This window comes from Capnocytophaga haemolytica (assembly GCF_001553545.1).
GTDB lineage: Bacteria > Bacteroidota > Bacteroidia > Flavobacteriales > Flavobacteriaceae > Capnocytophaga > Capnocytophaga haemolytica.
Genome location: NZ_CP014227.1, coordinates 587,501 through 702,843, shown reverse-complemented (window position 1 = coordinate 702,843; position 115,343 = coordinate 587,501). Strand labels below are relative to the sequence as shown.

At 45.9% G+C, this 115,343-nt stretch carries 89 protein-coding genes, 1 tRNA gene, 2 rRNA genes and 3 pseudogenes (2 of these 95 running past the window's edge); 42 read left to right on the top strand and 53 right to left on the bottom strand.

Going from position 1 to position 115,343, the window contains the following annotated elements:
* Positions 1 to 312: the 5' end (the start) of an aminotransferase class V-fold PLP-dependent enzyme gene (locus tag AXF12_RS03090; protein ID WP_066428210.1), read on the bottom strand. The gene continues 909 nt to the left of window position 1, outside the view; only the first 312 of its 1,221 coding nucleotides appear in the window; the start codon lies at positions 310 to 312; its stop codon lies beyond the left edge, outside the window.
* A gap of 334 nt (positions 313 to 646) precedes the next feature.
* On the opposite strand from AXF12_RS03090, the gene AXF12_RS03085 reads away from it, so the two are divergent.
* The 4 genes from AXF12_RS03085 to AXF12_RS03070 all read left to right on the top strand — a co-directional run bounded on the left by AXF12_RS03085 (position 647) and on the right by AXF12_RS03070 (position 6,782).
* Positions 647 to 1,768 (top strand): formimidoylglutamase, encoded by a 1,122-nt coding sequence (locus tag AXF12_RS03085; protein ID WP_066428207.1) that lies wholly within the window; start codon positions 647 to 649, stop codon positions 1,766 to 1,768.
* A 166-nt stretch (positions 1,769 to 1,934) separates the two neighbouring features.
* Positions 1,935 to 2,447 carry a c-type cytochrome gene (locus AXF12_RS03080; protein WP_066428205.1) on the top strand — a complete coding sequence of 171 codons (513 nt, stop codon included), beginning with the start codon at positions 1,935 to 1,937 and terminating at the stop codon, positions 2,445 to 2,447.
* Positions 2,448 to 2,734: 287 nt separating this feature from the next.
* On the top strand, positions 2,735 to 2,986 hold the full coding sequence (locus AXF12_RS03075; protein WP_066428204.1) for a type B 50S ribosomal protein L31: 252 nt from the start codon (positions 2,735 to 2,737) through the stop codon (positions 2,984 to 2,986).
* A gap of 88 nt (positions 2,987 to 3,074) precedes the next feature.
* The gene (locus AXF12_RS03070; protein ID WP_066428202.1) at positions 3,075 to 6,782 is read left to right on the top strand and encodes an AAA family ATPase; all 3,708 of its coding nucleotides are present in this window, start codon (positions 3,075 to 3,077) and stop codon (positions 6,780 to 6,782) included.
* Positions 6,783 to 6,868: 86 nt separating this feature from the next.
* Here the strand turns inward: AXF12_RS03070 and hemB are convergent, their stop codons facing one another.
* The 4 genes from hemB to AXF12_RS03050 form a co-directional block, all read right to left on the bottom strand.
* Positions 6,869 to 7,855, bottom strand: coding sequence for a porphobilinogen synthase (gene hemB / locus AXF12_RS03065; protein ID WP_066428200.1), 987 nt, complete (start codon positions 7,853 to 7,855; stop codon positions 6,869 to 6,871).
* A gap of 97 nt (positions 7,856 to 7,952) precedes the next feature.
* Positions 7,953 to 8,438: a YqiA/YcfP family alpha/beta fold hydrolase gene (locus tag AXF12_RS03060; RefSeq protein ID WP_066428199.1), complete on the bottom strand. Its 486-nt coding sequence runs from the start codon at positions 8,436 to 8,438 to the stop codon at positions 7,953 to 7,955.
* An 88-nt stretch (positions 8,439 to 8,526) separates the two neighbouring features.
* Complete coding sequence (locus tag AXF12_RS03055; protein ID WP_066428198.1) at positions 8,527 to 9,012, bottom strand: DUF2271 domain-containing protein; 486 nt, start codon at positions 9,010 to 9,012, stop codon at positions 8,527 to 8,529.
* A 6-nt stretch (positions 9,013 to 9,018) separates the two neighbouring features.
* Positions 9,019 to 10,500: an ankyrin repeat domain-containing protein gene (locus tag AXF12_RS03050; RefSeq protein WP_066428196.1), complete on the bottom strand. Its 1,482-nt coding sequence runs from the start codon at positions 10,498 to 10,500 to the stop codon at positions 9,019 to 9,021.
* A 531-nt stretch (positions 10,501 to 11,031) separates the two neighbouring features.
* Between AXF12_RS03050 and AXF12_RS03045 the strand changes: the two genes are divergently transcribed.
* From AXF12_RS03045 to AXF12_RS03030, 4 genes are read left to right on the top strand one after another with little or no spacing between them, the layout of a single operon-like run.
* A complete protein-coding gene (locus tag AXF12_RS03045; protein WP_066428195.1) occupies positions 11,032 to 11,373 on the top strand; it encodes a TM2 domain-containing protein in 342 nt (113 codons plus the stop codon).
* Complete coding sequence (locus tag AXF12_RS03040) at positions 11,357 to 11,770, top strand: DUF2752 domain-containing protein (RefSeq protein WP_066428193.1); 414 nt, start codon at positions 11,357 to 11,359, stop codon at positions 11,768 to 11,770. The genes AXF12_RS03045 and AXF12_RS03040 overlap by 17 nt, the downstream gene beginning before the upstream one ends.
* Positions 11,767 to 12,198: a magnetosome magnetite crystal formation protein family gene (locus AXF12_RS03035; RefSeq protein ID WP_066428192.1), complete on the top strand. Its 432-nt coding sequence runs from the start codon at positions 11,767 to 11,769 to the stop codon at positions 12,196 to 12,198. Before AXF12_RS03040 ends, AXF12_RS03035 begins: the two co-directional genes overlap by 4 nt.
* Positions 12,198 to 12,986: a M48 family metallopeptidase gene (locus AXF12_RS03030; protein WP_066428191.1), complete on the top strand. Its 789-nt coding sequence runs from the start codon at positions 12,198 to 12,200 to the stop codon at positions 12,984 to 12,986. Before AXF12_RS03035 ends, AXF12_RS03030 begins: the two co-directional genes overlap by 1 nt.
* Before the next feature lie 65 nt (positions 12,987 to 13,051).
* Here AXF12_RS03030 and AXF12_RS03025 read toward each other — a convergent pair whose 3' ends face one another.
* The 21 genes from AXF12_RS03025 to AXF12_RS02930 form a co-directional block, all read right to left on the bottom strand.
* Positions 13,052 to 14,239 carry a glycoside hydrolase family 57 protein gene (locus AXF12_RS03025; protein ID WP_066428190.1) on the bottom strand — a complete coding sequence of 396 codons (1,188 nt, stop codon included), beginning with the start codon at positions 14,237 to 14,239 and terminating at the stop codon, positions 13,052 to 13,054.
* A 15-nt stretch (positions 14,240 to 14,254) separates the two neighbouring features.
* Positions 14,255 to 15,544 carry a glycosyltransferase family 4 protein gene (locus AXF12_RS03020; protein WP_066428189.1) on the bottom strand — a complete coding sequence of 430 codons (1,290 nt, stop codon included), beginning with the start codon at positions 15,542 to 15,544 and terminating at the stop codon, positions 14,255 to 14,257.
* A gap of 113 nt (positions 15,545 to 15,657) precedes the next feature.
* The gene (locus tag AXF12_RS03015; RefSeq protein WP_066428188.1) at positions 15,658 to 16,011 is read right to left on the bottom strand and encodes an MmcQ/YjbR family DNA-binding protein; all 354 of its coding nucleotides are present in this window, start codon (positions 16,009 to 16,011) and stop codon (positions 15,658 to 15,660) included.
* Positions 16,012 to 16,063: 52 nt separating this feature from the next.
* On the bottom strand, positions 16,064 to 18,172 hold the full coding sequence (locus AXF12_RS03010; RefSeq protein WP_082752963.1) for a glycogen debranching enzyme N-terminal domain-containing protein: 2,109 nt from the start codon (positions 18,170 to 18,172) through the stop codon (positions 16,064 to 16,066).
* Positions 18,173 to 18,290: 118 nt separating this feature from the next.
* Positions 18,291 to 18,509: a four helix bundle protein gene (locus tag AXF12_RS12695; protein ID WP_317045040.1), complete on the bottom strand. Its 219-nt coding sequence runs from the start codon at positions 18,507 to 18,509 to the stop codon at positions 18,291 to 18,293.
* Entirely contained in the window at positions 18,428 to 18,688 is a 261-nt protein-coding gene (locus AXF12_RS03005; RefSeq protein ID WP_317045039.1) for a four helix bundle protein, read from the bottom strand. Before AXF12_RS03005 ends, AXF12_RS12695 begins: the two co-directional genes overlap by 82 nt.
* Positions 18,689 to 18,781: 93 nt before the next feature.
* The gene (locus AXF12_RS03000; protein ID WP_066428187.1) at positions 18,782 to 20,740 is read right to left on the bottom strand and encodes an alpha amylase C-terminal domain-containing protein; all 1,959 of its coding nucleotides are present in this window, start codon (positions 20,738 to 20,740) and stop codon (positions 18,782 to 18,784) included.
* 470 nt (positions 20,741 to 21,210) lie between these two features.
* Positions 21,211 to 21,283: transfer RNA gene (locus tag AXF12_RS02995), tRNA-Phe, on the bottom strand.
* 163 nt (positions 21,284 to 21,446) lie between these two features.
* Positions 21,447 to 22,457, bottom strand: coding sequence for a class 1 fructose-bisphosphatase (fbp, locus tag AXF12_RS02990; RefSeq protein WP_066428186.1), 1,011 nt, complete (start codon positions 22,455 to 22,457; stop codon positions 21,447 to 21,449).
* A 61-nt stretch (positions 22,458 to 22,518) separates the two neighbouring features.
* Complete coding sequence (locus AXF12_RS02985) at positions 22,519 to 22,923, bottom strand: PIN domain-containing protein (RefSeq protein ID WP_066431727.1); 405 nt, start codon at positions 22,921 to 22,923, stop codon at positions 22,519 to 22,521.
* Positions 22,907 to 23,098: a hypothetical protein gene (locus AXF12_RS02980; protein WP_066428185.1), complete on the bottom strand. Its 192-nt coding sequence runs from the start codon at positions 23,096 to 23,098 to the stop codon at positions 22,907 to 22,909. The genes AXF12_RS02985 and AXF12_RS02980 overlap by 17 nt, the downstream gene beginning before the upstream one ends.
* Positions 23,099 to 23,129: 31 nt before the next feature.
* Complete coding sequence (locus AXF12_RS02975; protein WP_066428184.1) at positions 23,130 to 23,858, bottom strand: pyridoxine 5'-phosphate synthase; 729 nt, start codon at positions 23,856 to 23,858, stop codon at positions 23,130 to 23,132.
* Between the two features lie 5 nt (positions 23,859 to 23,863).
* Complete coding sequence (locus tag AXF12_RS02970; RefSeq protein ID WP_074860870.1) at positions 23,864 to 24,442, bottom strand: peptidase M23; 579 nt, start codon at positions 24,440 to 24,442, stop codon at positions 23,864 to 23,866.
* Positions 24,443 to 24,524: 82 nt separating this feature from the next.
* Positions 24,525 to 24,764, bottom strand: a complete 240-nt coding sequence (locus AXF12_RS02965) for a NifU family protein (protein WP_066428183.1) — start codon at positions 24,762 to 24,764, stop codon at positions 24,525 to 24,527.
* A gap of 80 nt (positions 24,765 to 24,844) precedes the next feature.
* Positions 24,845 to 25,963: an Mrp/NBP35 family ATP-binding protein gene (locus tag AXF12_RS02960; protein WP_066431725.1), complete on the bottom strand. Its 1,119-nt coding sequence runs from the start codon at positions 25,961 to 25,963 to the stop codon at positions 24,845 to 24,847.
* Between the two features lie 168 nt (positions 25,964 to 26,131).
* Positions 26,132 to 26,608: an S-ribosylhomocysteine lyase gene (locus tag AXF12_RS02955; RefSeq protein WP_066428181.1), complete on the bottom strand. Its 477-nt coding sequence runs from the start codon at positions 26,606 to 26,608 to the stop codon at positions 26,132 to 26,134.
* A 9-nt stretch (positions 26,609 to 26,617) separates the two neighbouring features.
* The gene (locus AXF12_RS02950; RefSeq protein WP_197697157.1) at positions 26,618 to 26,794 is read right to left on the bottom strand and encodes a type II toxin-antitoxin system YoeB family toxin; all 177 of its coding nucleotides are present in this window, start codon (positions 26,792 to 26,794) and stop codon (positions 26,618 to 26,620) included.
* A 44-nt stretch (positions 26,795 to 26,838) separates the two neighbouring features.
* Positions 26,839 to 27,045: a hypothetical protein gene (locus AXF12_RS02945; protein WP_066428178.1), complete on the bottom strand. Its 207-nt coding sequence runs from the start codon at positions 27,043 to 27,045 to the stop codon at positions 26,839 to 26,841.
* Between the two features lie 20 nt (positions 27,046 to 27,065).
* Positions 27,066 to 27,566 carry a DUF2004 domain-containing protein gene (locus AXF12_RS02940; RefSeq protein ID WP_066428176.1) on the bottom strand — a complete coding sequence of 167 codons (501 nt, stop codon included), beginning with the start codon at positions 27,564 to 27,566 and terminating at the stop codon, positions 27,066 to 27,068.
* 9 nt (positions 27,567 to 27,575) lie between these two features.
* On the bottom strand, positions 27,576 to 29,027 hold the full coding sequence (gene miaB, locus AXF12_RS02935; RefSeq protein WP_066428174.1) for a tRNA (N6-isopentenyl adenosine(37)-C2)-methylthiotransferase MiaB: 1,452 nt from the start codon (positions 29,025 to 29,027) through the stop codon (positions 27,576 to 27,578).
* Positions 29,028 to 29,686: 659 nt separating this feature from the next.
* The gene (locus tag AXF12_RS02930) at positions 29,687 to 30,853 is read right to left on the bottom strand and encodes a peptidase associated/transthyretin-like domain-containing protein (protein WP_066428172.1); all 1,167 of its coding nucleotides are present in this window, start codon (positions 30,851 to 30,853) and stop codon (positions 29,687 to 29,689) included.
* 192 nt (positions 30,854 to 31,045) lie between these two features.
* On the opposite strand from AXF12_RS02930, the gene AXF12_RS02925 reads away from it, so the two are divergent.
* From AXF12_RS02925 to AXF12_RS02880, 10 genes and pseudogenes are all read left to right on the top strand, one after another.
* The gene (locus AXF12_RS02925) at positions 31,046 to 31,903 is read left to right on the top strand and encodes a porin family protein (RefSeq protein ID WP_066428170.1); all 858 of its coding nucleotides are present in this window, start codon (positions 31,046 to 31,048) and stop codon (positions 31,901 to 31,903) included.
* A gap of 34 nt (positions 31,904 to 31,937) precedes the next feature.
* The gene (locus tag AXF12_RS02920) at positions 31,938 to 32,609 is read left to right on the top strand and encodes a porin family protein (protein ID WP_066428168.1); all 672 of its coding nucleotides are present in this window, start codon (positions 31,938 to 31,940) and stop codon (positions 32,607 to 32,609) included.
* 212 nt (positions 32,610 to 32,821) lie between these two features.
* Entirely contained in the window at positions 32,822 to 34,783 is a 1,962-nt protein-coding gene (gene dnaG, locus AXF12_RS02915) for a DNA primase (protein ID WP_066428165.1), read from the top strand.
* 72 nt (positions 34,784 to 34,855) lie between these two features.
* Positions 34,856 to 35,098, top strand: a complete 243-nt coding sequence (locus AXF12_RS12055; RefSeq protein ID WP_066428163.1) for a hypothetical protein — start codon at positions 34,856 to 34,858, stop codon at positions 35,096 to 35,098.
* Positions 35,070 to 36,112 (top strand): annotated as a pseudogene (locus tag AXF12_RS02905) (class I tRNA ligase family protein); the annotation flags it as partial. The gene AXF12_RS12055 and the pseudogene AXF12_RS02905, both read left to right, overlap by 29 nt.
* 91 nt (positions 36,113 to 36,203) lie before the next feature.
* Positions 36,204 to 36,407: a hypothetical protein gene (locus AXF12_RS12690; RefSeq protein ID WP_066428159.1), complete on the top strand. Its 204-nt coding sequence runs from the start codon at positions 36,204 to 36,206 to the stop codon at positions 36,405 to 36,407.
* A 23-nt stretch (positions 36,408 to 36,430) separates the two neighbouring features.
* Positions 36,431 to 36,970: pseudogene (locus AXF12_RS02895) on the top strand (superoxide dismutase).
* 6 nt (positions 36,971 to 36,976) lie between these two features.
* Positions 36,977 to 37,747 carry a glycosyltransferase family 2 protein gene (locus AXF12_RS02890; protein ID WP_066428157.1) on the top strand — a complete coding sequence of 257 codons (771 nt, stop codon included), beginning with the start codon at positions 36,977 to 36,979 and terminating at the stop codon, positions 37,745 to 37,747.
* Positions 37,744 to 38,859 carry a glycosyltransferase family 4 protein gene (locus tag AXF12_RS02885; RefSeq protein WP_066428156.1) on the top strand — a complete coding sequence of 372 codons (1,116 nt, stop codon included), beginning with the start codon at positions 37,744 to 37,746 and terminating at the stop codon, positions 38,857 to 38,859. The genes AXF12_RS02890 and AXF12_RS02885 overlap by 4 nt, the downstream gene beginning before the upstream one ends.
* Positions 38,843 to 40,084: an O-antigen ligase family protein gene (locus tag AXF12_RS02880; protein ID WP_066428154.1), complete on the top strand. Its 1,242-nt coding sequence runs from the start codon at positions 38,843 to 38,845 to the stop codon at positions 40,082 to 40,084. The genes AXF12_RS02885 and AXF12_RS02880 overlap by 17 nt, the downstream gene beginning before the upstream one ends.
* Here AXF12_RS02880 and AXF12_RS02875 read toward each other — a convergent pair.
* On the bottom strand, positions 40,038 to 41,051 hold the full coding sequence (locus AXF12_RS02875; protein WP_066428152.1) for a WaaS/CpsH family glycosyltransferase: 1,014 nt from the start codon (positions 41,049 to 41,051) through the stop codon (positions 40,038 to 40,040). The two genes, AXF12_RS02880 and AXF12_RS02875, sit on opposite strands and share 47 nt — an antisense overlap.
* Positions 41,052 to 41,378: 327 nt before the next feature.
* Between AXF12_RS02875 and AXF12_RS02870 the strand changes: the two genes are divergently transcribed.
* Genes AXF12_RS02870 through AXF12_RS02860 form a run of 3 tightly spaced genes read left to right on the top strand, consistent with a single transcriptional unit; the run spans position 41,379 to position 45,581 of the window.
* Positions 41,379 to 42,449 carry a glycosyltransferase family 4 protein gene (locus AXF12_RS02870; RefSeq protein ID WP_066428150.1) on the top strand — a complete coding sequence of 357 codons (1,071 nt, stop codon included), beginning with the start codon at positions 41,379 to 41,381 and terminating at the stop codon, positions 42,447 to 42,449.
* Between the two features lie 6 nt (positions 42,450 to 42,455).
* Positions 42,456 to 43,625 carry a glycosyltransferase gene (locus AXF12_RS02865; protein ID WP_066428148.1) on the top strand — a complete coding sequence of 390 codons (1,170 nt, stop codon included), beginning with the start codon at positions 42,456 to 42,458 and terminating at the stop codon, positions 43,623 to 43,625.
* Positions 43,626 to 43,640: 15 nt separating this feature from the next.
* The gene (locus AXF12_RS02860) at positions 43,641 to 45,581 is read left to right on the top strand and encodes an LTA synthase family protein (RefSeq protein WP_066428147.1); all 1,941 of its coding nucleotides are present in this window, start codon (positions 43,641 to 43,643) and stop codon (positions 45,579 to 45,581) included.
* Between the two features lie 3 nt (positions 45,582 to 45,584).
* Here AXF12_RS02860 and AXF12_RS02855 read toward each other — a convergent pair whose 3' ends face one another.
* Positions 45,585 to 46,214, bottom strand: a complete 630-nt coding sequence (locus AXF12_RS02855; RefSeq protein WP_066428146.1) for a hypothetical protein — start codon at positions 46,212 to 46,214, stop codon at positions 45,585 to 45,587.
* Positions 46,215 to 46,356: 142 nt separating this feature from the next.
* A complete protein-coding gene (locus tag AXF12_RS02850) occupies positions 46,357 to 48,624 on the bottom strand; it encodes an aconitate hydratase (protein ID WP_066428145.1) in 2,268 nt (755 codons plus the stop codon).
* Between the two features lie 502 nt (positions 48,625 to 49,126).
* Between AXF12_RS02850 and purL the strand changes: the two genes are divergently transcribed.
* Together purL and AXF12_RS02840 are read left to right on the top strand one after the other, a co-directional pair.
* A complete protein-coding gene (purL, locus tag AXF12_RS02845; protein WP_066428143.1) occupies positions 49,127 to 52,795 on the top strand; it encodes a phosphoribosylformylglycinamidine synthase in 3,669 nt (1,222 codons plus the stop codon).
* Between the two features lie 3 nt (positions 52,796 to 52,798).
* The gene (locus AXF12_RS02840) at positions 52,799 to 53,644 is read left to right on the top strand and encodes a hypothetical protein (RefSeq protein ID WP_143325031.1); all 846 of its coding nucleotides are present in this window, start codon (positions 52,799 to 52,801) and stop codon (positions 53,642 to 53,644) included.
* A gap of 616 nt (positions 53,645 to 54,260) precedes the next feature.
* Here AXF12_RS02840 and AXF12_RS02835 read toward each other — a convergent pair.
* The 3 genes from AXF12_RS02835 to AXF12_RS02825 all read right to left on the bottom strand — a co-directional run bounded on the left by AXF12_RS02835 (position 54,261) and on the right by AXF12_RS02825 (position 57,776).
* Positions 54,261 to 55,526, bottom strand: a complete 1,266-nt coding sequence (locus tag AXF12_RS02835; RefSeq protein ID WP_066428140.1) for a hemolysin family protein — start codon at positions 55,524 to 55,526, stop codon at positions 54,261 to 54,263.
* Between the two features lie 98 nt (positions 55,527 to 55,624).
* On the bottom strand, positions 55,625 to 56,302 hold the full coding sequence (locus tag AXF12_RS02830) for a YceI family protein (RefSeq protein ID WP_066428138.1): 678 nt from the start codon (positions 56,300 to 56,302) through the stop codon (positions 55,625 to 55,627).
* 145 nt (positions 56,303 to 56,447) lie between these two features.
* Positions 56,448 to 57,776: a leucine-rich repeat domain-containing protein gene (locus tag AXF12_RS02825; protein WP_236853734.1), complete on the bottom strand. Its 1,329-nt coding sequence runs from the start codon at positions 57,774 to 57,776 to the stop codon at positions 56,448 to 56,450.
* 848 nt (positions 57,777 to 58,624) lie between these two features.
* On the opposite strand from AXF12_RS02825, the gene AXF12_RS02820 reads away from it, so the two are divergent.
* From AXF12_RS02820 to hemL, 7 genes and pseudogenes are all read left to right on the top strand, one after another.
* Positions 58,625 to 59,605, top strand: a complete 981-nt coding sequence (locus tag AXF12_RS02820) for a hypothetical protein (protein ID WP_066428134.1) — start codon at positions 58,625 to 58,627, stop codon at positions 59,603 to 59,605.
* A gap of 102 nt (positions 59,606 to 59,707) precedes the next feature.
* Positions 59,708 to 60,679: a hypothetical protein gene (locus AXF12_RS02815; protein WP_066428132.1), complete on the top strand. Its 972-nt coding sequence runs from the start codon at positions 59,708 to 59,710 to the stop codon at positions 60,677 to 60,679.
* A gap of 119 nt (positions 60,680 to 60,798) precedes the next feature.
* Entirely contained in the window at positions 60,799 to 61,386 is a 588-nt protein-coding gene (locus AXF12_RS02810; protein ID WP_066428130.1) for a hypothetical protein, read from the top strand.
* Between the two features lie 67 nt (positions 61,387 to 61,453).
* Positions 61,454 to 62,670 (top strand): annotated as a pseudogene (locus tag AXF12_RS02805) (aromatic amino acid transporter).
* 84 nt (positions 62,671 to 62,754) lie between these two features.
* Entirely contained in the window at positions 62,755 to 63,924 is a 1,170-nt protein-coding gene (locus AXF12_RS02800) for a hypothetical protein (RefSeq protein WP_066428128.1), read from the top strand.
* A gap of 155 nt (positions 63,925 to 64,079) precedes the next feature.
* Positions 64,080 to 65,009: a PfkB family carbohydrate kinase gene (locus tag AXF12_RS02795; protein ID WP_066428126.1), complete on the top strand. Its 930-nt coding sequence runs from the start codon at positions 64,080 to 64,082 to the stop codon at positions 65,007 to 65,009.
* Positions 65,010 to 65,088: 79 nt separating this feature from the next.
* Entirely contained in the window at positions 65,089 to 66,369 is a 1,281-nt protein-coding gene (gene hemL, locus AXF12_RS02790) for a glutamate-1-semialdehyde 2,1-aminomutase (RefSeq protein WP_066428125.1), read from the top strand.
* Positions 66,370 to 66,467: 98 nt separating this feature from the next.
* On the opposite strand, the gene AXF12_RS02785 is transcribed toward hemL, so the two are convergent.
* On the bottom strand, positions 66,468 to 67,448 hold the full coding sequence (locus tag AXF12_RS02785; RefSeq protein WP_066428123.1) for a hypothetical protein: 981 nt from the start codon (positions 67,446 to 67,448) through the stop codon (positions 66,468 to 66,470).
* 114 nt (positions 67,449 to 67,562) lie between these two features.
* On the opposite strand from AXF12_RS02785, the gene AXF12_RS02780 reads away from it, so the two are divergent.
* The 9 genes from AXF12_RS02780 to AXF12_RS02740 all read left to right on the top strand — a co-directional run bounded on the left by AXF12_RS02780 (position 67,563) and on the right by AXF12_RS02740 (position 83,237).
* Entirely contained in the window at positions 67,563 to 68,327 is a 765-nt protein-coding gene (locus tag AXF12_RS02780) for a hypothetical protein (RefSeq protein ID WP_066428121.1), read from the top strand.
* A gap of 213 nt (positions 68,328 to 68,540) precedes the next feature.
* Entirely contained in the window at positions 68,541 to 69,632 is a 1,092-nt protein-coding gene (msrB, locus tag AXF12_RS02775; RefSeq protein WP_066428118.1) for a peptide-methionine (R)-S-oxide reductase MsrB, read from the top strand.
* A gap of 177 nt (positions 69,633 to 69,809) precedes the next feature.
* On the top strand, positions 69,810 to 72,692 hold the full coding sequence (locus tag AXF12_RS02770) for a triple tyrosine motif-containing protein (protein WP_082752962.1): 2,883 nt from the start codon (positions 69,810 to 69,812) through the stop codon (positions 72,690 to 72,692).
* A 176-nt stretch (positions 72,693 to 72,868) separates the two neighbouring features.
* Positions 72,869 to 75,904 carry a SusC/RagA family TonB-linked outer membrane protein gene (locus AXF12_RS02765; RefSeq protein WP_066428115.1) on the top strand — a complete coding sequence of 1,012 codons (3,036 nt, stop codon included), beginning with the start codon at positions 72,869 to 72,871 and terminating at the stop codon, positions 75,902 to 75,904.
* Positions 75,905 to 75,916: 12 nt separating this feature from the next.
* Positions 75,917 to 77,452 carry a RagB/SusD family nutrient uptake outer membrane protein gene (locus AXF12_RS02760; RefSeq protein ID WP_066428114.1) on the top strand — a complete coding sequence of 512 codons (1,536 nt, stop codon included), beginning with the start codon at positions 75,917 to 75,919 and terminating at the stop codon, positions 77,450 to 77,452.
* Positions 77,453 to 77,471: 19 nt separating this feature from the next.
* On the top strand, positions 77,472 to 78,326 hold the full coding sequence (locus tag AXF12_RS02755; RefSeq protein ID WP_074860864.1) for a LamG domain-containing protein: 855 nt from the start codon (positions 77,472 to 77,474) through the stop codon (positions 78,324 to 78,326).
* A complete protein-coding gene (locus AXF12_RS02750) occupies positions 78,316 to 79,119 on the top strand; it encodes a carboxylesterase family protein (protein WP_066428111.1) in 804 nt (267 codons plus the stop codon). Before AXF12_RS02755 ends, AXF12_RS02750 begins: the two co-directional genes overlap by 11 nt.
* Positions 79,120 to 79,526: 407 nt before the next feature.
* The gene (locus AXF12_RS02745; RefSeq protein ID WP_066428110.1) at positions 79,527 to 80,945 is read left to right on the top strand and encodes a glucoamylase family protein; all 1,419 of its coding nucleotides are present in this window, start codon (positions 79,527 to 79,529) and stop codon (positions 80,943 to 80,945) included.
* Positions 80,946 to 80,948: 3 nt separating this feature from the next.
* Entirely contained in the window at positions 80,949 to 83,237 is a 2,289-nt protein-coding gene (locus AXF12_RS02740; RefSeq protein WP_066431720.1) for a glycoside hydrolase family 3 N-terminal domain-containing protein, read from the top strand.
* Between the two features lie 177 nt (positions 83,238 to 83,414).
* Here the strand turns inward: AXF12_RS02740 and AXF12_RS02735 are convergent, their stop codons facing one another.
* The 16 genes from AXF12_RS02735 to AXF12_RS02660 all read right to left on the bottom strand — a co-directional run bounded on the left by AXF12_RS02735 (position 83,415) and on the right by AXF12_RS02660 (position 106,851).
* Positions 83,415 to 85,631: a glycoside hydrolase family 3 C-terminal domain-containing protein gene (locus tag AXF12_RS02735; RefSeq protein ID WP_082752961.1), complete on the bottom strand. Its 2,217-nt coding sequence runs from the start codon at positions 85,629 to 85,631 to the stop codon at positions 83,415 to 83,417.
* Between the two features lie 8 nt (positions 85,632 to 85,639).
* Positions 85,640 to 86,344, bottom strand: coding sequence for an SGNH/GDSL hydrolase family protein (locus tag AXF12_RS02730; RefSeq protein ID WP_066428109.1), 705 nt, complete (start codon positions 86,342 to 86,344; stop codon positions 85,640 to 85,642).
* A gap of 354 nt (positions 86,345 to 86,698) precedes the next feature.
* Positions 86,699 to 88,159, bottom strand: a complete 1,461-nt coding sequence (locus AXF12_RS02725) for a glycoside hydrolase family 30 protein (protein ID WP_066428108.1) — start codon at positions 88,157 to 88,159, stop codon at positions 86,699 to 86,701.
* Positions 88,160 to 88,164: 5 nt separating this feature from the next.
* A complete protein-coding gene (locus AXF12_RS02720) occupies positions 88,165 to 89,658 on the bottom strand; it encodes a RagB/SusD family nutrient uptake outer membrane protein (RefSeq protein WP_066428106.1) in 1,494 nt (497 codons plus the stop codon).
* A 40-nt stretch (positions 89,659 to 89,698) separates the two neighbouring features.
* Positions 89,699 to 92,680, bottom strand: coding sequence for a SusC/RagA family TonB-linked outer membrane protein (locus tag AXF12_RS02715; protein WP_066428104.1), 2,982 nt, complete (start codon positions 92,678 to 92,680; stop codon positions 89,699 to 89,701).
* Between the two features lie 305 nt (positions 92,681 to 92,985).
* Positions 92,986 to 94,587, bottom strand: coding sequence for a DUF6377 domain-containing protein (locus AXF12_RS02710; protein WP_066431717.1), 1,602 nt, complete (start codon positions 94,585 to 94,587; stop codon positions 92,986 to 92,988).
* Between the two features lie 25 nt (positions 94,588 to 94,612).
* Positions 94,613 to 97,216, bottom strand: a complete 2,604-nt coding sequence (locus AXF12_RS02705) for a DNA gyrase/topoisomerase IV subunit A (RefSeq protein ID WP_066428102.1) — start codon at positions 97,214 to 97,216, stop codon at positions 94,613 to 94,615.
* Between the two features lie 120 nt (positions 97,217 to 97,336).
* Entirely contained in the window at positions 97,337 to 98,140 is an 804-nt protein-coding gene (locus tag AXF12_RS02700) for a class I SAM-dependent methyltransferase (protein WP_074860879.1), read from the bottom strand.
* A gap of 69 nt (positions 98,141 to 98,209) precedes the next feature.
* Entirely contained in the window at positions 98,210 to 98,845 is a 636-nt protein-coding gene (gene pgmB / locus AXF12_RS02695) for a beta-phosphoglucomutase (RefSeq protein ID WP_066428098.1), read from the bottom strand.
* Positions 98,846 to 98,847: 2 nt separating this feature from the next.
* Positions 98,848 to 99,732 (bottom strand): NAD kinase, encoded by an 885-nt coding sequence (locus tag AXF12_RS02690; protein WP_066431715.1) that lies wholly within the window; start codon positions 99,730 to 99,732, stop codon positions 98,848 to 98,850.
* A 4-nt stretch (positions 99,733 to 99,736) separates the two neighbouring features.
* Positions 99,737 to 100,384, bottom strand: coding sequence for a CBS domain-containing protein (locus tag AXF12_RS02685; protein ID WP_074860876.1), 648 nt, complete (start codon positions 100,382 to 100,384; stop codon positions 99,737 to 99,739).
* A gap of 18 nt (positions 100,385 to 100,402) precedes the next feature.
* A complete protein-coding gene (locus tag AXF12_RS02680; protein ID WP_066428096.1) occupies positions 100,403 to 102,577 on the bottom strand; it encodes a PepSY domain-containing protein in 2,175 nt (724 codons plus the stop codon).
* 136 nt (positions 102,578 to 102,713) lie between these two features.
* Complete coding sequence (locus tag AXF12_RS02675; RefSeq protein WP_066428094.1) at positions 102,714 to 103,067, bottom strand: hypothetical protein; 354 nt, start codon at positions 103,065 to 103,067, stop codon at positions 102,714 to 102,716.
* Positions 103,067 to 105,217 (bottom strand): S9 family peptidase, encoded by a 2,151-nt coding sequence (locus tag AXF12_RS02670; RefSeq protein WP_066428092.1) that lies wholly within the window; start codon positions 105,215 to 105,217, stop codon positions 103,067 to 103,069. The genes AXF12_RS02675 and AXF12_RS02670 overlap by 1 nt, the downstream gene beginning before the upstream one ends.
* 21 nt (positions 105,218 to 105,238) lie before the next feature.
* Positions 105,239 to 105,961 (bottom strand): metallophosphoesterase, encoded by a 723-nt coding sequence (locus AXF12_RS02665; RefSeq protein WP_066428090.1) that lies wholly within the window; start codon positions 105,959 to 105,961, stop codon positions 105,239 to 105,241.
* Between the two features lie 86 nt (positions 105,962 to 106,047).
* Positions 106,048 to 106,851, bottom strand: coding sequence for an HAD family hydrolase (locus AXF12_RS02660; protein ID WP_066428089.1), 804 nt, complete (start codon positions 106,849 to 106,851; stop codon positions 106,048 to 106,050).
* A 432-nt stretch (positions 106,852 to 107,283) separates the two neighbouring features.
* On the opposite strand from AXF12_RS02660, the gene AXF12_RS02655 reads away from it, so the two are divergent.
* The 3 genes from AXF12_RS02655 to AXF12_RS02645 all read left to right on the top strand — a co-directional run bounded on the left by AXF12_RS02655 (position 107,284) and on the right by AXF12_RS02645 (position 112,941).
* A complete protein-coding gene (locus AXF12_RS02655; RefSeq protein WP_066428086.1) occupies positions 107,284 to 109,899 on the top strand; it encodes a TonB-dependent receptor plug domain-containing protein in 2,616 nt (871 codons plus the stop codon).
* Between the two features lie 104 nt (positions 109,900 to 110,003).
* Positions 110,004 to 111,278 carry a DUF4876 domain-containing protein gene (locus AXF12_RS02650; protein WP_066428085.1) on the top strand — a complete coding sequence of 425 codons (1,275 nt, stop codon included), beginning with the start codon at positions 110,004 to 110,006 and terminating at the stop codon, positions 111,276 to 111,278.
* Between the two features lie 76 nt (positions 111,279 to 111,354).
* Positions 111,355 to 112,941 carry a DUF6850 family outer membrane beta-barrel protein gene (locus AXF12_RS02645; protein ID WP_066428083.1) on the top strand — a complete coding sequence of 529 codons (1,587 nt, stop codon included), beginning with the start codon at positions 111,355 to 111,357 and terminating at the stop codon, positions 112,939 to 112,941.
* A 112-nt stretch (positions 112,942 to 113,053) separates the two neighbouring features.
* Here AXF12_RS02645 and AXF12_RS02640 read toward each other — a convergent pair whose 3' ends face one another.
* The 4 genes from AXF12_RS02640 to AXF12_RS02630 all read right to left on the bottom strand — a co-directional run.
* A complete protein-coding gene (locus AXF12_RS02640; RefSeq protein ID WP_231909946.1) occupies positions 113,054 to 114,196 on the bottom strand; it encodes an MATE family efflux transporter in 1,143 nt (380 codons plus the stop codon).
* Positions 114,180 to 114,398 carry a hypothetical protein gene (locus AXF12_RS12490; protein ID WP_231909947.1) on the bottom strand — a complete coding sequence of 73 codons (219 nt, stop codon included), beginning with the start codon at positions 114,396 to 114,398 and terminating at the stop codon, positions 114,180 to 114,182. The genes AXF12_RS02640 and AXF12_RS12490 overlap by 17 nt, the downstream gene beginning before the upstream one ends.
* Before the next feature lie 60 nt (positions 114,399 to 114,458).
* A 5S ribosomal RNA gene (rrf, locus tag AXF12_RS02635) occupies positions 114,459 to 114,566 on the bottom strand.
* 112 nt (positions 114,567 to 114,678) lie between these two features.
* Positions 114,679 to 115,343: ribosomal RNA gene (locus tag AXF12_RS02630) — 23S ribosomal RNA — on the bottom strand (it continues 2,179 nt past the right edge of the window).

The window sequence follows — 115,343 nt, the reverse complement described above, 5'->3', positions numbered from 1 at the left end:
ATAGCCGCTGGCTACAAGGTTAATGCCGTGGGTAGTGCCTGCAGTAAAGACAATTTCGCGAGCGTGCTTTGCATTGAAATGCAGTTGCAACTTATGCCGTGCCTGCTCATAAGCCTCTGTTGCCTCCTGACTGAGGGCGTGCACCCCGCGATGGATATTCGCATTCAGGTGGGTGTAATAATGCACGATACTGTCAATCACCTCAGTAGGCGTCTGTGAAGTGGCAGCATTATCAAAGTATATCAGTGGGCGATCGTGCACCCTGCGCTGCAAAATAGGGAAATCTTCGCGTATATCTTGGATGTTAATCATTACTTTATCAATTAGCTGAAGAGGAGATATCCCTTCTGTTGAAAGTGCAAAGGTAGTGTTTTTTTGGAAGAAAAGGGAGTTTCGAGGTGTTTTTTTGTAGGGTTGAACGCATATCTATTGAGAATAAGAGGGTAAGGGACAGTGAGCGGCTTAGAGGAAGATGTGTTGTTGGTTCGCTACGTGTCCGTTGTTTATCCGTTCTTTGTCCGTTGAGTGATGACATTTTTTTTGGTGGGTATTAGAGGGAAATATATTTTCGGTAATATTTTGAAGGGAAAGGGGTGGTGTTTCGGAATAAATGTGTATCTTTGTGGCTTTGAAACGATTTTTTGTAATGGCTTTATTGTATTTACAACCTATTGACAGTGAGATTCATTTGAGTGATTATAAGCCTCAGCAGGTGGGCTTTCAGTTGCAGAAATACGTGCACGAGGGCGTCTTTCCTGACTTGGAAGGGGTGCGAATTGCGTTTTTTTGTGTGGAACGCTTTAAGGGGGAAGGCAATGCTTTGCGTCGCCATCTGTACCGCTTGTATATGGGCAATTGGGGGTTCCAGATCGCCGATTTGGGCAATTTGCCGCTGGGGGAGACGGAGGAGGATACGCATTTTGCAGTGAAAGAGCTCTCGGAGTACTTGATTCGCAAGGGGATTATCCCTTTGGTGGTGGGCGGCGAGCAGCATATCACTTATGCGATGTACCGCGCTTTCGACGCATTGGAGCAGATGGTCAATCTGGTGACGGTGGATGCAAAATTCGATTTTGGGAGTGAGCAGGAGCTTTTTATTGAGAGCTCATACCTGAGTAGAATCCTCTCAGAGCCGCCTGTTAACTTATTGGATTACACAAATATAGGCTATCAATCGTACTACGTAGCGCAGGAGGAACTCGATTTGCTGGAGAAGATGTGTTTTGAGGCACACAGGTTGGGCAACATCACGGCTGATTTGCGCACGATTGAGCCTGCGATGCGCAACGCGGATATTATCAGTGTGGATATGAGCTGTGTGCAGACGCGTGATTTGGGGCTGGAGCGGGGCTATGTCAATGGGCTGACGAACCGCGAGATTTGCACGGTGGCGCGCTATGCGGGGATTAGCAGTAATGTGCAGATCTGTGGGATTTTTGAGATTCCCGCCACGGATATGGCAGCGCAGTTGGTCGCTGAGATGATTTGGTATTTTTATGAGGGCTTTAACTTCCGCACTAAGGAACTACCACTGGTAAACGACGAGAATTACACGAAGTATATTGTGCCGATTGAGGATATTCAGTTGGAGTTTTTCAAGAGTAACCTCACGGATCGATGGTGGCTTAAGCCTGGGGGCGATAAGTATGCACAGCCTCAGAACCACATTCCGCCAGGGCTTATACCGTGTTTGGAGCAGGAGTACGAGGCGGCTGTGCAGGGGGTAATCCCTGAGCGTTGGTGGCGTTCGTATCGCAAAGCGTTGTAATTTGAAATATAGAAACATTCTATTTATTGATATAGGTATTTAAATATGAACTTCTTACGATAAAAGATTTAGAGGTGTGAAGTTGTTGTAAAAAGGGGGATGCTGCTTTATTCGACAAAACTTTATACCTTTGCGCAGATTTTTTATTTAGGAACTTATAAAACGTATGAAGCGATTATTTTTAACACTTGCAGCAGTTGCTTTTTTAGCCGTAGGATGTGGCAATGGCAACGGCTCTAACAATAATTCGGGTTCGGAGGCAGTGGAGGACACGAATAGCGAAACTCCCTCAGCATCAAGTGATAACAGCAGAGAGGCTCCTCCTGCTGACGATTCGTGGAAGGAGAATAAAGGCATCGGACCTGTGAAGACGCTCAAGACGCCTTTGGCAGCGACTCCTGATGCGGCAATGGCTGCTGAAGGTAAGGAGCTGTTTATCAACTATTGCAGCAGTTGCCATAAGGTGAACCGCAACTTTTTGGGACCTACACCGAAGGGGATTTTGGAGCGCCGCACGCCTGAGTGGGTGATGAATATGATTATGAACCCCGATGAGATGCGCAAGAAGGATCCGATAGCTAAGAAGTTGCACGAGCAGTATCCTTCGATAATGACGGACTATAAGCTCAAGGAGGATCAGGTACGTGCTATCTTAGAGTATTTCAGGACGTTAGAGTAGGTTTAGGGATCAGAGATGAGAGGTCAGAGATCAGGGATGGGTGAAGAGGAATTAGATTGAGGATGAGATTGTGGGGTGATTATCCGTTTTTCAGATCCTTAGGCTCGGATTGCTGAGGTCTAATTTCTGCCTTCTATTTGCTGATTAGAAATCTTTTTTTTTGAAAAAAGGCTTGCTATTTAAAAAAATAGTTGTACCTTTGCGCCCTGAAAAAGTTATACCATTGAGGTGAAATTATAACACCTTTGCACTCAAAGAATTACGTAATTATAAAAAATAACATTGCAATGAAAAAGGACACACATCCAGAATCTTACAGATTGGTAGCGTTTAAAGATATGTCGAACGACGATATTTTTATCACCAAGTCTACCATTGACACCAAAGAGACTATCGAGGTGGACGGGGTGGAATACCCATTAGTGAAGTTGGAAATTTCGCGTACTTCACACCCTTATTACACAGGGAAATCGAAACTTATTGATACTGCTGGACGTATTGATAAGTTCAAAAACAAATACGCAAAGTTTAAGAAGTAGTCATATGCTTTTATAAGATTTTTACAAGTGCCTCCTAAGAAGGGAGGCATTTTTATTTGTATCTTTGCAGCGTAAAATCAGTTAAAGGATGAAAATACTCTCGGTAACGATTCACAATATTGCTTCCATCGAAGGACCATATACTATTGATTTCGAGGCAGAGCCCTTGAAATCGGCGGGGCTGTTTGCCATCACGGGTGCCACAGGGGCTGGTAAATCAACTCTTTTGGACGCGATATGCCTTGCGCTCTACAACGATACGCCACGGTTGGCTTCGACCAAGCCTTCGGTGAGCATCGCTGATGGAGCTACGGATATACCGATCAACAATGTGAAGCACTTGCTGCGTAAAGGGGCTACCTATGCTTCGGCTAAGGTGTCGTTTCTGGCTACCGATGGCAAGGTATACGAATCGGAATGGAGTGTGCAGCGTGCGCGCAAGAAGGCGACGGGCACTTTGCAGGCGGAGGTGATAAGGCTGCGTTGCCTTAGCGATAACGAGGTATACCCTGAGGGGCGTAAGTCGCTGGTGTTGGAGCGGATACGCGAGCTACTGGGGCTGTCGTTTGATGAGTTTACCAAGTCAGTAATCTTGGCACAAGGTGATTTTACGTCTTTCCTCAAAGCCGATGACAATACGCGTTCGGATATCTTGGAGAAGCTCACAGGTACACAGATTTACAGTCAGATATCAAAGTTGGTGTTTGAAAAGAACAAGCAGCATAAGGCTGCTTTAGAGCTCCTTGACGCTCGCTTGGCGGAGGCAAATGTGCTCAGTGAGGAAGCGCGTGCAGCACTTCAGGGGCAGATCACTGATTTGACAGGAGATTTGAAAGCACTTAGGGCTACTATTGATCTGTTTACTAAGGAGCAGCAGTGGTATACCACCCGACAAAGGCTTGAGGAGCAGCTCGCTGAGGCAGAAGCACAGCTACGCACTGCCTTAGACGCAGGTGAGGCTCACAAAGCAGCCTTTGCAGAACTTGCTATCATTGAGGCATTACAAGCTATCAAGACGGATGTTCTCAACCAGAAGAGTGAGCAGGAAGCACTTGTACAGGCGGAAGAGGATCTTAAAGTGGCAACAGCGCAGTTGAACGAGATTAGTGCCTTAAAGGATAGATTGGCTTCGGATAAAGACAGCACACAGCAAGCTCTTGACAAAGCCCAAGAAGAGTTTTATCAGCTTAAACCGAGCATTGAGGCTGCTAAGGAATTAGAAACACGCATCAGTGAACGGCAGCAGAGTTTACAAGCTAAAGAGCAACAGGTGGCAGCTAAACAACAGCAACTTACCAATAAAGAAAAAGAGCGGGAAGAACTCACTCAACGCATCGCAAAAGGGGAGGCGTATTTGCAGCAGAAGAACTCTTGGATAACAGCCCACCCCACCTACGGAATACTCCTTAACAATGAACAGTGGCTACGGAGCCTTGCTGCTGAATATCAACAGCTAAGTGAGCAGATAGCCAGAAAATCACTTAACCTTAGTGAGCAAGAGGCTGCACAACAGCAATTAGCCACAGAGCTCACTGCTGAGCGAGCACTGTTTACCACAAAGCAAGAGGAACTAGCAAAACAACAACAGGACTACACACAGCTAAAGCAGCAATTAGACAAGATAGACGTGGAGGTACTCCACCAAAAGCAAAACACCTACACCCGTGAGCTACAGATCTATCAAGAGGATAAAACGACCCTGCAACAGATCGCCACTTATCAAGAGGTGATAGCCAAGACTGCAAACCATTTAGAGGCACTTCATCAAGCTGAGCAACGCGATACAGTACGCTTAAAGGAGTTGGAGACTTCAAAGCAGGCAGCAGAAATCAAATACGAGACTACTGAGCAGCTTTATCAAAAGGCACAAATAGAGCATTCAGAGAGTGTAACTGCCCTGCGCGAGAGCCTTACAGAGGGAGAAGCCTGTCCTGTTTGTGGGGCTACGCATCATCCTTATGCTCACAGTGCAGCTGCGGAGCATATCCTCGCTTCTCTACAAGAAGAACTCAATCGCGCCAGAACAACCCTGACAGAGCAGAACAACACCTATGTCGCTACGGCAGCACAGTTAAAGCACACTTCTGAAAGTATCATAGAGCAAACGCAACGTCTCAAAGAGCAAGAGGCTCAATTGCAGCAAGCTGAGCGTACCTTGCAGCAATCGAGTAAAAGCAATGAATACACTGAAGGGCAAGCGTTGGCGTATATCACCGATAGGATAGCGGAATTGACCATTCTTTCAGAAGAGAATAACCGCCTATTTGAGCAGCACAACGCCCTTAAAAAGCAATCGGATAGTGCCTTCCTTACCGTTGAAGGTACACGGCGGGCACTCGATACGCTCAAAGAGAAACTTACCTCCTTAGAAGAACAACACCAGCAAATAACCTCTGAAACACAGACTTTATCATTAGAAAAAGAAAGCTACGTCCAGCAGCAGACCTCACAGCTTTCACAGCTTAGTCGTTTGCAATTAGAAGAGGAATGGCACACGCTCTTTAAGCGAGATACAGCACAATTCACAACTAAGATAAGCACAGCAATAAGCGAACTAAGAAGTGTCTCAGCAGAAGTAGAAAAGGCAAAAGAAAAACTCTCCGTATACGCTCAAAAGAACATACAGTTTTCCTCTGAAATAGACAGCTTAAAGAAGGATACGGCTCAGCAGCAAGCTACCTTGCAGCAAGAGCGTACAGAAGTTGAGAAACTGATCAGCGAGCGTACAGGCTTGTTGGAAGGTAAGCGTGTCAGTGCCGTAGAAGCATCCTACACAACAGCGATTCAAACCCTAACCCAAACCCTTCAACAACAGCAACAAGCCTTTAACGAGGCAAACCTGCAACACACCGAATTGCAAAGCAAAGCCAAGTCATTGCGGGAGGCACAGCACCAGTCGGCTGAGCGCATTGCCTCTGCTGAGGAACGCATTACTAAGTGGATTGCTACGCACTACCCCGATAGCGTAGATGAGGTCTACAGACACCGTCAAGAATGGGCGGCAATACCTCATACACAATTGCAAGCCTTACGCACTAAACAGCAACAGATTGAGGCAAACCTCCTCAAGCAGCGAACCATAGTAGAGCAAAGCTCACAACGCCTTAATGAACATTTACAAGGTGAAGTGCCCTCACTTTCTCAAAGTGAGCTAAGTGCACAACTGCAAGCAACTGAGCAGCAGCACGACTCCCTTCATCAACAATTGGTGCTCAAGCAAGGCGAACTCTTAGCCGATACTCAGCAGCAAGCCTCCGTAAAAACTCTCCAAGTGGAGCGAACTGCAAAAGCAACCGAGGCAGAGCGTTGGGCACAACTCAACAGCCTTATAGGCAGTGCCGATGGACACCGTTTCCGTCAGTACGCCCAAGAGTACACCTTAGAAATGCTCTTGCGACACGCCAACCAGCAGATGAAGTACATCAACCGCCGTTATAGCTTGCAGCGCATTCCCTCCTCACTGAGTATTCAAGTGGTAGACCACGATATGGGTGACGAAATACGCTCAGTGTACTCCCTCTCAGGAGGTGAATCCTTCTTAGTGTCGCTGGCACTCGCCTTAGCTCTTTCATCGCTTTCCTCTACCAATATGAACATCGAAACACTCTTCATCGATGAAGGCTTTGGCGCCCTCGATGTCGATACGCTCTCCGTAGCCTTAGACGCCTTAGAAAGCCTACAAAAGCAAGGCAAGAAAGTAGGCGTCATCTCGCACGTGCAAGAGATGGTAGAGCGCATTCCTGTGAAAATACAGGTAAAGAAAGAAGGCAACGGCAAAAGCGTCATTAGCTTATAGAAAATCCCTTTGTTACACACGTAGCAAAGGGATTTTTTGTGCCTTATGATTACGCTGATTGCCAGCTAACTGTTAGCTTTTAAAGCCTACAACAACTTTGCCGCCTCTTTGGCAAAGTAAGTAGCGATAAGGTCTGCCCCTGCGCGCTTGATGGCTACTAACTGCTCCATCATCACAGCATCGTGGTCAAGCCAGCCATTGGCAGCGGCGGCTTTTGTCATCGCATATTCACCCGATACTTGGTATACCGCCACAGGCACTTCACTCTTGTTCTTCACCTCGCGCACCACGTCGAGATAGGGCAGCCCAGGCTTTACCATCACAATGTCCGCCCCCTCCTCTATGTCCATACGCACCTCGCGCAAAGCCTCCAAGCGATTGTGGAAGTCCATCTGGTAAGTCTTCTTATCTTTCGGAATGTTCTGTGCATCTACGGGAGCACTCTCCAAAGCATCGCGGAAAGGACCATAGAATGCCGAGGCGTACTTCGCACTGTAAGCCATAATCCCCACGTCCTCAAAACTGTTGTTCTCAAGGGTTTCACGCAAGGCGAGGATGCGCCCATCCATCATATCACTCGGAGCGATAAAATCCGCTCCCGCCGCTGCGTGCGACAAGCCCATAGCACACAACGCCTCTACGGTAGCATCATTGACGATCTTACCCCCCTCTACAATGCCATCGTGCCCGTAGACTGAGTAAGGGTCAAGTGCCACATCGGTCATCACCACCATCTCTGGCACGGCTTCCTTTACGGTGCGTATTGCCCGTTGCATCAGTCCGTCGGGGTTTGCTGCCTCAGTGCCCTTATTGTCCTTCAAATGGTCAGGCACCTTCACAAACAGCAATACCGACTTGATGCCCAACGCCCATAGCTCCTTCACCTCGCCTACGAGCAAATCCAAGCTGTAGCGATAATAATCGGGCATCGAAGCGATCCCTTCCTTTACGCCTTTGCCTTCTTCTACAAAGAGCGGCACTATAAAATCATTGGGAGTAACCACCGTCTCCCTTACCAAACTACGCACCGATTCATTCAGGCGCAAACGTCTATTTCTTCTTAATGGATACATAATTACTTAGCTTTTAGTACTTAGCGAATAGCTTTTAGCTATTACTCTAAATACGCTATATTAGTTTTAATTTACAAAATTCAGTACACTCTATAAGCTAAAAGCTACTGGCTATAAACTGAGCGAGCTGCTCCTCAAATATCTCAATAGGATAAGAGTGTTCCATTGCCCCGAGCAGCACGATGTCTAAGGCACTGAGGCGCGCGCTGTCCTCTTTAAGCACCGCCACCGAAGCCCAAGGATCTACCACCGCATCGCGCAGCCCGATGACCACCCGCATATAAGCACGGTGATCGGCAGGCAAAGGCAAGTCGGCAGGCACCTCTTCGCGAAAGGGCAGCGCAGGGTTGAGCAACAAGGCGGGTTTCGCCAGCAATTGCGCGAGATAATACGCCACTAACCCCCCCGCACTCGAGCCTACTAAAGCATCTACCGTAGCGTACTCAGTAATGAGCTGCTCGAGCAAATGCGGCGAGGAACGATAGTCCAGCTGCGGTGCCGCTACCTCCCCGTAACGCTCCAACGCCGCTCGCCTATCGCTTTGCAAGCTACTATCCAGCCCGTGTAAGTACAATACTTTCATAGCGCAAAGGTACAACAAAAAAATAAAAGACAAAAAAGAAAACCTCTCTTTTCTGTCTTTTTATAAGTTTTTTACAACTATCGAAGTTTTATTTATCATTCGGAATAAGCCGTACGTAGCGGATATATCCCTTCCCTTCAACTTTAACATTCAGATTCTCAGTTGAAAGCACAACCTCAGCATCCTTGGCGTAGTAGTACTCATCTTCCACAGCGGTCTCAAACCGAATTTTGTAACCTTTATTCATCTTCGAGTCGTCAATGTCGAGCACTTTCACAGTGCGTTCACCCGCCTTGATAGTCGCCCCTGTGATACCATCAATCACCTTGCGCTTACCATAGAACTTCCACCATTCAGTAAGTTCACTATACCACTCAGGGTCGTCGCCAATCACCTGCAACGTCCTCTCATACTTGCCTTGAGGGTCGATCAGTGATGCTACTACGTACGCCCCTTCGCCCTTGTAATTAGTCAGTTGGATAAGGCATTTATATTTCTTTGACGAGGCTTGTTGCGTAAATGAGAACGCTATAATAGCAGCCCCAATCATCCATAAAAGATATTTAATTTTCATAATAACCTATTTTAAAAAATTGACATCTACATCTTTAAGAGCTTCATTTTCACGAGCTAAGTCATAAGCAGTCTCACCCAGATCGGTAGTGATGGCAGGGTTAGCCCCCTTATTAAGCAGCTCCTTGATTAGGTACAGATCCTTCGCACGCATTGCAGCTTTATGCAGCGCCGTCAAACCCTCAGCATTCTTGGCATTGATATCGATGGGTAACTCAGCCACCTTCGCAAAAACATCCGCATCGCCTGTCTCAATGGCTAAATGATAAAGCGTACTGCCATCACCCTGAGGCTGCGTCCAATCCATACCGGCCTCACTCAGTAAGCGCCACTTTTCGTTAAAATCCTTAGAGTTATGCGTATTGAAATTCCGCAGCAGATAATACGCTAACGTATTGCCTTTCAAATCTTTTATCTTAGCATCAGCGCCCTTTTGCAGCAGTAAGCGCACCACATCAGCCCTGTTGGTTGCCACTGCTTGTGTGAGAGCGCTTTGCCCCGCTTTGTTTTGCGCATTGATATCGCTCACCTTTTCAGCGAGAAGCGTTACCACAGGCAGCACATTCCTTTCGGCAGCCTTTATCAGCGGTGTATCGCCCGCACTGTCACGCTGATTGACATCATTACCCTTCTCAATGAAAAAGCGAATGACTTCCACATCTCTACTACGCTCAGCCACAATCAATAGGGGGGTTACTCCTTCCTTACTCTTCTGTGAAGGATCTACACCCAAAGCCTCTATATACTGAAATATATCAAGCCCATTGCGCTTACTTCTGCCACCACGAGCAGCGGCAAAAAATAGGTTCTCGCCCTTGTCATTCAGCGCCTTAGCTTTTACTTTCTTCTTTGCAAAAGCCTCCATCATCGCCTTATTTCCCAAGGTAGCCGCATAAAATATCGCGTTATTACCGTCCTTATCTACGGATTTGAGCGAAAGTCCCTTCTTGGTGAAGTAACGCGTCTCTTCTATATTCTTGAAGTGTGGTGCTAAGAGCAATAGAGCATTAGCACCTTGATTATTAGTCTCTTTGATACTCGCCCCGTGTTTGAGCAGTAGGTCATACAACTCAGGGTTGACATTCCCACGAGCCGCCGCGAATATGAGTGGCGTTTGCCCGCGCGAGTCACGCACGTCTGTCTTAGCCCCTTTATCGAGTAAATACCTCACTATCGGAACGTTATCGCTATGTGCCGCCCAGAATAGATAAGTGCGCTTATCATGTGTGCGCTTCTCCACGCCATTCCCTTTAAGCGAAAGCAAGTAGACAATCGTCTCGTAAGGTGCCTCATTGAGGATCGCCAAGGTAGTCGCATCAAACATTCGCGCATCGAAAGCCGTAGCGTCGGCGCCCCGTTCTACTTGCTTTTGCACATCAGCTACTGAGGGCTTTCCTTCCCAGAACGAATGGCTTAGCAAGGGGTTCTTTTGCGCGCTCGTTACCACTGTGGTAATCAGCGCTATACATAGTAAAAGTCGCTTTATCATCTCACCTATAACAATTGAAATCGGCTGCAAAGATAACTATTTAGATTGAATATAACCATCCTTCGTGTAAAAAATCACAAAAAAAGACAAACCTCACTCCTCCCCTACCCTCTTCCTTTTAAATTCCCAGCGATACCCCTTCACAGCTAAATAAAAAACATTTCTACAATATTGCTATTTCGTAAAAATACCTACTTTTAACAGATCTTTATCGAAGAAATAACGGAAACGTAACGAACCCTGAAAAATAAAGAGGTTGACCGATCAGTACACGATCAGTATAGGAAGAGTATAGGATGAGTACAGGAAGAGTATAGGATGAACCTATAAAATCACAACAACTAACACAACAGTAATAAATACTGCAATATAGCATAATGAACAAAAAACAACATAACCCCTAAAAAGCCAAGATACCCCCTGAGTTTTTCAACTGTAAAAGTTTTTTTGTAAAAAACAGCCGTTTTTCTTGCACAGTATCTCAAAAAGCCGTAATATTGCAGCCTAATTTTAATTCAAATATTTTTTAGTATGGATTCACAAAAAGTGGATATGTTTATCGTAGCCAATGGCAAGTTTTTCAGACCAGAGATTGTGCCTCAAATCCGCCAGCAACTGCTGGACGCCCCTGAGGAAAAGTGGGCAACCCTTCAAGCAATGCCTTACAAAGACCCTACTACTGCACTGATTATCTCTATCTTTGCAGGGAATTTAGGTATCGACCGCTTCTATATCGGCGATACAGGCATTGGGGTTGGTAAGCTACTCACCTTTGGTGGTTGTGGTATTTGGGCTCTTGTGGACTGGTTCCTCATTATGGACGCTACACGCGACAAAAACGCTCAGATGTTAGCCAATGTGCTTAACTCGTAAGGGCTTTTACAGCCTTGTAACTGCGCTATGTCTTGCTGGTTGGGTATGGCTATTGAGCCAGTTTTTACTCCATAAGCAAGACGTAGCTTTTACATTATGCCCTTTGAAGAACCTCACTGGCGTGCCGTGTACCACTTGTGGCACTACACGCTCAGTGGTAGCGTTTTTCCACGGCAAATTTACAGAGGCGCTCTACTGCAACCCTCTGGGAATCATAGCCGCAGTGGGGCTTATTATAGCGCCATTATGGCTTTCTTATGACTTTGTGCAACACAAGAAAACTTTCTATGGGGCTTATGTAGCTTTTGAAAATATACTCAAACGCCCAGTGGTGTACGTGCCTCTTATCGCACTGCTTTTGTGCAACTGGGCTTGGAATATCTATAAAGGTTTATGATAGCAATCAAACAATTAGACGCTCGCGTGAGTGAAGGCGATAAGGAGCGTGCAACCAATAGCTACCTTATGTCGGTGATGGCACTGCTCGCTGGAGCACCACTACCAATTGTCAATGTAGCTGCGACTTTCTTCTTTCTGCTAGCTTATCGCAAAGCGAGCTACTTCGTACGCTGGCATTGCCACCAAGCAATGGTGTCGCAACTAGCTGTATTTATGGTTAATACCATCACTTTCTGGTGGACGTTTTCCATCCTCTTCGGCAATAATGAGCTTTCGAATAAGTACATCGCTTACCTGATTGTGGCTTTTGTGTTCAACGTAATAGAGTTCATCGGCACTGTCTACACGATGGTAGAGGTGCGCAAAGGGCGACATATTGCGTGGTGGCTCTATGCCGATATTACTGACTTAATGGTTAAGAACTAATGGAAAAGGTAGTTACAAGAGGGTTTATCCTCATCGCAATATTTATCGGAAGCTGGTTTCTACTGCAACAAATCAACTGGATATCAGCACTTCACTTAGGCTCTTATAAGAAGATTGAGCTTCTTAAAAAGGCTGAGAAAGAACTCGGTGAAATGATGATCCTCGAGATGGAGCGAGACAATGAGCGTGTGACCAATGATTTTGTAAAGGAGAGCGTAGATAGTTTGGTGACGCGTATTTGCAACGCTAATAACATACGAACCAACAACTTACGCGTTTATATCTTTGAGAACAGCGAGGTAAATGCCTTTGCGCTGCCCGATCGACAGTTGGTTATCTATACGGGGCTTATTGACGATACTAAGAATGCAGAGGCACTCAGCGGGGTGATTGCCCACGAACTGGCTCACATTGAGAAAGACCACGTAATACAATCATTATCAAGAGAACTGGCTATCAGCACTTTGCTTACCATTACAGGAAATGGTTCTGTGATTAAGGATATTATGAGGACGCTTTCTTCAAATGCTTTTAGCCGTGAGATGGAGAAAGAGGCTGACCTTACAGGTTTAGCCTACTTGGAAAAGGCGCATATCGACCCAAAGCCAATGGCTGAGTTCTTAGGTCTTTTAGACGATGGGGTGCCTTCGGGCTTGGAATGGCTCAGCACTCACCCTGTTTCCAAGGATCGCAAGGAGTACATCCTCAAACGTATCAATGCTGAGAAGAAAGACTATCAGCCTATTATAGCTCCTTCTACTTGGGAGCAACTCAAAGACAGCTTATAATAGTAATACAAAAAAAATAAGGAGGCTATCGCTATGATAGCCTCCTTGCTTTAAATACTTATTGATTACTTATTTAACCTATCAATAAAGTCGCTGAGCACATTCATATAGTTGATAAACGCCTCATAAGGGGAGTCATAAGGGATATGATACTTATGATAGTCCTTATTGGAGAAGAGCTTAGTGCGCATAAAGTAGAAGTGCTCGCTGGCTTGCAAGCGGCTATAATCCTCGCTCAGGGCAGCGTCTTTTTTCTTCTTCACTTGCGGCTGTATCTTAAAGAGCTGCTCAAAGGCTTCTTTCTGCAACTCATTGCCGAGCCAAGAGGTGATGTCGCGCTCCTCATCTGTCCACGAGATAGGATAAGGCACGTGCAGCACGTCCTTAGCCTCGTATTTCTTCACTACCTCCTTAGGCAAGAGGAATTGGTAGCTATCGTTCTCAGCTATCTGCTTTACGAAGTAGCGCAAGAACTCAAAGATACCGCTCTCAGCGCGATTGTAATAGCCTATTACCTCGTAGTTCATAAAGAGGTTGAGCACCTCGCTATCTGCTAAACTTGAGTCCACCCAGCTGGCGAACTTCTCAGAGGTCAGTGGGTATTCATTCCAATTGCGTTCAGAGAAGCGCACGGCAATATCATCACTGAGTTTATCATTCTTTAGCAATAGCTTCAGGTTCTCATCAATAGGGTTCTTATACACAAAGTTAGGACTCTTCCAGCCCAGCACGTGCTTAGCCCCATCGGTGAGCATCGTCTTAAAGCCCAACTTAGCAATGCGCACCCCAATCTCATCAGAGTAGATCAGTGAGGTATTGCGGAAGGTTACAGGCTTCTTACCAAACAGACTCTTGATGGTAGCGGTATGCCGCTTCACTTGTTGCTCAAACTCATCAGTGTCCTCAGAGAGCGATGCTAGCGAGTGCGAATAGGTTTCAGCCAAGAACTCCACACAGTCGCTTTTAGCCAATTCTTGGAACGAGCGTATCACCTCAGGGGCGTGCATCTCCAATTGGTCGATAGCTGAGCCTGAGATAGAGAAAGCGACTTTGAATTTGCCTTTGTATTGTTCAATGAGTTCCTTCAGGAGCGCGTTGGCTGGCAGATAGCAGTGTTCTGCCAAGTCTTCCAGCTCAGAGCGGTTGGCGTAGTTGTCAAAATAATTATGTTTCTTACCTATATCGAAGAACTGATATTTTCTTAAGCGTTCGGGGTGATGGATTTGAAAGTAAATGCAAACTGATTTTTTCATAGCAATGATTATTGATTATATAAGAGATTGATAAATTTGTTTAAGTTTCAGAGAGGCGTTTTCCCACTTGAGCTGATTGACCTCGTCATAGCCTTCACGCGACATATAGTCGGAAAGTGTTGGGTAAGCCAAGATGCCGTAGATAGCGTCTGCCAGTGCGTTGATATCCCAATAGTCTACCTTGATAGCGTGATCTAAGACCTCCGCCACACCCGACTGCTTAGAGATGATGGTAGGCACCCCAGAGCGCATAGCCTCTAATGGCGAGATACCAAAGGGCTCAGATACTGAGGGCATCACATACACATCGCTGTAGTGGAACATACGCTGCACATCGCCTCCTCTGAGAAAGCCCGTGAAGTGAAAGCGCGTACCCATACCAAGTTGTGCCACACGGCGTACCAGAGGGTTCATCTTTTCGCCACTGCCCGCCATCACAAAGCGCACATTGGGCAAACGCTTCATCACCTTGGCAGCCGCCTCTACAAAGTACTCTGGTCCCTTTTGCAGGGTAATGCGACCCAAGAAAGTAACTATCTTATCCTTTATGCCACGCTCTTCGTTGTTTTCCAATTCAGCCTTGAAGTCCACGGCATTGTGCACCGTGATCACCTTCTCTGCTGGGATACCATACTTCTCTATGACGATGTTTCGCGTCCAATTGCTGACAGTTACCACACGGTCGGCTTCTTCCATACCGCGCTTTTCGATGTCGTACACCAAGGTGTTGCGGTTGTACTCACCCCCGCGGTCGTACTCGGTGGCGTGTACATGCACAATCAGCGGTTTGCCCGAGATCTTTTTAGCGATAATCCCCGCGCTATAGGTGAGCCAGTCGTGGGCGTGTATCACGTCAAAATCGTGGTGCTTAGCCACCGTGCCTGCCACTAAGGCATAGCGGTAAACCTCCTCCATAAGGTTGGCACCATACTTGCCCGAGAACTGGAACTTATTGTGGTACGAGATACGTTCACGATTTTCCCCTGCCTTGAGGTAAGCATCGCGTTCGCGGGCAAACGTCTCAGGGTCTAAGTAAGGCACGAGGTTAGAACCTATCTCTAAGAAATTGATATTCTTCCAGAAGTCTTCAATCTTCTCAACGTTTTGCAACATCTCAACATCGCTGGCGTTGATGATCTTCGCCACGCTACTGTCTTCATCGCCAGAGGCTTTGGGCATCACAAAGAGCACATCTACTTTGTGCTTTGCCAATCCTTGTGCAATACCCAAGCAGGCGGTACCCAGTCCACCACTGATATGCGGCGGAAATTCCCATCCAAACATTAACACTTTTACATTCTTCATACGTATTCAGCTTTGAGGCTTGAGGCTTGAGGTTTGAGGTATCAGCTCCTTGGCTAATAGTTTCAAGCCCGAAATCTCGTGCCTATTATCTATTTCTTTCGACTTTTACTAAATTATTTATTATGCGCTTCTCGCTGCTTCTTCGGAACTCCTTTCAGTATCTCATTGTATGAATGCTTTATCATTTCCTTAATCAAGCTATCGGGTACGTGCTCTATCTGCACTGTGTTCCAATGCTTTTTATTGAGGTGATAGCCTGGCACGATATGCTCTGGGTACTCCTCCCGCAGGACGATAGCCCGCTCAGGTTCGCATTTTAGGCTTACCGATACAGGCACTCTATTTAAGTTCGTCAGTGCAAATATCTTGTTATAAATGCGAAACACCAGAAAGTCCTCGCCAAAAGGCATATCCTCCGTAGCCTTGTCAAGTGATAAACAATATTCTCTTAACTGTTCTATATCCATACGATTTAAGGTTTGAGGTGTGGGGTTTGAGGTATGAGGTATGAGAAAGCGACTATTTACTTGCTGACTTCTTCTTGCTACTTGAAGTCGCCTTCTTGCTACTTGTTACTGATTTCTCACTACTCGCCTTCTTCTTAGCTGTAGTCTTCTTCTCACTACTCGCTACTTGTTTCTTACTACTTGAAGTTGCTTTCTCATTGCTTTCCTCTTTTTCTCCTTTACTCTCTTCAACTATTCTCTTCGCCCTCAGCAGCTCCCCTACGTTCTTTGCCTTTGAGATGCAGCCGCGTGATCTGAATGGTGGGTTGCCATCGTATATCGCAGAGATGCAGCCTACGCCGTGTTGTTGCAGCTCTTCTTCAAACTCAGCGAGGATAGCCTCTGCTTCTGGCAAATAGCCTGCACCGTACACCTTCAGGTTGGTCTCAATATAGAAGCCTATAAACCAAGGGTGCACCGCGCCGTTGAAGGTAGCCCTGTCACGGTCGAACACGTTGCCCACACTCACTGCCTCGTAAAGCCTGTTCTTAGGGGAGAGACTGCGCAAGCCTTTCGGTGTCAGTAGCTCTTGAGTGATGATATCCAGCACTTTCTTCTTCGACTTATCGCTCAGTGGTGAGTAATCAAGTGCGCAAGCTATCAGCTGGTTAGGGCGCACATCAGCATTCTGATTGGTGTAGTTAGCAAAGTCAGCCAAGTACTTCTTATCCTCAAGCCAGAAGGTGGTGATGAAGTTCTGTGCTATATACTCGGGTGCGTCCTTCCACTGGGCGATAAACTCCTTATCCTTAGCTTCCTCAGCCATCGCCAAGGCATAGCAAACGGCATTGTACCATAAGGCGTTCACCTCTACTACAAAGCCATTGCGGGGCACGAGTGTACCGCTACCTGTGTCGGCATCTACCCAAGTGAGCGAACGCGTGTAGTCCTCACTCCACACTAAGCCATTGTCCTCCATACGGATGTAAGGGTTCTCGCGGTTGCGGTACACCTCTAAGATGCGCTTGAGGGTGTCGCCATATGTCTTCCAGAGTTGCTTTTTAGTCTTGCCACCCAGCTTTTCATACTGCTGCAAAGTCCAGAAGTACCACAAAGCGGTGTCGGCGTCTACCTTAATCTCGTCTACGTGCGTGCTGATGGTCTTGCCAAAGAAGCCGTTGTAAAAGTACTTTTGGGCAGAGGTGAGCACCTCCTCAAAGAGCTTAGGCGTATTGCCCGAGAGGGCTACCCCAGGCAGTGCGATGAAGGTCTCGCGGGTGTAACTATCAAACCAATGGTAGCCCGCCTTGATACGCGTTTCGCCTGCCTTGTTGATGAGGAACTGCCCTGCGGTGTATTGCAAGCATTCTTCAAAGGAATTGCGCTCTTTGCGCTCTTTGAGCTGCTTTTCAAAGCCTTTAGCAAGGGCTTTGCTCTCTACCTCTTCTGTGGAGGCTGAGAACACCACACTTTCGCCCTTTTTGAGAGTAATCTCAAAGTAGCCAATGCCGAGCAAGTCCTCGGTGTAGTCATAGCCGCGTTCGCGCTCTTTCTTGTAGATGACGTTCTCATTCCAATAGGGTAGGGACACAAAGTCCGCTGGCCTGCTCAATTGCAGGTGCAGGAAGGGGAAGTCGGGGTAAGGCTTCACCTTCACGCCGCCGTCTATAGCGGTGGTATCAGCGTTGGCAAGGTCGTTCTTCTTGCAGAGCGAGTGTATATCGCGAAAAGCTACCACAGGCTTTAGCTGCAAGTGCGTTTCGGAATGTGCCTCGAGCAGCGTGTAGCGAATGAGCACCTGAGGCGCGTTGTGCACCATCAGCAGCTCCTTCTTTAGCAGTACGCCCCCCACTTGGTAGGTAACCGCAAAGGCCTTTTCATAAGCTACGTCTACGATGTATTTGTGTCCGCGCGGCTCATACACATCAGGGTATTGGTGTACCCCAAAATTGAAGTCGCGACCGTGTTGCACGATGGTCTCGTCCAGCGAGGAAAGCAGCACATAGTTGCGCCCCTTTAGGTGCTCCATAGGCACTATGAGTAGCCCGTGATATTTGCGCGTATTGCAAAACACCAAGGTTGATGAGCAGTAGCCGCCGCCTCGGTTTGTCCCTAAGAACTCTTTATCAAGTGAGTCCTCTAAATCAATCAATTCGTCTTTTTTAAACTTTAAATAAGCCATATTTTTCAGGTGTGAGGTGTGGGGTCTGAGGTATGAGTTTTTAGGTGTGAGGTGTGGGGTCTGAGGTATGAGGGATCGCTGGCTCATACCCCATACTTCAGACTTCAGACCTCAGACCTCAGACCTTGTTGTTATTAATTTCTTTTAATTTATTTATCAATGCGTGTAGCATTTTTCTAACTTCATTTATTAGTTCTTCTATTTCTTCTGACTGTTCTACGAAATTCAGTTTCTTAGAAAGGGTCAATTGCGTTTCTAACTCAAATAACGAACCTCTTGCCATATACAAAAAGTGTATGTAATCATTAAGAGAGTTGCGTTCTTTGCCTTCAGCAATATTGGAAGAGATAGAGACCGCACATCATTGGAAGAGATAGAGACCGCACATCGCCTCATTTGGTTTATCAAACCAAAGCGTTCTTCGTTAGGAAATAGTGCCGTGATTCTATATATAGACTCAGCCAAATCTATTGCCTTTTGCCATACTGTCAAGTCTTTATATGATTTTACTTCCATATTAATAAGGTTTGGGGTCTGAGGTATGAGGTTTGTCTCAGGTATGAGGGGTCGCTGGCTCATACCTCATACCCCAGACCTCAGACCTTCTCATTACTCCCTTTTCATTACCAATCCTACCCGTGCTGGTAAATACAGCGAAATAAGGTTCTCCCCACCCGTATGTGCTGTAAAATGCTCTGTACTTTCATTGAGCAAGCCTACGCCACCAAAGGCTACATTATCGGTATTGAGCACAGCGGTGTATTTGCCTGCGGGTACGTTAAATTGGTAATCGGTATAGGAGCGTGAGGGACTGAAATTGAATACCCACAGATAACCGCCTCGCTCAAAGGCTAATAGCTGTCGCTCAATGTCGCGCAATAGCACGTGGGGCTCGCTCTCTAATATGCGGTGCTCGCGCACAAAGTGCACCATAGCGGCGTCAAAGGCATTGAGGTCTTTAAAGCGCAGGTTCTTATCATCTACCAAACTCCACAGGCGGCGAGCGTGCTGGTAGCTCCAGCCGTTGCCTTCACGAGGGAAGTCTATCCACTCAGGGTGCCCCCACTCGTTGCCCATAAAGGTGAGATAGCCGCCGCCCGCAGTGCCCAGCGTTACAAGGCGTATCATCTTGTGCAAGGCCATCGCCCGCGATACGATGAGGTTCTGGTCGAAAACGCTCATCCCTGTGTATATCTCTTTATCGGTGAGGCGGAAAAATATCGTTTTATCACCCACTAAGGCTTGGTCGTGGCTCTCGGCATAGCTGATGGTCTTTTCCTCAGCACGCTTGTTGGTCAGCTCGTAATAAATATCGCCTACGTGCCAACGCTCATCGGGCACTTCTTTCAGCAGCTTTATCCAATAGTCGGGAATGCCCATACTCATCTTATAGTCAAAGCCCATACCCTCATCAGCAATAGGTGAGGCAAGCCCCGGCATACCGCTCATTTCCTCTGCTATGGTGATCGCCTCAGGGTAGACCTCGTGCACCACTTGGTTGGCGAGGGTGAGGTAGGTGATCGCATCGCCATCCTCATTGCCATCGTAATAAAAACTGTAGTTGGTAAAAGCCTTGCCGAGTCCGTGGTCGTAATAGAGCATACTCGTTACCCCGTCAAAGCGGAAGCCATCGAACTTGTACTCTTCTAACCAATACTTGCAGTTCGATAATAGGAAGTTAAGCACCTCGGGCTTGCCGTAATTGAAGCAGCGACTATCCCAAGCGGGGTGCTTGCCGCGCTCGCCTGCGTGAAAGTATTGGTACTCGGTGCCGTCGAACTCACTCAGCCCTTCTGCCTCATTGCTTACGGAGTGAGAGTGCACTATGTCGAGTATCACCCGTATACCCAAGCCGTGGGCGGCGTCTATGAGTTCTTTTAGCTCTTCGGGGGTGCCAAAGCGCGAACTCACCGCAAAGAAGTTGGCCACTTGATAGCCAAACGACCCATAATAGGGGTGCTCTTGTATGGCCATCAGCTGGATGACGTTGTAGCCGAGCCGTGCGATGCGCGGTAGCACAAAGAGTCGGAACTCCACAAAGGTGCTCACGCGCTGGTGCTCGGTGCTCATACCGATATGCGCCTCATAGATGAGTGGTGGTTCGCCTCCTGTAGGCCTGTCGTGTTGCCACTGGTAGGGAACAGGTTGCCACACTTGGGCGCAGAACACCTTAGTATACTCATCTTGCACGGCGCGCACAGTGTGCGAAGGCAGTCGCTCGGCTGCTCCACCTTGCCATTCTATGAGTAGTTTGTATAAATCTTGATGATGCAATGCCTCCACAGGCAGACATAGCTCCCAATTACCTCCAGAAAGCTGCTCAAAGCGGAAAGTCTCGTCTTTTTGCCAATCGTTGGTGTTGCAGAGTAAGTAAATCGCAGTGGCGTTGGGTGCCCATTCGCGCAGTATCCACTGACTATTGGTGAAATGTAATCCGTAATAAAGATGTGAGTTGCAGTTATCACTAAGCCGCACTTCTCTACCCTGCATCATCTGAGCAGTCCTAAGGGTGTGCGCATAGCGCGCTTGAATAATACCTTCATAAGGTTTTAACAACGGATCGGTCATCATATCAGAGTTTTTGTAGAGTCTATCTATGTCTATTGGTAGGCTCTGAATTTGACGCTGTAAAATTACAATAATTTTTTGTTAACTACCAAATTTTTTCACAACTTTTTTATTATAATTTTAACATCCAAACCTAAAATAATTATAACTTATTAAAAATCAATGCAAAGAAAATATAATAAAATAAATATATTTTTTAGATTAAACCCTATTCCTTCGAAATTCGTTTTTTATAGTTGTTTTTCACTCCACTTTTATATTATATGCGAAAATAGAAGAACACTTTTATATTATATGCGAAAATAGAAGAAAGCATATAGAAATGAATAACTAAATTATTTTGATAGCGCTGCAAAAGGATAAATACAACAATTTTGTTGTATAAAAACAAAAGCCGCAACTCTCGCTGCGGCTTTTGCAATTCCTAATCCTTAAAAATATGAAAAATTTCCTCTATGAAGAAGATCTCGTGGTACCTCCAGGAATCGAACCAGGGACACAAGGATTTTCAGTCCTTTGCTCTACCAACTGAGCTAAGGTACCTCAGTTTTACGGCTGCAAAAGTACAACTATTTTTATAACTACCAAAACTTTTAGCAATTATTTTTTACCACAAAACCGTAATATATTAATTATAAGGATTTTATAGTTTATAAAAAGCTCTATTTATCTCCATTCTAACTACTTATTTCTTTCTCTTCGCTTCTCACTTCTCAGGATATTTAGCCATAAACTCCCCTACTTTATCTACCATATTTGCCGAGCCACAGAAGAAAGGTACCCGCTGATGTAGCTCCGTTGCTTTGATGTCTAGTATACGACGATACCCGTCCGTAGCCTTGCCACCAGCCTGCTCTGTCAAGAAAGCTATCGGATTGCATTCATAGAGCAGCCTGAGCTTACCCTTAGGCGTACGTGTCCCCGATGGGTAAATGTAGATACCCCCCTTGAGCATATTGCGGTGAAAATCTGATACCAATGAACCTATATAACGCGAAGTATACGGACGATCACCTTCCAACGCCTGACAGTATTTTAGATAGTCTTTTACCCCTTGTGGAAAGTGCACATAATTACCCTCGTTAATAGAGTAAATTGTTCCATCTTTTGGGTATTGCATATTGGGGTGCGAGAGGTAATAGGTGCCTATCGAAGGGTCGAGTGTAAAGCCATTTACGCCGTGCCCTGTGGTGTAGACGAGCATCGTTGAGAGCCCATAGACCACATAGCCTGCTGCCACTTGCTGATTGCCAGGCTGCAAAAAGTCCTCTAATTGCACAGGCGTACCTACAGGTGTTACACGCTTATAGATGGAGAAGATCGTCCCTACCGTTACGTTTACATCGGCATTGCTCGATCCATCTAAGGGGTCCATCAGCACTACATATTTACTGGTCTTACCCTCAATGGGGATGAAAAACTCATTCTCCTCAGAGGCAATCCCACAAACGACATCACGTTTAGTAAGTGCCCTAATAAATAAGTCATTAGCAAAGACATCAAGTTTCTTCTGCACTTCGCCCTGAATATTCTCAGTGCCGAGGTCGCCCAAAATATCCTCTACTAAGCCTGCCTTGTTCACCTCGCGGTTTACGAGTTTTGAGGCTAATTTAATAGCACTCAATAGCCTTGAGAGTTCCCCTGTGGAGTACTCAAAATGTTGCTGGTTCTGAATAATAAATTCCCCCAGCGTCTGGTGTGTTTTCTGTGTTGTCATTATATGTAGGTTTGAGGTCTGAGGTATGGGGTCTGAGACTCAAAGCTCACCTCCCGATACCTCAAGTCTGATTATTTACTTCTCTTAAATCTAAGCCGAATAGTGTCAGTTGCTTAAAGTGCTTGCTATTGCACGTATAGAGTGATACCTTGTGATAGATTGCTGTGGCAGCAATCATCAGGTCAGCAGGCTCAAGACCCATCCAGTGTTTCGACATCTTTACCATTAGCTCAGAGATTGCCATATTGGCGTGGTACATCGGCAACGCATAGATAACTTGCTTATAGCCTTCTCTTTGTACTTTTGTTAAGCCCTGAAAACTACTCAGCCAGCGATTCAGTTCAACCAATATGATAGAAGTTATTGCTATATTTCTAACACCTACTTCTCCTTCTATTATTGAAACAATATGAGTAACTCCCTCCAAATACTGACTTACAATATTTGTGTCACAAATCGCTTTCATCATAGTTTGCATAAGCACGTTTAAATTTTGGTATGGTTTTTCCTTCGGCTTTTAGTTGCCTACTAATTGCTTGGGCATTTCTGATAGCCGCAAACAACTCCTTCTGCTTCTTGGTTAATTTCTCTTTAGGCTCACTATTCTTGCCTGCCTTTGTTTTTGTTGCTACTTCTTGCATAATACATCTTTTTTAGATTTTAGGTGTCAGGCTAATCCCTGATCTCTGAAAGCTGATTCAGATATGCTCCTATGGTATTCTCTAACCCCAAGTACAATGCCTCGCAGATCAGCGCGTGCCCTATAGATACCTCTTCAAGATTAGCGATATTATCATTAAAATATTTGAGATTCTGCAAACTCAGGTCGTGTCCCGCATTTAAGCCCAAGCCTACGCGCTGCGCCTCCAAAGCTGCTGTGATATAAGGTGCAATAGCTGCTGCCTTATCACCTTTGGCATACTTGCTCGCATAGCCTTCGGTATAGAGTTCTACGCGGTCGGCACCCGTCTCAGCAGCCCCTGCCACCATAGCCTCTACAGGGTCTACAAAGAGCGAGGTGCGTATGCCTGCCCGCTTAAATTCTGCTACCACCTCAGTGAGGAAACGCTTGTGTCGCAGCGTATCCCAGCCCGCATTAGAGGTAATCGCATCCTCAGCATCAGGCACTAAGGTTACTTGCGTAGGCTTCACCGCAAGCACCAAGTCCACAAACTTAGGCACAGGGTTGCCCTCGATGTTATACTCCGTAACCACCACGTTCAAAAGGTCAAACGCATCTTGGTAGCGAATATGGCGCTCATCAGGGCGCGGGTGAATGGTGATGCCCTCAGCCCCAAAGCGTTGCACATCGGTAGCCACTTGTAAAAGGTCGGGCACATTGCCCCCACGCGCATTTCGCAGGGTTGCTATCTTGTTGATATTTACACTTAACTTTGTCATCTTCTTTATGGGGTTTCTGTTTCTTCTTGCTGTTGGGTATTCCTGCTATCATCCTCGCTATTACCAGCCCTCGGCTCATTGGCTTCGTTGTTGCGCTCGCGCGCTTTCACATCTTCTTCCTCCACTTGCTTACGCAGAATCGAATCTTGCTTGCTGCGCTTTATAATCACAGCCTTAGGGTCGAACTTAGGGTTGTAGTTGCGCACGCTGGCAGTATCCTTATCGTGGCGTTGAGGCTTGATGTCGCCCACCAGCACTTTTTTCAGCGAAGTGATATAAGCCTCGCTGTTCTTTACCTTCTTCTCCAAGCTATTGCTTTTGAGCAGCAATTGCAGTGTCTCCTGCTTGTTCTCTACAGCTGTATACCCCAGCACGTATTGCCTTAGTGGGGTGTAGATCAGCAGCAGGACGGTAAATGTGATTACTACCAAAGCAAAGAGCGAGCCAAACACAAAGATATTCAGCCTGCTGAGGCGAAATGAAGCCTTTTCCTCAAAGGTTTCATCGTCCATTACCACTAGGCGGTATTTGCTCAGCCACTTGCGCTTTAACTGTTCCTTTCTCGATTCCTTCTGTGTTGCCATATTATTCAGGGATCAGAGGTCAGAGATCAGAAGTCAGTTTTCAACAGATAGATACTGCTTACTGACTACTGATTGCTGATCTCTATGATAAATTAATTACCCTTTCAATCTGAGGGACGTACTTTTTGATAGTCATCTCAACGCCACTCTTGAGCGTCATCTGGTTCACCGTGCAGTTCAAGCAAGTGCCCTCTAAGCGCACTCTTACCTCTCTGTCGTCAATGATGTCTACCAAAGTAATATCGCCTCCATCGTTCTGCAAAAACGGACGTATCTCGTCCAAAGCCTTTATTACTTCACTTCTTACTTCTTCTGATGTCATTATTGTTATGATTTGAATATAAAAATTATTTAATTTAATGCTTTAAGCCGTGCTACTTTCTACTCATTACTCTCTACTCTCTATTTACTGCACCCCGCCATTGTAGTAATCTTTATTGCTTCTGATGGGGGCAAACTCTGGTTACGCTCCACTACACTCTGCACTGTTAGTTTAGCCATCAACTCAAAGGCACGCGCCTGCACAGTACCCTCTTGTAAAGTCGTAGGTCTACCCACATCACCCGATTCGCGAATACTCTGTATCAAAGGGATTTCACCCAAGAAAGGTATCTGTAAATCTTCTGCGAGATACTTAGCTCCTTCCCTACCAAAGATGTAATATTTGTTATTAGGCAATTCAGCAGGGGTGAAATACGCCATATTCTCTACAATACCCAGCACAGGCACGTTAATCGTCTCTTGCTGGAACATAGCCACTCCCTTACGTGCATCCGCCAAGGCTACTTTCTGAGGCGTGCTTACTACTACGGCTCCCGTTACGGGCATTGCTTGCAAAATACTCAGGTGAATATCTCCTGTCCCTGGTGGTAAATCAACTAACAGAAAGTCAAGTTCACCCCAGTCGGCATCAAAAATCATCTGATTGAGTGCCTTCGATGCCATCGCCCCTCGCCATATCACCGCCTGATTAGCCCCTACAAAGAAGCCAATAGAAAGGATCTTTACCCCATAACTCTCAATAGGCTTCATCATCGACTTCCCATCTACTACTACCGATTGCGGACGCTCTCCCATCACATCAAACATCATTGGGATAGAAGGTCCATAAATATCCGCATCCAAAACGCCTACTTTAAAGCCCATTTTAGAAAGTGAAATCGCCAAATTCGCCGTAATGGTCGACTTGCCAACACCTCCCTTACCCGAGGCTATCGCTATGATATTCTTTATCCCTGGGATAGGCTTGCCCTTAATCTCAGGTTTCTCAGGGGCTACCACCTTTACGTTTACGATTACTTTGGCTTTTTCGTGTACCTCCCCGTGAATGGCTTTCATTATCTCCACTTCGGTGCGCTTCTTAGCTTGTAGACTGGGGTTATCAATCACCACGTCTACTACTACTTCATCACCAAAGATTACAATATTTTGAACCGCACCGCTATCCACCAAGTTCTTCCCTTCACCAGGGGCGGTAATCTTTCGCAATGCCTCTACAACATCATTCTTCTGTAATTGAATCATAAATTATTTAATTAATCTTTTAATATCTCGTACGTGCGCCCTCTTGGCGCTCTTTGAGATTGCAAATGTAGTACATTTATCTTAAAAAACAACTCCTTCCTAAAAAACTTAGCTCAAAATTCTCTTTCTCAAACCTAATCAATTGATAAATGAGACCTTGCCTCCCTACTTCGGATACTCCAAATTAGCATCTGTCAAATGATAAAGCACTTCCTCTAAGTATTTCTTCGCTTCGTACTTCGCCATTGGCAAGTTATTATTGTAAAAATTGCCGCACTCTAAGGCAGAGGCACCGGGTATCTCTCCCTCAAAAGCTGCCATATACTCAAAGAGCTCTGTTATCAGGGGTACAATATCCTTTGAGGTATAATCGCCTGCCAATATCAGATAATTGCCTGTCATACAGCCCATAGGCCCCCAATAGATGATTTTGTCTTTCCACGCACTATTGCGCAGCCACGTAGCCGCCAAGTGCTCCATTGTGTGGATTTCTGCCCCACCGAGTACAGGCTCGCGGTAAGGGCGTTTCATACGGATATCAAAAGAGGTCAGCACCTCGCTGCCCACATAATCCTTGCGCGATACGTAGATGCCGCGCTCTAACTTTAAGTGATCAATACAAAAACTCGCTATTCTTTCCATTGTGTTTAATTATTTATCTCCGTAGTGTCCCCAAGCAGATATAAGGAATACCTTCTTATTTTCCTCATCTACCTGATAGATCAATCGGTGTTTGCTGTCTATTCTCCGCGACATTTCATCAGTTCCCCCTTTTAACTTTTCTGGATGTCCTGTTCCTATTTCAGGATGTCTTTTTAATTCATTCACTAAGAGTTCTATTTTCTTAAGTAAGTTCCTCATCCATATCCTTACTACATACTAAATAACTCTCGCTGCTTTTCCTCTGTAAGAGTCATTCTCTTACTGTTCTTTGCTCTATTAATCTTTGCGAAAAACTCTTTTTCAGAGAGTTCAGTGTCATCTTTTTTTATTTCTATCCCAATAGCATCTAATAGTTTTTCTACTACTAAGAGCTGTTTTATAGAAATAGGTTGTTTAAATTCTAATGTTGTTACCATCTCTCTTGTTTTTTATTGTTTTATCTTTCCCAAACCACATCTGTTATTTCAAGACTCTTATCAAAGCGTACGGCTAAGATCTCGTCCGATACCTCTTGTAGCGTAAAATCATAAGTAATCTCTACCCCTCCTTGCACTTCCTCATTAGGGCTAAGCCATAAATGTGTCAATCGCAGCTGCCTAATAATCTCCTCAGCAGTAACCTCCTCTTCCGTGCCATACGCATCTACAAACTCCTCAGAGAGTTCCTCAATGTGCCACTCTATAAACTCAGCGATGACCTCATCGGTTTTGTAGTTGGCTTTGATATACGCCTTCGCTTTGCTGTACATTGCCTCAGCATTATCCAAAAGAAGCTGCACTGTAGCAATATTCTTCTCCTCTACCAATTTATCAAAGATGTCAAAGCTAATTTCTAACTCCTCACCCTCGAAATTCACAACAAGGTCTGCTACAATACCCTCCTCAGCAGGGAAGTTCAACTGCCCAAAATACTTAGTTTTTAATGTAATCTCTGCCATATATTAAACTTATTCATTAAAATACCCCGTCTTCCCTACTGCCTTGCCGATGAGCGTGGTCGAGGTGCAGCTTTCTACCAGCACATCTACAAAGTCGCCTACCTTATAGTCCCCTTTGGGGAATACCACCACCGTATTCTGGGTATTGCGCCCCATCCACTGCTCGGCAGACTTCTTGCTGGTGCCTTCAATGAGCACTTCTACCACCTTGCCCACTTGCGCCTGCGTGCGAATAGCACTGTGCTTCTGTTGCAAGTCGATAATCTCCATAAGGCGGCGTTTCTTTACCTCCTCGGGCACATCGTCTTCTATCTTGCGCGCAGCCAGCGTACCGGGTCGCTCTGAGTAGGCAAACATAAAGCCGAAATCGTACTTTACGTACTCCATAAGGCTCAATGTATCGCGGTGATCTTCCTCTGTCTCTGTGGGGAAGCCCGCAATCATATCCTGAGAAATAGCACAATCAGGAATGCGCTCCCGTATATCATCAATGAGCTTAAAATACTCCTCACGCGTGTGCAACCTATTCATCGCCTTTAAGATGCGATTGCTGCCGCTCTGCACGGGTAGGTGAATATACTTGCAGATGTTGTGATGCCGTGCCATTGTGTCGATCACATCGAGGGTCATATCTTGCGGATTGGAGGTCGAGAAGCGAATGCGCATCTTGGGGTAAGCCGTTGCTACCATATCCAGCAGCCCTGCAAAGTTCACCGCAGTGGCTTGCTGCATCTCGCTGGCCTTAGCAAAGTCCTTCTTGAGGCCGCCGCCATACCACAGATAGCTATCGACATTCTGCCCCAGCAGCGTAACCTCCTTAAAACCACGCTCAGCAAGGTCGCCAATCTCATTGAGGATGGAGTAAGGGTCGCGGCTGCGTTCCCGTCCACGAGTGAAAGGAACAATGCAGAACGTACACATATTGTCGCAACCGCGTGTGATGGACACAAAAGCCGTAACCCCATTGCTGCCGAGCCTAATAGGGGCAATATCCGCGTAGGTCTCGTCCTTAGAGAGGATCACATTCACTGCCTCACGCCCGCTTTCCACGTCCTCCAAGAGGTTGGGAAGGTCTTTATACGCATCAGGACCTACCACCATATCGACTATCTTTTCCTCTTCCAAAAAAGCGTGCTTTACGCGCTCTGCCATACAGCCCAGCACGCCCACCTTCATCGCGGGCTTCTTGCGCTTATAGCTGTTGAACTGTTCCAAACGCTTACGTATAGTTTGCTCGGCTTTCTCGCGTACCGAACAAGTATTGATAAGCACCAAATCCGCCTCCTCAAGTTGATCGGTAGTGTTGTAACCCACCTTCGAGAGGATAGACGCTACGATCTCGCTATCGGAAAAATTCATCTGACAGCCGTAGCTCTCTATGTATAACTTCTTAGTATTCTGAGCATTAGTAGCCATCACAAGGCTTTGCCCTTGCTTAGCTTCGTCTATTTCTTTTGCCATTTGTGTATAGTGATTAGCCCTTAGTAGTAGTGATTAGGGCGCAAAGATACAAAATTTTAATGATAAATAAACAATGATAAATGATTAATTGCCCGTACCACTCAGCACAAACACATCAAAAAGCACCGTTCCAGATTGCCCCATTAGAAGCGTAACCCATTAATAACAAGGGTAAAAGCACCGCACTCACACGCTAAAACCAACCCCTGACCTCTGCCTTCTGAAAAAAAATACTCACTATCCATTGTGCATTATAAATTATTCACTATCTTTGCAGCATCTTTTTAACAATACTGCAACACAACATTCTTCCACAACTTTCTAACTACTAATCACCGACCTCTAACCCCTAAACCTAAGAGGAAGGTAAGAGAAACGTAAGAGCAACTACGGTACCAATACGCTACCAATACGGATGCAGTACGGCACCCTATCACCCCTCTCCCCTACCCTATAAGGGTCTATTTCGGCACTATTAGGTGCTATACATTCTTCAATAATAGATCAATTTTAATACGAATATGATAAAAATTACCTTGCTGCTAACTACCTACACGGTTCACACTGCAATTCGCACACAAAAAAAGCGGGAAGCTTAAACCTCCCGCTTATACCTGATCGCTGATTACTGACCCCTAATCCCTGATCACTAATCCCCTTTACTTAAAGTTACTAATGCTCCTGGGCTCCTTGCTACTATTGACTTTGTCGATAAAGGCACGCATCTCGTCGGTAAGCAGCAGTATATCCGTGTGCTCCCAGAACTCAGGGTTGTAGGCACGCTTAAGCTGGAACATATCCATCTTTGCCGATACATTTGCCGTCACAGGCTCTTCCGATGGCAGTGGTTCAGCGGTGTAGAAATAGTACAAATCGAACACATCTGTGCCCTCCTTCGACACCACCTCCACCTTGTGATAGTAGTAAGCCTTTGAGAGCTGGTACTTACCCGTAGCCTCATTCAGAGCAAAATCGGAACGCTTCTCAAACTTCAAAGTGCGCGTCTTCAAGTTCGGACCGAAAGGCATCAACTGCCCATCGGGATTGTTAAAGGTCAGGTACAGCTGATCGAACGTATACTGACCTTTCTTGAGCAGATAGTGCCCCTTTTCGTTCTTCTTCTTAGCATCTTTAAAAGCAAAGTCTAACTTAGCCGAAAGCGAGTCATTCCCTGAGGAATACGTATGCGAATACTTATCGGCAGGCGTCCACGGCGAAGCCACTGAGTTGAGCAATCCCTCAAAGTTCATCATCTTGATGTAGTACTTCTTGCTGGTGTTCACACTCGCCAAGCGCGCATTCTCGAGCTCAATCCTATAGTTATCCTTAGGCGTTGAAAGCCCTTCCATACTGAAAAGCGTGTTCTTCTCAATCTTCCCTGTAAGGTCGATGAGCTTCTCTATTTCACCATTCTTACGAAGCAGCCCACGCATAAAAAAGCGCTCCTTATGTGGCGAAAGAGCATACCACTTAGCAGCCGCCTTCTTCATCAACGTATAAGGGTCGCCCGCTGTGAGGGTAATAGCCTCAAGCTCAAACGTCTTAGGCTTTAAGTAGATCTTCGACTTCCCTTTCAGCTCTGTGAAGCTCGTCTTAAGGGTCTCGTACCCCAAGCACTCAATGGTCAGAGGGTTTGCTGTCGACTCAATGTAGAAGCCCCCATCGTCGTTACTAATGGCGTAATTCAGCTCGTTGTGCACCGTAGCATAAGGCACAGGTGCCTGAGTTTCCTCATCTAAAATAACCGCTTTGAGCACGTGCTGGCTGTAACCCTTTACCCCAATAAGGCTCATCGCTAAAAACAGTAAACAAAATATCTTTTTCATAAACACAATTTTGAAATTACAGCGCAAAAGTACAAAAATAAAATCAATAACAACCTTATCAAGTAAAAAAACTACAAAAAAAGGAAGCACTAACAGAAAAAACTCTTGAAAATAGCTTAAAAAATGCTATAGGAATTTGTCACTTCTAAAATAAAGCCGTATCTTTGCCTTATCAATTAAATAGTTTTACAGATGAAAAAAGGTATCTTATTAGCAGTAAGTGCGTTAGCAGGTGTATTCGCTGCCAATGCACAAATAGATAGCACGCAGGTGGCACCAGTGCGCGACACCTTAGTGACCCCCACAGTGCAGGAAGCCCCTCGCGACACCACCGATGTGAGTGCACAACGCCCTTCAAGCCGCCACAATGAGGTGTGGAACAAAGTAGGTTTGGAAGTGCGCGGCGGGCTTAACATCGCGTGGATATCACACGAACTATCGCCCATACCAATGCAAGTCAGCCCCAATGTAGGGCTGCACCTCGGCTGCTTGGCAACGCTGAACTTCTCAAAATACCTCGGTATGGAAACGGGGTTGGTATTTACCTCAAAAGGTGAAACGTGGAAGGTTGATGGCTATAACCGCAATACAGGTGCCCGCATAGAAGGTGAGGCGAACCTCTACTGCAATTATTTAGAACTGCCTGTGCATTTTAGGGTACGTGTACCACTGGGCAACGTAACACTATTTGCGCGCACAGGTCCTTATTTTGCTTTTGCTACCCACGGCAATGTGCTTGCTAAAGGCGATTTTGTCACCTTTGCCAGAGGGGGCAATAGGAGCAGTAGTACCGATAAGGAGCGTTTTAAACTGAAAGTGGGCAACACTGCCGACGCTGATTTCCGCAGTTTCGATAGTGGTTGGGCAATTGCCACAGGGGTCGAAATCGGTAAGGCTACCATAGGCTTGCAGTTTAGCTTTGGCTTCTTGGATGTGTATAACACGCCTTTCAACACTTACGACCCTCAAACAGGCACCCGAGGGCAAGCCGAGTGGGGCGATACACGCAATTATGCCTTTACCATCACAGGAGGCTATCGCTTCTTTTAGTAATAAAATATGTAACACTTAAATAGATAATTATATGAAGAAACTAATTTTACTATTGGCAGCCCTCGTAGGGGGCTATACAGCGGTAGGACAAACTACCGTAGGTTTAGAGGTACGCGCAGGGCTGAACGTCTCAGGGCTTTACCTCTCAGAATTGGGAGATGCGGACAATTACCCCAATGCAGGTATCAACGCAGGGGCACTTTTTACGGTGAACTTCCCGAAAGGTTTTGGCTTGGAGACGGGCTTGGTATTCTCAATGAAAGGCAACACCTTGGAAAATGTGGTTGATACGCGCACGGAGTACCGCAAGGATGCGCAATACGTCTTCCGCAACTACTTGGAGATGCCTGTGCATTTCAGGTATCGCATACCTGTAAGCGATAAAGTAACGCTCACCGCACGGGTAGGACCTTATGTGGCACTTGGTTTATACGGCAATGTGAAGGAAGAGCATACCACTGACAACCCTGGCGAGCGACGTCATACGGACTCTAAATGGCACTCCTTGACCGTAGGTACAGGTGAAAAGGACGACTTTAAGCCTTTCGACGTAGGGATTCAGATAGGCACAGGCGTGGAAGTGTGGCGCTTTACAGGTTCAGTACAGTTTGGCTATGGCTTCACCGATGTGCTGCCTCAGCACACTTATGGCAACTCGCGCAATATGGTGTTTAGCATCTCAGCAGGGTATAGGATATTTTAGAATAGAGAGTAAAGAACAAAAAGTAGAGAGCAGAGATCAGATTTAATATGGATCTCTGCTCTCTATATTATATAAACACTAAAAAATCACATTCTTTTTTATACATCTCACCTTACCAAATTCAAGGAGTAAGTATAGCGCAAAACTATTCTTCATACACTAATTCTTGCCTACTTTCTCTTAATCTCCAAAAAATATTGTACCTTTGCCCTATGATTTCAAAGACTACCATCGATAAAGTATATGACCAAATGCGCGTAGAGGAGGTCATTGGCGACTTCGTCCAACTCAAACGGGCAGGCTCTAACCTCAAAGGGCTCAGCCCTTTCTCCAATGAGCGCACCCCGAGTTTTATGGTATCGCCTGTAAAGCAAATTTGGAAAGATTTCTCCAGCGGCAAGGGCGGTAATGCCATTGCCTTCTTGATGGAACACGAACACTTCACTTACCCCGAGGCAATCCGCTATCTGGCAAAGAAATATAACATCGATGTCGAGGAAACAGGCACCCCTTCCGATGATAAAGCCGACGAGCGTGAGAGCCTTTACATCGTATCGGAATACGCCCAGCAGTACTTTGCGCAAACCCTTCACAACACCGAGCAGGGCAAGGCGGTAGGCCTTACTTACTTTAAGGAACGCGGCTTTACCCCCGAAACCATTGAGAAATTCCACCTCGGCTTCTCCCTTGACGAGTGGACAGCCTTTACCGATACCGCCCTCAAGAATGGCTACAAACTCGAATTTTTAGAGAAAACAGGGCTTACCATCGTCAAGGACGACCGCCGTTTCGACCGCTTTAAAGGGCGTGTGATGTTCCCAATACACTCAATGAGCGGCCGTGTGCTCGGCTTCGGGGGGCGTGTGCTCGTGCAAGACAAGAAGGCTGCCAAGTACCTCAACTCGCCCGAAAGTGAGATTTACCACAAGAGTAAGGTGCTCTATGGTATCTACTACGCCAAGCAAGCTATCGCTAAGGCTGATAACTGCTACTTGGTTGAAGGCTATACCGATGTGATCCAGATGCACCAAAAGAGTATTGAGAACGTGGTAGCCTCCAGTGGCACCGCCCTCACCCCCGACCAGATCCGCCTTATCAAGCGTCTTACACCCAACATCACAGTGCTTTATGATGGCGATGCGGCAGGACTTAGAGCCTCTTTGCGTGGGGTTGATCTCATCCTCGAAGAGGGGATGAACGTAAAAGTCTGTACTTTTCCTGAGGGAGAAGACCCTGACAGCTTTGCCAAGAAAACCGCCTACGAGGATTTAGTACTCTATTTAGAGCAAAATGCCGTTGATTTTATCCGCTTCAAAGCCTCCCTTTTGATGGAGGAGTCCCAAGGCGACCCAATCAAGAAAGCATCTACTATCCGCGATATTGTGGAGAGCATCTCCAAAATCCCCGACCTGATCAAGCAGGAAGTTTACGTGCGTGAGTGCGCTTCCATTATGGATATTTCGGAGGCTGTGCTCTTTTCCACCCTCTCACAAATCCTTAAAAACGACGCCTTTGAAGGACAAAAAGTAGAGCGACGTAAGCCTACATTGCAGGTCTCGCACACCCCTGAACAGCAAGCACAGCGCACCACTAATCGCTTAGAGATCTTAGAGCACGACCTGATAAAATACCTCCTACTCTATGGTAACCGCACGTGCACCTTTACCGATATCGTACTGCTAACTGATGAAGAGGGGCAACTTGAAGAAAAAGAAGTACAACAAGAGCTAAAAGTGTATGAGAAAATCTTTTTAGAGCTACAAGAGGATGAGATAGAGTTCACCAATCCTGACTTTAAGGCGATCTATCAGCTGCTGATGAGTAAGTTCCAAGAGAACCCTGACTACAACCTTGATCACTTTGCCGCCGAGCTACCTGTGGAGCTTAGTGAGAAGGTTTCTGAAATCATTATGGAGGATGAGAACTACCAACTTGATAATTGGCTGCGCAAGGACATCGTAGCCAAGGACAAGGATGCCAAGATTGACGTTGCTATTGCTGACATCATTCTTAACATCCGCTCTTTATTGGTAAAACACTTAGTGAGCCACACCTCTGAAGCACTTCCTGAGGCCACTCCTGAGGAGAAACAGAATATCTTAGAGGAAGTGATGAGCTACCTCCAACTACAAAAGATACTCGCCAAGCGCCTCAACGTAGTGGTGAACTATTAAGAGACTTTTCAGCAAACAATAGTGGCTTATTAAAAGAAAATACGTAACTTTGCATTTTGGAAGATTTTAACAATGATAAAGAATTACATCATATTAGCCCATAAAGCCCCTGAGCAATTACAGCGAATGATCACCCAATTGGATGATGAGGACGCTATGTTCTTTATTCACCTTGATGCTAAGGCAGATCTCACCGCCTTTGAGCAGGTAGTAAAAGGTCCAAGGGTACAGTTTATTACCCAAAGAGAGCATTGCCTTCCCTGTGAAGGGAACCCTTCTCTATTGACGCGATGTAGATCTCTATGTAGCGGGTAGCAAGCACACTACAGGGTACCTGCTGTACAGTCGGTTTTGGAATAAGTTTTTAAAGGACAGAGACTATATAATTGTAGAAGAGCCGTTTAAGAGGCTCGTCAATCAGGGGTAATATTGGGTATGAGTGCTTTTGCGTATCGTTTGGAGGGCACGAATACTTTTGTCAGCAAAGGACTTATTGGCGACAAGAAAGCGTAGGTCTTGCACGTAGATATATTCCTCCTCAAAGACGTTAGCGATGAGTTGGACATAGAACCCTTTAAAGCGTGGCGACCCGATTATCCTGAGGCTACTTTTGAAACAGAAGGTGGCAAGTATCTTTGCAGGCGCGAGGTAGAAAAGATGTCGAAATCGAAGTACAATGTCGTTAATCCCGATGATATATGCGAGCAATACGGGGCAGATACGCTCAGGCTTTACGAAATGTTTTTAGGCCCGGTGGAGCAAGCTAAGCCGTGGAATACACTGGGCATATCAGGGGTGTATAATTTCTTGAAAAAGCTATGGCGTTTGTACGTCAGCGAGAGAGCGATAAGTGAGGAGCAGCCCACAGCAGCAATGCTCAAGACGCTGCACAAGACTATTAAGAAAGTAAATGAGGATATAGAGACGTTTTCGTTTAACACCTCTGTGAGTCAGTTTATGATATGCGTAAACGAGCTGGCTGCAGAACAGTGCCACCACAAGACAATATTAGAGCCCCTAATAGTGTTCATTGCCCCCTTTGCGCCCCATCTTGCAGAAGAGCTATGGCACCGCTTGGGGCACAATGAGAGTATGGCGTATGCACCTTATCCCGTACACGAGGATAAGTACTTGGTAGAAAGCGAAAAGGAATACCCTGTGTCGTTCAACGGTAAAATGTGGTTTAAGAAGTCGTTCCCTGCCGATATAAGTGTGAAGGATATTGAGGCGGTAATCCTCACTGATGAACAGACCGTGGCACAGTTAGGAGGGTCGGCTCCTAAGAAGATAATCGTGGTACCAGGGTGGATTATCAATGTGATGCTATAGCTTTTAGGGTTTATTTCTGAGAAAAGAAGAATTAATCATTGCTCATTCATCATTATTTCGTACCTTTGTCCCCGGAAAGCAAAATCACTATATGAAATTAAAAAACATTATCACAGTAGCTACTATGGCAGTAGGTTTTGGCAATTTGTACGCTCAGAAGAAAGTAGTAAAGAAGGCTCAGGCGAAAGAGCAGCAGAACCGTGGGAAGTCCACTGACTATGGCAAGCCTACTGATGTGGAGGCAGAAGCAGGTGCTTTTGCAGTTGTGCCGCTGAAGTACGACTCAATGCCGTAGATAAGTATATTGACACAGAGACGATGTACATCCATTTCTCAAAGCATTATGTAGGTTATATCAACAACCTGAATAAGGCAGTGGCAGGCAGGCCAGAGGCACAAAAACCTATTGAGGAACTCATCCGTACACTTGATATCAACAATGCAGCTCTGCACAACAACGCTGGGGGCTATTACAATCATACAATGTATTTTGACATTATCTCACCCAAAGGGGGTGGGCAACCCACAGGTAAATTAGCAGCAGCTATCAATCGCGACTTTGGCAGTTTTGAGGCTTTTAAGAAAGTATTTGCAGAGGCAGGGGCTAAACGTTTTGGTTCAGGCTGGGTGTGGCTTGTAGTTAAAAATGGCAAGCTCGCCGTAGTAAGCACTGCCAATCAAGACTGTCCGCTGATGGCAGGCTTAGAAGTATCAGGCACCCCTATCCTGGCAATGGACGTTTGAGAACACGCCTACTACCTCAAACACCAAAACAAACGCAGCGACTACACCACTAACTTTTTTAATGTGATTGATTGGGAGAATGTGGGGAGGAGATATGAGAAGATGATAAATTAGAAAAAAATGATCCTGTTGGAACCAAAAATATCAGTAGTCATCAACACTTACAATGCGGAAAAGCATCTACAAACCGTCTTAGAAACTGTTAAGGACTTTGACGAGGTAGTGGTGTGCGATATGCAAAGTACTGACCGCACAATTGCTATTGCTGAGCAATACGGCTGTAAAATTGTTTATCACGAGAGATTGTCGTATGTGGAGCCTGCTAGAAATTATGCAATACAGTCGGCTGCTAATGAGTGGGTGTTGCTTATTGACGCTGACGAGATGGTGCCTACAACGCTTAAAGATGAACTATTGCGAAGGTTGCAAACTGAAGAATTTGATGCCTTAGCAGTGCCACGCAAGAATTACTTTATGGGGCGGTTTATGCGCAGTACTTTTCCTGATTATAACATTCGCTTCTTTAAGAAAAGTAAGGTGAACTGGTTGCCTGCAATACACTCTACCCCTACGATTGATGGTAAGCTGCTGTATTTGAAGAAAGACAAACGCTTTGCCTTAGAGCACTTGGCTAATGACAGTTTTACGGATGTATTGCGCAAGATACAACTCTACACTGATGCGGAACTATTGCGTCGCAAGCCTAAGCGTGTATCATTATTCAAATTTGTATGTGCTCCTATGATTGCTTTTTGCAAAACTTATTTTATAAAAGGAGGCTTTTTAGATGGTAAAGAAGGCTACTTATATGCAAAGATTGATGCCTATTATAAGTTTTTTATGCTGGCAAAACTCAATGAAGCATATCACCAAGCACATCAAAATGTATGAAAACAGAGGAGAAGAAAGAGATCATCATCACCATTGAGCGTTTTAGAAAAGCAGGCGGAACGGAAAGCTATATGTTTGACCTTATTCGTAGTTTCGCTCAACGTGGAATAAAGGTACACGTATATGCCGATAAGTTTGATACTTCACTTGATACCTATCCGCTGATTATACCTCATACAATCAACTTAAAATACATACCCAAGCCTTTACGAATATTTTTCTTTTACCGCTTTTTCAATAAACAGCGTCTGCAAGGGGTTCCTGTTATTACATTTAACTACACAGATAACGCAGATATACTGATATGTGGCGGCAATCGTTTGGGATACCTCAACGCTAATAACAATAGTTTAGATACAAGACAGGTAGGGTGTTTTGATAAATGGCAGATCAATCGTGAACGCGCTGCTTTTAAGTCAGTACGCACGATTGTAGCACATTCTGAGTTAATGAAAGAAGAGCTTATTAAATACTATGGAATAGCTGCTGAGAAAGTAACTATACTCTATCCTCCTATTGATACTTCTCGATTTGAAGTACTCGGCGAAGAGGCTCGCAGGACAATCAGAGCACGCTATGGCTGGAAGGAGGAGAAAACAGTATTTTTGTTCCCCTCAATAGGGCATAAGCGCAAAGGCTTTGAGGTGTTGGCTTCATTCTTTGCTAATACAGACCTACCTGTGAAGTTAGCCGTTGCAGGCACTCCTATAGAACAGTCAATGCGAAATGTAGAGAGTTTGGGGTTTTGCGATAATATGCCCGAACTCTACAATGCTGTAGATTACACAGCAATGGCTTCAGAATATGAACCTTTTGGGCTGGTAGGGATAGAATCGGTATTATGTGGCACTCCTATAGTGTTTTCAAAGAATATGGCTTGTAGAGAAGTGTTTAATGATAAGGCAGGCATTTTCTTTGATAGAAATAGCCCTAAAGCATTGAGAGCTGCCATAGAAGAGGCAGTGGTGCGTAAAGAAAAAGGGGGAGCACGCCTTACTAAACCCAAAGAATGCCTAAAATACGACCCAACAATTGAAAGGCATATTGAATCATTATTAAAATACTTAGAGAAAATAGAAGTTAAAAAAATACAATATGAAATCAGTTATTAAATACGGAGTTAATTACTTACCAGTAGTATGCTTTTTAATCTTTTTAATTGCAAATGTGGTATATATACATCGCTGGCGTGATCTGTGGATCATCTTACCTCTATCACTGAGCATAGAATTTATATACAACAAACGGTGGCAAAGTTTTAAATGGGAAGCAAAGCATTGGTATCTATGCATAGTATTGCTATATTTTAGTTTATTCTATCTACACTTACCTTTTGAGAAACTCTATTATCGCAGTTGGGTAAAGATTTTAGAACGAAATAATGCCTATCTACTACTGTTAGTTTTCTGTGGTTTTTTGGGGTTTGGTAAAGAACACAAACTGAGTTACTACCTCAATACACTAATAGTAGTAGCAGTGCTTTCGGTGTTGTATATTGTATGTTACAAAATTGGTTTAGGAAACTTCATTGCAGCAGAGGACAAGACTTGGGTTTTTGCTAATGAACGGATTGCTTCTGTAAATCACCATATGAAGTACAATATGTACTTAAACTTAGCTCTTATTGGAATATGGTATCTCGTATCGCGGGGTTATCAGCGGATGCGATGGTGGCTTATTAGCTATTATGTGTTATGCTTTGCAATATTGTTTTATATTTTATCCATCACAGAAGGGCGCAATGGCTTTTTGATGTGTTTGATTACACTGATCTTTATAGTAGTTATAGAGACTTGGAAGCGCAACAAATGGTTATCGGTAGTGTGTTTAGTAGGGGTACTTATCGTAGCTGGGTTGCTATTTGCGCATAATAAACGGCTTGATAACAATCACCTAAAGGAGGAGCCTCGTCTGTTTCTTTTTAAAGTAGCTAAGGAGATGATTAAAGAAAAGCCCCTATTAGGTTGGGGGGCTAATGAAGGCCAGTATTTTTTCACACAGCATAGGATGGCGCACCCTGAATGTGAATATTATAACGGTCATTTTTTAGATAGTCAGGTTTATCCTTATACTGATTCGCACAGCCAGTATTTACAAACACTCATTGTGTATGGTACGGTTGGTTTAGCTGTACTCTTAGCAACATTCACAATGCCCTTCTTTATCACTCGTAAAAAACAACTTGCCTTTCTTATTATAGCCTTAGTAGCAACCCAATCGGCTACTCAGATGCTAATGATTGATGAGTCAATCCCTATATTCATCTATGGAATATGGTTTCTATTGTTCTTTACTGACGATATTCTCCTTCCAAAAGGCGATAAAGCCACGAGCTAAAAGCATAATACTGCACGATCTCCTCAGGTACTTCTTGATAATCAGAGTGGAGAAAATCGCCCAATCGCTCTAAGGGGTCTTTGTGAAGAATAAAGATATTATTAGGATTATAGAAATCATAATTAACAACAGTCGTATTGTTAGTTATGATTTTCTTTTTGTATTTTAACGCCTCAAAGAAGCGCATTGAAAGTCCATTGTGTTCTACAATCTTAAAGTCTAAGAGCACCTTGGCAGATTTGGTACGTCTGAGGTTCTCCATAAAACTGAATGAAGCAAAGTTTATATGAGTTCTGTCGTAGAGGTATTTATGAGGTTCAATACCAGAGATGTTGATATCTAAAGGCAAATCATATTTTGTAAGTTCATTTACTAAAAAAAGTGTATCTTCAATGCGATTTGCTACATAAGCTCCTGCGTAATAAACAGAGTTGTTGGGGGTTACCTCTCCAACGCGATCATCATCAAAGTAGAAATTAGTACAGAGTTTCAACTGTGGATATTGGTCTTTATATCGCTGGTAATCGTCAGGGTCGAAGGAATAAAAGTGCTTATACTTTTTTATATACTCAAAAATTTCAGGATAGCGATTCAGTCCATCCCATTGGTAAGCAACGACTCTTTTGCCAAGAGAAAAAACTAAGTCAGTTTGCTGTAAAGGAATAGCATCTGGGCGAATAATGAGTACATAATCTGCCTTTTCTTTCAGAGAAGCAGTTTGCTTGAGTACTTCCTCAAAATTATATCGCTTCTCTAATGCTTTTTTGAAAGTGCGATCTTTATAGAAAGTCTTTCGGAATGCATTGTGCAGTTTATGCCCTAAGTGTTTATACTTAAAAGGTTTTGATGAAGCTACAGTAACTTCCATCCCTAATCGCTCCACATTGTACTTCATCAATTCTGGAATTTTGTAATGATTAGGAATAATGAGGATAATTTTCTTTCCTTTAAAAACGCTATAATCCATTATTTATATGAATATTAATATAATATAAACTTAAAATTGAAAACAAGTCAATCACACACAAAAGCCATACCTATGAATCCCTGACTGATCCCTATTTAGTTAATACCATAGTATTACGTTAGTATTAGGTTAGTAAGAGGATAGTATTAGGTTTAGCAAACAACTATCGAACAATCAACGGATTATAATACTGTCAAAAAACCTCTATTTTACACACTTCATACAGTCATAAACCCGCTTTTTCCATACGATTGACCTGAGTCGAAAAAATATTTTTGCAAAGATAGATATATTTTTTGTATCTTTGCACTTTCATATAAGAAATTTATGAGCATAAGGAAAAAGATACTTATTGACGTTGAACGTCTTCGCTATCCACATACAGGCCTTGCTAATGTTTGTGAGAACCTGATGAAGGGTATATCAGCAGAGATAGACCTTGATGTTGATATATATTATTTTGGACCCAAGCGTGCATTGTCGAACTTACCAGATTCCGTTGTGGTAGAATATAAAAAATGGCACAAATTTTACGAATGTTTTAGTAGATCATACGATATTATACATTCTACACATCAGTTGACTCATTACTTCCGTAAAACCTATAAGCATACTAAAAAAATTCTTACTTTGCATGATTTGAATTTTTTATATGAGGAAGGCGACTATACAAAAGCCTTGAACATTGTAAATAGAAATCTGCAGAATACAGATTACTTGGTCTGTATTTCTAATTTTGTAAGGAATGATATCTTAAAAAATAAAGAACTGTTAAACCTAAATAATGTTAAGGAAATTGTAGTAATACACAATGGAATCCAATTTCCTGACAAACAAGAATACAGTTTAGAAAAATACCCTTTTTTGAAAGATAAAAAATACATCCTCAACATAGGTGTTATTGCTTACAAGAAGAACCAAAAAGCATTAGTGCAAATGTTGCCTTTTATAGAAGAAGATTTAGTGATTGTCTCATCAAGCCAAAAAGATTCTTACTACAATGATATGTGGACTATTGCTAAAGATTTAGGAGTTGCGGATAGAGTACATATATTGAGTCATATCTCAGAGGAGGATAAAAAAGCATTAATAGCCAATTCTCAGGCTATGTGTCATCCTTCTTTAGCAGAAGGCTTTGGTATCCCCCCTATTGAGGCAATGACCTTTGGTAAGCCTGTATTCTTGAGTAGATACACAAGTTTACCTGAAATAGGAGGAGAGGTAGCTTTCTACTTCGATAGTTTTACACCAGAGGTAATGGCTAAAACTTTTAAAGATGGTATGCAGACATACCTTTCAAACAAACAGAACTACAGCAACCAATTGCAACAATGGGCTTCACAGTTCGACTATCGCGTGATGACACGCAATTATTTACAACTATATCAACGAATATAACCCAATATGATCAACATAGGCTTTGTACACGGGCGTTACCCTTATGGAGGAGGAGAAAAAATCACTTCAAATATAGCACCTTATCTAAAGGAATTGGGCTATAGAACTTTTGTTTTCTCTTCTAAGATCAATGAAGCAGCCATTGAAGAAAAAGACCATCAACACATCACTTTTATTCACGTTGATAAAACCCACTTCCTCTCTCCAGCCAAAGTATCATTGGCAGATAAAGTCAATGAATTGGACATAAAAATACTCGTTTTTATTGGCAAAGCTTTCAAGGCAGGGCGCGAAGGCATTTTTAAGAAAACAGACTGTAAGTGTATCTTCGCCCATTACGGAATGACCTTCTGGCAGCTTGAAGATGCCCTTGAGCGTTTACAGACAAAAGCACATACAAACTTCTTCAATCTCTTGTGGTATGGTGGGGTAAAAATACCACTTTACCACCTCCAACGGCGTATTAAGATTGAAAAATACCGCTATATATTAAACCACTACCACGCTTTTTCAGTGCTTTGCGAAGCTTATAAAGAAGAACTTACCTCTGCTTTACATCTTACCGATAATCACAAGATAGTAGCTGTACCTATGGGGCTGCTTCCTCTCTCTAAGCCTTACAGTTTGGAAAAGAAAAAGCACCTGCTCTATATCGGGCGAATGTCATATATGGACAAGCGCGTAGACCGTTTAGTAGAGATATGGCAACATCTATATAAGGACTTCCCTGATTGGGAAATGCGCTTAGTAGGCGAAGGACCAGAGCTACCTCACCTAAGGCAAATGGCAGCTGATTATGGCTTAGAGCGCATTACCTTCTACGGGCGACAAGAAAGCACCATTCCTTTCTACAACGAGGCTGCCATCTTCTGCCTCTCCTCACAGATCGAGGGGGCAGGTTTGGTGCTTATCGAAGCTCAACAAGCTGGCTTAGTACCTATTGCCTTTAGCTGCTCAGCGGGAGTAAGAGAGCTCTTAGCACCTAATGGAGTCAATGGCTTTGTAGTACCTAACGACAATATTGAGGCTTATGTAACGCAGCTCTGCAAGCTGATGACCAACCCTGAACTGCGCACACAAATACAGCAAAACGTACTTAAAAACGCTGAAAACTACGCAATGGAGCCCGTTGTAGCCAAATGGGACGCTATGTTCAAGCAAGTATTAAATAACTAAATAAACAGCAGACAAATGCATTTTCTAAAACATATCCGCTTTTCCGAATACCGTACTTTAATTTATAGACTTTTCTTGGTCTATCTATTTTATTTCTTAGCACGCGCTTCCTTTGTGCTCTTCAATGCCGATTACCTCACTGTGGGAGGCTTCTCTGGCTTCTTCCGCTTGGCATTCTATGGGTTACTGTTTGATACTACGGCAATCATCTACGTCAATATGCTCTTTATCCTACTGAGCATCATTCCCGCAATTATCAACACAAGCAAGGGCTACCAGCGAATGCTCTTCTGGGTGTATTTCCTCACCAACCTCCCCGCTTACTTATTGTGTTTTATAGACATTGCCTTTTTTGACTATAATAAGACTCGCCTTACTTGGGGAGCTACTGCCATCGTTGAGAACGAACATAACCTTACCCCAATCCTCTTTGGCTTTTTAGTGAAATATTGGAACGTATTTGTGTTGATGCTCATCTTATGTATCTTCTGGATATTCCTCTACCGCCTGAAAAGGCAACGCATCGTGGGTATTGCAGCGCGCAAGCCTTATTTTATTTCCTCTGCCATTACAATCGTACTGCTCACTCCCGCACTGATATGGGGTATCCGTGGCTTTTCGTTCAAGACAGGGGTAGTACCTCTTACCGTAATGGATGCTAATAAATACGCTAACGACGTCTCACAAGTGAATGTGTTGCTCAATACGCCTTTTAGCCTCATACGCACCATAGGGAAGGACAAAGGTTTCCGCGAATACCACTTCACAGATCAAAAATATATCACTGAGCATATCAAGCCTATCAAGCAATACGATCGCGAGGTACACAAAAAGCCCAACATCGTGCTGATTATCTTAGAAGGTATCGGTGCTGAGTATGTGGGTGTGCTCAATGAACACACAGGCATTGCAGGCTATCGTGGACATACCCCTTTCTTGGACTCCTTAGCACAACAAGGCTTTTACTTCACGAACATTTACGCCAATAGCAGCCATTCCATTGAGGGTATTCCCGCCATCACAGCAGGCATTCCTACTTTTGAGAGTACGTTTATGAACTCAGGTTATGCGCAGCGCCGTCTATCTTCACTGGCAAATATAAGCCGTGAGTTGGGCTATCAAACCCTTTTTGCACACGGGGCTACCAACGGCTCAATGAATTTCGACGCTTTCACCCATCAGATTGGCTACGAACGTTATTTAGGGCGCACTGAGTTCAACGACGAACGTTACTACAACGGTAGCTGGGGCATTGACGACGAGCCTTTCTTGCAGTATTTTGCTAAGAATATCGACCAAATGCACTCACCCTTTCTCGCTACGGTCTTTCTGCTCTCTTCACACGGACCTTATACCGTGCCCGAACCCTATAAAAACCGCTTCAATAAAGGTGATATCCCTATGCACAATGTGGTGGAATACTCCGACTATTCCATCGGTCAATTCTTTAAGACCATCAAGAAAATGCCTTGGTACGAGCATACCATCTTCGCCATTATCTCCGATCACACCACTGAGGACTTTTACGACTATTACAAGCAGCCCATTACGCACCATCGCGAACCGCTGATACTCTTCTCACCTGACAAGACTCTTGTACCACAGGGGCATTCTGATGTACTGGGACAACAAATTGACCTCTTCCCTACACTCGTAGACCTGATGGGCTACCACAAACCTTTCCGCTCGTGGGGGCGCAGCTTGCTGAGTGATAGTGACGAGATGCCTCGTGCCTACATCCCTAACAAGACTTTTTACCAGCTGATGCAAGGTAACTACATCTACCTCATTGACCACGCTGGCGAACTCGCGGGTATCTATGACAAGAATGACTTCGCGCTGGTTCACAATCTCAAAGATCAACCCCTGAACCAAGAACAGCGCATAGGTATCGCCGATATGCGCGCCTTTATGCAAGACTTTATGGATCGCATCATCAACGATAAAATGAGGTAACTCCTATAGGTACAGCGAGATAAACATATTCCTAAACAAATAAATAAGAGAGAGTTGTGGCACCGCTCCGATGAGCCAGCTCAGCAGTAAGTTGGGTGCTGACTGACGTGTGAGGTACTGTTGTGCTGAAAAGCAAAGTCCGTTGGCAAATAGCAGTCCTGCCACTAAGTAAGTCATATCAATCTCGTGCGAAATGCTCAGCAATACCGCAAAGCACGTAAGGGCGCCTATTCCCATACAAAACGGATTCCCATAGAACCTGATATACTGCAAAAACACCATCAGAAAGCAACTGATAGCCAAGTTCATTACGTAGAAATACAAAATCGGATACTTCTCAATCGGCACTACTATAAACGCCACCAGCAGCAATACTGCAATATAGCCATAGAGCAGCCATTTTCCCTTCTTCTCAACGATGATAAACGGGTTATTCATCCAGCCTACCATAAACAGCACCGAGTAAATCAGCGCTGGCAGGGCAACAGTACCCAATAATAGCGATAGCCAAGTCGCCCTTATCTCTTCCATAGGGAGATAAACAGGGATATACGACAAAAATACCATCGCCCCATAAATCGGTATCCAGATGGGGTGTACAAAAAACGATATAAAATAACTCAGATAGCGCATTGTGCCTAATTTTTTCGCAAAAGTACCACTAATATCCCAACCCACCAAATATTTTCAAGAGAACTTGAGCCAGTAGCCAGAAAGCAGTGGTCAGAGGTTAGAAAGCAGTGAACAGAATTAACCTCTGACCACTAACCCCTAATCACTGACCCCTGCCCTCAGCAATCAAGTTCAACGCACTCCCCGCCTTGAACCACGCTATTTGCGTCTCGTTATAGGTGTGATTTGCAGTGATCACATCGCGCGTGCCGTCTTTGTGCACAAAGGCTATATGCAAGGGCTTTTCAGGGGCAAAGTCCGTAAGGTCGAGAAAGTCAATCGTATCATCCTCCTGCACCTTGTCATAGTCAGCCTCGTTGGCAAAGGTCAGCGCCAGCATTCCTTGCTTCTTCAAGTTCGTCTCGTGAATACGCGCAAACGATTTCACCAGTACAGCCTTTACCCCTAAGTGGCGTGGCTCCATAGCAGCGTGTTCTCGCGACGAGCCTTCGCCGTAGTTGTGGTCGCCTACGATGATCGAAGGGATACCCGCTGCCTTATACGCGCGCTGCACCTTAGGCACTTCGTCATAAGCTCCCGTAAGGCAATTCTTCACCGAGTTCACCTGATGCGTAAAGGCATTCTCCGCACCGATAAGCATATTGTTAGAGATATTGTCCAAATGACCGCGGAAGCGTAGCCACTTGCCAGCCATTGATATATGGTCAGTTGTGCACTTGCCATAAACCTTGATGAGCAACTTCGCCCCTGTGATATTCTTCCCGTCCCAAGGCGCAAAAGGCGTAAGGAGCTGCAATCGGCTCGACTGTGGGTCTACTACCACTTCCACACTTGCCCCATCAACAGCAGGCGCTACGTAGCCCGCATCGTCTACCGCAAAACCACGAGTGGGCAACTCATCACCGTGAGGAGGTTCTAAACGCACCTGCTCACCCTTGTCGTTTACAAGTGTATCAGTGATAGGATTAAAATCTAACCGACCAGCAATTGCCAAGGCAGCTACCATCTCAGGCGACGTTACAAAAGCGTGTGTGTTAGGGTTGCCATCAGCACGCTTTGAGAAGTTGCGGTTGAAAGAATGCACTATCGTGTTCTTCTCCTGACGCTCCGCTCCCGCCCTGTCCCACTGACCGATACAAGGTCCACAGGCATTGGTAAACACCTTCGTGCCTAAGGCTTCAAACACTTTCAGCAGCCCATCGCGCTCAATGGTATACCTGATTTGCTCCGAACCTGGGTTGATGCCAAAGGCAGCCTTAGGGGTAATACCCTGATCCACCGCCTGCTGCACTACCGATACCGCACGACTCAAATCCTCATACGAAGAGTTAGTGCACGAGCCTATAAGCCCCCATTCTACCTTCAAAGGCCAGCCCTCAGCCCGCGCCACTTCCTTCATCTGAGAGATAGGCGTACCACGGTCGGGCGTAAATGGACCGTTGATATAAGGCTCCAATTCCGATAGGTCAATCTCAATAAGCTCGTCAAAATAGGCTTTGGGGTCAGCGTATACCTCAGGGTCAGCCGTGAGGTAGTCAGCTACAGCATCCGCAGCAGCTACCACCTCCGCTCTGCCTGTGGCATTTAGGTAACGCCGCATTGCATCATCGTAGCCAAAGGTAGAGGTCGTAGCCCCAATCTCAGCCCCCATATTGCAGATAGTGCCCTTACCCGTACACGAAAGCGACTGCGCTCCCTCGCCAAAATATTCCACAACAGCCCCCGTACCGCCTTTCACCGTAAGGATATCTGCCACTCTGAGGATCACATCCTTAGGAGCTGTCCAACCGTTGAGCCTCCCCGTGAGTTTTACCCCTATAAGGCGTGGGAACTTCAACTCCCAAGCCATACCAGCCATCACGTCTACCGCATCAGCACCTCCCACACCGATAGCAATCATCCCCAAGCCCCCTGCATTGACCGTATGCGAGTCAGTACCGATCATCATCCCCCCAGGGAAAGCATAGTTCTCAAGCACAATCTGATGGATAATGCCCGCACCAGGCTTCCAAAAGCCAATGCCGTACTTGTTAGAAACCGAAGCGAGGAAGTCAAACACCTCCTTACTCTGCTGTAAAGCAAAGGGCAAGTCGGTCGCAGCGCCTTCCTTTGCCTGAATGAGGTGGTCGCAATGCACCGTTGTAGGCACTGCCACACGCGCCTTGCCCGCTTGCATAAACTGCAAGAGCGCCATCTGCGCCGTAGCATCCTGACAGGCGATGCGGTCGGGTGCAAAATCCACATAGTCAGCCCCACGCACAAAAGCGCGCGTAGGCTGCCCCTCCCATAGGTGGGCATACAAAATCTTCTCAGTGAGGGTCAAAGGGCGTCCCAGCAATGTGCGTGCTGCATCCACACGCGCTGCCATTCGCGCATATACCCCGCGTATCATCTCAATATCAAAAACCATAATCCTAAGTGTTTATTAGCTTTAAGTATGCGCAAAGATACAAAGGTTTTCCAACACTAACAAATATTTAATGAAAAATATTTAAACCTAATATTATTTACAACGATTACATATTTATAGTATCAATAATTTGTATAATACAAAAATATCATAAAAACAAAACAAATCACCTTTTTTTATGAAAACCACAAAAAACGCCTCCCTTCTTTACATCGCTTCCTCTCAGCATAAATCTGAAATTTATAATCATTCTACCTAATTCGAACCACAAACGAAGCCGTAACGGACAGCACCCCGTATACTCCACTCTGGTAAACTTTCCTCCCGTCAAAGCCCACCCCGAGCTCGTTCCATCTCCTCCCTTAATCAATTATACATTATACATTGTCAATTATAAATTATTTCATATCTTTGCGCCTTCAGAACTACCCTTTGAGTAGCAATAAAGAAAGAGAACGCACCACACATTATAAATTATCCATTATACACTATACATTATAAAATGATACACTTCTTTAAAAATCAAGCGGAGACAATTTACGCGGTGCAGGCCGCAGAGGGGCTTTCGGCAGAGAGCGTGGAAAAACTCTCGTGGCTCTTTGGGCAGGCGGAGCACTTAGGTAGCGATACACTTCAAGGCACTTTTGTGGGGCCGCGTGCAGCGATGATCACCCCGTGGAGCACCAATGCGGTGGAGATTACCCAGAATATGGCTATCGAGGGCATTGTGCGCATTGAGGAATTTGCTGAGGTAGCGGCCGATTTTACAGGGTTCGACCCGATGCTACATCAGCGATATAACAGCCTTACGCAAGATATTTTTACGATTGCTATCACCCCTGAGCCAGTGCGACAGATTACGGATATTGCGGCGTATAACACAGAAGAGGGGCTCTCGCTGAGCACAGAAGAAGTGCAATACTTAGAACGGCTATCGGCAAAGCTGGGGCGGCCACTGACCGACTCTGAGGTGTTTGGCTTTTCGCAAATCAACTCGGAGCATTGTCGGCACAAGATCTTCACAGGCACCTTCGTTATCGATGGGAAGGAGCAACCGCTATCGCTCTTTAAGCTCATTAAAAAGACTTCGGAGGCGCACCCTAATCGGCTTGTATCGGCGTATAAAGACAATGTGGCGTTTATTAAAGGTCCTGCAGTGGTGCAGTTTGCCCCTGAGCGTGGGGACGTGCCTTCGCCTTTCACGGAAAAGCCTTTTGAGTCAGTAATCTCGCTCAAGGCTGAGACGCACAACTTCCCCACTACGGTTGAGCCGTTCAATGGGGCGGCTACAGGCTCGGGTGGTGAGATACGCGACCGCCTTGCGGGTGGGCAAGGGAGTTTACCGCTGGCGGGTACGGCGGTGTATATGACCGCTTACTCACGCTTAGAGGAGGGCAGACCTTGGGAAGGGGCAATGGCAGAGCGCGCGTGGCTCTATCAGACGCCTATGGATATCCTCATCAAGGCCTCGAATGGGGCAACAGATTTCGGTAATAAGTTTGGGCAACCGCTCATCGCCGGGTCGCTCTTTACGTTTGAATATGAAGAAAAGGCAACGGAAGGCGGGCGCAAGCTCGGTTATGATAAGGCGATAATGCTGGCGGGGGGAGTCGGTTATGGCAAGGAATCGCAAGCCTTAAAACATACCCCTAAGGCGGGAGATAAGATAGTAGTGCTCGGCGGTGATAACTACCGCATTGGTATGGGGGGCGCGGCCGTGTCCTCAGCGGATACCGGAGCCTTCGGATCGGGTATTGAACTCAATGCTGTGCAGCGTTCTAACCCTGAGATGCAGAAGCGCGCTGCCAATGCGATACGCGCCTTTGTAGAGGCCGATACGAACCCTATTGTTTCGATACACGACCACGGGGCAGGCGGGCACCTCAACTGTCTTTCCGAACTCATTGAGGAGACCGGCGGTCGCATCGATTTAGACGCCTTGCCTGTTGGCGACCCCACGCTCTCGGATAAAGAGCTCATCGGCAACGAGTCGCAGGAGCGTATGGGGCTGATCGTCCCTGAAGAAGCCCTGCCACAGTTGCGTGCGGTTGCTGAGCGAGAGCGCGCGCCTATGTACGTCGTAGGCGAGGTAACCGATGACAAGCACTTTGCTATCGTCTCAGAGAAACAAGGCACGCGTCCGCTCGACTTAGACCTCTCGGATATGTTTGGCTCCTCACCTAAAACCATTATGGAAGACCAAAGCGTGGCGCGCACTTATGAGGAATTCCATTACTTTGAGGGCAATATACTGCGTTATGTAGAGCAGGTGCTGCAATTGGAAGCCGTAGCCTCAAAGGACTGGCTCACTAACAAGGTAGACCGCTGTGTGGGCGGACGTGTAGCGCAACAACAATGCGTAGGTCCTTTGCAATTGCCACTCAGTGATGTGGGGGTAATGGCTTTGGACTTTAAAGGCAAAGAGGGCATCGCTACAGCTATTGGGCACTCGCCCCTGACAGCACTCATCGACCCAGCAGTGGGCAGCCGTAATGCGGTAGCTGAGGCACTGACCAATACACTTTGGGCACCCATAGCAGGTGGGTTATCGGGAGTATCGCTATCCGCTAACTGGATGTGGCCTTGCCGCAATACGGGAGAAGATGCGCGATTGTATAAGGCCGTAGCTGCCTGCTCCGACTTTGCTATCGCGCTGGGGATCAACATACCCACCGGCAAGGACTCCCTCTCGATGAAGCAAAAGTACAAAGACGCGGAGGTATTGGCACCTGGTACGGTTATCATCTCCTCAGTAGGGCATTGCACCGACATCAAACAAGTGGTGCAGCCTGTACTGAAACGCGGCGGGGGCAGTATCTATTATGTGAACCTCTCCTGCGATGCGTATCAGCTTGGCGGTAGTGCCTTAGCGCAGGTGCTCAGTAGTATCGGCACCACAGCTCCTGATGTGAAAGACGCAGCATACTTTAAAAAGGCGTTTGACGCTATTCAGACACTCATAAAAGAAGGAAAGATAGTAGCAGGGCACGACATCAACAGTGGGGGGCTTATCACCACCCTGCTCGAAATGTGCTTTGCCGATAACGATTTAGGGGCTACTGTAGACCTGACCGCCTTAGGTAAAGAAGACACCGTGAAAGTGCTCTTTGCAGAGAATGCGGGGGTAGTATTTCAGGCTGATAGTAGCGTTGAGAGCTATCTCGCTGCGCAAGGTGTAAAGGCAGTGAAGATAGGCGAGGTGAAAGGTGCAGGGGTGTTGCACGTGAAGAATGGTGAGGCAGCACTGCACTTCGATATTGCCGAGCTGCGCGACCTGTGGATGCTCACTTCCTACCTATTGGATAAACAGCAGACCCAGCGTGACAAGGCTACAGAACGTTACCAAAACTACACCGAGCAGCCTTTGGTATACGCCTTTCCAAGCCACTTTACAGGCAAGAGGCCCGCACGCCCTACCAAGCGACCTGTAGCGGCAGTGCTGCGTGAGAAGGGCAGCAACTCCGAGCGCGAGATGGCCAATGCCCTCTATTTGGCTGGCTTTGAGGTGCGCGATGTTTGTATGACCGACCTTATCTCAGGACGCGAAACGCTGGAAGAGGTACAGTTCCTCGGAGCAGTGGGCGGCTTCTCCAACTCAGACGTATTGGGCAGTGCCAAGGGCTGGGCAGGGGCATTCCGCTACAACGATAAGGCTAAACGAGCGTTGGAGAACTTCTTTAAACGCGAGGATACGCTATCAGTGGGTATCTGCAACGGCTGTCAGCTCTTTATGGAGCTGGAAGTCATCAACCCAGAGCACGCTGAGCACGGTAAGATGCACCACAACGACAGCGGTAAACACGAGAGCGGGTTTGTATCGGTGGTTATCCCAGAGAATAATTCGGTAATGCTACAAAGCCTTGCAGGTACACGCCTCGGGGTGTGGATCTCTCATGGCGAAGGGAAGTTTCACCTACCGCTACCTGAGAGCGACTATAACATCGTGGCAAAATACGCCTACGAGGGTTATCCTGCCAACCCTAACGGCTCCGACTACAATGCGGCAATGCTCGCCGACAAGAGCGGTCGCCACTTGGTAACGATGCCCCACATAGAGCGCAGTGCCTTCCCTTGGAATTGGGCGTACTATGAGGAAGGTAGAACAGATGAAGTGAGTCCGTGGGTAGAAGCCTTTGTCAATGCGCGGGAGTGGCTTACAGAGAAAGTTTAATGTATGGGTAGAATAAAATGGACTTTATTACTTATTGTCTTAGCTATGAATGTCAATGCTCAGACTGCTCATCATAAGCATCCTTCTGCAAAGGATAGTGTTATATTGTCTGATGGGGTAGTTGTCTTTCAGCGGAATATTAAGAGTCTTCAAGGGAATAAATGGCAATTGTGGTTTAGGAAAGGAGAAGAAGTAACCCTCATTGATGAAGTAGAGCACAAAAAGACATCGGATGAAGGGTTTCTTCGCTATTGGGATTCACAAAGGACGCCACTGCCCTACTTGTCAGATGCTTTTGAGGATAAAGGTCATCTTTACGTATTGCTCTTTAAAGACTTTGGAGCGATGTTGCAAGTCTATGACCTCCAAACGGCTATGCATCAGCAGGAGGTGTATATAGCATCTTGTGGAGGAGGAAGTATTGAGAATTTTGGCAGTTTTTTTGTTAAAGGGGTGTGTTGGGAATTTGACGGACAGTTATTTCTATATATTTCTACTGGGAGAAGTGTAGCTGCAAAGACAGAACGATTTGTATACAAAACAGATACCGACTTGGGTTGGGCTGCCGTCTACCCCTATTCACGTGATTACTATCAAGATGAAATAGTGCCTAACTTCGATCCTTTGAGTAGAGAAAGCAAAAGGTTACACTACATAGGTAAAGCACCATTTGTTGTGGGGTATTCTCATTATTACTTCTACAAACAGAACGATGGTAGCATTCGGATTTTAGAGTATAGCGAAACATCTCATAGATTGGTTACAGATAACAAGATATTTATTGCCGAATGGGCAGATAAGAACAAAAACAGTATTCAATTTAAAGAGGTTAATCTACAAAAAGATTAGCCTCTTTCTCTCTTATATAAAATGTGTAAAACGAGTAAGATACACATAGTTCGGTGTAATAAGTATACGAAAGAAGCTGTTTTTGAGTAAGAAACAAAAAGTTCTCTAAAATATTTATTTCGCTGACAATAAGTGTTTTATGAATAAAATAAGTATCTTTATAAAGTTTGGCACGCTATTTTCTATATATTAAGTGTAAGTTTGAGGGACGGGAGTTGCCAAGGGCTTACTAAAGTGCATTTAAATAGATTAAATGATAAAACAAATTACTGAAAAATTGCTATAAGAAACATTGTTAGATAAAAATTAAAATTAGACATTAAGACAAACATCTGAAAAACTAAAATTGCTAAAATAAACATTGTTAATTGAAATTACTATAAGAAACATTGATCATTAAAGCAAGAATTTGAAAAAAATTAAATTACTGAACAAAAATCATTTATTAAACTATTTAAAACAATTATTTTTCTATTTTTAAAACAGAAAATTTATGAAGAAAAAATACTTTTAAGTTTGTAAGTTCTTTATGAACTTAAAAGTATTAATTTTGGAGTTAGTAGTAGTATTTATATGCATTGTGAAAAGAGACTCTCCTGAAAAGGAGGGTCTTTTTTTATGCGTTATTGTTACCTTCTTCAATGGAAAGCCTTACCGTCTCTACTTTTGTCTCAGAACAAGCCTCAACAACGAACTTATAAGGGGGAATAGATATCACCTCTCCTTGCACAGGAATTTCCTGATTATGAAGTATTAATAAGCCGCCTAAAGTTTCGTAGTCTTCACTTTCAGGTAGGTCAAATTTGTAAGCTTCATTGAGGTACTCCACCTCCAAGCGAGCTGAAAATAAGTATTCACTATCTGAAATCTTCTCCTCAATAAAGTTGTCTTTGTCGTGCTCGTCTTCGATTTCACCGAAAAGCTCTTCTACAATATCTTCCAAAGTAAGTATTCCCGAAGTACCACCATACTCATCAAGCACCACAGCCATACTCTTGCGCTTGCGTGTCAGTAAGTTGAGCACTTCATTAATCTGCATTGTCTCAGGGATATTCACTATTGGGATAAGCACAGCCTTGATATTTTTAGGCTTTTTAAACATATCAAACGAGTGCACGTAGCCTACAATATCATCAATATTATCTTTGTATATCAGCACCTTAGAAAACCCTGATGAAACAAAAGTAGCAATGAGATTCTCAATGGTCTCATTGATGTCTACCGCTACAATCTCGGTGCGGGGTATCATAATCTCACGAGCCTTAACTCCTGAGAACTCCAAAGCATTCTGAAATATCTGTACTTCAGCATCTACCTCCTCTTTCTCAGGAATGTTCTCCATCTGCTCTGAGATGTAGTCCACCAACTCTAATTTAGTGAATGAAAGCGGCACATAATCACCTTTCGTTTTAAAGAAAACCCTCAACACAAAGTCTGATATCCAGATGACAAACTCCGACAAGGGCGAGAAGAGCACATAGAAGAAATAAGCAGGAATGGCAAATATTTTCAGTAGTTGATTGGCGTAGATCTGAAAGAACACCTTTGGCATAAACTCCGCAGTAATCAAAATGACAAGCGTAGATATCACCGTATGCCATACCACATTCTGAAAGAAAGGAGGTAGCATTGCTGTCATCACTTTGCCCATCACAAACCCGTATACTACCAAGGCAATGTTGTTTCCTACAAGCATTGTCGCCAACAACTTTGAGGGGCGACGCGTCAGCTTTGTAAGCACGTTGGCAATTACCCCTTCCTGCTTCTTGAGGATTTCAATATGCACTTTGTTCGACGATACATACGCAATCTCAAAGCCTGAAAAAAAGGCTGAAAGCACGAGAGTGATTAAGATAATTATTACCGAGACAGAGTCAATCATACTACTTTATATATTAAAAAACTGAGATGCCATTCACTGCAAAAAGCCCCCCAGCAATTTGCACGAACAACACCTCAGAAATATTCTATTGGATATCTTTACTTAGTTGCTTTAGCCTTGACAACCAGTTCAATATCATCGTTGATAAACTTATCCTTTAAGTTGTCAAACACTGATTTAGAACCGTATTTTACGCCAAAATCAACACGATTAATCTTAAATGATTTTGATACAATGCTCACAGCGTTGTCAGTAACAGTAACCGTTGCAGGGAAGCTAATTTCTTTGGTTACTTCCTTGATTGTCAAATCACCTGTAAGTGTCTTACCGTCAAACGATTTAAATACAAACTTTGCTGTTGGATACTTCTTCACATTGAAGAAATCGTCCGCAGCATCGTCTTTACCAGTGCCTTTAAGGTGCGCTTCAAGCATCTCCTTGCCGTCGCCAGCCTTCAAGTCTAAATCAGTGATGGTATTCATATCCAACACAAATTCAGCATTCTTAATAGCACCATTCTCAACGTTTACTCCACCAGAAGTTACATTTACAGTACCATTGTGTTTGCCCACTGGCTTCGAACCAATCCATTCCACTACCGACATCGGGTCTACTGCATAAGCAAATTGAGCAGCCTCAGCCTCGGTACCTTCTGGCACCATCATTTGCTCCGTTGTAGTGCTCTCTGTGTCAGCATTTTGCTGGGTGTTAGTGTTGTTGCAGCTCACAACAACCATAGCAGTTACTACTGCCAAACTTAGTGTGAGTTTTTTCATAAAGTGATCTTTTTATTAAATTAACACGGCAAAGGTAGAACAAATTTACAGAAACAAAAAATATTTATTGTTAAAATATGTTAATACGCCTGAAATTACACTTCAAAACCCTATGCCACAACCCCTAACCCCTAACCACTAACCCCTAATCCTCAAATACACATTCCTTCCACGCCGTAGCTTCTTTGTAGGCTGCCATTTCTCTATGAGGCACTACCACCTTGCCGCGATAGCCAAAGCTCTTGCTCACCGCGGGCGGCACTGTTGCCTTGCAGTGCAGTTCCTCCAAGCCACTCTTCTCAAAGGCTCCTAAGCCTATCTTCTCTACCGTGGCGGGCAATTTCAGCTCCTTTAAGGCAGTGCACCCGTAGAACACCTGTACGCCCAACGAGCGTGTGTACTTCGAGAGCTTTACTTCCTCCAAGGCAGTGCAGTTGTAGAATAAGCGCGAAGGCACCTCTACCACTGAGCGCGGTAGCTCTACGCGCTTAAGCGACTCACAGCCCGCAAAGGCGTATGCCCCCATAAACTTCACCTCCTCTGGCAGTGCGACCTCCTCTAACGCCTTGCAGCCGTTAAAAGCCCCGTATAGCAGCTCTGTCAATGCCAATGGAAACTGCACCTCACGCAGCGACACACAGCCTCTGAAAGCCTGCATATTGATTTTCTCCACCGTATCGGGGATCACCACCTGACGCAAACTCACACAATCCATAAAAGTATCGTTTTGAAGATGTTGCAGTCCGTGGGGCAATTGCGCTGCCACCAAACTGCTGCACCCGTGGAAGGCACTCGCCCCCAGAAATACCACCGTATCGGGCAACGCCACTGTCAGCAGCGACTTACACCCCTCAAAAGCATCGTCGCCCACACTCTCCAAGCCCTCGGGCAACTGCACCTCTCGCAGTGCCACACACAGGGCAAATGCTCCACGCTTTATGCGTTTTACCCCCGCAGGCAACACCATCTTCCTGAGCGACTTACACCCGTAGAAAGCCTCCTGCGGCACTACTGCGAAGCCTGCACCTTCGTAGCTCACTTCGCTCATCTTCGCACAATCCTTAAAAGCCGCAGCTCCCAACTGCCGCAGTCCTTCGGGTAGCGTTACCTTCTCCAAGGCAGCACAACCGCGAAACGCCTCATCGCCAATACTTTCCACCGAGTTGGGCAAGGCGATCTTCTCCAAGGCAGCACACTGCGCAAAAGCACCACGCCCGATCTCTACCACCGAGTTCGGCAGTGCCTCGACCGCCCTGAGTGCCGTACATCCCGCAAAAGCCTGTTCACCCAAGCGGGTTACCATACCGGAAAGCACCACGCGCCGCAGTCGCACGCAATCGGCAAAAGCGCGCCTATCAATGGCAGTAACTGTCCGCGTGAGCTCAATGACCCCATCGGAGGGAATCGCCGCGTTATCGCACCGCAACACCACCCCATCCTTGACGGAGAGTGCCCCCATACCCCTCTGTGCCACAACAAATTGACTGCAGATAAAAAACGCTATAAGAACGCAGTTAGTAATATATCTCATCGTAAAACTACTATTGAAAAACAAAATCCTAAGCGGCAAAAGTACGAAATAATGCCCAATGAGCAATGATTTTTTTAGAAATTAGAATTTAGAAATGAGAAATCAGTGGTCTTATGGCAGTGAACATAAAGTCGTAATCAGAGTGCAAAAGCCAACACAGAGGCTTGTCATTCCCCACTTCTATTTTCTATTTTTCTAATTTCTCACTTCAATTTTCTACTTTCTTATTTCTAATTTCAAAAAAAGTTGTATCTTTGCGCCATCTTTTTAAGAATACCGCAACACAACATTTTTCCACAGCAGCTAACACCTCATACCCCATACCTCACACCTCAAACCTAAGAGGAACCTAAGAGCAACGTAAGAGGAAGGTAAGAGCAACTCTACACGATACTTATACGATGCCTATACGATAACTATAAGATAATCCCACCTCAAAAGCACCATTTTACTGCGATATAGGCACTACCCTCGATTACGTATTATGCAATGATTATAACAATTTATTGAGAAAACAGTAATCAGAGAGCAGAGAGCAATGAGTAATGAGTAGAGAGCAGAGAGCAGAGAGTAAATTGCTAACGCACCGTACTCATTACTCATTACTCTTTACTCTTTACTCTCTACTTTTTACTCTCTACTCATTGCTCATTAAAAATTATTTCGTACTTTTGCCGCGAAATCAGCTTTCAGGCGTCAGTTTTTAGTTTTCAGAGTACACCGCAAAGGGCTTTTGCTCATAATCTGATCTCTGACCCCTGACCTCTGAAAACCTAAAAATCAATTTAACAATGAAAAAACATTTAGCAACATTCGCCGCAGCCCTGCTATTATTAGGAGCGTGCAGCAAAAACGACGACAACCCAACACCACCAACGCCCAACCCTGCACCCGCACCAACACCCCCTCCTCCTGCTGAGGAGAACTCGTTACTCCCTAAAAGAGCAATCTCTACTAATACCGATGGCTCTGTTGAGACGATAACCTACTCCTACGACGGCAATAGATTTAAGGGGAATACATCGCAAATCAAGAATAGCAAAGGCTCCCGCCAATCCTCAAGTACGCTCACTTATGAAGGAAATCTTCTCAGAATAGCTGAATCTAATGATGGTGAAAATCATTACAAAGGCACTTTTAACTACGAAAATGGACTGCTAAAAAGCAGAATATCTGAAAATTATACCGTATGGGACGATGGCACTATATACAGCTCTGTCGTCACCAACACCTACACTTACAGCGGTGGGCAATTAGCCTCTTGGAAGCAAACTTCCATAGGCACTGAAACTGCGAAAGGTAAGACAAGGACAACTACTTTTGTTGAGGAGAATACCCTTGAATATCTATCACCCACAGAGGTAAAAATCAAAGGGGTACACAATTCTGGAACAAATAGTGAGACCACTTATGCCAAGGTTTATTTAGATGCTGATGGCGATGTGCTGCGACACGAAAGTTTTGCAAAAGACGGCACCACCGTTGAGTACCATACAGAGTTTACTTATACCTCTGAGGGAGGCAACGATAAAATACTCGGTAAATTCAATGACACTTCTAAGTCTTCCCCAGAAAACCGCTTTGTCAATGGGGTGGAGCCCAGCAAAAAGAATAGGCTTACCAAAAAAGAGTACAGTGGTAGTAACCTAACGAAAGAAATCAATAACGAATATTTTTATGACGCCCAGAAACGCCTCGTAAAAACAATTGAAACCACTAAAACCCTCTATGCTGGGGCAACCTCTACCCAAACCACCGTATACGAATATTAATCTCAGCTTTCAGGCGTCAGCTTTTAGCTTTCAGAGCATACTGCAAAGGTGCTGTCTCAAGCCTAAAACCTGAGGCCTAAAGCCTTAAAAATCAATTTAATAATGAAAAAACATTTAGTAACATTCGCCGCAGCCCTGCTATTATTAGGAGCGTGCAGCAAAAACGACGATTCAACAGAAAGGGGTATATTCCCTAAAAAAATGAGAGTTACCACTGATGATGGCTCTTACGAAGCTACTTACACTGTGCGTGATGGCAAGCTCATCAGCATCAAAAGTACAAATGAAAATCTGGGTAGTTCCATAACCTTTACTTATGAGGGCAACCGCATTGTCAAGCAAGCATCAGAAAACGGTGATGGCGATCACAGCACCGATTCCTACACCTACTACGAAAACGGCTTGCTCAAAACTAAGGTTTCTGACCTTACAGAAATAGCGAAACGTGAGGGTAACGACCTCTCTAAGTACGACACTCACGAGGTTACTTCCTACACCTACGACGAGCAGAAAAGGCTTACCCGATGGGTAGAGGATAGAACCACGGTGCATATCGAAACAAAAAGTGGCACGACTACCACGACCACTGACAAAACTGAATACACCTACACCGCCGATTATAGTGCTTATCCTAAAGTAGTTGTAAAGATGACCTATAAGAGTAAAAACCCTAACGAGGTGCAACCTTACACCAGTACAACGGAATACCATAGCACCTTCGACGCCAAAGGCAGGGTAGTGCGCTATGAGAGATTTGATAGTAATGGCAAACTCGCTGAAACCACTGCCTACACTTATGAAGATGGCAAACACTTCCCTCTGGTGTATGACGCATTTGTTGCTATTCACCCTGAAGCTTTTTATAGAGGAGGTTCAGGAGCAGATTACCTGCCGCTCACTGAAAAAGAGACAGATGCCGATGGGGAGCTCCGAGAGGAAACAACCTACGAAAACACCTACGACGACCGTGGATTTCCTATAAAAATAGTAGAAAAACACAGAAGCCGCTATAAAGTGAATAACACTTGGAAACCTTGGGAGGAAAACACCGAAACCACCGTGTACGAATACTGATATTAGAGAGTAGAGAATAAAGAGTAGAGAGTAATGAGTTCGGTGCGTTAGCAATTTACTCTCTACTCATTACTCTCTGATCTCTGATCTCTGACCTCTGATCCCTAAAAACTAATCAAATGGCAAAAATAGCAAAAAACAGCCCTATGGCAGCCGTCTCGGGCAAATTAGGAACCCTTATATTCAAGCAAGTTAAGGGGCAAACCATCATCACTCGTGCCCCTGAGAAACCACGCAAAGAATCTGAAAAACAAAGGGAGCAACGCGAGAGCTTTCGCAAGGCTATCACCTACTCGCGCCGTGCCCGTAGCAACCCTGAGACCAATGCACTCTACACGGCTATTGCTGCTGCCAGTCCACGGAGTCTCACGGCGCACAATGTTGCCGTAACCGACTACCTCGCGCGCCCTGTTATCACCGCAGTAAATGCCGAAGGCTATACGGGCAGAGCAGGCGAGACCCTCGTCATCACCACTACCCACCCCGTGAAGGTCGTGAGCCTTAAGGTGCAACTCCTCACCTACGTAGGCGTAGTGGTTGAAGAAGGCATCGCCATCGAACACACTTCGCACCGCAATGAGGAGTGCCTTACCACCGAGTGGCATTACACCACCACAAAGGTCAATCCCCACCGTGAAGGCACACGCCTATCGCTGGTAGCCACCGATATACCTAAGCACGAAGTAAAAAAAACGTTTAAGATATAAGGGCAGAGAGCAGAAGTCAGTGATCAGTCCTGATCTCTGTTCTCTGACCCCCTAATCACTAACCTCTATGAAACAACCTTCATTACTCGGCGGTGCGATGATAGTCGCGGGTACCACCATTGGCGCAGGAATGCTCGCCAACCCCACAGCAACCTCAGGGGTATGGTTCGTAGGGGCAGTACTCGCCCTTATCTACACTTGGGGCTGTATGACGGCATCGGGGCTGATGCTCCTTGAGGTGAATATGTATTACCCTGAGGGTGCCAGCTTCTACACGATGGTCAGAGACCTGCTCGGCAGGGGGTGGAACCGTATTAACGGGCTGGCGATGGCTTTCACGCTCTATATCCTTACCTATGCCTATATCACCTCTGGGGTGGCATCACAGAGCGACTGCTCTCTGGAAGCACCCTACAGGTAAGCCATAGCGGTGGGGAACTACTCTTCTGCGGGGTGCTCACCTTTGCCGTATGGCTATCGACCAAGGCAGTGGATAGGTTCAGTACGGTGCTTATAGGGGGTATGGTCATTGCGTTCTTCTTCTCGACAGCAGGGATGCTATCTGGCGTTAAGGCTGAGATACTCTTCAACACCCTCGGAGAAGGTGATAGCCATTATCTGAGGTATCTATGGGTAGCCTTGCCCGTATGCTTAGTGTCCTTTGGCTTTCATTGCAACGTGCCCAGCCTTACCAAGTACTACCATAAGGATGCCAAGAAGGTATCGCGGGCTATCCTCATCGGTACGGGGTTGGCACTGCTGATGTACCTCCTATGGCAGACAGCGGTACAGGGCAACTTGCCCCGAGGTGCTTTTGCAGAGGTAACAGCCAAGGGCGGAGACGTGGCGACCTTGCTCGAGGCACTTGGGCACTATATCCGTGTGGACTATGTGGCTCCTGCGCTCGACTTCTTTGCCTATATGGCAATTGCCAGCTCTTTCTTAGGGGTAACGCTGGGGCTGTTTGACTATATCGCCGACCTCTTTAAGTTCAACGGTAGCCTCTGGGGCAGAACTAAGACGGCATTGGTAACCTTCCTACCCCCCTTAGCGATGAGTCTGCTGTACCCTTATGGCTTTGTCAAGGCGATAGGCTATGCAGGCTTGGCAGTAGCTATCTGGACGGTGATAGTGCCCGCCCTCCTCGTACGCGCTTTCCGCAAACGACACCCCGAAGGCGCAGGCTACAGGGTCTGGGGTGGCGAAGTAGTAATATGGCTGGTATTGGCATTTGGGCTGCTGAATATCTTAGCGATGCTGAAGACTTTAATATTTAATGGGTAATGAGTAAAGAGTAATGAGCAGAGAGTAATGATGTATGCTCAACTCTAATCTTCTATTTTTCTAATTTCTAATTTCCAATTCACTATGAAAAGACTTTTCTTTATTTTACTATCATTTTTTGTAAGTATTACCGCTTATGGCCAGCACCATCTCAGGGCGGTGTTGTGGGATAAGCAGGCAAAAGCACCTGTGGTATATGCTACGGTGGTCAGCGGTCAGGCGTATGCTATCAGCAATGAGGAAGGCGGCTTTGAGATTTCTTCCTCAGAGGGGGCGCTGCACATCGATTGCTTGGGCTATGAGTCGCTGAGCAGTAGCTTTACGGCTTTGGCAGGGCGTGATACCCTCTACCTTAGCCCCAAAACCTTTGTGCTTGAGGAGGTAACCATAGACCCGAACGAGAGCTATCGACAGATGGTGAAGGCTATTGATAAGTGGTATGCGCTCGATACGCATAAGGAACGGTTCTTTATACGTTGCTTATTGCGCAAGAATGGACAGATAGAGAAGCTCATCGACATTGTAGGTAAAGTTGAGAAGAAGGCTTTGATGGGTACGCCAACTAAGCCATTTCCCAAGAAACCCTACAAGGTAGAGATAGAGCAGCTGCGTGTGGCGGCAATCAATAGCAGTAAGGTGTATAAAGTAAATATGCCTGAACTAGCTGATGCCTTTATGGGATTGGCGGTGATGGGTACTCCTGTGGATCACTTTTGGCATAAGAAGCTCAAAGGCGAAGGCAGTGCTGAGGATAAGATTGAGTTTGGCAATAAGGATACGAAGCAGGTGAAAACGAGCGGTTATTACCTGATGGACAATGAGCGTTGGGTGCCTAAGCAGTTTGCGATGAGCGCTGATAACATTGCTATGGACTACAAAAAGAACTTCTGGGGACTGAAACATAGAGTTTTACATAGAGAACACCGCTCAGACTTTGCGCTTAACCCTGCTACGGGTAAATATCAATTGGCGCGAGGAACGCTCCTCAATAAGCAGGAAGTGCTTTCAAAGGAGGGTACGGATATTTTTGAGCTTTATTACTTTTACGATGCACAACCCCTGCCAATGAGTGAACCCTTGAAAGAGAATGCTTCTGTGGAGAAGGATATGTTTAAGCTCAAATTCCCTTATAATGCAGCGTATTGGGAACACAACAATGTGCTGCTTCTCACCGATGAGATGCAGGCGTTTATCAAGCGCGTAGGTAGTGAGAAGGAGTTTAAGACAGTAACAAACTTGAGGAGTAGTGAATAATGAGATATGTCCTCTGCCCACTAACCTCTGATTCCTAATCCCTGACCGTTGACCTCTGAAAAAATTCCTCATTCCTCATTGCCAATTATTCATTAAAAAGTAGTACTTTTGCCGCCGAAATAGATTTCTAATTTCTATTTTCTAACTTCAGATAAATGAATAAAATACTAATAGCAGGCACATTAGCTTTTGACCAGATAGAGACACCCTTTGGCAAAAGTGAAGTGATTATGGGTGGGGCTGCAAACTATATCGCTATTGCAGCAGCACAGTTTGGCGTACCGCAAGCAGTGGTCTCGGTGGTAGGTGAGGACTATCCACAGGCATTTTTAGACTTACTCCGTGCCCGAAAAGTTGATACCTCAGCAGTCGAAGTAGTACGTGGAGGAAAGAGTTTCTTTTGGAGTGGTCGTTACCACAACGATATGAACGTCCGCGACACCTTGGATACACAGCTGAATGTGTTAGCGGATTTTAAGCCTGTAGTGCCTGAGGCGTTTCGCAAGGCAGCTATTGTGATGCTAGGGAACTTACATCCCCAATTGCAGCTCGACATCTTAGCACAGATGGATCACAAGCCCACCCTTGTAGTGCTTGACACGATGAACTATTGGATGTACCACACTTGGGATTTACTCCAAGAGGTCATCGCTAAGGTGGATGTGATCACTATCAACGATGAGGAGGCACGGCAACTTACTGGAGAATACTCTTTAGTGAAAGCCGCACAGCGCATTATGGCAATGGGAGCTCGCTTTGTGATCATCAAGAAAGGCGAGCACGGGGCACTGCTCTTCCATAAGAGTCAAGTGTTCTTTGCCCCAGCCTTGCCTTTGGAAGAGGTGTTTGACCCTACAGGTGCTGGCGATACTTTTGCTGGGGGCTTAGTGGGTTACCTTGCTAAGAGTGGCGATTACAGTTTTGCCAATATGAAGAACGCAGTAGTGCACGGATCGAATTTAGCGTCCTTCTGCATTGAGAAGTTTGGTTTAGAGCGTATGCTTAGCCTCAGTGAAGAAGAATGTAACGAACGACTGAGACGCTTTGCAGAACTGACCCAGTTTGAGATAGAAGTTAATACTTAGAAGTCAGAGATCAGAAGTCAGTACGGAGAACTCTACACTGACCCCTGACCTCTGATCCCTGATCAGTAAAAACACAAATATGTTATACAAAAGAAGTAGTGAGCTATTTGCTCAAGCCAAGAAAGTATTGCCTGGCGGGGTAAACTCGCCTGTAAGGGCTTTTAATGCCGTAGGGGGCGACCCTATCTTTATTAAAGAAGCGAAGGGAGCTTACCTCTACGATGCCGATGGGCGGCGGTATATCGACTATATCGCCTCGTGGGGTCCGCTTATCTTAGGGCACGCCTATCCCCCCGTAATTGAGGCAGTAGTCGAGCGTGCACACAAAGGTACGTCCTTTGGTATCCCCACCGAAGTAGAAATACGCATTGCAGAGCTCGCTGTGAAGATGGTGCCTCATATCGATAAGATACGCTTTGTAAATAGCGGTACGGAGGCTTGTATGAGTGCTATACGCTTAGCGCGTGGATATACGGGTAGAGAGAAGATCATTAAGTTTGTAGGCTGTTATCACGGGCACGCCGATGCCTTTCTCATCGAAGCAGGCAGTGGAGGGGCGACCTTTGGCAGTCCTAATAGCCCTGGTGTTACCCAAGGCACCGCTAAGGATACACTGCTGGCAAACTATAACGACCTCACCTCCGTGAAGACACTCTTTGAGGCAAACCCTGAACAGATTGCCGCTGTGATCATCGAGCCTGTAGCAGGCAATATGGGTTGTGTGCCCCCTGCTGAAGGATTCTTAGAAGGCTTGCGTAAACTCTGTACTGAAAATGGAGCTTTGTTGATATTTGATGAAGTGATGACAGGATTCCGCTTGGCAAAAGGCGGTGCTCAGGAAGTGTTTGGCATTGCCGCCGACATCGTAACCTTTGGGAAGGTCATCGGTGGGGGACTGCCCGTTGGTGCCTTCGCAGCACGCGCCGAAGTGATGGATCACTTAGCCCCCGACGGGCCCGTTTACCAAGCAGGCACCCTCAGTGGCAATCCACTGGCGATGAGCGCGGGGCTGGCAATGCTTACCGCCCTCAATGAGCACCCAGAGGTCTTTGATAGCCTTGCCAAGAAGACCGCTTACCTCCATAAAGGCTTTGATAAAGTACTCAATGAGGCAGGCATTCCCCACCAGATCAACAGCTTTGGCTCGATGCTTACGCCCTTCTTCACCGACACGCCTGTGATGGACTTTGCCACCTCTGCTAAGAGCGACACTGAGCGATTTAAGCGGTATTTCCACGGAATGCTGGCAGGAGGTGTATACCTGCCGCCAAGTGGCTTTGAAAGCTACTTCCTGAACGATGCGCTCACTTATGACGACCTTGACCAGACTATAGATGCACTTCGCAAGTGTAAGCTGTAAAATGCTTCGCAGGTCTGAGGTGTGAGGTATCAAAAGCGAGAAGCAAGTAGTGAATGACTAACTACTTGCTTCTCGCTTTTTTATTATTTGTTAAAGGCTTAATAATACTTAATAGTGCGCTTCGTAATGCTCTTTTCTTTGCCATTTTTGTATTCCTTTTCTTCTATCCAATTGTTATGAGAGTCGTACTTATAAACGTAAGTGATAATATCTTTAGTATGGCCTGATATATCATTTAAAACCATTTCTGTCATATCACCCTGAGTGTTGTATTTCATCGTGGTGATAGCTCTTGTTTTACCTTCTTCTATATGTTTAATTTCTATATTATTACCCTTGCTATCGTACTTGTAAAGAGTTATATCGGTCTCTTTTACATTCTTGTGATTTACCATTGTAAATAACTCTTGGATGAGCTGTCCTTTGCTGTTGTAAGTGTAGTGCGTGCTACTATTGAGTTTCCCTTTGGGGTCATAGCTTACATCTTTGGCAATATTTCCGCTGGGGTGGTAGGTGATATCTTGCCATTGCTTATTGCTGGGGCGAATGATGTGCCAAGCAATAAGTTTCCCTTCAGAATTATACTTAAATTGATAGTAAGGGTAGGTTTCTTCCTCAGTATAGATTTTCAGCATAGTTATGTTACCTTGTGCATCATACAGATAGCTAACTTTGGCTTCAAGAGCTTTATTTTTATGTAGCCACAGCCGTTCGGTAACGTTGCCCTTAGCATCTTTTTTCTCACTGTAAGTGCCTTTTACCATCAAATCCCAATCATTGAGAATCGAGTGCCCAGCCTTATCAAATAGACGTATTTCAGTCTCAATAGGAGTCCCTTTCTTATCAACTTCCACAATCTCAGCATACGAGTCGCCAACATATTTATGGATAAACTTACGAGCCCCCTTATCTTCAAAATGAGCAATAATGCTGCCTTGAGAGTCATACGTATAGCCATAGAGATCATACACTACGGACTTTACATTTCCCCTAAGTCCATCGTTTTGTCGGTCTGACTTCTTTTGTGCTACAGCCGATAAAGTCATTAAGCTGATGATGATAAATAATTTGTAACGCATCTTTTACTGTTTTTTATAGTGGTGCAAGCTATTTCAGATTCATTTATATGGCAAAGATACAAATAAATTCCTTAGAAAAGAGTATCTTTGCACTTTAATTTAATTTTTAAAGTAATGAGGGGATATTTTTACACTCTTTTGAGTCTGTTTGCTGTGGGGTTCTATAGCTATGGACAGGATTATTCTGATTATATAGAGGCAGGACTTTACGCCTCTACCTATCAGGTAGAAGAAGTGGTGGTCAGTAGTGATCATAAGGAAGCAGTGCTTGCTTACACCATCGACTTGAAAGCTGAAAAGCTCGCCGAGGGCTATAAGGTACAGTTGCAAACGCGTCATCAAGACTTCGACACCAAGCTTGAGGATTTGGCGGCCGCTTGTATGCAAGCTATTGAGCCTCTGCATTACCGTATTGGCAAAGAGGGCGGTATTGCTGAACTCTTAGACCACAAAGGGCTTGTGGATAACTTCAAGAAAGCGCGCCCTAAGATAGAGGGCTACTTTGTAGGAGATATTGCCAAGCGCTTTATCAATGCTTTTCAGCAGCGTATCGGTGATGAGGCATTTGTGACTGATCGTTTAAAGTCGCTCTTGCTCTCACAGCTCCTTTTTCCTAAGAAGTTATGGTTTGCAAAGACAAAGTTCACCACTGACTTTTCCCCTATGCAAGGGGCTGCCTTTTTGCCTTATCAATGTACGGCAGAAAGTACTGCAAAGGGAGGAGTCATCACTGTGCATATCAAAGGGACGGAACAAAAGTCGGACAGTGAGATAGAGCTCACTTACCACATTGATAAGAAAAGCAAGCAGTTGCAGCGTATTGAGGCAAACATAGAGATGGGCTCAGGAGAGAAACATACGATGAAGATTAAAAAATAAGGGTAAAAAGGTTTTCTACAAAAGAGCTTTTTAATAGAATAGCTACTGATTTAGAGTGTATTCGATGGCGGTTCGTTGTAGATTCGTTTTTTATCCGTATCAGGTATAGGGCGGGTCGTAGAAAATATTTTTATTTGTTTAGCGCCGTTTGGCATATTTTTTGAGGGAGGTTTCCCGCCAACTTTATAGTCGAACATCAAATGTAAACCTATTATGAAGTATTATTTTTTAATTTTTGTAGCGGGCATCTCGTGCGCATTTTGCACGAATAAACGCCCTGTAAGTAGGAGCACTACAGAAGCTCCACAAACAGAAGAGATTGCAATGAAAAAAGCTAATGACAAACAAGGACAGAAGTCCGAAATTTATTTTGCTGGAGGGTGCTTCTGGGGTACAGAGCACTTTTTTAAACAGGTGCGAGGGGTTGTATCCACTGAGGTGGGCTACGCTAATGGCAAGACGAAGAACCCTTCGTATGAGGATGTAAAGCACGGCAACACTGGTTTTGCCGAAACTGTCAAAGTGGTTTACGATACACAACAGATTGACTTAGAGCAGCTCTTGGATCTGTATTTCAAAATTATAGATCCGACTTCGCTCAACAAGCAGGGCAATGATGTGGGGACGCAATACCGCACGGGGATTTATTACACTCAGGCGGGGGATAAGGCGCTGATCAAAGCGGCTGTGGCTGAGGTAGCTAAGCAATACAGCGAGCCGATTGTGGTGGAGGTTTTGCCTTTGAAGAACTTCTATACGGCTGAAGAATACCATCAGGCGTATTTGGATAAGAACCCCGATGGGTATTGCCATATCTCGCCTGCGCTGTTCGAACTGGCACGCAAAGCGAACCCTGCACCTTCTTATAAGAAAATGACAAAGGCTCAGCTAAAGAAGACCTTAACCCCTGAGCAGTATGCTGTTACACAGGAAAATGCCACAGAACGTCCATTTGAGAATGCCTACTGGAATGAGTTCCGCGAAGGTATTTACGTGGACATCACTACGGGCGAGCCTCTGTTCGTATCTACGGATAAATTTGAGTCGGGTTGTGGCTGGCCGAGCTTTTCTAAGCCTATCGACAAGAAGCTCATCAAGGAGAATGTGGACACTTCGCACCAGATGACGCGTACGGAAGTGCGCAGCAAGACAGGCAATGCGCATTTGGGGCACGTATTTACCGATGGGCCTAAGGAACGGGGCGGCTTGCGCTATTGTATCAACAGTGCCTCGCTGCGATTTATTCCTAAAAAGGATATGAAGAAAGAGGGTTACGGAGCTTATTTGTCTCTTTTGAAGAAGTAGAAAAAGTTATTATTTGTTACTCTGTAGCACGGTCGGAGGGCTTATTCACAAGGCTTTCGCACCGTGCTACTATTTTGTGCGAGACCACCTGAGGTTGTAAAAATGTTAGAATAATGACGGAAATGTTTGCGTGTTTTGTACTATTTTCGTAATTTCGCAGCGTTATTCTGATATATTATGGATTTTAAGGGTCATTTGCGTTATATTTTCTCGGGATTTATCGTTGTTTTTCTCGCCTTGTGGAGTGGTGTACTTGCTGCCCAAAGCCTGCTTGAGGGCTTTACCCCGCCTGTGGGCAATATCTTGCCGAGCACTTATGGGGCGGGTATGCAGAATTGGGGCGTGGCTCAGGATAAGCAGGGGGTGCTGTACGTGGCAAATAACCAAGGACTGTTGGGCTACGATGGCAGGCGTTGGAGGTTGCACCTGTTGCCGAGCAAGAAGACAGCGCGGGCGGTGTTTTCCGATGGCAAGGAAGCGCGCTCGCGGGTATATGTGGGGTCGTTTGAAGAGTTTGGCTACTTTGAGCGCAACGCCCAGAACAGCTTGGTATACCACTCCTTAAAATCCCTGTTGAAAGACTATAAGTTTGAGAATGACGAGGTTTGGAAGATAGTGCGCTTCGGTGGTAAGGTCTATTTCCAGACATTCCGCTCGTACTTTGTGTACGATGGGCAGCGGGTGCGTGCGGTGAACCCTTCGCCTGCCCCTTATACGATGTTCGTAGTACAGCACAAGCTCTATATGCAGACCATCTACGGCGGACTCTATGAGATTGACGAGGATGGGGCTACCCGCTTGGTGCTCAGCAAGGAACGCTTGGCGGGCAACCACGTGATCGCTGGTTTTGAGAGCGAAGGCAGACTGCTGCTGCCCACGATGCGCGGCGGGGTGCTACTTTACGACCCTAAGAGCGACCTCTTGCAGCCTTTTAAAACCGACTTTGACCCGCTCTACCCCCAGACGACTCTCAATAGGGCGGTGCTCACCAGCGATGGGAAGCTCATCCTCGGCACCCTCGGCGAAGGCGTGCTTGCCATAGAGGCGAAGAGCGGCAAACGCCTATGGCGCATCAGCAGAAGCAACGGACTGAATAACAACACGGTGCTCGGCTTGCTCGAGGACGCCCAGCACAACCTTTGGGCAGCACTCGACAACGGCATTGCGCAGATACAATGCCAATCGAAATTGCTGTTTTTAGGGTTGCCCAACACCATTGAGTTAGTGAGTGATATGGCACAAGCGGGCTCGGATTACTACTTAGGCTCGAACAAGGGCGTTTACAAACTGCGTGGGGGTAGCATCAGTGCGTTTGCGAATTTCAACAACCAGACGTGGTTTGTGAAGCGGTTTGACAATCAGGTGTTTGTAGGGCATAACAAGGGCACTTCGGAGATAGAAGGCGATCGGTTGGTGTCGCTGCCCAATGTGGGGGTAGGCGGAATGTGTCTTGCCAAGGGCGTGATTCACGGGCAGGAGGTGCTCATAGGCTCGTCGTACACCTTTTTGACGGTCTACAAGAAGAATGCGCAAGGCAGGTGGATGGCAGACCACATCATCGACGGTTTTTCAGACCTTATCGACCGTGTGGAGATAGACCCAGCGGGCAACCTGTGGGCTGAGCACCTTTACAAGGGCATTTACCGCATTGCCTTGGAGAAAGACTTGCGGCACATCAAGCAGCAAACCCCTTACAATGCACTCGGCAGCAATGCCCCTTATGGGCGGGTGAAGTTGCTGCGCCTTCGCGGGAAGATAGTGCTGGCGGACGGCTATCAATTCTACACCTACGACGAAGACCAGCAGCAAGTGGTGCCTTACCAGCTGCTCAACCGCCAGCTCAAAGACCTTGTGAAGACGCAGCGCATCGTAGCCGTGAACGACAATCTGTTTTGGTTCATCACCGACTCCGATTACTTTTTGGTGCATCACAGCAAAGGCAGTTACGCAGCGGTAGACCGCATTCCGTTTTCGGGGCTTGCCAAGCCTGCCAACGAGCAGCGGGCAACGGTGTTTGTGGACGAGCGCGGGCAGTCGTTCTTCTGCTTAGATGGCAGCATCGCTATGTACGTGCCTCAGCAGGCGGTGAGCAAGGTGCCCAGCGGACTGCAATTGCGCTCGCTGCTGAGCTATGACAGGGATAGCGACCAATACGTGCACGAAGCCCTCGGTGGGCACTTGGAGATCGACTACAACCGCAATTACTTGGTATTCCAATTTCAATACCCCAACTTTACGCCCGAGGGCGAGCGGCTGCTCTATTTCTTAGAAGGCTATGACAAGCGTTGGGGCGAAGCCTCAGCGGATTTCAGCCTTGTGTATCAGAGTCTGCCACAGGGCAAATACACCTTACAAGCAAAGGTGGTGGACAACTTAGGCAAGGAGCTTTCAAGCTTTTCACTGCCTTTTGAGATCACCACACCGTGGTACAAGAGTCTTTGGGCGTATGTGCTCTATGGATTGCTGTTTCTGGCGGGCTGTGTGATGCTCAGTGCGCTATTTTTCCGCTACCGAATGAAGAAGAAAGAGCGTGCTTTCTTGCGCGAGAAGCTCCGCAAGCAACGCCAATTGGAACAGCAAGAGCGTGAGATCACCGCTCTGCAAAACCAGATGCTCGCCACGGAATTGGAGCACAAGAGCAAGGCACTGGCTGAGGCGACGATGATGAACATCAAGCACGACGATTTTTTGCAGCACCTCACCGTACGGTTAGAGCAGTTTTTCGCCGACCACAAAGTAGGCAAGATGCAAAGTCGCCCCCTCATACAGTACGTGCGTGAGAATCGGTCGCAGGAAGACCAATGGCAGGTGTTCCAGGAGAACTTTGATATGATTCATACAAACTTTTTCCACAACCTCAAGGAGCAATATCCAGAGCTGACTGCTACCGACCTGAAACTGTGTGTACTACTGCGATTGAACTACACCAGCAAGGAGATAGCAGCGATGCAGGGCGTATCGATACGCGGGGTGGAAACTGCCCGTTATCGTCTGCGAAAGAAACTGAAACTCGCAGAAGAGGAGAACCTCTACGATTTTTTTACGAACTTTAACCGATAGAGATTTAACATTTCAGAGATCTGATTACCATATTATTAACGATTGTTGTAGTAGTGCTGACGTAGTACGTTAAATGGCGATTTTAGGCGTGTAGTAGCAAAAGCGAAGGCGAATATTTGGCAGGTTACACTAAGTTTCGGAACTTTGCTCCACGAAATCAAAATTTAGTTAGTAGTATGGAAATAATGAAACGATTTATTTGTACGATAGTGTTTTCGCTCAGTGTGCTGGGGGCGGTATACGCGCAGCAGCTCACTGTGAAAGGTACCGTTACCGAAGAAGGCACTAAGAGCCCTATCGGGGGTGCGAGCGTGATAGTGAAGGGCACGCAACACGGCACTTCTACCGATATGGACGGGCATTTTACCTTGGCAAATGTACCCTCAGGGGCGGTGTTGGTGGTAAGCTATATCGGTATGCACACCCAAGAGGTGAAAGTAGGTGGGCGCACTACCCTGAACATCACCTTAAAGGAAGATACACAAGAGCTAAAAGAGGTGGTGGTGATCGGTTATGGGACTACGCAGAAGCGCGACCTCACAGGCTCCATTGCCAGCATCAAGACCGAGCAGTTTGCTGATCGCCCTTCGACCAACCCCGTAGCCTCTATACAAGGGAAGGTAGCAGGGGTGCAAATCGTTAATACAGGACGTGCAGGGCAAGACCCTGAGATACGTATCCGCGGCACGAACTCTATCAATGGTTATACGCCTCTATACGTAGTAGACGGGCTTTTTACCGACAACATCAACTACCTCAATCCGCAAGATATAGAGTCGATGGAGATACTTAAGGACCCCTCGTCGCTGGCGATCTTCGGGGTGCGTGGTGCCAATGGGGTGATCATCATCAGCACTAAGAAAGCTAAGAAGGGCACTACAATGGTGAACATCAACAGCTCGCTGGGCTTTAAGACGATCTACGACCGCATCAAGATGGCAAACGGCGATGAGTTTCGTGAGCTTTTTAAAGAAGAGCTTGCCAGCCGCGAAGATGTTGATAACAGATACTTTGATTTTAGTAAATGGACAGCCAATACTGATTGGCAAGATGAGATATTTCGCAAAGCTGCTTGGGTGACGAACCACAATATTAGCATTGCTTCATCAAATGAAAAAAGTAAGTTCTACCTCGGTGCGGGATATACAGAAGAGGAAGGTTCTATCAAGCACGAGAAGCTCAGTAAGACTACGTTGAGCGTTAGCAGTGATTATAACTTGACAGATTACTTGCGTTTAGGTTTTCAAGCCAACGGATCTCGCACTTTACCAGCAGATGCTAAGGGAGTAGCAGGAGCTTTGAAAGCGGCCCCTATAGCTGAGCCTTATGATAGTGCTACTGGACTTTTGAACTATTTGCCAAATTTCCAAGGCACGCAAGTAGGTAACCCCTTGATTGATATAGAGAAACTTGCCAATCATAACAAAGCAGTAAATCACCGCTTAGCAGGGAATGTATACGGAGAATTGGACATACTGAAAGACCTGACTTTTAAAGCAACACTTTCAATGGATTATCGCGTAGGTGAAAGCCGAGCTTACACACCAATCATTTGGGTTTTTAACCGTGACACCAACAAACGAATCAACACGAATGAGCAAGAGAGTATCTCACAGAGCAAATCTACTACGATGGCTACTCAGCAGGATTATATCTTAACTTATAAAAAGATATTTGATAAGCATAATCTCACTTTGATGACAGGGCTTACCAGCAATTATCTTGAACACACTTCATTGAATGGTTCTCGCCAACAAAAGATGGAAGATATTATTTTCTCTATCCCTGATGAGAACGATAGCAAGTGGTGGTTATCATCTATTGGGAATGAAAGTGGTGCTAAAAATGGTTCAGGTCAATATCGCCGTTTTACGATGTCGTACTTATTCAGAGCTTTGTATAACTACGATAATCGTTATTTAGTAAATGCTTCGTTTCGCCGTGATGGAGCCTCAGTGTTCCACAACTTAGGCAATACGTGTGATAACTTCTATTCTTTTGGAGCTGGTTGGGTAGTGAGTGAAGAAGCCTTTATGAAACAGCAAAAGGCAATAAGCTACTTAAAGCTCAAAGGCTCGTGGGGGTTATTGGGAAATCAAAATACGCCTAATAATTACCCTACTTACCCAATATTGCAGAGTTCAGGTAGTGCTGTCTTTGGCGACCGTATTATTACAGGTTATGCACCGAAATACTTAGTACAGAACTTAGGTTGGGAAAAGACCTACGCTTGGGAAGCAGGTGCTGAAATTCGGTTTTTGAATAATCGTTTGAGTATTGAACCTGTATACTATCGCAAAAACACAAAAGACCTTATTGTAGAGCTTGCAAGTTTTGCCGGAGCTAAGAACTCATTGCAGAACTTAGGTGAAATTGAAAACAAGGGATGGGAGCTTTCTGCTTCTTGGAATGATAAGGCAAAAGATAGTGATTTTAGCTACTCCTTTTCAGGCAACCTCACTACAATTAAGAATACTGTGCTCTCACTTGGTAGAGGTAAAGATGATGCCCTCTATAACGGAACAAAAGGTATATCACGCACCTTAGAGGGGCATCCTATTGGACATTTCTATGGCTATAAAGTTATAGGAGTATATCAAAATAATGATGATATTAGCAATTCACCTAAAAATACATTGACTGATGTACTCCCTGGTGACTTAAAGTTTGCAGACATTAACGGTGATGGCAAAATTACCCCTGCTGACCGTACCGAAATAGGTAACCCTACCCCTGATTTTACTTATGGTTTTAATGTAAGCCTCGCTTATAAAGGTTTTGACCTTACTGCTGACTTTATGGGTGTTTATGGCAATGAAATCTACCGTGGATGGGGCGAATCAGAGTATGCAATCCTCAATTATCAGGCACATCGTATGGGACGTTGGCGAGGAGCGGGAACTTCTAATTGGGAACCTGTAATTGACAACAGTCGTGCTATCAATAGGATGAACTCAAATTATTACATAGAAGATGGCAGCTTCTTCCGATTCCGTAATTTGCAGATAGGTTACAGTCTACCTCAGCAAGTATTAGAAAGATTGAAGGTAAAGAAGATACGCGTATATGCCAATGCACAAAACATCAAGACTTGGCATAAGAATACAGGATATACCCCTGAAATTGGGGGTAGCGCCTTAGCTTTTGGTATTGATGGAGGTACTTACCCAATGCCAATGATCTTAACTTATGGTATTAACCTAACATTTTAACAAAGTAAGACTATGAAACGAAATACAATCCATAAATTATGTATTGCGGGGCTGATGGCAGTATGCCTAAGCCTACCTATGAGTTGTGCTAAATTTGACCAAGAGCCACAAGGCGAATGGAAAGATGGTGACCAAAACAACATATCAGGTAGTATAGAGGCTAAGATCTTTACGATGTATGCTAAAATACGGGGGTTCAATATTACCTCAGGAAATGTTGCCTTGGCAATCCATTCTTTCCGTAGTGAAGATGCTGAAAAAGGTTCTACTGCCTCAGATGGTGCAGAACACGGAAGAATGTATGATAATTTTCAATACACATCAACCAATAGCATTATATCGGGTTACTATTCTTCACATTATGAGTTGATACACTTGTCAAATACAGCTATTAAAGAGATCAACGAGATTGAAGAGAGCAAGCGCACTGAGTCGGACAAAGTAAACTTTGCTGAGGCACATTTTTTCCGCGCTTTTGCTTACTTTAATTTAGTACGAGCCTTTGGCGAAGTACCTTTGATTGATTTTGCTATTAATAATCAAGATGAAGCTAATATACCAAAGTCGTCAGTTGAAGACATTTATAAGCTCATTGATAAGGATTTAACCATTGCAGAAGAAGGACTTCCAAGAACTTGGCCTGCCGCTTATGTAGGTCGCCTCACTTGGGGAGCAGCACGCTCTTTACACGCAAAAACTTATCTGATGCGTTCTGATTTTCAGAGTGCTTACACTGCATCTATCGAAGTAATTCAGTCAGGGCTTTACAACCTTAACACTCCTTTTGAACAGATTTTCAGAGAAAGTGGAGAGAATAGTAGTGAATCTATTTTTGAGATACAGTGTACAGCAAATGAAACCTACAAAGCATCAAATGAAGTAGGTAGCCAATTTGCAGAAGTGCAAGGGGTTCGTGGACCTGGTGAATGGAACTTAGGATGGGGTTGGAACACTCCTACCCAAGAACTTGCTGATGCTTTTGAAGCAGGTGATCCTCGTAAGAATGAGACATTACTTTACTTTGTGAAATCAGAAAGTCAGTTAGGTACTATACAGCCTAATACACCATACAACGAAAGACCTATTGCCAATGGTGATGTTGCCAATAAGTACTACAATAAGAAGGCATACACCAACCCTGAATTACGAAAGAAATTTGCAAAGAATGGTTTTTGGTTTAATATCCGCATAATTCGTTATGCAGATGTAGTACTAATGGCAGCTGAGGCTGCTAATGAAATAGGAAACGCAGGTGAAGCATTGACTTATTTAGAGATGATACGGGCGCGGGCACGAGGAAGTAATAGCAATGTATTGCCAAGGATAACCACTGCAGCCCAATCTGAACTTCGTGAGGCAATACACCACGAACGTCGTGTAGAACTCGCTATGGAGTTTGACCGCTTCTACGACTTAGTGCGCTGGGGTGAAGCCTCAGCTGTATTGGGTTCTTTGGGGTATCAACCTAAACACAGATACCTACCTTTGCCTAATAGCCAAGTGACAGCCTCTAATGGAGTATTAAAACAAAATCCTGACTATAATTAATCATTAAATTTAAATAGCGATGAAAAAGATATATATTCTAATGATAAACATAGGGCTGCTCGGTTTTGGGAGCTGCTTTCAAAAATTAGACCAAGACCCTGAGTTCAACTACCCAGAGCAACCCCCTATTACTTATAGCCCACGTAAGTTAGCTCTTACTTTTGAGAATAAGAATAAAGATATGAGTAATTACCACGTAATTACGCAGCAAGATGGCAATATTACTTATCCTGATGGCAAAGTGGGTAAATGCTATCAAGGAGCAGAGAAGTCATACATCCTTGTTAAACCGTCAAAAGCAACTTATCTTGGTGATATCTCCTTGCGTGATACAATTGCCCATCTCGAAAGCTTTACGGTAGCTTTTTGGATGAAAGCTAATGAGAGTAAAACTGGCGGGCTATTTACCATCTCTGACACTAAGGATACGTGGGGAAATTTGGACATTTTCCTCAGTGGGAACAATGTGCCTAATGAAGGTTTCTTTAAGATACAAATGGCACATTACACTGAGAGGACTGTCAATGGTGAAAAGCAGTATAGCAAGTCAAACATTTGGTATACTCCTAAAATAGCAAATACTATTGGCGATTGGGTACATCTGGCTTTCCGCTATGATATTCAAACACGTAAGTTTGATATACTGAGAAATGGTGAAGTAGTTGCTACAAAAGATAACTTTGGCACCCCAGCATTTCACAATATGGGACCTATTGTAATTGGCACTTTTGGTAATGGTGTTACTCCTCCACTTGCGCCAAGCAAGAAGGTAGAGACTTGGATGAATGCTTTCCCTGGTGAGCTCGACCAGTTCTATTTCTATAACAAGGCACTCAGCGATGAGGCTATCAAAGCGTTATATAATGAAAAATAAGCGTTTATATCCTTATTTATATTGTTTTTTTGCACTATTTATACTGTTGGATGCCCCTGCGGCGCGGTCGCAGAATGAGGCTTATGCCAAGGGGGTATTCATTACGCAACAGCACGACTCTATGCCTTATCGGCTGCTCGCACCTCAAAGCCTTAAAAGCGGCAAGAAGTACCCTTTGGTGCTCTTCCTGCACGGGGCTGGTGAGCGCGGGTCGGACAATGAGAGTCAGTTACGCAATGGCGGTACGGTATTCACCAACCCTGTGGCACGCGAGCAGTATCCCTGCTTTGTGCTATTCCCCCAGTTAGGGGTAAAGGACTATTGGTCGCTGGCGAAACGCCCTGCACAAGGCTATAAAGGGGCAAATCCGCTACCTAAGGAAGTGCCCATTACCAAACATTTGCAGACAGTAAAAGCCCTTTTGGACAAGGTGATCGCTGAAAATCCTGTGGACGAAAGCCGTATTTACATCATCGGCATTTCGATGGGGGCTATTGCCACCTACGATATGGTGTATCGCTTCCCCGATAGGTTTGCGGCGGCAGTGGCGATCTGTGGGGCTACTAATATAGCGCGTATGCAAGAGCTCGGTGGCAAGACAGCCTTCCGCCTTTATCACGGCGACATCGACGATGTGATCCCCGTGCGCTACTCACGCGAGGCTTATGAGGCATTGCACCGAAAGGGCAGAAAGGTAGAGTACATCGAGGTGTACGGCGCAGGGCACAACGCTTGGCATCCTGCCTTTAACCGCCCCGACTTCCTCTCGTGGCTCTTTAAGCAAAAACGTTGATCGAAAATGTTTTTTTCACTTATTTACATACTTCAGTTCTTTTCAGTATAGAGGCTAAAACTTCCCATCACCTCACAGCCTCTATACTTGAAGAGAACCCCAAACCTATTATTAGAAAAGAAAATTGCGGGGTATGGGTTTCCCCGACCTTCTGCAAGTCCGTATGCCCCCTTATGGGGGTGGACTAAGGAAGGTTTTTTGTAGTATTATTTTCTATCAATGTAGATGATTGCCAAATTTAGACTTATCTAAAAAGCACTTGACTCCATCCGTACTGATACCGTACCTCTTCCGTACTGCTGACGTTAGAAAAATTTTCTTTTAAGAGGAAGAAAAGAAAGAGGGAAGGTAGTAATTAGAAAGATAGGTTGATTATTAACGATTTAAAGAACAATACTGATTTTTACATGAAAAAAATAAGTTACATCACTTGGATATTATTTTTTATTCTTACCTTTGCCTCGTGTAGTTGCACTAAGGAGGCGGCAAAGCACAGCAATCCGCCGAAGGTAGTGCCTCCGAATGAACAGCCCACACCTCCCACTGAGAAGCCGAGGGCTGTGGTGCCTCGTGAGAAGCATTTCACTAATGATGATGCTTTTTTGGATTATATCCAGAAGGCACATTTCAACTATATGTGGGAAGGGGCGGCACCCAATTCGGGTTTGGCACCTGAGCGCATCCATATTGATGTGCCCAGCAGTGATACACACGTGATCACCACAGGCGGCAGTGGCTTTGGCATTGCAGGGCTGTTGGTGGGCATAGAACGTGGCTTTATCACTCGAGGGCAGGGCTTGGAACGCTTTGAGAAGATCGTGAGTTTCTTAGAGAAGGCTGACCGCTACTACGGGGTATGGTCGCATTGGATGAACGACAACGACGGCAAGACGGTGCCTTTTGGACAGAAGGACAACGGCGGCGATTTGGTAGAAAGTGCTTTTTTGATGCAGGGCTTACTCTGTGTGCGTCAGTATTTTAAAGATGGTAGCAAAGAGGAGCAGGCATTGGCGAAGCGCATCGACACTTTGTGGCGTGCTATGGAGTGGGATTGGTATCGCCAAGGCGGTCAGGAGGTGCTTTATTGGCATTGGAGTCCGAATTATGGCTGGGAGATGAATTTCCCTTTGAAGGGCTATAATGAGTGCTTTATCACTTATATTTTAGCAGCTTCCTCGCCTACGCACGCTATCCCTGCGGAAGTGTACCGCAAGGGTTGGGCGCGTGATGGGGCTATCAAGAGCAGTGCGAGTGAGTACGGCTTTCCGCTCATCTTAAAGCATAATGTTACGGGCGACCATACGGGTCCGCTGTTCTGGGCGCATTACTCGTATATAGGGTTAAACCCCAAGGGCTTGAGTGATGATTACGCATCGTCATACTGGGATTTGAACCGCAATCATACGCTGATTAACTACACTTATTGTGTGCAAAACCCTAAGCACTACAAGGGCTACGGCAAGAACTGCTGGGGGCTTACAGCGAGCTACTCTGTAAATGGATATTCAGCCCACAGTCCGCAGAATGATCTGGGGGTGATCGTGCCTACGGCAGCCCTATCGAGCTTTCCGTATACCCCAGAGGAGTCAATGGCTGCTTTAAAGCATTTTTACAACGACTTGGGCGATAAGCTATGGGGTAAATACGGCTTCTACGATGCTTTCAGTGAGCAAGCGGAGTGGTATCCTGAGCGTTATTTGGCCATCGACCAGCTGACCATCGCTCCGATGATTGAGAACCATCGCACGGGCTTGTTGTGGAAACTCTTTATGAGTTGCCCCGAAGTGCAAGAGGGCTTAAAGAAGTTAAATTTTAAAGTCAAATAGATGATGAAACTTAAGAAGTATACAACTAAAACGCTTTTGGCGGGTGGCGTGCTGAGCTTAGTGCTGGCGTGCTCATCGCCTTCAGGCTCTTCGAAATGGCAGAGCTTCAGCGGCGATAAGAACATTGAGCGCAAGGTAGACTCGGTGCTTGCCCTGATGACCTTAGAGGAGAAGATCGGGCAGATGTCGCAGTTTTCTGCCAATTGGGACGTTACAGGACCTGTGATGCCCGATGACTTTCAACCTTATTTGGAGAAGGGCTTAGTGGGCAGTGTGTTCAATGCAGTAACCGTGCCAGGCGTTCGCAAGATGCAAGAGATAGCGGTGAAGAAAACCCGCTTGGGCATTCCGATCCTCTTCGGTTACGATGTGATACACGGTTATAAAACGATTTTCCCGATGCCGCTTGCCGAAGCCTGCTCTTGGGATTTGGAGCTGATGAAGAAGACAGCTGCCATCGCTGCAGAAGAAGCGGCTGCTGACGGTATCAAGTGGACGTTTGCCCCTATGGTGGATATCACCCGCGATCCGCGTTGGGGGCGTGTGATGGAAGGTGCTGGCGAAGATCCTTTTCTTGGCAGTGCTATTGCCAAAGCACGCGTGGAAGGCTTTCAGGGCGGTAGCGATTGGCATAGCCTCTCGAAGACGAATACTGTCCTTGCTTGCGTAAAGCACTTTGCAGCTTATGGTGCTAGCGAATCGGGGCGCGACTACAACACTGCTGAACTCTCACAGCACACCCTTTGGAATGCTTATCTACCGCCTTATAAGGCTGCTATTGACGCAGGCGTAGGCTCGGTGATGGCATCGTTTAACGAGGTGAATGGTATCCCTGCGACTGCTAATAAGTACCTGATGACGGATGTGCTACGTAGGCAGTGGGGCTTTAAAGGCTTTGTGGTTACTGACTATACAGGCATCAATGAGCTCGTGCCTCACGGCATCGCTGAGGACGAGAAACACGCAGCCGAACTCGCCGTGAATGCGGGTATTGATATGGATATGACGGGCTCTACTTTTATCAAGTACTTGAAGAAATCTGTGGAAGAAGGCAAGGTGTCGGAAGCAGCGATTGACAACGCTGTGCGCCATATCTTAGAGCTGAAGTTTGTGCTCGGTTTGTTTGACGATCCATATAAATTTTTAGATGAGAATAGAGCTAAGAACACCATTCAGAAACCTGAGTTTATGCAGGTAGCACGCGAGGCGGTTGCAGGCTCAGTGGTGCTGCTCAAGAACCAGAACCAGCTATTGCCTATAGAGCCACAGACCCCTAAGAAGGTAGCCCTCATCGGTGCGATGATGAAGGACTCTATCAACGTAAATGGCGAGTGGCAAGGGCGCGGCGATCGCAACCAGAGTGTATCGCTCTACAAAGGACTGAAAGAGGTCTACAAAGGCAGTGCAGTGCAGTTCTCTTATGCTGAAGGCTGCACACTGACCAGCAATACCCCTGAGAGCATTGCCAAAGCAGTGGCTACGGCTAAGACTGCCGATATGGTGCTCGTAGCTCTTGGCGAGGACTTTAACTGGTCGGGCGAGGCAGCTTGCCTTACTGATATACGCTTGAAAGAAGCGCAACGCCAGCTCTTGGCAGCCCTCAAGCAGACAGGCAAGCCGATAGCCTTAGTGGTATTCAGCGGTCGCCCCTTGGCACTCAGTTGGGAGGACGCCAATGTAGATGCTATCTTGCAGGTGTGGTTCCCAGGTACGCAATCGGGCTATGGTATTGCCGATGTACTCTCAGGGGCATACAACCCCTCAGGACGTTTGGTGATGACCTTCCCACGCAATGTTGGGCAGATACCTATCTACTACAACCAGAAGGCAACAGGTCGCCCTGCTGACCCTGCTAATCCTGATGTCGATTACCATTCCAAGTATGAGGATTCACCGCTAACACCGCTTTACCCCTTTGGCTACGGACTGAGCTATACTACCTTTGCGGTTAAGAATGCTAAGCTCAGTAGCCCTACGATGGCAAAGGGAGGCAAGCTCACCATAACAGCAGAGGTGAGCAACACAGGCAAGCGCGATGGGGCGACAGTGGTGCAGCTCTACATCCGCGATAGGGTAGGCAGCGTTACGCGCCCTGTGAAAGAGCTTAAAGGCTTTGAGCGCGTGGTACTCAAGGCAGGTGAGACCAAGACGGTAAGCTTTGAGATTACCGAAGAGCTGCTCTCTTTCTACAATGCTGAGTTGAAGAAAGTAAGCGAACCAGGTAAGTTCACTGTGTGGGTGGGACAACACTCAGCTGATAATAGCAATGAAATGAGCTTTGAATTGAAGTAATTACCTTATATCATAAAGTTAAGGGGCTCCCGAGGGTGGGAGCCCCTTTTGTTTTGTCTTGCAATAAGCTATAAAAGCCATAGATTGTCTTCTTTTGAGGGGGAGAGGAACCTACGTAAAACGATTTCGGCGCGAGCGAAGCTCGCGCCGAAATCAAAGGTAATGCTATGAAAAAATCTACTTGAGATCAAAAGTTACGCGACCTCGAAGGTCTGCTGAAGAGCTACCGACAATAGCCTCAAAGATGCCTGACTCGGCTACCCATTGGTGCTTAGCTGAGTCAAAAAAGGAGAGAGCTGCCTTATCAATAGTGAAGGTCACCGTCTTGCTTTCATTAGGTTGTAGAAATACTTTCTGGAAGGCTTTTAGCTCCTTATAAGGTCGTGGGAGACTGCTCTGCACATCACGTATGTAGAGTTGCACTACCTCTGCCCCAGCACGTTTGCCAGTATTCTTTACCGTAAGCTGAAAAGTCATATTGCCGTCGATAGTTACGGGCTTATCAGCTTGGAGTTTTCCGTAGGCGAAGGTAGTATACGATAGCCCGTGGCCAAAGGCAAACAGCGGTTTTACACCTTTGGTATCCGCATATCGGTAGCCCACTAAAATGCCTTCATTATAGCTCTCATCGTCTCCCCCAGGATACTCACCCAAGGCAATTGCGGGGTTATCTTCTAATTTCACAGGGAAGGTGAAAGGGAGCTTACCCGATGGATTTACATCTCCGCTGAGGACGTCGGCAAGTGAGGTACCCGCCTCTGAGCCGAGATACCAATCTTGCACAATTACAGGCACTTGACGCTCCCAAGGCATCGCAGTGGCATTACCTGAGATGAGCACCACTACCAATCGCTTGTTGGCTTTGGCAAGTGCGCTTATCAAAGCATCTTGTCCGTAGGGAAGCCCGTAGGATTTGCGGTCATTACCTTCGCAATCCTGCCCATCGTGCTTGTTTAAGCCCCCGATAAATACCACAACATCAGCATTTTTGGCAAGTGCGATTGCCTCACGTTGCATTTCATCGGCAGGGCGATGATCTGTGATATCGTTACCTTTCAATCCGTCCTGATCTTTATAATCATCACTGGAATAACCTCGTGCAAATTCTACCTTTACTTGATTTGCGAAGCGTGCCTTTAGCCCGTCGAGAGGAGATACCTCTTTTGCGGCCTTCAATTGCGAGCTTCCTCCCCCGATAGTCATCATTTTGATAGCATTTTCTCCAATTACAGCTATCTTTTTCACCTTTTTGGGATCGATAGGTAGTATATTCTTCTCATTTTTTAGAAGTACAATAGCTTCATCTCCTATTTTACGCGCAATTTCGAAGTGTTCGGGCGACGCAAACTGCCCAAAAGGGCGATTAACACTCATTGTAGTGCGGAAAATCAATCGTAAAATGTTGCGTACCTTAGGATCGAGCACCTCTTTTTCATTATATTCACCCGATTTGAGCTTTTTGAGGAATGGATCTGCCAAGAAATAGTTATCGTAGGCATTTGATTTATTCTCAAGCATCCCGTCCGTCCAAGTTCCGAACTCCATATCCAGTCCATTTAGGGCAGCAGCCTCGGTGTTGTTCACTCCGCCCCAATCAGATACCGTTACGCCATCAAATCCCCATTCTTTGCGAAGGATATCTTGCAGTAAATACTTGTTTTGACAAGCCCACTCGCCCTTATATCGGTTGTAAGCGGGCATTATAGCCCACGTTTTGCCCTCAAGCACTGCGGCTTTGAAAGCGGGCAGATATATCTCATACAAAGCTCGGTCGTCAACCTTGACGTTCACAGTATGGCGGTTCTTCTCTTGATTGTTCAATGCGAAGTGCTTAACACAAGCTGCCACCGACTGCGATTGCACTCCACGGACATAAGGTACGACCATTCGAGACGCCAAAAACGGATCTTCGCCCATATATTCGAAGTTTCGACCATTGAGCGGCGTGCGATAGATATTAACCCCAGGACCCAAAAGTACGTTTTTATTGCGATAGCGCGCCTCCTGCCCTATCGCAACCCCATAGAGATGCGCCATTTCGGGGTTCCAAGTTGCCGCAAGCCCTGTAAGTGCGGGAAATGCGGTACATTTATCATTCGTCCATCCTGCTTGATCCCACTCGTCCCAAAGTACCTCTGGGCGAATGCCGTGAGGTCCATCGGTCATCCAATTTTCAGGGATGCCCAACCGTGGTACACCCGCAGAGCTGAACTTTGACTGGGCGTGACATAGGGCTACTTTTTCCTCCAAAGTAAGTCGCGAAAGCGCATCTTCCACGCGTGCCTCGATGGGGGCGTCTACATCTAAATAAAGTGGTTTTTTCGCCTCTTGTGCAACCGAGTTTTGCCCCCAGAAAATAGCAAAAATGGCTGCGGAAATCAATTTTGTCTTCATAAAGTTCCTTATTTTGTGAGATACGGTTTGATAATTTTAGTCCAAAGTATATAACCTTCTCGATTCATATGAAGATTATCCTCTAAAAATAGATCAGTTCGCAGTTTTCCATCGCTATCGTACATCACTTTTGTGATATCAATATAGGTGTAACCAGCTTCAGCAGCGTTTTCTTCCAATAAACTGTTGACTAAAAGTTGATCTTTTAGCTGATCTTCCTTATGTTTGGAAGGTTTGAGGGATACGACATACAAAGGCACCTGAGGATAATCCTTTTTCAGTTTTCCGATGAATATGCGGAATAGATCAAAGCACTTGACCGCGTTTACGCCCTCCTTGTGCTGCCCTAAATCGTTCTCGACGTAAAGCACGATATTGCGAGGTTGGTATCCGTGAGCGATCACCTTATAATTATAGATCATATCTCGCAGTGTTGCACCCCCGTAGGAACGTCGGATAACCTTAAGTGGCGCAAAATCCTCGTAAATTGTATTCCACATATTTATAGACGAGCTTCCGAGGAAAAGTGCATCACATTGTTTATCCTTAAGTCGCTTATTTTCCTTCTTGTAAGCATCTATATCCTTTTGATATCGCTTGATCCACTCAGTTTCATCAGTTTGGCGAAACGGAATCACCGTATCGATCGTAATGGTTTGTGACCACGCAGACGCAGAAAAGAGCGCTGCTACTAATACATATAATTTTTTCATCTTAAAATAGTTTTATATTATGAAATTTATTAAGTTACATTATTAAAAGTTCGTAGTATTTATAAAATTCATTAGGTTTTACATCTTTAACTTATTATCATTTGTAAAAAACAACGAGTTTAATACGATTATACCCATAAAATTTGTGATTTATCATAGCTAAACTGTCGTTAAGCTGTAAAAACATCGGATAGTTTTACAAGTTAATTGTAGTTTACTTGTATTTTCTTACAATTTTTCATAAAATAACAGCTGTTAACTTATCGGGAATTGTTATTTATGGTAAGTTAACAGCTGTCGTATGAATGTATTCTATGATTTTTGTAAAGTTGAAGATGTTTTACTTGCTTTACGCTACCGTATCAACAAAGATACGACTGCGTTAGCGGGTATCGTTTGCGTAGTTTTGCTATTTCCGACCTGCAAAGTAAGTGTATGCGACTCTTTTTCCTTGTTGATGAGCACCACACCTATTGATTTGTCGGGGTTTTCAAAAGCTAAACACTGTACAGTCGGCATATTTTGGTACTTCACACCGATGCGCACAGCCTCAGGCTTTATCACCGCCGAAAGATGCCCGATAACGAAGTAATGAGAGTTGCGCGTGATCTGTGTATAACCATTTGAGGCAATATCAACCGCGCCAAAGCAGGTTTTGCAGCCACCTTCGCGGTTCGGAGCTCCTTTCTCGTCGAGCATCAGGTTCCATACCAGCACCGCACTACATCCATTTTGCAACGTACGCAAGCCTAATTCCTCCATATCTTCGGTCAATCGGCGTGAGAGGTTTCTGCCATCATTCCAAGTTCCGATCGAGGTTTCTGTAAAGATGACTTCCTTATCGGGAAATGCGTTTTTCACGCGTGTAATCTCGTCTGCGCTACCTCCGTAATTGTGAAATGCCGAACCCGCAACGTATTTAGCAGCCTCAGCGTCCTCCAATATGCGTGTTGGGTAATTTTTCTGGCTTTCAATCCCGTCATAATTGTAATTATGGTCGAACAAATACACCTTAGTTGCCAAATTGTGCTGCTGAAGGGTTTTGCCGAGGGCTTGCTTTATGAAATCGCGCTGCTCTTCCCAACCCATATACATCGAAGCTGAGTTCCCGCGGTTGAGCGGTTCGTTTTGGATAGTCAAAGCTGTGATCGCGATGCCATTATCGCGCATTGCTTCAATCCATTTTGCAAAATATTCAGCGTAATCGGAGTAAAACTTGGGGTTAAGCTGCCCACTTGTCCATTGATTATGAGTTGTAAGGTCGGAAAGTGAGTTCACCTTCATCCAACGGGGAGCTGTCCACGGCGAACCTATGATTTTCAACTGTGGATTGATAGTTAACACCTCTTTAAGTATGGGAATGATGTAATTCTTCTCTTCGTCGGTAAGGGCAAAGTTCTCAATGCCTTCTTTATCGCAAAGTGTGTATTCGCTAAGTGAAAAATCCGAGCAACCAATGGAGATGCGCACATAGCTACTTCCCAGCCCTTGCGATGGAGAGAAAGTTTGGGTAAGGAAAGCTCTGCGATTTTCGGGAGTCATCTGCATTAAGTTGTAGCAAGTTGAGCCTGTGAGTGCTGCCCCAAAACCATAAACAGTCTGATACCGTTGTGAAGGTGAAATGACGATAGAAGCACGGTCGTAAGATGCGGCAGGTAATAGCCCTGCTGTGGACTCGACGAGCTCCTGACTGCGATCGCCAGTAGTGGTGAGGATTTTAACAGTCTTGTATTCGGTTTGTCTTTGGGCAGTGCAAGACAGAGCAGCTGCCCAAAACAAACCTACTATTAGAAAAGATGAAAATATTCGTGTCATAATCCTTAATAACCTGGGTTTTGAGTAAGTTTGATATTCTTATTTCGTTCTACCTGTGGCACAGGATAGAGGATGGTTTGCTCGTTAAGCGGATACATCTGCTTAAGACGGCTACTATCGCGGTTATTAAGTGTGTTCATTGTTGAAATAGCGGCATCATTACGTACCAAATCAAACCAACGGTGTCCTTCAAAGGCAAGCTCGAGGCGTCGTTCTTTCAGCACGGCTTCTTTCATAGCCTCTTGTGAAAGCGTAGTTGCTATCGGTGCGAGTTTTACCCGAGTGCGCACTTGGTTAACTAGTGTCGCTGCTTCTTGCACTTGACCTAAGGCTGCGTGAGCTTCTGCCTTCAACAGGAGAATATCAGCTAAGCGTAGCTTAATCACGCTATTGGCTCCTGAACGGATTTTGTAAAGGAAGGCATATTTATCCGACGGGTAGTAAAACGACCACGAAACAGGGTCATATACAATTGAGGCTTCTTTACGGATAGCATCGCCCTCAGCATCAAATGCCGCTGCTAAATCACGAGAAGGTGTACACCACTTTCTCCAGTTATTTCGGCTATTACTGTTGATTAAATCAATACCAAAAAGCCCCGCTAACCAGTTTCGTCCACCTGTCGAATAGGTAATCTCGAAAATTGATTCTGTAGAGTTTCTTAGCTTAGCGTCAGACTTGGTATCGTTCACTGCAAAGAGATCACGATAGTCGGCAACTAAGGTAAACCCTGAGTTTATAACGTCGTTACAATATTGAATTGTCTTATTGTAATCGCGCATAGGCTTCTCGGCGTATACTTTTGCTAGCAAAGATTGTGCCACAGCTTTCGAAAGTATAAATTTATTTCCCGATTGCACTTGTGGGGCATCTGCAACAGCTTCTTCTAAGTTACTGATGATTAGCTTGTAAACATCTTCTACTGAACTTCTCTCCACATAGAAACGCTGGTAAAGATCTTCAATGTTTTCTGAGGTAATCTCAGGAAGATCCTCAGGTGGCAGTGGCAAACCTCCCCAAAATCGCACCATATCAAAAAGCATCCACGCCTTAAGTATACGCGCTTCGGCTTTCCACTGACGGCGTTCAGCCTGAGTAAGCGAACCATCGGGCACTTTGTCAATATTTGATATCACACGGTCGGCAATAGTCACGCCTTCGAGATATTTAGGCCAATCGCGTGTGATATTCTTGTTGATGGGGTCAGGGTTGCATTGCTCTACTTGTGTAAGCTCGACATCGGCAGCACCTGCGTAAGCATTATCCGAACGTGTTTCCGTATTTACCATATAGTCGAGCATCCAAAACTCTTGCCCAGCACCTCTCATAAAGGTATAGATAGCTTCGTATTGGGATTTCATCTGTTCCTTGGTGTCTATCTTTGTAGATGAACCACTATTCTGCATATTCTTTTCGTTAAATTCAGAGATAGGATCTTTATCTAAACTACACGCAGTCAGACTTATAAGTATTGTTGATATGTATATGAATCTTTTCATATCGATTTTCAATTTGCAAAGTTATAAAAAATATTTCATATTAGAACTCTATATTCAAGCCAAATATAAAAGTTTTTGTTTGAGGGTAAGTTCCATAGTCGATACCAAGGAATGACCCTGATAGATTTTCATTTACTTCTGGGTCAAAACCTTTATAGGAAGTAAGTGTCCATAGGTTTTGAGCGGTAAAGTAAGGCTGTACCTTGTGTATTCCATACTTCTGGAGTGCGTCAGTAGGAACACTGTAGGCAAGTGTCAAGGTTTTGAGCCTCACATACGATCCGTCCTCCACCCAACGAGAAGAGGCTTTGATGTTATCTGTACCACGAACGGCGCGTGGTATATCAGTCACATCGCCTGCCTTACGCCAACGGTTTAGCACATCAATTGATTGATTCTTACCGTCGTACATCCCTTCGGTCTCAATACGTGAAGCGTTGTAAATATCATTGCCATACGAACCTTGGAAGAATACGCTTAGGGTAAAGTTCTTATAACTGAAATCATTGGTAAAGCCAAAGGTGAAATCAGGGTTCGGATCACCAATGTAGGTCTTGTCTGATGAGTTAATCTTGCCGTCGCCGTTTAGGTCGCGGTATTTGATATCCCCTGTCTGAGGGTCTACTCCATCACTTATCAAGCCCCAGAACTTACCCAATGGTTGTCCTTCGGTAAGGCGTACCACATTTTCAGAGGTCACATTGTTGATCAGCGCCCCATCATAGATTTTTTGGAGCGTAAGCTTAGTGAGCTCATTCTTGTTAAACGAGATGTTGAAATTAGTATTCCAAGTAAACTCGCCTGTAAGGTTACGGCTATCAATATTAACCTCAAGCCCTTTATTGGTCATTTCCCCTTCGTTGCGGTAAATCTTCCTAATAGGGGATGTCGCAGGGAGGTCAACTTCTAAAAGTAGGTCTGTCGTTTTTTTAAGATAAGCATCAACGGCTAAATTCAATCTGTTCTGGAACAACCCCAAATCTATACCGAAGTTCGTCTGTGTAGTAGTCTCCCACGTAAGGTTCGGATTAGAGAAGGAATTAGGCGCCAATGTTATCATAGCATCTCCCTTGCCTGATTCCCACCAGTTCTGGCGCGTAATACTATAGCGCTGCAGGTAGGCATAGGAGGAAATCCCTGCTTGGTTACCCGTCTGCCCCCAACCTCCACGGAGCTTGAGTTCACTAAGCCAATCAACATCCTTTAAGAATTCCTCTTGTGAGATACGCCATCCTGCTGATACCGAAGGAAAGTATCCCCAACGCTTCCCTGGGGCTAACTTAGAAGAACCATCCGCACGGAAGTTAGCTGTAAGCAAATAGCGACTATCATAGTTGTACGACACACGTGCCAAATACGACATCATCGCCCACTCTTGTGCCTGCGTAAAGCTACCCTTAGGGTCTATCTTATTGCCTGCATTGAGCGTTCTAATATCTGCATTGAGAAAATGAGAAGCATACATTTTGTTCTCGTCCATTTTGTAATCGGTGTATGAAGTACCCGCCAAGAGCGAAAGGTTATGCTTGCCAAGTGTTTTATCATACGTCAGGATATTATCAAAGGTAAGCAAGGTATGTGTATCTCTGATATCCGCAGCCGTACCGTGTTGCTGGCGACCATAAGAGGTGAGCTTAGGGTCGAGCCAATTTGTCTCGTGATGTGTAAGGCGGTCTATCGCAAAGGTCGATTTATACTTTAAGCCTTCCAACAGCTGAATGATTGCCGAGCCACTCCCCACAAATCGATTATTCTTTGAGAGATCTTCTGCCTTGCGCGAGATATTTTCTACAGGATGCGTAATATTCACCCCTTTAAAGTCATTGTAATACTGCCCTTCCTCTCCTGCTTTGCTACTCCAAATAGGCGCATATCGAGGCGTATTAATCACCGAGAGCACCACCCCCGCACGGTTGGCACCATTCCCAGTGATAATGTTGTTCGAGGAATAGTCAGCATAAGATAAGTTCGTTTCAAAGGTAAGCCACTTGCGCATCTTAGCCTCTAAGTTCAAGCGCACATTGTAACGCTCAAAGAACGAACTGCGAACGATTCCATCGTCCTTCGTATGCCCTGCTGAGAGGTAATACTTCGTATTTTCAGAGGCATTCGATACCGATATCTGCTCATTGCGGTTAAAGCTGGTGCGGAAAGTTTCCTTATACCAGTCAGTCTGGTCAGTAAGCCCTGCCAAGTTCGATTCTGCAACAGCACCGTTGTCCTTCATCAGCTCGCGGTACTGCTCCGTATTGAGCGAGTTGATCTTCTTGGCAATCTGCGACATCCCTATATAGGTGCTCACCGATACCTTAGGCTCATTGCGGCGCCCTTGCTTAGTAGTGATCAGCACCACCCCGTTGGCAGCTCGCGAACCGTAGATCGCTGCTGAAGAAGCATCCTTAAGCACCTGCATATTTTCGATATCGGTAGGGGCAATACCACTGATATCCTGCACAGGCACCCCATCGACTACATAAAGCGGGTCGTTCGATGCGCTGATAGAAGTATTCCCACGGATACGCACCGCTAAGCCCGCCCCTGGTGCCCCACTGGGCTGCACCACTTGGATCCCCGCTGCACGCCCTTGTATTGCCTGTGCCGCTGAGGTAACGGGGCGCTGGTCGAGGTCCTTGGTCTTCACCGCAGTGATAGCCGTAGTAACGTCGCCTTTCTTCTGAGTGCCATAGCCCACGAGCACTACCTCATCGAGGTCTTGAGTAGCTTCTTGAAGCTTTACCCGCACAGTGGCTGAAGTCACCTTTACATCCACCGTCTTATACCCCACCGATGAGAACTCAAGCATCCCACCACGAGGCACATCATTCAAAGAAAAGTTACCATCAAAATCCGTAGCAACTCCCTTAGTAGTACCCTTTAGTAGCACCGAAACACCTGGTAGCGGTGCCCCCTGTGCATCGGTAACCGAGCCTTTTACCTGCTGAAAGTTCTGCCCTTGGGCAAAACCAATAAAAGCTAGGAATAAGGCACATACCATCACAATTTGTTCCTTACATACTTTCATAAAATCACAATAAAGTTTAACAGTTTTTTAATTTATTTACCATAGAAACACTTTCGTTTCTTCACGATGCAAAGATAAAGCGAAATTGCACCACCATTGCGTTAAGGAGTGTAAAAGTACTATTCAGAAAATATACTACGCTGAATGTTAATATTATATGAATTTTTATCCCCTAAAAAAAGTACTTCATTTTCGTAAGTAAAGTGCCAGAAAGATGTTTACGGAACTGGATAATATAGTTAATAAGCGCTTGTTTTAGTTGTTAAAGAGATGCAAACTACTTGTGTGTTTTTATATACTAGCCCTCAAGCTCTGATCTTCTTTACTTCCTCCTCAAAGGCATCACGCTCACCCTTGGCTTTATTGCGCACCTTGGTGCGGTAGTTGTAGACGGTTCGCAACGAGTAGCGCAAGAATTCGGCTATCTTGTTGCTATCAGTGATCCCCAGACGTATGAGCGCGAAGATGCGCAGCTCGGTGTTGAGCAGTTCCCCCTTCTTAGGGTGTATCTGTTCCTCGTCAAGGAGTAGGGCGTTGAAACGCTCCACAAAGTGCGGATAAATATTTAGGAAGATCGTATCGAAATTCTTGTACAGTGCCTCGAGTTCTTCCTCTACTATGGTGTTGGATTTCAGTAGCTTTGTGATATCTTCATACTGCTTTTTAGCAGCTTTTTTGTAAAGGAGCTTGCGGTAGTTCTCTATCTTATCAATATAAGCCGAACACAGGTTGAAGAAGTGCGCAATGTATTCCTCCTTAATCAAGTTTGCTTCCTGCAAGTCGTGATTCATCTGCGAGAGTTCGCTGTTTAATACTGCCAGCTGTTCGTTGCTATAACTCAGCTCACGACGTGCTTTGGTAAGCCGTTTTACTTGCTTGAATACGAATAACAGTGCAACGATCAGCGCCAGCGATAGCACGCTGATAAGGAGTAGATAGCCCTGCAACACCCGCTTTTGGTGCATTTCCTTCTGCTGATAAGCCGCATTGATAATCGTGTAGAACGAGGCTCCTTCTTCGGCTCTGTGGCGCACATTGCAGAAAACAGCATCGTCAATAGCCATTTGGATAAAGCGGTAAGCCTTGTCAATATCGCCCTTCTCATAATAGGTCAGCGCGAGACTTTGCAGCGAGGCGTTGTCTTTATTCGTGTTGCGTATGTCGGCAATAGCAGAGACAGCAAAGTAATACTCCTGTAAGTCGGCATTGCCTTTATCCTTGTTGATAAGTCCTAAGAAGTAAGCGATGATAGCACGCTTAGGGTCGCTATCGGGAGTTTCTTTCAGTAGCGAAAGGAACCTTTGTTCTGCCTCACTTTTCCCATCATAAAAGGCTTTAATGCTACTATCGATCTTATATGGCAGCGACTGGCTATCCAAGTAGGTAAGCAACGAGTCGCGGTAGTAATTAGAGATGGTAAAGTAGTGAGTGTTATTCGCACTTTGTCCGTAATGACTATAAAAAGCATAATAAGAATCATAGTAGTCACAGAGTGCCTCGCGTGAGAGACGTTGTTTCTTAGTACTTTTGAGCAACTCCAATGATTCGACGTACATCCCTTTCATCGAGTAAAGCCGCGAGAGAAGTATGTGCACCTCATCCTGTCGTGCTGTATCTCCCAACTGCTGCGCTATCTGTCTATTCCTAATGAGATACGCCACCGCTGAGTCAGCTTTAAACTTGTAGTACTCTTCATATAAAGCTTTGTTGAGCCTATAGTGCGCCTCTTGAGTGCTGGCTTTGCGCAATTGCAGCTTAAGAGCAGCTATCTTGCGCTCCTTTTGCTGTATATACTCAGGCGATTGTGCTATGGTCTTGTTCAGTAACGCCAGCACTGAGTCTTTAGGCTGCTGTGCCCAAAGTCCCAATGTTAATAAGCTGATTAAAAAGAATGTATAGTTTCTCATAAATTTTGGTATCGCCTCTCCTCTACTACTCTTCACCAAAGGTCAGCTCTGTTTGCGTGCCATCCGTAGTAGGCTCTTCAGGGGTGGTCATCTCCTCATCTCCAAATGCCTCAACAGGAAGCTCCTCCTCTACAGGCTCTTCATAAGGCAGCGGCTCTAAGTGCTTTACTTCCTTCACCTTGTCAGTGGTAAGCTGATTGCCTAATGCCTTAATACCTTTCACTGCAATAAACTCCTCAAGATTGACTGTTAGCGGCTCTTTGTCCTTGCCCTTTTCTTTGGTGAAAACCACTTGTGCCATAGGTCGCCACTCGGTAGAGACAAACAACAACTGCGACTTAGGGTGCTCACTGATGATCGTCTCCTCGCGGTTTTCATTCTCCACCACAAAGCGCTTCACAAACACACGCTCCTTCTCCCCATCGTAGTAGATCACCGAAATAGGCTTCTCAGGTACCCATTTCTCCATTACAAGGATATTATTCTCAAAGTGCAAACTCAGCTCAGGGATGATGGTCTTTAGTTGCCCTTCTTTGGTGATAAGCAGCATACGGTCGTCGCCTTTGAAAGCTCCCAAAAGCCTACCGCGTTCGTCGGTATTGAGCCTCTTGACAATATCGTCAAACCATATCTTGCGCGGCTTGAGTGTGGAAACACCCTTCTCCTTGAGCTCTATGCGCTTGATAGCAAACTTCGATACCAAGTTGCCCTTCACTGCACGCCCTTTGATGAGCGTATCGGCAAAGTCAATATCCCATTTGAGCTTGCGGATACTGCCTGCCTGCCGCAGATTGACCGTTACCACCTCAGCCTCTCCATTCGGATTAGCCGTAAAGTACAGCACCCGCGAATCCTTATGTGCTGGGATAAGGCTGTACTGCTTATCGCGCGTAATGCCCGTAACGTTAAATCGCTTGATATACGAGAAGCCCGTAGTGCCGTCCTTGTAAATCATATTGTAGATCGTGCGCTTGTCATCCCTCTTGAATACTGCTGCGTGGATAATGCCTTTCTCAAAGTATTGCTTCTCGCTGACCTTCGCCACGTACATCGCACCGCTCTCGGTGAATACAATCACATCGTCAATATCACTGCAGTCACCTATGTATTCATCCTTCTTTAAGCCTGTACCCACAAAGCCCTCTTCGCGGTTTACGTATAGCTTCATATTGCGCACCACCACTTTGGTAGCCTCAATGGTGTCAAAGGTACGGATCTCCGTGCGGCGTTCCTTACCTTTAGCATAAGTCTTTTTCAGTCGTTCGAAGTGAGCAATAGCATAGTCCACAAGGTGTGCGAGGTGGTTCTTTACCTCCTCAATATCCGCCTCGATCTTCGCAATATTCTCATCTGCTTTGAAGGAGTCGAAGCGCGTAATGCGTATCATCGGTATCTGCGTGAGCCGTTGGAGGTCATCATCTACGATTGCGCGCAAGAGGTCTTTCTTAAAAGGTTCAAAACGCTTGTAGAGGTATTGATAGAGGCTCTCTCGGTCGGAGTAATTCTTAAAGTCAATATACATCTCCTCGCGGATGAATATCTTCTCTAACGATGCCAAGTGCCACTGGGTTTCCAATTCTTTCAGGGCTACCTCCAACTCCTCTTTGAGGATCTCAACCGTACTATCGGTACTGCGGCGCAGCATCTCCGAGACGCCCAAGAAATGCGGCTTATTGTCCTCAATCACGCAGCCAATCGGCGATATAGAAATCTCACAATCGGTAAAGGCATAGAGCGCATCAATCGTCTTATCGGGTGAGATGCCATTGGGCAAGTGCACCATTATCGCCACGTCCTTAGCCGTATTGTCCTCTACCTTCTTTATCTTGATTTTGCCTTTCTCGCTTGCCTTTACGATATTCTCTTGCAGCTTATCCGTAGTGGTGGAAAACGGGATTTCCGTAATGCAGAGCGTCGCCTTATCCACTTGGGTAATCTTCGCCCGCACACGCACACGCCCGCCGCGCGCCCCATCGTTATAAGCACTTACGTCCATAATGCCCCCTGTTGGGAAATCGGGATAGAGCTCAAAAGGTTTCCCTTTGAGATAGGCAATAGAAGCATCGATCAGCTCCACAAAGTTGTGTGGCAATATCTTGGTTGAAAGCCCCACGGCAATCCCCTCCGTACCTTGAGCCAACAGCAAAGGGAACTTCACAGGTAAGTGTATTGGCTCTTTCTTGCGCCCGTCGTAGCTTGCCTGCCACTCAGTAACCTTGGGGCTGTAGACCACATCCAAGGCAAACTTCGAGAGCCGCGCCTCGATGTAGCGCGGTGCCGCAGCATCATCACCGGTGAGGATATTCCCCCAGTTTCCCTGCGTATCGATCAGCAGCTCCTTTTGCCCCAACTGCACGATGGCATCGCCAATACTCGCATCGCCGTGCGGGTGGTACTGCATCGTATGTCCCACCACGTTCGCCACCTTGTTGTAGCGCCCATCGTCTAGCTCTTTTAAGGCGTGCATAATGCGGCGTTGTACGGGCTTAAAGCCGTCCTCAATCGCTGGTACGGCGCGCTCCAAAATCACATACGAGGCATAGTCGAGGAACCAATCTTGGTACATCCCCGTTACTTTGATAATCTTATCACCCTGTGATGGTGCTTCTTGCGTTGTATTTTCTTCCATCGGTTACGAATGTTACTTAGTGGGGCAAAGGTATATCTTTCATCTCAATTATTAGGAAACTCTTCTTGTAAAAATCTTGCAAAAGAACCTTAACGCCTATCTATCAGCCTCCTAAAAGAGTTAATGAATGCCTATCCTAACGATACGCTGATTTAAATATTTATAACAATAAGGAATTTTATACATCAAACGCGCTATTAGTGGAAAGCGCTTTTGGTCATAATCACTCATAAAGTACTCTTTGTCAAGGTGTATCTTCGGGTTCCACTGCTCCATATCACGCGTGTGTTTCTCACTCCATTTGAACTCCGCAGGGGCTCCTCCATCCATTGTACGCAAAGCATCGTGTTTACTCGCTTTATTTACAAGCATAGGAGCTAACATATCAAATAGCACCGTAGCCTCCTTAAATTCAGCACATAACTTATCAAAAAATACTCGTACTTCTTCTCTACTGAAATACATCAGCACTCCCTCAACAATGATAAGCACAGGTTTCTGATGTGCTTTTACAATTTCAATCCATTGATAATCAAATAGCGACAGCTCCAAAAACGTATGCTTAGGGCTTTCGGTAAAAAACTGTCTGCGCAGCGCTATCGACTCAGGTAAATCCAACTCATACCAATGTGTAATATCTGGGCATCCCAAGCGCTCATAGCGTGCATCCAAGCCTGCCCCCAGCTGTATCACTACCGCATCAGGATGTTGTGCAATGAAGCCACTCGTCTCATTATCAATCAAGCTAGCGCGTATACATACCCCTATTTGCGACATTACCACCTTCTTGAACTTCGAAAAGTCGTAGTTGATATGCCCTATAATTTCCACAGCCTTCTCGTCACGCAACAGCGGCGAAGGCTTACCCGTTTCAGTAGCCTTTGCCCACAGCGTAATGAGCATTGTCTCAGGTATCTTACTCAGTGATTCTGTATTTACTGACATAATTCGCTCTTTTTAAATTCGCCGCAAAGATACAAAGTTTTCCCTCAATCACAAAAACAGTTCCTCTGGCAGTGGCACAAAACCCGTAAGCCACCTATCTGCTTGCGGAAGTACCTCCTTACTGCCTATGCCTATAGCCATCATCCCAGCACTCTTTGCCGCCTGAATGCCCGCCGAAGCATCTTCGAACACACAACAAACCGACGACGGAAGCTCCAACCCCTCAGCAGCCTTCAAAAAGACCTCTGGGTTCGGCTTGGCTTTGCTCACCATAGTGCCATCGACAATTGTGTCAAAAAAACTGACGATACCCGTCCTTTCCAGTACCATACGCGCATTTCTGCTGGCTGAGCCCAATGCGATCTTCTTACCTTTCGCTTTTAGCGCCTCTAAGAACTCCTTCACCCCAGGTAGCAGCTCGCTAGCGTCGATATGGCGTACTTGCTCCAAAAAAAACGCGTTCTTGCGTAGCGCCAACTCCTGAAATGCCTCTGGTGAACAGTCCTTACCCGCCCATTCTAATATCCTCTTGAGCGAATCCTCTCGCCCAATACCTTTCAGCGCCTCATTATGCGCTGGGGTAAGATCTAAACCAAGCTCTCGAGCGATGGCTTTCCAAGCCTCGTAATGGTGTTTGGCTGTGTCAACCAACACACCATCTAAATCAAAAATATATCCTTCCATTGTTATTTATTGCGTTTGTCTTCCCCCCACAGCAGTTTATTGCGAAGGGTTTTTATAAAGCTATCTCCCTCTAAGCGTATCATCTTTACGGTGAAGTTCGCCTTACGAATTGTCACAGACTTCTTCTTTGAGAGTGAAATCATATTCGAGTCTATTGAGAGGAGGTACTTCTTCTCACGCCCTTCCACCGTAAGCCTTATCTCCGTATCGTCGGGTATTATCAAAGGACGCGCATTGAGGTTGTGCGGTGCGATAGGCGTCAGCACTAAGTTTTTTGCAGCAGGCATTATCACAGGTCCTCCACAGCTGAGCGAATAGCCCGTCGATCCCGTAGGGGTAGCCACAATAAGCCCATCCGACCAGTAAGAGCTCAAAAAGTCATCGTTCAGGTACGTATCTATGGTGATCATCGAAGCGGTATTCTTGCGACTGACGGTAATCTCATTCAGTGCAAAGTTAATTTCATCAACAGGTGCTCCCGTTTCGCTGAGCACCGCTTCAATCACTGTGCGTTCAATCACCTTATAGGTCTTCTCGCGTAGCTCAGTCATCACCTCCTTAAGGTGCTCCTTTTGCGCCATCGCCAAGAAGCCTAAGCGTCCCGAGTTAATCCCTAAGACAGGAATATTCAAGTGCCGAATGTAAGTAATAGCCTTCAGCAGCGTACCGTCGCCACCAATAGTGAGCATCACATCGAATGAGGGGTTCAGGTCGGCAAACTCCGCAAAAGTCTGCGCACTGTCAAAGCGCGAAGAGCGCTCCGAGAGCTTCTTAAAAACCGTCTCTTCGATGAAAATATCGTCCGTAGAAGTAAAATAATTGAACAACTCTGCCAAAATAGCCTCATTCTCTTCGGAATACTGCCGTATGTAAATAGCTATTTTCATCGCCTTAAACACTTAAATATCTCTCAAAATAGGCAGAAGTATCCTTCAGATTTTGCCAATAGAGATCATCTTCTTTTTCGAGCAAAATACCATAGCCATAACGCCTAAACGATTGCAAAATAGCACTTATATGATCACTAATCACCTTAAGGGTGATGTGCACATCGCCCTCCTCAGTAGCCTCTGAGATAAACAGTCCGAGCAGCTTGCCGCTATGGCTTTCTACAATCTGGGATATCTCACTAAACGAGTAGCTCTCAGCCGATTTCTGCAAAAGTAAAAATTGTCCCTTTTCCTTCATAAAAGGCGTATCCATTAGCTCTTGGGCAAAGTCTGGCAAATGATAATAACCGATGTAATTATGTTGCTCATCAAGTACAGGCACGATATTCGTATCATAAGGAGCGAAGAGCTCCAGCACCTTGTCCCATTGCAAGCTCTCACGTACGAAATAGCACTCTAAGTCGTCTGTGTAATCCGATAGCAGTGCTTGGGCAGGCGCCTCACTAAGTACCTCCGCCGAAAGCATCCCAACAAACTGCCCTTCCTCACTTATAGGCAAAGAAGAAACCGCATAGCGTGCCAACAGTTCGCGTGCCTCTGCTACCGCAGTTGATGGCTTTACGCCAAGTAAATTATGGTGTATATTCATAATCATCATTTTATATCTTTAATAACAATCGAGCTTTATCTGCTTGTTATTCTGAAAATCACTCAATGGTTTTTGTAGCCTTGCCCTACACAGGGCGTCCAAAGTTTCAGTGACATCTTTCTGCATCGCCACCGACCCACAGATGTACACCACTGCACCACGGGCTAAAGCATCGGCTACCATTGCTGCCTCACGCTCCACTACTGCGTAGATGTGCTGTTGGGCGCCTTCGCGGGAGAAGGCCGTATGCAGCGCTTTGAGCTTCTCTTCCTTAAGTGCCTCATTGATAAAAGGTTGGTACAGTGCAAAGGCAGCGGCTGTTCTACCTCCCCAGAAAAGAGTTATAGGCACCTTGCGCTCATTCTCAGCAAGCATTCCCAAGAAAGGTGCAATACCCGTCCCTGTGGCAATACAGATGAGTTCTGGTGCTTTCTTCGCAAAATGAAAGTCGGTGTTATTGACCAAGCCTGCCTCTACCCTATCGCCTGCATTGAGGGCATTTAACTGATTGGAAACAACTCCCTGCTCGTGGCGTTTTACACTGAGCAAAAGGCTGCCATCACTCATCTTTCCTATGGAATACAAGCGCTCGTGAGGGTTGCTCGCAGGGGTAATACTCAACAGGTCGCCCGACTCAAATTCAAGTGCTTTCTCAGGCTGCAAGCGCACTAAAAAAGTATCGTTGGGGTCTATAGGCGTCTTCTCTATCACCTCAAAAGCGTGCAGCTCGCGTTTCTTATCTTCTCTGAGAGGCTCTAAATGCAATGTCAAGCCCTGTACTGCCGCCCACGCATTCACCCAAGTGGTAAAAGCCTCATAAGATTGGTTGTGTATCGTCTGCAAAGGGGTTGCTTCCCTTCCTTGTCCAGAAGTAGAGAGCATTGCCTGCACATCACGGGCGTATTGGCAGAAGCTGGGATATGCCAGCGAGCCAAAGCCCACCACAGCATAGTCAAACGGCTTGTCTATAGGGTTTGCTTGCCACAGTGCTTCAAAATCCTCCGCACTGGCAGGTGCATTGCCATCACCATAGGTAGACGTGAGCACCACCAGGTGCTGCATCTTAGCATAAGTGCTAAAGCTGTTCATCTCCGCCAAAAACGACTTCTTACCCTGCTGCAATAGCGCCCTGTGGAGCGCGTTAGCAAAGCGCAGTGTCGCTCCTTCCTCGGTTCCTACTAAAATGATATACGGGCAACTGTCTTTTTTAAACGGGTTGCGTACATTTGCCTTTTTGCGTCTTAAGGTGATAGCAAAACCCGAGTACAAAAAGAACAAAATAGCTATACACGTCAGCAGCAGAACACTTGCCCACACTACAGTCCCCTTGCCGATATGCAGTACCTTCACAGTACTCGAAAGCCATTTGAGCACACTCGGCTGCGTGCTGATCACCTCCCCAGTGAATTGATTCACTACCAGCTGACCATCAGTGAGCTCTACCTTGTACACCTCTTCTGGGTCGTCAAAAGCAGGATAGTCTACCTTCACTACCTCCGATAAGGGAATGTCAAACACAGCAAAAGTGCTGATATCTTGCTGAGGCGACTCCTGCAAAGCGCTGAGGTCATAGGGCTCCTTTGCCTTAAACTTAGGGATTACTTTAAGAGTTTCTAAGCCCATATACACCCCCGTAAGGCTAATGATAATAATTGGGATAAGCGCCCATCGCCCAATAACCGTATGGAAGTAAGCAAAGAAGTCTTCTTTGACTACCTTCCGAAAGAAGTTGCGCCAGCCATTTTGCCTTCGTACAATCAAGAAAATTCCCGAGAGGGCTACCCAACTGAGCAATAGCGCCACTACTGCCATAATCACCCTACCCGTTTTGCCAATAAACAGTGAGCGATGCAGGTTTTTGGTGAACTGGAACACCTCCGAACGCTTGTACTGCCCTTTTATTTTCTCTGCTGTCTTAGGGTGGATATAGAACGCTTCACCATCGGCAGTCTCTACCTTCACAAAGTGGTTCTTGTCAATGCTGAGCTTGAGCACCTCGGGGTACTTTGCTTTCACCGCACTAAGGGTCTGCCTCAAGTTCACTTCCGCAAACTGATGACTCTTATAGGGCAAACTCTGGTTATACGCCGACTCAAAGGCGAGTATCCCCCCTGTAACCGCTGCTAATAAAATGAGCAACCCTGCTACCAAAGCAATCGTTAAGTGTATGTTACGCCAAATATGATTCGTCATAATTCATCGGTAATAGTGGAAAACACCCCTTTTACAAAAGACAAAGGTACAATAAAAAACTGACATAACAACAGCCCTGTGCATAAAGTTTGCTAAAATAGCTTTTCCCAGCACTCGCCACTCCCTTGCGAAACCCTTAGTCCGACAGCTGCTGTATCCTGCGGTTCAGCTCCCACGAGAAGACGCCTGTCGCTTGCTGTATATACTCATAGAGTAGCCTCATTTTCTGCTGCTGGACAGCATTGCCTGAGAGGGCGTAGGTTTGATAAAGCATCTCGGCAACCATCTGCAAGTGTTCTATATCGAGTTGCCCTATGAGTGCCTCAGCACTTTGCCGCTGCCAATACTCTAATGAGTCACCTGTGTAGCGCACTCCAAGGGCGTCTATCTCGCGCAGGCGTTCCTCCTTAGGGTGCTCGCGTTGCAAGAGTAAAGCCAACTCGTAGAAAAACTTATCTACTTGCTTTTTGATATAATCTCGCTCGAACATTACAACTTATTCAATATAAACTCGGTCATCTTCCCGAAGAGCTGCAAACGCGTTGCCCCACCGTAGATACCGTGGTTGCGATCGGGATAGATGAGCCAATCGAAGTGCTTGTTCTGCCCTACGAGGCTGTTGATGAGCACCATTGCATTCTGCACGTGTACGTTGTCATCAGCAGTGCCGTGTATGAGCAAATAACTACCACTGAGCTTCGCAGCGTGTGTAATTGGTGAATTGCTGTCATACCCCTCTGGGTTCTCTTGCGGAGTGCGCATAAACCGCTCCGTATACACTGTGTCATAAAAACGCCAGTTAGTTACAGGTGCCACCGCTATGGCAGTCTTAAACACTTTGCCGCTCTGGAAGAGACAGTTGCTCGACATAAATCCGCCGAAGCTCCACCCCCATATCCCTATGCGGCTGCTGTCCACATAAGGACGTTTTGCCATCTGCTGTGCAGCGGCAGTCTGGTCTTCCACTTCGTATTTGCCGAGCTGCTTATAAGTGCACTTCTTAAAGTCTGCCCCCTTAAAGCCCGTACCGCGTCCGTCTACACAAAGCACCAAATAACCTTTCTCAGTGAGCATTGCGTGCCAGTAATCATTACTGCCCCACCACTTATTTGCCACCTCTTGCGAGCCTGGTCCTGAGTATTGATACATCAACAAAGGGTACTTTTTCTTAGGGTCAAAATCCTTCGGTTTAAGCAAATAAGCGTCGCACAGGTTGCCGCTCAGCTGCATTTCAAAGAACTCCTTTGTAGGTAGCGCAAAGTCTTTCAATCTGTTTGTGAGGTTTTCATTATTGATGATGGTGCGTTGCGCCTTCCCATCCCTACTGCTGTTGAGCGTATAGCGCGGCGGGGTCTGTGCATCTGAGAAGCTATGCACGTACAAGCTGTAGTCACCACTGAAAGTTGCCGCATTGGTGCCTGCCTCTGCCGAGAGTGCGCGCTTGTGCTTGCCTTTAAGGTCTACGGCATACACCCCTCGGTTGATACTGCCATTCTCCGTTGATTGGTAGTACACCACACCTTTTGCCTCGTCTACACCATAGCAGTCAGTAACCTCCCACTTGCCCACTGTAAGCTGTTTTTTCAATTTCCCATTGAATGCATAGTGGTACAAGTGGTTATAGCCGTCCTTCTCTGACGAAATCACAAAGCTATTGTCCTTTAAGAAGGTAAAGGTTTCAGGCACTTCCACATAAGTTTTGCTCTGTTCTTGATAAATAACCTGCTGTGTTTTATCGTGTTGCAACCCCACAACCACCACCTTAAAATCATTTTGTAGGCGGTTAAGCGTCTGCACTGCAAGCCGCTTAGGGTCGTGTGTCCAAGCGATGCGCGGCACGTAATATGCCTCAACAGCGATCTTATCCGCTTTATCAGTCTCTAAGCTATACACCCATACGCTCACCTCCGAGTTGGTCTCGCCAGCCTTAGGATATTTAAAAGTCTGCTGGGTAGGGTACAGCCCCTTGCCGTACACATCCATAGAGAATTCAGGCACCTTCGTCTCATCGAAACGCACAAACGCCAATGCCGTCCCGTCAGCATTCCACTCAAAAAGCCTCACAATGCCAAACTCCTCCTCGTACACCCAGTCAGCTGTCCCGTTGATAATGCAGTTCTTCGCCCCATCGTGGGTAATCTGCTGCTCCGTTTTAGCCGCTATATCATAGATATACAAGTTATTCTCATACGAATAAGCTATCTTCTTCCCGTCAGGCGAGAACAACGGACTGCTGATCTTGTGGTTACTCACCTTTTCAATCTTATTAGTCTGCAAGTTCAGCACGTAGTAATCCGCCACTGCCGACCGCCTGTAAATAGCCTTGCTATTCGCCCCGATGAGTAACTGCTCCTCTGCCGCATCAAATTGGTAATCACTCAGGTTGAGGATCCCCGTAAAAAGTGTCTTGAGCTGCTTTCCTGTGGCAAAGTCATAAAGGTTAATCATAGGCACTTGCCCTTCGTACTCCAGCACAGTGTAGGTCGGTGCCTTGTGCTGCACTTGTATGTCCTGCATCCGCTCGGTGTAGAAAGTCCCTCGCCCGTAGATGTCCTCCAGCGTAATCTGCCTGCCTTGCCCCAGTGCCACTCCACTGACCAGCCCCGCTATTACAAACGCTAATTGCCGTATCTTTTTCATATCGTTATCACATTTTTTTCTTTACACATTCCTACCCTTTTCCTCTGGGTATAAGCTATATACAGGGTCGCTCTGCCAATACGCTCGCGTGTCGATGTCATACACCGTAATCCGCCCACGAAAGGCAGCCCCCGTATCTACATTAGTTACCCCATTAAAACTCAAAGGCTTATCGCTGCCCAAGCGCGTAGTAGGTGTATGCCCTATAAATATCTCCTTGTAAAGCCTCAATCGATGCGGGTAATGCACATCATCTTCCGACAATCGCACTGCCTGCGCCAGCTCCCAGAGCGTCCTATCCCAATAGAACATCTTGCTGAAATGCTCAAAAGCAATCCCGCGCAAGTTCGTAAACCCAGCGTGCACAAAAAGGCGATTTTCCTCATCGAGATAATAATTCTCTAAACTGCGTAAAAAACGGATATGCCGCTGCTTGCGCATCTCATCCACACCGCGATAAGCCCGCTCAGTAGCCGCGCCCCCGTGCAGCCGCCACACATCCTCCATCGCCGCCCCACTGAGGAACTCCTCACACAGCGCATCGTGATTACCCCTAAGGTACAAGCAGCGGTGCTCCTCCCGATAGTCAATCAAGAAGTCGAGCACCTCAGGCGTCTGGCTCCACCCATCGGCGTAATCACCTAAGAATATCAAAAAGTCGCCAGGCTGCACCTCCGCCCTATCCAACACCTGTCTGAGTGCCTTCAGCGCCCCGTGCACATCGCCTATTACTAACCTACGCATCCTTTATTTACACTATTAACCCCTAATCTTAAACAATCCCATCACTAACCCCTAAAAACCAACTACTAACCCCTAAAAGCTAATCCCTAATCCCCAAACAGTCCTTCCCGCATCAGCCGCTCTATCTCTCTTACCACCCCTTCGTGGTCATTATCAAACTCTGTGGTGTACTGGGCAGCTGCCTTCACCTCCACTGCCCCATTCTTCATCGCAAAGCTATAAGCAGCTACCCCCATCATTTCCAAGTCGTTAAGCTGATCACCAAACACCGCCGTCTCCTCATAACCGATCCCTAACGCCTTTTGAAGCTGTGCTACCGCCTCCCCTTTGTTAGTCTCCTTCTTCATCACATCCAGCCATACCGCCCCCGAGATAGCCACGTTAAAGTCCTTCGTAAATCGCTCCAAATGTGGGTACAGGTGCGTGCGAATATCCCTATCGGTGCAGATCGCCAGCTTAAAGACCGTATCAGTGATCCCCTCAAAGTTATCTACCCTCTTATGGGCGGGGTAATACTTGAGGTATTCCTGAAAGATCGCCTCGCTATCCGTTTTGATATATGTATAACGCTTGCAACACAAGCCCACACTCACCCCTTCGATCGCCTCGCACACCTCAATGATAGGCACAAAGCGCGCGTAATCCACAGGGTCTTCATACAGCTCCTTGCCCCTGCATATCGCCGACGCCCCATTATCAGGGATGAATGCCAACTGATCCTTTATCGGTGCAAAAAGCTGCTGCAAGCCCTGCACTTGTCTTCCGCTAGCGATGCAAAACTGTACCCCTTTGGTATTCAAACGCTCAAAGAGCCCCCAAAACCCCGCAGGGATCTCCTTCTGACTATTGACCAGCGTCCCGTCAATGTCCAATACAATTAGTTTAATCATACCTCTATTTTTGAGCGGCAAAGATACAACTTTCTAATGAATAATGAACAATGGATAATGGATAATCTTCAGGGATCAGAGATCAGGAGTCAGTAATCAGTCTGCACCGCCCCAATCTGATCTCTGACCCCTGACCTCTGATCACTGACCTCTAACCCCTGATCCCTGAACAGAAAATTTTCCTGTCGAGGTCATCTCGAACACTGCTCGAACACATCTCGAACACATCTCGAACACATCTCCCCAAAAATTCGGACACCCTGAATACTGCAAACCTATCCTTTTAAAGAAAAATACACTAAAAATAATGTTTTAATAGAAAAACGTAAAGATTGTGTTCTACCTCCAAACTGTTAAAGTTTGTTAATTTTACTGAATCCGCTATTTAGTGTCAATTTAAATAGTACGCTTTGCAGCGTAAATGAGTGACCAATGAGACGACTAATCCTTACGCTTATCATAAGCGCTTACTATATAGTCGCTTACGCGCAGCCTGCCACGGTAGAAGGCTCCGTCACCGATGAGGGCGGTATCCCTCTGCAAGGCGTCACTGTGGTCGATAAAAAAACCGAGAAGTGGACGGTGACCGACGCCCAAGGGCACTTCTCTCTCCCCTTCACTAAGGACTATGCCCTACACTTCAAATACTTGGGTATGGAGGATAAGACCCTCACAGGCTTTGCCTCTCCCTTAAAAGTTATCCTCAAGGAGGAAAGCCTCCGCCTGAAAGAGGTAGTCGTTACCGCCGATATCTCTAAAAAGCAGCCTACTAGCTCTGCCATAAAGATCGATAAGTACGCAATGAGTCAGTTCCAAACCTTCTCCCTCTCCGACGTGCTGCAACAGCTGCCAGGGCAGGCAATCACCACGCCCGTCTTCGATAAGCCCAACGTGATGAACAGCGTGCGCTCAGCTATCGAATCCAATAACAACGCCTTCGGACTCAGCTACGTGCTCGACGATATGCAGCTCTCCAACGATGAAAATATGCAGACCTACGGGCGTGCGGGCAATGTAAACCCCTTTTCCAATGCAGGCTCAGGGCTTGACCTCCGCTCTATCCCCACCTCCAACATCGATAAGATAGAGGTAGTTACAGGGATCGCCGATGCTAAGTACGGCAACGCCACTACGGGCTTGGTGCTGATTGAGCGCAAGGCAGGGGTATTCCCCCTACAAGCCGAAGCCAAGCTGCAAGGAGGCGGACAGTCAGTGGCGGTCAATAAGGGCTTTCTCCTCTCCGAGCGTGCGGGCAAACTCAGCCTTTCGCTCGACTATCTCGATGCCAACACCAACCCCACCAACAGCCTGAGCAGCTACCGCCGCCTCACCTCTTCGGGTATATGGACTTACGACAGGGCTAACCGCTTCCGCAACTCGCTTTCGCTCACCTTCCGCAGCAATATCGATGGGGCTAAGTCCGACAAGGAGAACGACCAAAAGAGCGAAAAGACCGACTATGCCTTCACACTGAATAACCGCTCCAATTGGCAGTTTGAGGACGCCCTTATCGACCAGCTCTCCTTCCAAATCGGAGGCACTTATGCCTACCAGCGCGACTTCCGTGAGGTCTTTCGCAATGAGGGTCGCCGTGCGGTGAGTACCGCTACCGAAACGCGCTTAGTAGAGGCCGTCTTTACCCCGCCTTCCTATTACGACCGCCGCGAGACCGAAGGCAAGCCCTTCAATGCCAGCACGCAGCTCTCTGCCGAAAAGAGCCTCCTGCACGGTGCGTGGCGACACCTGCTCAGTGCGGGTACGTCCCTCAATTATAGCGACAACTTCGGGCGTGGAGTGCTGGTCGATTCCCAGAGTGCCTCTGCCCTGACAGGGCTTACCAGCAGCGGGCGTGGTGGCGAGACCGTGCGCCCTATGAACTTCAACCGCTATGTGGAGAGCTCCAAGCTCTGGGCGGTATATGTGCAAGATAATATTACTGTAAACGTTACGGAGCGCAATAAGGCTTATGCTACTATCGGGCTGCGCTATGAGAACCAAAACGGCTTCTCTACGCTCTCCCCTCGCGTGAACCTCGCTTACGACCTCACTGAGCAAATAAAGCTGCGCGGTGGCGTGGGCTTGGCTACCAAGTCGCCTGCCCTGAAGGACATCTACCCTGGGGCAATGGTCTACGACCTCCTCCTCGAGAACCATCAGAATGGCAACCGCCGCTTAGGGCTTATACAGACCATCGTAAAGCAACGCCCCAAGGTAGACCTCAAGCCCTCCAAAGCGTGGAAGTACGAGCTGGGTGCTGACGGCAACTTCTCCTTCGGCAAAGTAGCTGTAACGGGCTTTATCAACCAGTCGTTTGATGGCTTTGACAGTCGCACTATCTACGAGGGCTACCAAGTGCCTATCATCGATGTGAACACCAGCACCCTCGCGTGGAGCGTTATAGGTGAACGCATCCACCCCATCAGCTATCAGCAGACCGTCAATTACAAAGAGACCCTCGACAAGGGTGTGGAGCTCATCGCCAACTTCAAGAAGATAAAGGCACTCAATACCTCTTTCTCGTTGGCAGGCACTTATGTGCACTCGCACCAGAATAACTATATGGCACCACAGAGCAACGCCAGTTACTTAGACCCTAATCGCCTCTATGGGCTGTATGAGACCTCGCCTACCGTGAAGGAAAAGATGTCGCTCAGGCTTACCTCTACCTACCACCTGCCCGAGTTAGGGCTGCTTATCTCCCTCACCGCCGAGCAGTTCATCTTCTCCACCGACTTTGGTTCGCTTGCCAACAACTACCCTTACGCTTATATCAACAACGAAGGGCAGATCATCTACATCCCTGAAGCCGACCGCACCCTACCACAATACCAAACCTTAGTGCTCAGTCGCAGCGACTACGAGGCGCGCCGCACACCTATCTACCACAATTTCCACCTACGAATGACCAAAGAGATGCTCAGCGGGTTATCGTTTTCGCTCTATGTCACCAACGTATTCGACTACCACCCCGAAGTCTATATCAACGGCAGCCGCAGCAAGATGAACGCCGACATTAGCTTCGGAGCTAGCGCGAAGTATTCGTTTTAGGTGTGAGGTCTGGGGCCTGAGGTATAAGGACAGCTGGCTCATACCTCACACCTCCCTCACACCCCACACCTCAAACCTCAAATCTGAAAATTAATTTTTTATATATGATTCAAACAGATAACAAAGTAGGGGGAAGTGCCCTACGCAGATTTTTCAGCAGCATTGCTGCAAGTGTTCTCTTACTAAGCCTCGTAATTGTAGGCTGTAAGAAAGATAGTGATGATAGTCCCACCACTCAACCTGTAACGTACCAGATTACGCTTACTTTTGGTGATTATGACAATAAGCCTGTAAGCGGTGCGTCAGTGAAGTTTATAGGCACTAACCAAACCTATAATGCCACTACAGATGCCAATGGCAAAGCAAGTGTAGCTGTACAACCTGGCACTTACAAAGTCCTTGCCAGCATTACCCTTAAAGGAGAGGCTGCCAAGGCTATCACAGGTAAGGAAGATGAAGTGCACTTTAACGGTACGCTCAACAACGTAACTATTAATGCAACTACCAGCAACACCGTTAGCCTTGCCTTAGTAGAGGTGAATACAGCCAGCACACTGCTTATCAAGCAAGTGTATCTCGGCTCCTCAAAAGCAGATGGTGCGAACGGGCGCGACCAATTTATTGAGATTTACAACCCTACTGACAAGGAAATCTCTTTAGAAGGTTATGCGATTGCAAGGGCTATTACCAATAACACTACTCCTTTTGACTGGACAAAGGTGAGTAGCAAGACGGATGCTAATACGGCCTATTTCTACTCACAAGAGGTGCTATCCTTCCCTGCAGGAGCTAAAATAGGAGCTGGCGAGTCTATCTTTATTGCGCGTGATGCCCAAAATCATAAAGAAGCTCAGAAAGACCCTACTAAGGCAGCTGTAATCCCTGACTTAAGTAAGGCTCAATTTGAGGCTCTTAATCCTCGTAAAGCTGATGGCTCATTAGAGGGTAATGACACAGATAATCCAGCTCCTAATATGGTGCCAATATGGTTTGGAAATAAAGAAAATAAAGGGACACTGAACCTATATGTTGTTGGTGATGGCTTGGCAATCATCAAAGCCTCTCAAACAGATATTGACGGTTGGGAGAAAGTGGCTCAACCCACCACAACAGGGAGCAGTACGGGCACTAAAAAGTTTGTGCAGATACCTTTAACCACAATTATTGATGGTGTCAATGTAGATAGATTCACCGCTGGCAAGAACTCTAATTTTGGACTTCCTGCCTCTGTAGATGCCGGTTATATCAAGCCTTCAGGGAACTACAATGGCAAATCATACATCCGTAAATCGTCAGGGGCTTCTTATAAAGATACCAATAACTCAAATCAAGACTTTGAGGAAATAGCTCACCCTGACACAACTGCTCTTCCTAAATAACAGAAGTTAAAATAGCTAACTAATAGGAGGTTATAGGACACGCTCCTTAACCTCCTTTTTTATAAACTACCTCCTTATGTTACGAAATATCTTCATCGCCTTTGCCTTTACCACTGCGCTCTATGCACAACAGGAGAAGGATTCTGTGTCTGACTTTAGTTGCATCAATGTTATAAGCATAAAGCCCCAACCGCTCTCGCACTTCTTTCAGCAGCAGTACGCCAGTTACCTCCATAGCCCTATCTTCTTAAAGGAGGCTCTCATAGGCAACTTCACCACCTCGTCGCTCTTCTACAACCACGAGCGTGGCGACTTTCACTTGGCACAAAGCCCTGAGAAAGCGCATAACTTTGGGCTTAACACCCGCGGACTCTACAAACACAAGCAATACACCTTCTTTGGTGACCTTGAGGTGCGCCGCACTTATGAAGATGGCAAGCGGTGGAACATCTCCTACAACAATGTCGATGAAAACGGCTTGCTCGACGACCCTCACTACTTTGCCGTAAGCCGCCTAGCCGCTTGGAACAACCAGCATTACACCCTTGACGGTGGGGTCATCTTCCCACTACTCACCGACCTATGGCACTTGCAGCTCTCCACACGCTACAACCTCCAGGAGAGTTACCGCACTGAGAACGACCCACGTGCTAAGATAATGCGTTCAGAACTGCTATTTAACGCACAAACCACCTTTAGGTTAGCTCCATCTCATAGACTGAGTCTCGGCGGTGAGGTAGGCTATGCCAATCTGCAAAACAGAATCAGCATCACCAACAAGCAAACCGACTCCCCCCAAGACTACGACCGCTACCTCAAATGGCAACTCGGCTACGGCACGCTCTACAACCGTCCGTTTGATAGCACCAAACGCCGCAACCTACAATACGGGGTAAACCTCGCTTATCACTACAAAGGCAACTTCTTTGCGCAGCTCTCCTACAACCTCTACGATACCGACACCTACAACAACAATACCCTCAACAGCGATGAGCAAGACGATGTGTTGGCTAACTACGCCCGCAGCAATTACGCCTTGCACTTGCACTACAATAGCGTCTTACGCGCAGGGGCACAGCTACTACTCACTGCCGATATAGGGCAAACCGATGGATATAACCGCCTCACTGCCCTCGCTGGTAAGAACTATACGATGCAGCAGCACTACGCTACCCTCTCCGTAGCCCTTTTGCAGCAAGATAAACAGCATATCAGTAGCGATGCGGGTGTTGCACTCACCTACCGCCAAACGGAGCAAAAAGACGCCTTAGCGAGCACCGAGAGTGATGTCGCTTACCTTATGATCAAACCGTATTACAGTTGGGAACTTCCTTTTGAGAAAATCAGTGTTGTGCCTACCTTTGCTGCGGGCGTACGTATCCCTGTGAGAAGTGTGCTCACCAATGCCAATGTCGATTACCTCAAGCCGCTATTGCCCGACGACTATGCCGCCCAGACTACACATCTCTTCTACGATGAAGTCGTCTACCCCGATAGTGCTTACTTTGCCGCCCATCAGTACTACCTACAATTCGGCACCGACTTGCGCTTCCCCGTAGGCAAAGGGCGCACCCTCGTCGTAGGAGCCAGCAGCCACTACACCACCGACCTCCACAAGAAACACCGCTACACCCTCAACGCCCACTTAACGATGCAGTATTAAATGTCGCTATCTACAAGATAAATATTGTTGGAAAGAAAGAGAGTATTCTTCTTTCCAACACAATCACTTTATTGACAATCTATTGTTAGGTGACAAGATGAGGAAAATAAGGTTATACTAAAGTCTTATACACCCTCCTCAACAGGTATAAAGCCACTAAAAACGTCAGCAATTCTGCAAAGGGTATGGCTATCCAGACCCCTGCAATACCAAAGATGTAAGAGAGTATTTTCACCCCAAGTACGATAAAGACAAAACCTCTGAGGGCAGCCACAATAATAGAGTCGTGGGCGTGCTCCAAGGAAGTGAAAAAGCTGGTAGTAAGGATGTTAAATCCACTAAGTAAAAAGATAAAAGCATACACTGATAAGCCTTCAGCAGCAATTGCGAGCACCTCTGATGAGTTGGTGTCTTTGAAGAAGAGTTCCATAATACGCACGCCATAAAGCTGCAAGAGGCAAAAGATACATAGCCCAATGAGCAAGATCACTCGTAAGGTAGTGCTAAAGATACGCTTTACGCGCTGAAAATTCTTTGCTCCATAGTTATAGCTCAGCACAGGTACCAAGCCGTTGGATATACCTAAGAAGAGCAATATGCCTATAAAATTGAGGTAATTAATCACCGTAAAGGCTGCAACACCTTCTGCCCCTAATAGATGTACTATGGTGAGGTTTATCACAAAAATACTTACCGCAGAAGCTAACTCTGATACACCTTCTGAGGAACCATTGTACACTGCTTTAGCTAATAGCTCCCAAGAGAATCGCCCCTTAAAAAGATGTAGTTTTTGCTTAGGATTTAGGATAAGTGCCAAGGCGATGAGTAAGGCTGCTGTAAAAGAAATACCAGTCGCCACACTCGAACCCATCGTACCCCAGCCCAGCACGCTCACCATATACCAACTCAACACAATATTGAGAAGCACTGCAAAAGACATTATACACATTGAAAACTTAGGATGTCCTAAGGCCTTTAGCACTTCATCGGAATAGAAAGTAAGCGTAAGAGGTATGATAAAGGTGAGGCCTCTGATATAGCCCAAAGCGTGGGGAAATAGCCGCTCATTAGCCCCAAAGAAACGCACCAAGTCCTCACTAAAAAAGAGCAGTACGATAGTCATAAAGAGGCTTATCACCAACAGTGAGATATAACCTGTTGCCATTGCATCAGTTGCTCGCTGGTGGTTATTAGCCCCGAGACCTACACTCATCAGGGTGAGCGAACCCATACCTACACTAATGGCAATAACCATCAGTAGGCTGTATAGCGGCAAGATGATATTCACCCCTCCCAAAGCATCTGCCCCCTACGTAATTCCCTACAATGATGCCATCTACAAGGTTCTGCAGACCAAAGAACAAGACAGTAACTACGCTAGGTAAAGCATATTTTAAAAAGAGTTTATCAATAGGTGAATGCTCTAAGAGGTAGGTATCATCGAGATTGCTTTTCATAAGTTATTATTTTTAAACCAAAAAAACCTCATCAATCTCTCGATTAATGAGGCTTCTTAAAGAAGGCGGCGACATACTCTCCCATTTGCATAGTACCATCTGCGCGTAAAGGTTTAACTGCTCTGTTCGGTATGGTAAGAGGTGAGACCTTTAGCTATAACCACCTTAAGTCTTTAGCTCTGAGGTTTGAGGTATGGGGTATGAGTATACCACAACCTAACAACCCCTCTTTCGCTATCATATTTTAACACATTAGGATAAAAAACAAAGTAAGAGCTCGCGCAGCAAGTCTACGGGTGATTAGTATTACTCGGCTAACGTGTTACCACCTATACACCTGTAACCTATCAACGTGGTCATCTCCCACGACCCTTATAAAGAAATCTCATCTTGTGGCTGGTTTCGTACTTATATGCTTTCAGCACTTATCCATTCCGAACTTAGCTACTCTGCGGTGCCTTGGGCAAGACAACAGATGCACCAGAGGTTCGTCCAACTCGGTCCTCTCGTACTAGAGTCAGATCCACGCAAATTTCTAACGCCCACAGTAGATAGAGACCGAACTGTCTCACGACGTTCTGAACCCAGCTCGCGTGCCACTTTAATGGGCGAACAGCCCAACCCTTGGGACCTTCTCCAGCCCCAGGATGTGACGAGCCGACATCGAGGTGCCAAACCCCCCCGTCGATGTGAGCTCTTGGGGGAGATCAGCCTGTTATCCCCGGCGTACCTTTTATCCTTTGAGCGATGGCCCTTCCACTCGGAACCACCGGATCACTATGCTCTACTTTCGTACCTGATCGACACGTCCGTCTCTCAGTCAAGCTCCCTTATACCATTGCACTCTACGCACGGTTACCAAGCGTGCTGAGGGAACCTTTAGAAGCCTCCGTTACACTTTTGGAGGCGACCACCCCAGTCAAACTACCCTCCACGAATTGTCCC

Excerpts from the sequence above, each read along its gene's own strand:
- AXF12_RS03085 (WP_066428207.1), top strand. The coding sequence starts at position 647 with ATGGCTTTATTGTATTTACAACCTATTGACAGTGAGATTCATTTGAGT.
- AXF12_RS03080 (WP_066428205.1), top strand. The coding sequence starts at position 1,935 with ATGAAGCGATTATTTTTAACACTTGCAGCAGTTGCTTTTTTAGCCGTA.
- AXF12_RS03075 (WP_066428204.1), top strand. The coding sequence starts at position 2,735 with ATGAAAAAGGACACACATCCAGAATCTTACAGATTGGTAGCGTTTAAA.
- AXF12_RS03070 (WP_066428202.1), top strand. The coding sequence starts at position 3,075 with ATGAAAATACTCTCGGTAACGATTCACAATATTGCTTCCATCGAAGGA.
- hemB (WP_066428200.1), bottom strand. The coding sequence starts at position 7,855 with ATGTATCCATTAAGAAGAAATAGACGTTTGCGCCTGAATGAATCGGTG.
- AXF12_RS03060 (WP_066428199.1), bottom strand. The coding sequence starts at position 8,438 with ATGAAAGTATTGTACTTACACGGGCTGGATAGTAGCTTGCAAAGCGAT.
- AXF12_RS03055 (WP_066428198.1), bottom strand. The coding sequence starts at position 9,012 with ATGAAAATTAAATATCTTTTATGGATGATTGGGGCTGCTATTATAGCG.
- AXF12_RS03050 (WP_066428196.1), bottom strand. The coding sequence starts at position 10,500 with ATGATAAAGCGACTTTTACTATGTATAGCGCTGATTACCACAGTGGTA.
- AXF12_RS03045 (WP_066428195.1), top strand. The coding sequence starts at position 11,032 with ATGGATTCACAAAAAGTGGATATGTTTATCGTAGCCAATGGCAAGTTT.
- AXF12_RS03040 (WP_066428193.1), top strand. The coding sequence starts at position 11,357 with ATGTGCTTAACTCGTAAGGGCTTTTACAGCCTTGTAACTGCGCTATGT.
- AXF12_RS03035 (WP_066428192.1), top strand. The coding sequence starts at position 11,767 with ATGATAGCAATCAAACAATTAGACGCTCGCGTGAGTGAAGGCGATAAG.
- AXF12_RS03030 (WP_066428191.1), top strand. The coding sequence starts at position 12,198 with ATGGAAAAGGTAGTTACAAGAGGGTTTATCCTCATCGCAATATTTATC.
- AXF12_RS03025 (WP_066428190.1), bottom strand. The coding sequence starts at position 14,239 with ATGAAAAAATCAGTTTGCATTTACTTTCAAATCCATCACCCCGAACGC.
- AXF12_RS03020 (WP_066428189.1), bottom strand. The coding sequence starts at position 15,544 with ATGAAGAATGTAAAAGTGTTAATGTTTGGATGGGAATTTCCGCCGCAT.
- AXF12_RS03015 (WP_066428188.1), bottom strand. The coding sequence starts at position 16,011 with ATGGATATAGAACAGTTAAGAGAATATTGTTTATCACTTGACAAGGCT.
- AXF12_RS03010 (WP_082752963.1), bottom strand. The coding sequence starts at position 18,172 with ATGGCTTATTTAAAGTTTAAAAAAGACGAATTGATTGATTTAGAGGAC.
- AXF12_RS03005 (WP_317045039.1), bottom strand. The coding sequence starts at position 18,688 with ATGGAAGTAAAATCATATAAAGACTTGACAGTATGGCAAAAGGCAATA.
- AXF12_RS03000 (WP_066428187.1), bottom strand. The coding sequence starts at position 20,740 with ATGACCGATCCGTTGTTAAAACCTTATGAAGGTATTATTCAAGCGCGC.
- fbp (WP_066428186.1), bottom strand. The coding sequence starts at position 22,457 with ATGACAACACAGAAAACACACCAGACGCTGGGGGAATTTATTATTCAG.
- AXF12_RS02985 (WP_066431727.1), bottom strand. The coding sequence starts at position 22,923 with ATGAAAGCGATTTGTGACACAAATATTGTAAGTCAGTATTTGGAGGGA.
- AXF12_RS02980 (WP_066428185.1), bottom strand. The coding sequence starts at position 23,098 with ATGCAAGAAGTAGCAACAAAAACAAAGGCAGGCAAGAATAGTGAGCCT.
- AXF12_RS02975 (WP_066428184.1), bottom strand. The coding sequence starts at position 23,858 with ATGACAAAGTTAAGTGTAAATATCAACAAGATAGCAACCCTGCGAAAT.
- AXF12_RS02970 (WP_074860870.1), bottom strand. The coding sequence starts at position 24,442 with ATGGCAACACAGAAGGAATCGAGAAAGGAACAGTTAAAGCGCAAGTGG.
- AXF12_RS02965 (WP_066428183.1), bottom strand. The coding sequence starts at position 24,764 with ATGACATCAGAAGAAGTAAGAAGTGAAGTAATAAAGGCTTTGGACGAG.
- AXF12_RS02955 (WP_066428181.1), bottom strand. The coding sequence starts at position 26,608 with ATGGAAAGAATAGCGAGTTTTTGTATTGATCACTTAAAGTTAGAGCGC.
- AXF12_RS02945 (WP_066428178.1), bottom strand. The coding sequence starts at position 27,045 with ATGGTAACAACATTAGAATTTAAACAACCTATTTCTATAAAACAGCTC.
- AXF12_RS02940 (WP_066428176.1), bottom strand. The coding sequence starts at position 27,566 with ATGGCAGAGATTACATTAAAAACTAAGTATTTTGGGCAGTTGAACTTC.
- miaB (WP_066428174.1), bottom strand. The coding sequence starts at position 29,027 with ATGGCAAAAGAAATAGACGAAGCTAAGCAAGGGCAAAGCCTTGTGATG.
- AXF12_RS02930 (WP_066428172.1), bottom strand. The coding sequence starts at position 30,853 with ATGAAAAAGATATTTTGTTTACTGTTTTTAGCGATGAGCCTTATTGGG.
- AXF12_RS02925 (WP_066428170.1), top strand. The coding sequence starts at position 31,046 with ATGAAAAAAGGTATCTTATTAGCAGTAAGTGCGTTAGCAGGTGTATTC.
- AXF12_RS02920 (WP_066428168.1), top strand. The coding sequence starts at position 31,938 with ATGAAGAAACTAATTTTACTATTGGCAGCCCTCGTAGGGGGCTATACA.
- dnaG (WP_066428165.1), top strand. The coding sequence starts at position 32,822 with ATGATTTCAAAGACTACCATCGATAAAGTATATGACCAAATGCGCGTA.
- AXF12_RS12055 (WP_066428163.1), top strand. The coding sequence starts at position 34,856 with ATGATAAAGAATTACATCATATTAGCCCATAAAGCCCCTGAGCAATTA.
- AXF12_RS12690 (WP_066428159.1), top strand. The coding sequence starts at position 36,204 with ATGAAATTAAAAAACATTATCACAGTAGCTACTATGGCAGTAGGTTTT.
- AXF12_RS02890 (WP_066428157.1), top strand. The coding sequence starts at position 36,977 with ATGATCCTGTTGGAACCAAAAATATCAGTAGTCATCAACACTTACAAT.
- AXF12_RS02885 (WP_066428156.1), top strand. The coding sequence starts at position 37,744 with ATGAAAACAGAGGAGAAGAAAGAGATCATCATCACCATTGAGCGTTTT.
- AXF12_RS02880 (WP_066428154.1), top strand. The coding sequence starts at position 38,843 with ATGAAATCAGTTATTAAATACGGAGTTAATTACTTACCAGTAGTATGC.
- AXF12_RS02875 (WP_066428152.1), bottom strand. The coding sequence starts at position 41,051 with ATGGATTATAGCGTTTTTAAAGGAAAGAAAATTATCCTCATTATTCCT.
- AXF12_RS02870 (WP_066428150.1), top strand. The coding sequence starts at position 41,379 with ATGAGCATAAGGAAAAAGATACTTATTGACGTTGAACGTCTTCGCTAT.
- AXF12_RS02865 (WP_066428148.1), top strand. The coding sequence starts at position 42,456 with ATGATCAACATAGGCTTTGTACACGGGCGTTACCCTTATGGAGGAGGA.
- AXF12_RS02860 (WP_066428147.1), top strand. The coding sequence starts at position 43,641 with ATGCATTTTCTAAAACATATCCGCTTTTCCGAATACCGTACTTTAATT.
- AXF12_RS02855 (WP_066428146.1), bottom strand. The coding sequence starts at position 46,214 with ATGCGCTATCTGAGTTATTTTATATCGTTTTTTGTACACCCCATCTGG.
- AXF12_RS02850 (WP_066428145.1), bottom strand. The coding sequence starts at position 48,624 with ATGGTTTTTGATATTGAGATGATACGCGGGGTATATGCGCGAATGGCA.
- purL (WP_066428143.1), top strand. The coding sequence starts at position 49,127 with ATGATACACTTCTTTAAAAATCAAGCGGAGACAATTTACGCGGTGCAG.
- AXF12_RS02840 (WP_143325031.1), top strand. The coding sequence starts at position 52,799 with ATGGGTAGAATAAAATGGACTTTATTACTTATTGTCTTAGCTATGAAT.
- AXF12_RS02835 (WP_066428140.1), bottom strand. The coding sequence starts at position 55,526 with ATGATTGACTCTGTCTCGGTAATAATTATCTTAATCACTCTCGTGCTT.
- AXF12_RS02830 (WP_066428138.1), bottom strand. The coding sequence starts at position 56,302 with ATGAAAAAACTCACACTAAGTTTGGCAGTAGTAACTGCTATGGTTGTT.
- AXF12_RS02820 (WP_066428134.1), top strand. The coding sequence starts at position 58,625 with ATGAAAAAACATTTAGCAACATTCGCCGCAGCCCTGCTATTATTAGGA.
- AXF12_RS02815 (WP_066428132.1), top strand. The coding sequence starts at position 59,708 with ATGAAAAAACATTTAGTAACATTCGCCGCAGCCCTGCTATTATTAGGA.
- AXF12_RS02810 (WP_066428130.1), top strand. The coding sequence starts at position 60,799 with ATGGCAAAAATAGCAAAAAACAGCCCTATGGCAGCCGTCTCGGGCAAA.
- AXF12_RS02800 (WP_066428128.1), top strand. The coding sequence starts at position 62,755 with ATGAAAAGACTTTTCTTTATTTTACTATCATTTTTTGTAAGTATTACC.
- AXF12_RS02795 (WP_066428126.1), top strand. The coding sequence starts at position 64,080 with ATGAATAAAATACTAATAGCAGGCACATTAGCTTTTGACCAGATAGAG.
- hemL (WP_066428125.1), top strand. The coding sequence starts at position 65,089 with ATGTTATACAAAAGAAGTAGTGAGCTATTTGCTCAAGCCAAGAAAGTA.
- AXF12_RS02785 (WP_066428123.1), bottom strand. The coding sequence starts at position 67,448 with ATGCGTTACAAATTATTTATCATCATCAGCTTAATGACTTTATCGGCT.
- AXF12_RS02780 (WP_066428121.1), top strand. The coding sequence starts at position 67,563 with ATGAGGGGATATTTTTACACTCTTTTGAGTCTGTTTGCTGTGGGGTTC.
- msrB (WP_066428118.1), top strand. The coding sequence starts at position 68,541 with ATGAAGTATTATTTTTTAATTTTTGTAGCGGGCATCTCGTGCGCATTT.
- AXF12_RS02770 (WP_082752962.1), top strand. The coding sequence starts at position 69,810 with ATGGATTTTAAGGGTCATTTGCGTTATATTTTCTCGGGATTTATCGTT.
- AXF12_RS02765 (WP_066428115.1), top strand. The coding sequence starts at position 72,869 with ATGGAAATAATGAAACGATTTATTTGTACGATAGTGTTTTCGCTCAGT.
- AXF12_RS02760 (WP_066428114.1), top strand. The coding sequence starts at position 75,917 with ATGAAACGAAATACAATCCATAAATTATGTATTGCGGGGCTGATGGCA.
- AXF12_RS02755 (WP_074860864.1), top strand. The coding sequence starts at position 77,472 with ATGAAAAAGATATATATTCTAATGATAAACATAGGGCTGCTCGGTTTT.
- AXF12_RS02750 (WP_066428111.1), top strand. The coding sequence starts at position 78,316 with ATGAAAAATAAGCGTTTATATCCTTATTTATATTGTTTTTTTGCACTA.
- AXF12_RS02745 (WP_066428110.1), top strand. The coding sequence starts at position 79,527 with ATGAAAAAAATAAGTTACATCACTTGGATATTATTTTTTATTCTTACC.
- AXF12_RS02740 (WP_066431720.1), top strand. The coding sequence starts at position 80,949 with ATGAAACTTAAGAAGTATACAACTAAAACGCTTTTGGCGGGTGGCGTG.
- AXF12_RS02735 (WP_082752961.1), bottom strand. The coding sequence starts at position 85,631 with ATGAAGACAAAATTGATTTCCGCAGCCATTTTTGCTATTTTCTGGGGG.
- AXF12_RS02730 (WP_066428109.1), bottom strand. The coding sequence starts at position 86,344 with ATGAAAAAATTATATGTATTAGTAGCAGCGCTCTTTTCTGCGTCTGCG.
- AXF12_RS02725 (WP_066428108.1), bottom strand. The coding sequence starts at position 88,159 with ATGACACGAATATTTTCATCTTTTCTAATAGTAGGTTTGTTTTGGGCA.
- AXF12_RS02720 (WP_066428106.1), bottom strand. The coding sequence starts at position 89,658 with ATGAAAAGATTCATATACATATCAACAATACTTATAAGTCTGACTGCG.
- AXF12_RS02715 (WP_066428104.1), bottom strand. The coding sequence starts at position 92,680 with ATGAAAGTATGTAAGGAACAAATTGTGATGGTATGTGCCTTATTCCTA.
- AXF12_RS02710 (WP_066431717.1), bottom strand. The coding sequence starts at position 94,587 with ATGAGAAACTATACATTCTTTTTAATCAGCTTATTAACATTGGGACTT.
- AXF12_RS02705 (WP_066428102.1), bottom strand. The coding sequence starts at position 97,216 with ATGGAAGAAAATACAACGCAAGAAGCACCATCACAGGGTGATAAGATT.
- pgmB (WP_066428098.1), bottom strand. The coding sequence starts at position 98,845 with ATGGAAGGATATATTTTTGATTTAGATGGTGTGTTGGTTGACACAGCC.
- AXF12_RS02690 (WP_066431715.1), bottom strand. The coding sequence starts at position 99,732 with ATGAAAATAGCTATTTACATACGGCAGTATTCCGAAGAGAATGAGGCT.
- AXF12_RS02685 (WP_074860876.1), bottom strand. The coding sequence starts at position 100,384 with ATGAATATACACCATAATTTACTTGGCGTAAAGCCATCAACTGCGGTA.
- AXF12_RS02680 (WP_066428096.1), bottom strand. The coding sequence starts at position 102,577 with ATGACGAATCATATTTGGCGTAACATACACTTAACGATTGCTTTGGTA.
- AXF12_RS02675 (WP_066428094.1), bottom strand. The coding sequence starts at position 103,067 with ATGTTCGAGCGAGATTATATCAAAAAGCAAGTAGATAAGTTTTTCTAC.
- AXF12_RS02670 (WP_066428092.1), bottom strand. The coding sequence starts at position 105,217 with ATGAAAAAGATACGGCAATTAGCGTTTGTAATAGCGGGGCTGGTCAGT.
- AXF12_RS02665 (WP_066428090.1), bottom strand. The coding sequence starts at position 105,961 with ATGCGTAGGTTAGTAATAGGCGATGTGCACGGGGCGCTGAAGGCACTC.
- AXF12_RS02660 (WP_066428089.1), bottom strand. The coding sequence starts at position 106,851 with ATGATTAAACTAATTGTATTGGACATTGACGGGACGCTGGTCAATAGT.
- AXF12_RS02655 (WP_066428086.1), top strand. The coding sequence starts at position 107,284 with ATGAGACGACTAATCCTTACGCTTATCATAAGCGCTTACTATATAGTC.
- AXF12_RS02650 (WP_066428085.1), top strand. The coding sequence starts at position 110,004 with ATGATTCAAACAGATAACAAAGTAGGGGGAAGTGCCCTACGCAGATTT.
- AXF12_RS02645 (WP_066428083.1), top strand. The coding sequence starts at position 111,355 with ATGTTACGAAATATCTTCATCGCCTTTGCCTTTACCACTGCGCTCTAT.
- AXF12_RS02640 (WP_231909946.1), bottom strand. The coding sequence starts at position 114,196 with ATGGTTATTGCCATTAGTGTAGGTATGGGTTCGCTCACCCTGATGAGT.
- AXF12_RS12490 (WP_231909947.1), bottom strand. The coding sequence starts at position 114,398 with ATGAAAAGCAATCTCGATGATACCTACCTCTTAGAGCATTCACCTATT.